The organism is Actinoplanes sp. NPDC051470, assembly GCF_040682035.1.
Classification (GTDB): Bacteria; Actinomycetota; Actinomycetes; order Mycobacteriales; family Micromonosporaceae; genus Actinoplanes.
Genome location: NZ_JBFBAA010000011.1, coordinates 112,967 through 226,512 on the forward strand (window position 1 = coordinate 112,967; position 113,546 = coordinate 226,512).

At 71.9% G+C, this 113,546-nt stretch carries 101 protein-coding genes, 1 tRNA gene, 2 pseudogenes and 1 riboswitch (2 of these 105 running past the window's edge); of the genes and pseudogenes, 48 read left to right on the plus strand and 56 right to left on the minus strand.

Translation table 11 applies throughout. The features are described 5' to 3' along the window. The 3 genes in view from AB0M54_RS20725 to mgrA are tightly spaced (each overlapping or abutting the next) and all read right to left on the minus strand, a layout consistent with a single transcriptional unit that may run on beyond the window. Positions 1-221: the beginning of a nucleotidyltransferase domain-containing protein gene (locus AB0M54_RS20725; protein WP_364473114.1), read on the minus strand. 547 nt of this gene lie to the left of the window's left edge; 221 of the gene's 768 nt are visible here — the first part of the coding sequence; it begins with the start codon at positions 219-221; its stop codon lies beyond the left edge, outside the window. After that, positions 218-883 carry a nucleotidyltransferase domain-containing protein gene (locus AB0M54_RS20730; RefSeq protein WP_364473116.1) on the minus strand — a complete coding sequence of 222 codons (666 nt, stop codon included), beginning with the start codon at positions 881-883 and terminating at the stop codon, positions 218-220. The genes AB0M54_RS20725 and AB0M54_RS20730 overlap by 4 nt, the downstream gene beginning before the upstream one ends. Next, positions 880-1,875: an L-glyceraldehyde 3-phosphate reductase gene (gene mgrA, locus AB0M54_RS20735; protein WP_364473118.1), complete on the minus strand. Its 996-nt coding sequence runs from the start codon at positions 1,873-1,875 to the stop codon at positions 880-882. The genes AB0M54_RS20730 and mgrA overlap by 4 nt, the downstream gene beginning before the upstream one ends. Before the next feature lie 52 nt (positions 1,876-1,927). Next, positions 1,928-2,021: riboswitch (glycine riboswitch) on the plus strand. A 76-nt stretch (positions 2,022-2,097) separates the two neighbouring features. Between mgrA and gcvP the strand changes: the two genes are divergently transcribed. Continuing rightward, positions 2,098-4,908 (plus strand): aminomethyl-transferring glycine dehydrogenase, encoded by a 2,811-nt coding sequence (gene gcvP / locus AB0M54_RS20740; protein ID WP_364473120.1) that lies wholly within the window; start codon positions 2,098-2,100, stop codon positions 4,906-4,908. An 86-nt stretch (positions 4,909-4,994) separates the two neighbouring features. Here the strand turns inward: gcvP and AB0M54_RS20745 are convergent, their stop codons facing one another. Next, positions 4,995-5,195 carry a DUF5999 family protein gene (locus AB0M54_RS20745; RefSeq protein WP_364325965.1) on the minus strand — a complete coding sequence of 67 codons (201 nt, stop codon included), beginning with the start codon at positions 5,193-5,195 and terminating at the stop codon, positions 4,995-4,997. A 188-nt stretch (positions 5,196-5,383) separates the two neighbouring features. On the opposite strand from AB0M54_RS20745, the gene AB0M54_RS20750 reads away from it, so the two are divergent. Both AB0M54_RS20750 and def read left to right on the plus strand, forming a co-directional pair. Beyond that, on the plus strand, positions 5,384-6,586 hold the full coding sequence (locus AB0M54_RS20750; RefSeq protein WP_364473270.1) for a chorismate-binding protein: 1,203 nt from the start codon (positions 5,384-5,386) through the stop codon (positions 6,584-6,586). 10 nt (positions 6,587-6,596) lie between these two features. After that, positions 6,597-7,094 carry a peptide deformylase gene (def, locus tag AB0M54_RS20755; RefSeq protein WP_364325964.1) on the plus strand — a complete coding sequence of 166 codons (498 nt, stop codon included), beginning with the start codon at positions 6,597-6,599 and terminating at the stop codon, positions 7,092-7,094. Positions 7,095-7,178: 84 nt separating this feature from the next. Here def and recQ read toward each other — a convergent pair whose 3' ends face one another. The 4 genes from recQ to ribA all read right to left on the minus strand — a co-directional run bounded on the left by recQ (position 7,179) and on the right by ribA (position 12,617). Next, complete coding sequence (gene recQ / locus AB0M54_RS20760) at positions 7,179-9,011, minus strand: DNA helicase RecQ (protein ID WP_364325961.1); 1,833 nt, start codon at positions 9,009-9,011, stop codon at positions 7,179-7,181. A 64-nt stretch (positions 9,012-9,075) separates the two neighbouring features. After that, positions 9,076-10,011 (minus strand): prolyl aminopeptidase, encoded by a 936-nt coding sequence (gene pip / locus AB0M54_RS20765; RefSeq protein WP_364325958.1) that lies wholly within the window; start codon positions 10,009-10,011, stop codon positions 9,076-9,078. Then, positions 10,008-11,933, minus strand: a complete 1,926-nt coding sequence (locus tag AB0M54_RS20770; protein WP_364473122.1) for a SpoIIE family protein phosphatase — start codon at positions 11,931-11,933, stop codon at positions 10,008-10,010. Before AB0M54_RS20770 ends, pip begins: the two co-directional genes overlap by 4 nt. Before the next feature lie 33 nt (positions 11,934-11,966). Further along, the gene (gene ribA, locus AB0M54_RS20775; RefSeq protein ID WP_364325952.1) at positions 11,967-12,617 is read right to left on the minus strand and encodes a GTP cyclohydrolase II; all 651 of its coding nucleotides are present in this window, start codon (positions 12,615-12,617) and stop codon (positions 11,967-11,969) included. 166 nt (positions 12,618-12,783) lie between these two features. Here ribA and AB0M54_RS20780 point away from each other — a divergent pair, with 166 nt between their 5' ends. Then, positions 12,784-13,473, plus strand: a complete 690-nt coding sequence (locus AB0M54_RS20780; RefSeq protein WP_364473124.1) for a dihydrofolate reductase family protein — start codon at positions 12,784-12,786, stop codon at positions 13,471-13,473. A 1-nt stretch (position 13,474) separates the two neighbouring features. Here AB0M54_RS20780 and AB0M54_RS20785 read toward each other — a convergent pair whose 3' ends face one another. From AB0M54_RS20785 to AB0M54_RS20800, 4 genes are all read right to left on the minus strand, one after another. Continuing rightward, the gene (locus AB0M54_RS20785) at positions 13,475-14,542 is read right to left on the minus strand and encodes a lysylphosphatidylglycerol synthase transmembrane domain-containing protein (RefSeq protein WP_364473272.1); all 1,068 of its coding nucleotides are present in this window, start codon (positions 14,540-14,542) and stop codon (positions 13,475-13,477) included. Positions 14,543-14,603: 61 nt separating this feature from the next. Then, positions 14,604-15,374 (minus strand): class I SAM-dependent methyltransferase, encoded by a 771-nt coding sequence (locus tag AB0M54_RS20790; RefSeq protein WP_364473126.1) that lies wholly within the window; start codon positions 15,372-15,374, stop codon positions 14,604-14,606. Continuing rightward, positions 15,364-16,422, minus strand: coding sequence for a glycosyltransferase family 4 protein (locus tag AB0M54_RS20795; protein ID WP_364473128.1), 1,059 nt, complete (start codon positions 16,420-16,422; stop codon positions 15,364-15,366). Before AB0M54_RS20795 ends, AB0M54_RS20790 begins: the two co-directional genes overlap by 11 nt. A gap of 174 nt (positions 16,423-16,596) precedes the next feature. Beyond that, positions 16,597-17,565: an Lrp/AsnC family transcriptional regulator gene (locus AB0M54_RS20800; protein WP_364473130.1), complete on the minus strand. Its 969-nt coding sequence runs from the start codon at positions 17,563-17,565 to the stop codon at positions 16,597-16,599. Positions 17,566-17,630: 65 nt separating this feature from the next. On the opposite strand from AB0M54_RS20800, the gene AB0M54_RS20805 reads away from it, so the two are divergent. Together AB0M54_RS20805 and AB0M54_RS20810 are read left to right on the plus strand one after the other, a co-directional pair. Then, on the plus strand, positions 17,631-18,545 hold the full coding sequence (locus tag AB0M54_RS20805) for an NADP-dependent oxidoreductase (protein WP_364473132.1): 915 nt from the start codon (positions 17,631-17,633) through the stop codon (positions 18,543-18,545). Next, positions 18,542-18,853: an antibiotic biosynthesis monooxygenase family protein gene (locus AB0M54_RS20810; RefSeq protein WP_364325931.1), complete on the plus strand. Its 312-nt coding sequence runs from the start codon at positions 18,542-18,544 to the stop codon at positions 18,851-18,853. Before AB0M54_RS20805 ends, AB0M54_RS20810 begins: the two co-directional genes overlap by 4 nt. Here the strand turns inward: AB0M54_RS20810 and AB0M54_RS20815 are convergent. Both AB0M54_RS20815 and AB0M54_RS20820 read right to left on the minus strand, forming a co-directional pair. Continuing rightward, a complete protein-coding gene (locus tag AB0M54_RS20815; protein WP_364325928.1) occupies positions 18,835-19,233 on the minus strand; it encodes a 6-carboxytetrahydropterin synthase in 399 nt (132 codons plus the stop codon). The genes AB0M54_RS20810 and AB0M54_RS20815 overlap by 19 nt on opposite strands. Before the next feature lie 4 nt (positions 19,234-19,237). After that, positions 19,238-20,206, minus strand: a complete 969-nt coding sequence (locus AB0M54_RS20820) for a zinc-binding alcohol dehydrogenase (RefSeq protein WP_364325925.1) — start codon at positions 20,204-20,206, stop codon at positions 19,238-19,240. Between the two features lie 105 nt (positions 20,207-20,311). Here AB0M54_RS20820 and AB0M54_RS20825 point away from each other — a divergent pair, with 105 nt between their 5' ends. Continuing rightward, complete coding sequence (locus tag AB0M54_RS20825) at positions 20,312-21,106, plus strand: CDP-alcohol phosphatidyltransferase family protein (protein WP_364325922.1); 795 nt, start codon at positions 20,312-20,314, stop codon at positions 21,104-21,106. Between the two features lie 76 nt (positions 21,107-21,182). Beyond that, positions 21,183-21,839: a hypothetical protein gene (locus tag AB0M54_RS20830; RefSeq protein ID WP_364325920.1), complete on the plus strand. Its 657-nt coding sequence runs from the start codon at positions 21,183-21,185 to the stop codon at positions 21,837-21,839. Positions 21,840-22,017: 178 nt separating this feature from the next. Here AB0M54_RS20830 and AB0M54_RS20835 read toward each other — a convergent pair whose 3' ends face one another. The 3 genes from AB0M54_RS20835 to AB0M54_RS20845 form a co-directional block, all read right to left on the minus strand. After that, entirely contained in the window at positions 22,018-23,256 is a 1,239-nt protein-coding gene (locus AB0M54_RS20835) for a site-2 protease family protein (protein ID WP_364473274.1), read from the minus strand. A gap of 72 nt (positions 23,257-23,328) precedes the next feature. Next, complete coding sequence (locus AB0M54_RS20840) at positions 23,329-24,228, minus strand: GNAT family N-acetyltransferase (protein ID WP_364325917.1); 900 nt, start codon at positions 24,226-24,228, stop codon at positions 23,329-23,331. 135 nt (positions 24,229-24,363) lie between these two features. After that, the gene (locus AB0M54_RS20845; protein WP_364325914.1) at positions 24,364-25,455 is read right to left on the minus strand and encodes a M48 family metallopeptidase; all 1,092 of its coding nucleotides are present in this window, start codon (positions 25,453-25,455) and stop codon (positions 24,364-24,366) included. 248 nt (positions 25,456-25,703) lie between these two features. Here AB0M54_RS20845 and AB0M54_RS20850 point away from each other — a divergent pair, with 248 nt between their 5' ends. The 6 genes from AB0M54_RS20850 (at position 25,704) to AB0M54_RS20875 (ending at position 34,188) form a co-directional block, all read left to right on the plus strand. Next, the gene (locus tag AB0M54_RS20850; protein WP_364325911.1) at positions 25,704-26,702 is read left to right on the plus strand and encodes a LacI family DNA-binding transcriptional regulator; all 999 of its coding nucleotides are present in this window, start codon (positions 25,704-25,706) and stop codon (positions 26,700-26,702) included. A gap of 84 nt (positions 26,703-26,786) precedes the next feature. Beyond that, positions 26,787-28,094: an extracellular solute-binding protein gene (locus AB0M54_RS20855; RefSeq protein WP_364473134.1), complete on the plus strand. Its 1,308-nt coding sequence runs from the start codon at positions 26,787-26,789 to the stop codon at positions 28,092-28,094. Further along, on the plus strand, positions 28,091-28,954 hold the full coding sequence (locus AB0M54_RS20860; protein ID WP_364473136.1) for a sugar ABC transporter permease: 864 nt from the start codon (positions 28,091-28,093) through the stop codon (positions 28,952-28,954). The genes AB0M54_RS20855 and AB0M54_RS20860 overlap by 4 nt, the downstream gene beginning before the upstream one ends. Beyond that, positions 28,951-29,799 (plus strand): carbohydrate ABC transporter permease, encoded by an 849-nt coding sequence (locus AB0M54_RS20865; RefSeq protein ID WP_364325902.1) that lies wholly within the window; start codon positions 28,951-28,953, stop codon positions 29,797-29,799. The genes AB0M54_RS20860 and AB0M54_RS20865 overlap by 4 nt, the downstream gene beginning before the upstream one ends. After that, positions 29,796-31,868, plus strand: a complete 2,073-nt coding sequence (locus tag AB0M54_RS20870; protein ID WP_364325899.1) for a beta-galactosidase — start codon at positions 29,796-29,798, stop codon at positions 31,866-31,868. The genes AB0M54_RS20865 and AB0M54_RS20870 overlap by 4 nt, the downstream gene beginning before the upstream one ends. 55 nt (positions 31,869-31,923) lie before the next feature. Further along, positions 31,924-34,188, plus strand: a complete 2,265-nt coding sequence (locus tag AB0M54_RS20875) for an EAL domain-containing protein (RefSeq protein WP_364473138.1) — start codon at positions 31,924-31,926, stop codon at positions 34,186-34,188. Positions 34,189-34,203: 15 nt separating this feature from the next. Here AB0M54_RS20875 and AB0M54_RS20880 read toward each other — a convergent pair whose 3' ends face one another. The 3 genes from AB0M54_RS20880 to AB0M54_RS20890 all read right to left on the minus strand — a co-directional run bounded on the left by AB0M54_RS20880 (position 34,204) and on the right by AB0M54_RS20890 (position 36,676). Beyond that, the gene (locus tag AB0M54_RS20880) at positions 34,204-34,974 is read right to left on the minus strand and encodes an alpha/beta hydrolase (RefSeq protein ID WP_364325890.1); all 771 of its coding nucleotides are present in this window, start codon (positions 34,972-34,974) and stop codon (positions 34,204-34,206) included. A gap of 320 nt (positions 34,975-35,294) precedes the next feature. Beyond that, entirely contained in the window at positions 35,295-35,669 is a 375-nt protein-coding gene (locus AB0M54_RS20885) for a hypothetical protein (protein WP_364325887.1), read from the minus strand. Between the two features lie 77 nt (positions 35,670-35,746). After that, on the minus strand, positions 35,747-36,676 hold the full coding sequence (locus tag AB0M54_RS20890; RefSeq protein WP_364473140.1) for an EamA family transporter: 930 nt from the start codon (positions 36,674-36,676) through the stop codon (positions 35,747-35,749). A 155-nt stretch (positions 36,677-36,831) separates the two neighbouring features. Between AB0M54_RS20890 and AB0M54_RS20895 the strand changes: the two genes are divergently transcribed. Continuing rightward, the gene (locus AB0M54_RS20895; RefSeq protein WP_364325881.1) at positions 36,832-37,023 is read left to right on the plus strand and encodes a hypothetical protein; all 192 of its coding nucleotides are present in this window, start codon (positions 36,832-36,834) and stop codon (positions 37,021-37,023) included. Between the two features lie 32 nt (positions 37,024-37,055). On the opposite strand, the gene AB0M54_RS20900 is transcribed toward AB0M54_RS20895, so the two are convergent. Then, the gene (locus tag AB0M54_RS20900; RefSeq protein ID WP_364325879.1) at positions 37,056-37,508 is read right to left on the minus strand and encodes a peptidoglycan-binding protein; all 453 of its coding nucleotides are present in this window, start codon (positions 37,506-37,508) and stop codon (positions 37,056-37,058) included. A gap of 205 nt (positions 37,509-37,713) precedes the next feature. Between AB0M54_RS20900 and AB0M54_RS20905 the strand changes: the two genes are divergently transcribed. From AB0M54_RS20905 to htpG, 4 genes are all read left to right on the plus strand, one after another. Then, on the plus strand, positions 37,714-37,905 hold the full coding sequence (locus AB0M54_RS20905) for a hypothetical protein (protein ID WP_364473142.1): 192 nt from the start codon (positions 37,714-37,716) through the stop codon (positions 37,903-37,905). Between the two features lie 16 nt (positions 37,906-37,921). Beyond that, on the plus strand, positions 37,922-37,993 hold the full coding sequence (locus AB0M54_RS20910; protein ID WP_364473276.1) for an excalibur calcium-binding domain-containing protein: 72 nt from the start codon (positions 37,922-37,924) through the stop codon (positions 37,991-37,993). A gap of 115 nt (positions 37,994-38,108) precedes the next feature. Continuing rightward, positions 38,109-38,678 (plus strand): hypothetical protein, encoded by a 570-nt coding sequence (locus tag AB0M54_RS20915; protein ID WP_364325873.1) that lies wholly within the window; start codon positions 38,109-38,111, stop codon positions 38,676-38,678. Positions 38,679-38,886: 208 nt separating this feature from the next. Then, the gene (gene htpG / locus AB0M54_RS20920) at positions 38,887-40,725 is read left to right on the plus strand and encodes a molecular chaperone HtpG (RefSeq protein WP_364473144.1); all 1,839 of its coding nucleotides are present in this window, start codon (positions 38,887-38,889) and stop codon (positions 40,723-40,725) included. 143 nt (positions 40,726-40,868) lie between these two features. Here the strand turns inward: htpG and AB0M54_RS20925 are convergent, their stop codons facing one another. Continuing rightward, complete coding sequence (locus tag AB0M54_RS20925; RefSeq protein ID WP_364473146.1) at positions 40,869-41,918, minus strand: hypothetical protein; 1,050 nt, start codon at positions 41,916-41,918, stop codon at positions 40,869-40,871. Positions 41,919-42,254: 336 nt separating this feature from the next. On the opposite strand from AB0M54_RS20925, the pseudogene AB0M54_RS20930 reads away from it, so the two are divergent. Further along, a pseudogene (locus AB0M54_RS20930) lies at positions 42,255-42,494 on the plus strand (hypothetical protein); the annotation flags it as partial. Between the two features lie 34 nt (positions 42,495-42,528). After that, on the plus strand, positions 42,529-42,966 hold the full coding sequence (locus AB0M54_RS20935) for a hypothetical protein (RefSeq protein ID WP_364473282.1): 438 nt from the start codon (positions 42,529-42,531) through the stop codon (positions 42,964-42,966). A gap of 493 nt (positions 42,967-43,459) precedes the next feature. Here AB0M54_RS20935 and AB0M54_RS20940 read toward each other — a convergent pair whose 3' ends face one another. Further along, entirely contained in the window at positions 43,460-43,753 is a 294-nt protein-coding gene (locus tag AB0M54_RS20940) for a CDGSH iron-sulfur domain-containing protein (RefSeq protein WP_364473148.1), read from the minus strand. On the opposite strand from AB0M54_RS20940, the gene AB0M54_RS20945 reads away from it, so the two are divergent. From AB0M54_RS20945 to AB0M54_RS20955, 3 genes are read left to right on the plus strand one after another with little or no spacing between them, the layout of a single operon-like run. After that, positions 43,752-44,693, plus strand: coding sequence for an iron-containing redox enzyme family protein (locus tag AB0M54_RS20945; RefSeq protein ID WP_364473150.1), 942 nt, complete (start codon positions 43,752-43,754; stop codon positions 44,691-44,693). The genes AB0M54_RS20940 and AB0M54_RS20945 overlap by 2 nt on opposite strands. Positions 44,694-44,729: 36 nt before the next feature. Beyond that, a complete protein-coding gene (locus tag AB0M54_RS20950) occupies positions 44,730-45,782 on the plus strand; it encodes an NAD-dependent epimerase/dehydratase family protein (RefSeq protein WP_364473152.1) in 1,053 nt (350 codons plus the stop codon). 24 nt (positions 45,783-45,806) lie between these two features. Next, positions 45,807-46,364 (plus strand): SMI1/KNR4 family protein, encoded by a 558-nt coding sequence (locus AB0M54_RS20955; protein WP_364325854.1) that lies wholly within the window; start codon positions 45,807-45,809, stop codon positions 46,362-46,364. Between the two features lie 7 nt (positions 46,365-46,371). On the opposite strand, the gene AB0M54_RS20960 is transcribed toward AB0M54_RS20955, so the two are convergent. Next, entirely contained in the window at positions 46,372-47,184 is an 813-nt protein-coding gene (locus tag AB0M54_RS20960) for a PfkB family carbohydrate kinase (RefSeq protein WP_364473154.1), read from the minus strand. Further along, positions 47,181-47,954 (minus strand): SDR family NAD(P)-dependent oxidoreductase, encoded by a 774-nt coding sequence (locus AB0M54_RS20965; protein WP_364325848.1) that lies wholly within the window; start codon positions 47,952-47,954, stop codon positions 47,181-47,183. Before AB0M54_RS20965 ends, AB0M54_RS20960 begins: the two co-directional genes overlap by 4 nt. Before the next feature lie 39 nt (positions 47,955-47,993). Here AB0M54_RS20965 and AB0M54_RS20970 point away from each other — a divergent pair, with 39 nt between their 5' ends. Further along, the gene (locus AB0M54_RS20970) at positions 47,994-48,275 is read left to right on the plus strand and encodes a SelT/SelW/SelH family protein (protein ID WP_364325845.1); all 282 of its coding nucleotides are present in this window, start codon (positions 47,994-47,996) and stop codon (positions 48,273-48,275) included. Between the two features lie 4 nt (positions 48,276-48,279). On the opposite strand, the gene AB0M54_RS20975 is transcribed toward AB0M54_RS20970, so the two are convergent. The 3 genes from AB0M54_RS20975 to AB0M54_RS20985 all read right to left on the minus strand — a co-directional run bounded on the left by AB0M54_RS20975 (position 48,280) and on the right by AB0M54_RS20985 (position 50,005). After that, complete coding sequence (locus AB0M54_RS20975) at positions 48,280-48,438, minus strand: hypothetical protein (RefSeq protein WP_364325842.1); 159 nt, start codon at positions 48,436-48,438, stop codon at positions 48,280-48,282. A 62-nt stretch (positions 48,439-48,500) separates the two neighbouring features. After that, positions 48,501-49,382: an amidohydrolase family protein gene (locus AB0M54_RS20980; protein WP_364325839.1), complete on the minus strand. Its 882-nt coding sequence runs from the start codon at positions 49,380-49,382 to the stop codon at positions 48,501-48,503. Next, positions 49,379-50,005, minus strand: a complete 627-nt coding sequence (locus AB0M54_RS20985; protein WP_364473156.1) for an NAD(P)H-dependent oxidoreductase — start codon at positions 50,003-50,005, stop codon at positions 49,379-49,381. Before AB0M54_RS20985 ends, AB0M54_RS20980 begins: the two co-directional genes overlap by 4 nt. Before the next feature lie 90 nt (positions 50,006-50,095). On the opposite strand from AB0M54_RS20985, the gene AB0M54_RS20990 reads away from it, so the two are divergent. Continuing rightward, entirely contained in the window at positions 50,096-50,524 is a 429-nt protein-coding gene (locus AB0M54_RS20990) for a MarR family transcriptional regulator (protein ID WP_364473157.1), read from the plus strand. Positions 50,525-50,554: 30 nt separating this feature from the next. Beyond that, positions 50,555-52,027, plus strand: a complete 1,473-nt coding sequence (locus tag AB0M54_RS20995) for an SLC13 family permease (RefSeq protein ID WP_364473159.1) — start codon at positions 50,555-50,557, stop codon at positions 52,025-52,027. Here AB0M54_RS20995 and AB0M54_RS21000 read toward each other — a convergent pair. Next, entirely contained in the window at positions 52,024-52,806 is a 783-nt protein-coding gene (locus AB0M54_RS21000) for an LLM class F420-dependent oxidoreductase (protein ID WP_364473161.1), read from the minus strand. The two genes, AB0M54_RS20995 and AB0M54_RS21000, sit on opposite strands and share 4 nt — an antisense overlap. A 94-nt stretch (positions 52,807-52,900) precedes the next feature. Between AB0M54_RS21000 and AB0M54_RS21005 the strand changes: the two genes are divergently transcribed. Then, positions 52,901-53,887, plus strand: a complete 987-nt coding sequence (locus tag AB0M54_RS21005; protein WP_364473163.1) for a chlorophyllase — start codon at positions 52,901-52,903, stop codon at positions 53,885-53,887. Positions 53,888-54,303: 416 nt separating this feature from the next. Here AB0M54_RS21005 and AB0M54_RS21010 read toward each other — a convergent pair whose 3' ends face one another. Further along, positions 54,304-55,134, minus strand: a complete 831-nt coding sequence (locus AB0M54_RS21010; protein WP_364473165.1) for an NAD(P)H-binding protein — start codon at positions 55,132-55,134, stop codon at positions 54,304-54,306. A 436-nt stretch (positions 55,135-55,570) separates the two neighbouring features. Beyond that, entirely contained in the window at positions 55,571-56,590 is a 1,020-nt protein-coding gene (locus AB0M54_RS21015; protein WP_364325818.1) for a LacI family DNA-binding transcriptional regulator, read from the minus strand. 87 nt (positions 56,591-56,677) lie between these two features. On the opposite strand from AB0M54_RS21015, the gene AB0M54_RS21020 reads away from it, so the two are divergent. The 4 genes from AB0M54_RS21020 to AB0M54_RS21035 all read left to right on the plus strand — a co-directional run bounded on the left by AB0M54_RS21020 (position 56,678) and on the right by AB0M54_RS21035 (position 59,942). Further along, entirely contained in the window at positions 56,678-58,411 is a 1,734-nt protein-coding gene (locus AB0M54_RS21020; RefSeq protein ID WP_364473167.1) for a carbohydrate-binding module family 20 domain-containing protein, read from the plus strand. 123 nt (positions 58,412-58,534) lie between these two features. After that, positions 58,535-59,425 (plus strand): hypothetical protein, encoded by an 891-nt coding sequence (locus AB0M54_RS21025; RefSeq protein ID WP_364473169.1) that lies wholly within the window; start codon positions 58,535-58,537, stop codon positions 59,423-59,425. A gap of 64 nt (positions 59,426-59,489) precedes the next feature. Continuing rightward, the gene (locus AB0M54_RS21030) at positions 59,490-59,750 is read left to right on the plus strand and encodes a hypothetical protein (RefSeq protein ID WP_364473171.1); all 261 of its coding nucleotides are present in this window, start codon (positions 59,490-59,492) and stop codon (positions 59,748-59,750) included. A gap of 63 nt (positions 59,751-59,813) precedes the next feature. Next, positions 59,814-59,942: transfer RNA gene (locus AB0M54_RS21035), tRNA-OTHER, on the plus strand. A gap of 147 nt (positions 59,943-60,089) precedes the next feature. Here the strand turns inward: AB0M54_RS21035 and AB0M54_RS21040 are convergent. From AB0M54_RS21040 to AB0M54_RS21055, 4 genes are all read right to left on the minus strand, one after another. Further along, entirely contained in the window at positions 60,090-60,500 is a 411-nt protein-coding gene (locus tag AB0M54_RS21040) for a type II toxin-antitoxin system VapC family toxin (RefSeq protein ID WP_364473173.1), read from the minus strand. Then, entirely contained in the window at positions 60,497-60,775 is a 279-nt protein-coding gene (locus AB0M54_RS21045; RefSeq protein ID WP_364473175.1) for a type II toxin-antitoxin system prevent-host-death family antitoxin, read from the minus strand. Before AB0M54_RS21045 ends, AB0M54_RS21040 begins: the two co-directional genes overlap by 4 nt. 502 nt (positions 60,776-61,277) lie before the next feature. Beyond that, the gene (locus AB0M54_RS21050) at positions 61,278-61,958 is read right to left on the minus strand and encodes a hypothetical protein (RefSeq protein ID WP_364473177.1); all 681 of its coding nucleotides are present in this window, start codon (positions 61,956-61,958) and stop codon (positions 61,278-61,280) included. Further along, a complete protein-coding gene (locus AB0M54_RS21055) occupies positions 61,955-62,278 on the minus strand; it encodes a PadR family transcriptional regulator (protein ID WP_364473179.1) in 324 nt (107 codons plus the stop codon). The genes AB0M54_RS21050 and AB0M54_RS21055 overlap by 4 nt, the downstream gene beginning before the upstream one ends. A gap of 430 nt (positions 62,279-62,708) precedes the next feature. On the opposite strand from AB0M54_RS21055, the gene AB0M54_RS21060 reads away from it, so the two are divergent. Further along, the gene (locus AB0M54_RS21060; protein ID WP_364473181.1) at positions 62,709-65,609 is read left to right on the plus strand and encodes a hypothetical protein; all 2,901 of its coding nucleotides are present in this window, start codon (positions 62,709-62,711) and stop codon (positions 65,607-65,609) included. Between the two features lie 82 nt (positions 65,610-65,691). Further along, the gene (locus tag AB0M54_RS21065) at positions 65,692-67,518 is read left to right on the plus strand and encodes a LamG-like jellyroll fold domain-containing protein (RefSeq protein ID WP_364473183.1); all 1,827 of its coding nucleotides are present in this window, start codon (positions 65,692-65,694) and stop codon (positions 67,516-67,518) included. Positions 67,519-67,587: 69 nt separating this feature from the next. Here the strand turns inward: AB0M54_RS21065 and AB0M54_RS21070 are convergent, their stop codons facing one another. Next, positions 67,588-68,991: a DHA2 family efflux MFS transporter permease subunit gene (locus AB0M54_RS21070; protein WP_364473185.1), complete on the minus strand. Its 1,404-nt coding sequence runs from the start codon at positions 68,989-68,991 to the stop codon at positions 67,588-67,590. An 86-nt stretch (positions 68,992-69,077) separates the two neighbouring features. Here AB0M54_RS21070 and AB0M54_RS21075 point away from each other — a divergent pair, with 86 nt between their 5' ends. Next, positions 69,078-69,629: a TetR/AcrR family transcriptional regulator gene (locus tag AB0M54_RS21075; protein ID WP_364325790.1), complete on the plus strand. Its 552-nt coding sequence runs from the start codon at positions 69,078-69,080 to the stop codon at positions 69,627-69,629. Here the strand turns inward: AB0M54_RS21075 and folP are convergent. After that, positions 69,626-70,477, minus strand: a complete 852-nt coding sequence (folP, locus tag AB0M54_RS21080; protein ID WP_364473187.1) for a dihydropteroate synthase — start codon at positions 70,475-70,477, stop codon at positions 69,626-69,628. The genes AB0M54_RS21075 and folP overlap by 4 nt on opposite strands. A gap of 42 nt (positions 70,478-70,519) precedes the next feature. On the opposite strand from folP, the gene AB0M54_RS21085 reads away from it, so the two are divergent. Further along, the gene (locus AB0M54_RS21085; RefSeq protein ID WP_364473189.1) at positions 70,520-72,181 is read left to right on the plus strand and encodes an ABC transporter ATP-binding protein; all 1,662 of its coding nucleotides are present in this window, start codon (positions 70,520-70,522) and stop codon (positions 72,179-72,181) included. Continuing rightward, positions 72,178-73,884, plus strand: coding sequence for an ABC transporter ATP-binding protein (locus AB0M54_RS21090; RefSeq protein ID WP_364473191.1), 1,707 nt, complete (start codon positions 72,178-72,180; stop codon positions 73,882-73,884). Before AB0M54_RS21085 ends, AB0M54_RS21090 begins: the two co-directional genes overlap by 4 nt. 64 nt (positions 73,885-73,948) lie before the next feature. Here the strand turns inward: AB0M54_RS21090 and AB0M54_RS21095 are convergent, their stop codons facing one another. After that, entirely contained in the window at positions 73,949-74,959 is a 1,011-nt protein-coding gene (locus AB0M54_RS21095) for an aldo/keto reductase (protein WP_364473193.1), read from the minus strand. Between the two features lie 87 nt (positions 74,960-75,046). Here AB0M54_RS21095 and AB0M54_RS21100 point away from each other — a divergent pair, with 87 nt between their 5' ends. Both AB0M54_RS21100 and AB0M54_RS21105 read left to right on the plus strand, forming a co-directional pair. After that, positions 75,047-76,039 (plus strand): DNA topoisomerase IB, encoded by a 993-nt coding sequence (locus tag AB0M54_RS21100; RefSeq protein WP_364325775.1) that lies wholly within the window; start codon positions 75,047-75,049, stop codon positions 76,037-76,039. Positions 76,040-76,081: 42 nt separating this feature from the next. Next, positions 76,082-78,289 (plus strand): bifunctional diguanylate cyclase/phosphodiesterase, encoded by a 2,208-nt coding sequence (locus tag AB0M54_RS21105; RefSeq protein WP_364473195.1) that lies wholly within the window; start codon positions 76,082-76,084, stop codon positions 78,287-78,289. Here the strand turns inward: AB0M54_RS21105 and cydC are convergent. The 3 genes from cydC to AB0M54_RS21120 all read right to left on the minus strand — a co-directional run bounded on the left by cydC (position 78,182) and on the right by AB0M54_RS21120 (position 84,282). After that, positions 78,182-81,859, minus strand: coding sequence for a thiol reductant ABC exporter subunit CydC (cydC, locus tag AB0M54_RS21110; protein WP_364473197.1), 3,678 nt, complete (start codon positions 81,857-81,859; stop codon positions 78,182-78,184). The two genes, AB0M54_RS21105 and cydC, sit on opposite strands and share 108 nt — an antisense overlap. An 89-nt stretch (positions 81,860-81,948) precedes the next feature. Beyond that, complete coding sequence (cydB, locus tag AB0M54_RS21115; RefSeq protein ID WP_364325767.1) at positions 81,949-82,929, minus strand: cytochrome d ubiquinol oxidase subunit II; 981 nt, start codon at positions 82,927-82,929, stop codon at positions 81,949-81,951. A 9-nt stretch (positions 82,930-82,938) separates the two neighbouring features. Next, on the minus strand, positions 82,939-84,282 hold the full coding sequence (locus AB0M54_RS21120) for a cytochrome ubiquinol oxidase subunit I (protein WP_364473199.1): 1,344 nt from the start codon (positions 84,280-84,282) through the stop codon (positions 82,939-82,941). Between the two features lie 75 nt (positions 84,283-84,357). Between AB0M54_RS21120 and AB0M54_RS21125 the strand changes: the two genes are divergently transcribed. From AB0M54_RS21125 to AB0M54_RS21145, 5 genes are all read left to right on the plus strand, one after another. Next, complete coding sequence (locus tag AB0M54_RS21125) at positions 84,358-84,705, plus strand: BlaI/MecI/CopY family transcriptional regulator (protein WP_364325761.1); 348 nt, start codon at positions 84,358-84,360, stop codon at positions 84,703-84,705. After that, complete coding sequence (locus AB0M54_RS21130; RefSeq protein WP_364473201.1) at positions 84,702-85,589, plus strand: M56 family metallopeptidase; 888 nt, start codon at positions 84,702-84,704, stop codon at positions 85,587-85,589. Before AB0M54_RS21125 ends, AB0M54_RS21130 begins: the two co-directional genes overlap by 4 nt. 147 nt (positions 85,590-85,736) lie before the next feature. Further along, a complete protein-coding gene (locus tag AB0M54_RS21135) occupies positions 85,737-86,708 on the plus strand; it encodes an NlpC/P60 family protein (RefSeq protein ID WP_364325755.1) in 972 nt (323 codons plus the stop codon). A 66-nt stretch (positions 86,709-86,774) separates the two neighbouring features. After that, a complete protein-coding gene (locus AB0M54_RS21140; RefSeq protein WP_364473203.1) occupies positions 86,775-87,917 on the plus strand; it encodes a tetratricopeptide repeat protein in 1,143 nt (380 codons plus the stop codon). A gap of 53 nt (positions 87,918-87,970) precedes the next feature. Then, a complete protein-coding gene (locus AB0M54_RS21145) occupies positions 87,971-89,110 on the plus strand; it encodes a YibE/F family protein (RefSeq protein WP_364325749.1) in 1,140 nt (379 codons plus the stop codon). 141 nt (positions 89,111-89,251) lie between these two features. Here the strand turns inward: AB0M54_RS21145 and AB0M54_RS21150 are convergent, their stop codons facing one another. Beyond that, positions 89,252-89,752 (minus strand): NUDIX domain-containing protein, encoded by a 501-nt coding sequence (locus AB0M54_RS21150; RefSeq protein WP_364325746.1) that lies wholly within the window; start codon positions 89,750-89,752, stop codon positions 89,252-89,254. Next, positions 89,745-90,263, minus strand: a complete 519-nt coding sequence (locus tag AB0M54_RS21155) for a DUF4188 domain-containing protein (RefSeq protein ID WP_364325743.1) — start codon at positions 90,261-90,263, stop codon at positions 89,745-89,747. Before AB0M54_RS21155 ends, AB0M54_RS21150 begins: the two co-directional genes overlap by 8 nt. A gap of 118 nt (positions 90,264-90,381) precedes the next feature. On the opposite strand from AB0M54_RS21155, the gene AB0M54_RS21160 reads away from it, so the two are divergent. After that, a complete protein-coding gene (locus AB0M54_RS21160) occupies positions 90,382-92,025 on the plus strand; it encodes a protein kinase (RefSeq protein ID WP_364325740.1) in 1,644 nt (547 codons plus the stop codon). Here the strand turns inward: AB0M54_RS21160 and AB0M54_RS21165 are convergent, their stop codons facing one another. Next, the gene (locus tag AB0M54_RS21165) at positions 92,026-92,577 is read right to left on the minus strand and encodes a hypothetical protein (protein WP_364325737.1); all 552 of its coding nucleotides are present in this window, start codon (positions 92,575-92,577) and stop codon (positions 92,026-92,028) included. Positions 92,578-92,684: 107 nt separating this feature from the next. On the opposite strand from AB0M54_RS21165, the gene AB0M54_RS21170 reads away from it, so the two are divergent. Further along, positions 92,685-94,616 (plus strand): histidine kinase, encoded by a 1,932-nt coding sequence (locus tag AB0M54_RS21170; RefSeq protein ID WP_364473205.1) that lies wholly within the window; start codon positions 92,685-92,687, stop codon positions 94,614-94,616. Further along, complete coding sequence (locus AB0M54_RS21175; protein ID WP_364325731.1) at positions 94,607-95,251, plus strand: response regulator transcription factor; 645 nt, start codon at positions 94,607-94,609, stop codon at positions 95,249-95,251. The genes AB0M54_RS21170 and AB0M54_RS21175 overlap by 10 nt, the downstream gene beginning before the upstream one ends. A 25-nt stretch (positions 95,252-95,276) precedes the next feature. On the opposite strand, the gene AB0M54_RS21180 is transcribed toward AB0M54_RS21175, so the two are convergent. Genes AB0M54_RS21180 through AB0M54_RS21190 form a run of 3 tightly spaced genes read right to left on the minus strand, consistent with a single transcriptional unit; the run spans position 95,277 to position 98,277 of the window. Next, positions 95,277-96,509 carry an FAD-dependent oxidoreductase gene (locus AB0M54_RS21180; protein ID WP_364473207.1) on the minus strand — a complete coding sequence of 411 codons (1,233 nt, stop codon included), beginning with the start codon at positions 96,507-96,509 and terminating at the stop codon, positions 95,277-95,279. After that, positions 96,494-97,825, minus strand: a complete 1,332-nt coding sequence (locus AB0M54_RS21185) for an aspartate aminotransferase family protein (protein WP_364325726.1) — start codon at positions 97,823-97,825, stop codon at positions 96,494-96,496. Before AB0M54_RS21185 ends, AB0M54_RS21180 begins: the two co-directional genes overlap by 16 nt. Continuing rightward, complete coding sequence (locus tag AB0M54_RS21190) at positions 97,822-98,277, minus strand: Lrp/AsnC family transcriptional regulator (RefSeq protein ID WP_364325723.1); 456 nt, start codon at positions 98,275-98,277, stop codon at positions 97,822-97,824. Before AB0M54_RS21190 ends, AB0M54_RS21185 begins: the two co-directional genes overlap by 4 nt. Before the next feature lie 177 nt (positions 98,278-98,454). On the opposite strand from AB0M54_RS21190, the gene AB0M54_RS21195 reads away from it, so the two are divergent. After that, complete coding sequence (locus AB0M54_RS21195; RefSeq protein WP_364325720.1) at positions 98,455-99,630, plus strand: saccharopine dehydrogenase C-terminal domain-containing protein; 1,176 nt, start codon at positions 98,455-98,457, stop codon at positions 99,628-99,630. Here the strand turns inward: AB0M54_RS21195 and AB0M54_RS21200 are convergent. From AB0M54_RS21200 to AB0M54_RS21240, 9 genes and pseudogenes are all read right to left on the minus strand, one after another. Next, positions 99,616-100,650: an epoxide hydrolase family protein gene (locus AB0M54_RS21200; protein ID WP_364473209.1), complete on the minus strand. Its 1,035-nt coding sequence runs from the start codon at positions 100,648-100,650 to the stop codon at positions 99,616-99,618. The genes AB0M54_RS21195 and AB0M54_RS21200 overlap by 15 nt on opposite strands. Further along, on the minus strand, positions 100,647-101,906 hold the full coding sequence (gabT, locus tag AB0M54_RS21205) for a 4-aminobutyrate--2-oxoglutarate transaminase (protein ID WP_364325716.1): 1,260 nt from the start codon (positions 101,904-101,906) through the stop codon (positions 100,647-100,649). Before gabT ends, AB0M54_RS21200 begins: the two co-directional genes overlap by 4 nt. Before the next feature lie 2 nt (positions 101,907-101,908). Continuing rightward, entirely contained in the window at positions 101,909-103,345 is a 1,437-nt protein-coding gene (locus AB0M54_RS21210) for a gamma-aminobutyraldehyde dehydrogenase (protein ID WP_364325713.1), read from the minus strand. 209 nt (positions 103,346-103,554) lie between these two features. Then, a complete protein-coding gene (locus tag AB0M54_RS21215; protein ID WP_364473211.1) occupies positions 103,555-104,469 on the minus strand; it encodes a hypothetical protein in 915 nt (304 codons plus the stop codon). A 1,090-nt stretch (positions 104,470-105,559) separates the two neighbouring features. Further along, positions 105,560-106,138: pseudogene (locus tag AB0M54_RS21220) on the minus strand (questin oxidase family protein); the annotation flags it as partial. A gap of 183 nt (positions 106,139-106,321) precedes the next feature. Then, entirely contained in the window at positions 106,322-108,895 is a 2,574-nt protein-coding gene (locus tag AB0M54_RS21225) for a hypothetical protein (protein ID WP_364473213.1), read from the minus strand. Between the two features lie 4 nt (positions 108,896-108,899). Next, on the minus strand, positions 108,900-111,443 hold the full coding sequence (locus AB0M54_RS21230) for a carboxypeptidase-like regulatory domain-containing protein (RefSeq protein ID WP_364473215.1): 2,544 nt from the start codon (positions 111,441-111,443) through the stop codon (positions 108,900-108,902). A gap of 44 nt (positions 111,444-111,487) precedes the next feature. Continuing rightward, positions 111,488-112,933, minus strand: a complete 1,446-nt coding sequence (locus tag AB0M54_RS21235; protein ID WP_364473217.1) for a HAMP domain-containing sensor histidine kinase — start codon at positions 112,931-112,933, stop codon at positions 111,488-111,490. Next, positions 112,930-113,546 carry the 3' portion of a response regulator transcription factor gene (locus AB0M54_RS21240; RefSeq protein WP_364325696.1) on the minus strand. It continues 64 nt past the right edge of the window, so 617 of the gene's 681 nt are visible here — the last part of the coding sequence; its start codon lies beyond the right edge, outside the window; it ends in the stop codon at positions 112,930-112,932. Before AB0M54_RS21240 ends, AB0M54_RS21235 begins: the two co-directional genes overlap by 4 nt.

Genomic DNA, 113,546 nt, shown 5'->3' on the forward strand with positions numbered 1-113,546 from the left:
AGCTCGACGCCGTCGCGGAGGCCGTCGGCCTGGAGCGTCTGGGGGCCGGTGCGCAGGCCGACCACCTCGGCGGCGGGCAGCACGTGGCTGGCGCGCAGGTCGAGGTCGGAGTCGACGGACGCGAAGCCGTACAGGTGTGCGCCGCTCACGGTCGCGAAGACCAGGGGATAGGGCAGGTCGGTGGCGATCTGGCCGGCCCACTCCGGCACTTCGGTGGTCATTGCAGGCCCCTTTCGCGTACGCCGATGAGCACCTGATCGATCGTCTCGCGATCCGGCCGATCGGGCAGCCGGGTTTCCGTCGCGGCCGCGGCCAGGTCGGCGAGCAGTTCCGTGGCCCAGTCGGCCCAGGGCGCCTCGCCGTGCTTGATCGCGAGCAGCCGGTCCCGCAGTGGTGACACGTCGACCAGGATGTCGCCGGTACGCAACACATGGGCCCCGGCCAGCAGCAGCCGGATCATGTGCATCGCCTGCTTGTGGTTGACCACCCCGGTGCGCTCGCGGCGGGCCTCGACCCGGGCCAGCTGGTCGCGCGCGCAGTTGCCGTAGGTTTCGGCCACCCGCCGCGACAGGAACGCCCGCCGCGCGTCCCGCAGCGCCCGCCCGTCGGAGGTGATCGTCTCGATCAGCGGCGAGAAGAGCACCTCCAGCACCGTCGGGTTGGCCTGCGCGGCGAGCGTGCAGAACCGCTCGATCTCCCAGGAGAACTCCTCGTCGCGGGGGCCGTCGAGGTGGGTCGGCGGCTTGTCCAGCCGCCAGAACAGCCGGGTGGGCGCGGCGAACACACCCCGCCGGTCGTGGTCGGAGCCGGGGCCGTCGAGCCCGTAGGCCCGGGACCCGACCACGACCGACAGGATCGTGTGCTCGGGGACGAAGGACGTCACAGGTCCAGGACCGTGCCGTCGATCGCGTCGAGCTCGGCCGGGCTGAACGACAGGTTGCCCAGCGCGCCGATGTTGGCCTCCAGCTGGGCCACGCTCGACGCGCCGATGATCAGGCTGGTCATCCGCGGGTCGCGCAGCGCCCAGGCCAGCGCCAGCTGGGCCAGCGACTGGCCGCGGCCCTGGGCGATGTCGTTCAGCGAGTGCAGCCGGCCCATCGTTTTGGCGTCCAGCGCGTCCTCGTCGAGGAAGACGCTGGTGCGCACCCGGGAGTCGTCCGGGATGCCCTGGAAGTAGCGGTCGGTGAGCAGGCCCTGCTGGAGCGGGCTGAACGCGATGCAGCCGGCGCCGGCCGACTCGAGCGCGTCGAGCAGGTGGTCGCGCTCGATCCAGCGGTTCAGCATCGAGTACGACGGCTGGTGGATCAGCAGCGGCGTGCCGAGCTCGGCCAGGATCGCGGCGGCGCGGGTGGTCTGCTCGGCGGTGTAGTTGCTGATCCCGACGTACAGCGCCTTGCCGGCCCGGACCACCGCGTCGAGCGCGGCCATCGTCTCCTCCATCGGGGTGTCCGGGTCGGGCCGGTGGTGGTAGAAGACGTCGACGTAGTCCAGGCCCATCCGCCGGAGCGACTGGTCCAGCGACGAGACCAGGTACTTCCGCGAGCCCCACTCGCCGTACGGGCCCTCCCACATGTGGTAGCCGGCCTTGGTGCTGATGACCAGCTCGTCCCGGTACGGCGCGAGGTCGCTCGCGAGCAGCCGGCCGAAGTTCGACTCGGCGCTGCCGGGCGGCGGCCCGTAGTTGTTGGCCAGGTCGAAGTGGGTCACGCCGAGGTCGAACGCGCGCCGCACGATGGCTCGCTGGGTCTCGAGCGGCCGGGTGTCGCCGAAGTTGTGCCAGAGGCCGAGCGAGATCGCGGGCAGGCGCAGGCCGCTGCGGCCGGCCCGGCGGTAGGTCATCGTCTGGTAGCGGTCGTCCGCCGCGTGGTAGGTCACACACCACACTCTAGGAGCGAGATCATCAGCCGGTGCACTGGTAGTTTGGTCGCCAGCCGCTGCGGGAGAGATCACCGGAGCAAAGGTGGCGCCGAAGGGGCAAATCCTCCCCGGAACCTCTCAGGCACACGGACCGCGCGGGCAGGCGACTCTGAAGGACCCTTCGTGGGTACGACAGAGGGGGAGGGTCTGACACGACGACCCCCGGCCTGGAGTGCGCCCATGACGACTTTTGCCAACCGGCACATCGGTCCTGACGCCGACGAGCAGTCCCAGATGCTCAAGGCGATCGGCTACTCGACGCTGGACGACCTGATGGGCGCCGCGATCCCCGAGGTCATCCGCTGGCACGGCACGCTCGATCTGCCCGCGGCGGCCTCCGAGGAGGAGGCGATCGCCGAGCTGCGCGAGATCGCCGGCCACAACCAGGTCACCACGCCGATGATCGGGCTCGGCTACTACGGCACCGTGACGCCGGCCGTGATCCGCCGCAACGTGCTCGAGAACCCGTCGTGGTACACCGCGTACACCCCGTACCAGCCCGAGATCAGCCAGGGCCGCCTGGAGGCGTTGCTCAACTTCCAGACCATGGTCACCGATCTCACCGGGCTGACCACGGCCAACGCCTCGATGCTGGACGAGAGCACCGCGGTCGCCGAGGCGATGACCCTGGCCAAGCGCGGGTCCAAGAGCAGATCTTCGGTGTACGCGGTGGACGCCGACACCTTCCCGCAGACGCTCGCGATCCTGCGTACCCGGGCCGAGCCTCTCGGTATCGAACTGCGCCTGATCGACGCCTCGCTGGGCGGCGACGACCTGCCCGACGAGTTCTTCGGGCTGCACCTGCAATACCCGGGCGCCTCCGGCGCGGTCCGTGACCACGCCGCGCTCGTCGAGCGGGCCCACGCCGCCGGCGCCCTGGTCACGGTCGCGGCCGACCTGCTCGCGCTGACCCTGCTGCGGCCGCCGGGCGAGATCGGCGCCGACATCGCGGCCGGCACCACCCAGCGCTTCGGGGTGCCGCTCGGCTTCGGCGGCCCGCACGCCGGCTACCTGGCGGTCCGGGCCGGCCTGGAGCGGTCGCTGCCCGGCCGGTTGGTCGGCGTGTCCAAGGACGCGGACGGCGCCCAGGCCTACCGGCTCGCCCTGCAGACCCGCGAGCAGCACATCCGCCGCGAGAAGGCGACCAGCAACATCTGCACGGCGCAGGTCCTGCTGGCGGTGATGGCCAGCATGTACGCGGTCTACCACGGCGCCGACGGGCTGCGCGCGATCGCGAAGCGCATCCATCAGAAGGCCTTGGATCTGGCCGGCGGGCTCGCGGCGGCGGGCATCTCGCCGACGCACGACGCGTTCTTCGACACCGTGACCGTGCGCGTGCCCGGACAAGCCGCCGCCATCGTCGCCGCGGCCGGTGACCAGGACATCGACCTGCGCCTGGTGGACGCCGACACGGTGTCGATCGCCTGCGACGAGACGACGACCGACGCGCACGTCGAAGCCGTCCTGGGCGCCTTCGGGGCCACGGTCGCGTCGCCGGCCGAGTGCGGGGCGGTCGCTCTGGCGCGTACCAGCGAGTTCCTGACCCACCCGGTCTTCACCACCCACCACTCGGAGACCGGCATGCTGCGCTACCTGCGCCGCCTCTCCGACCGCGACTACGCGCTCGACCGGGGCATGATCCCGCTCGGCTCCTGCACGATGAAGCTCAACGCCACCACCGAGATGGAGCCGGTGAGCTGGGCCGAGTTCGCGAACATCCACCCGTACGCCCCGGCGTCGCGCACCGCCGGCTACGAGGCCCTGGTCGCCCAGCTCGAGGGCTGGCTGGCCGAGCTGACCGGCTACGACGCGGTGTCCGTGCAACCCAACGCCGGTTCGCAGGGCGAGCTGGCCGGCCTGCTCGCGATCCGCGGCTACCACCGCTCGCGGGGCGACCTCGACCGGGACGTCTGCCTGATCCCGTCCAGCGCGCACGGCACCAACGCCGCCTCCGCGGTGATGGCTGGCATGCGCGTGGTCGTGGTGGCCTGCGACGACAACGGCAACGTGGACCTGGCCGACCTCGACGCCAAGATCGTCAAGCACGCCGACCGGCTGGCCGCGATCATGGTCACCTACCCGTCGACCCACGGCGTGTACGAGACGTCGATCGCCGACCTCTGCGCCAAGGTGCACGAGGCCGGCGGCCAGGTGTATGTGGACGGCGCCAACCTCAACGCGCTGGTCGGGTTCGCGCGGCCGGGCAAGTTCGGCGCCGACGTTTCGCACCTCAACCTGCACAAGACGTTCTGCATCCCGCACGGCGGCGGCGGTCCCGGCGTCGGCCCGGTCGCGGTGCGCGCCCACCTCGCCGACTTCCTGCCCGGCGACCCGCTCGAGTCCGGCGATCACCACGCGGTGTCGGCGGCGGCGCACGGGTCGGCCGGCATCCTGCCGATCTCGTGGGCCTACCTGCGGATGATGGGCCCCGACGGCCTGGCCGCGGCGACGTCGGTCGCGGTGCTCGCCGCCAACTACGTGGCCGCCCGGCTCGCCGATCACTTCCCGATCCTGTACGCCGGGGAGAACGGCCTGGTGGCCCACGAGTGCATCCTCGACCTGCGCCCGATCACCAAGGCCACCGGCGTCTCGGTGGACGACGTGGCGAAGCGGCTGATCGACTACGGCTTCCACGCGCCGACCATGTCGTTCCCGGTGGCCGGCACGCTGATGGTGGAGCCGACCGAGAGCGAGGACCTGGCCGAGCTCGACCGCTTCTGCGACGCGATGATCGCCATCCGGGCCGAGATCGCCCAGGTCGCGGCCGGTGAGTGGCCGACGGGCGACAATCCGCTGGCGAACGCGCCGCACACGGCGGCCTCGGTGTCGGCCGACGAGTGGGAGCACCCGTACCCGCGCTCGGCGGCGGCGTACCCGGCCGGCGTGGATCGGATGTCGAAGTACTGGGCGCCGGTCCGGCGGATCGACGGGGCCTACGGCGACCGGAATCTGGTCTGCTCGTGCCCGTCGCCGGAAGCCTTCGAGGACTGATCGTCCCCGGCGAGGGGGCCGCGGCTCGGGTGCGGGTCGCGGCCCTGCTGTCGCTACTTTGCGTAGCGGTAACCTTGCGGTTCTTGTTACGCCGCGAGGGCGTGCTTACCCGGTCCGCGGTGCGGCTCGATGACCGTTCCGTCGGGCAGGATCTCGCCCGTGTCCTCAAAGACGATGACGCCGTTGCAAAGCAGGCTCCAACCCTGCTCGCGACAGGTCGCGACGATCCGGGCGGCCTCGCGGTCCGTGGCTCCGGCGGGTGGGCAAGGGCTCTTGTGCTGGCACATCAGGGGTATCTCCGATAGGGGCTGTGTGATGATTCACAACTGCGGTGACGAACGTTACCTCACTCCGAACGACTGCGGATGGGGCGGGTGACGGCGTCCCGTTGCCAGAATCCTCGCTTCCGATGGTCCACGGTAGGGGCGCTGTCGACCACTTCCCGACACCTCCTTCATGTCTCATTCCGGCATCACTGAGCTCCGGCCAGGGCGGTCACCGTCTGTCATCTACCTTCCAGTGGTCTCTGACGGACGGCGGTGACCCCGCAGAGCTTGTCGCCGAGTTCCTCTCCTCCGCCGGACTGCGCGTGCGAAACCTCGGCCGAACGGCCACCCAAGTCCACCCGACCGGCGATGGCACTCCGTGCGGCGCCGCACTCTATGTATCCGCCGCCGCCGGTTCCGTGATGGCCGGCGGCGCCGTCGGACCACCGACCCCGTCGCCGGCCCTCCCTGACGTGTACGCCGTCGTCCTCGCGCACGGTTCATCCGGTCCGGAACCGGCCGGCGCATCGGCCTCCGCGTTGCGTCCGGGAGCGACCCCTTCTCCCGCCGCGCTGTCGTCGCGGCCTTTCTCGCTGGAACCCTGGGCCGACAGCTGGACCGCGGATGACCATGCGCGGGCCGTGGCGCTGGCCCGGGAGGCCATCGCCCGCGGCGACATCTATCAGGTCAACGTCGTCGGGCACGCCTCCGCGGCCTACACCGGCGATCCGATCCCGGCGCTGTCCCGGCTGGCCCGGCTGGCCGGCGCCCGCTACGGCGGCGTGCTGGCCGGTGACGGCTGGGCGATCGGCTGCGCCTCGCCCGAGACGCTGGTCGAGGTGCGCGACGGCCGGGTGATCACCCGCCCGATCAAGGGCACCCGCCCGGCCACGCCGGCCGGCCGCCACGAGCTGCTGACGTCGGCCAAGGAGCGGGCCGAGCACATCATGATCGTCGACCTGGAGCGCAACGACCTGTCCCGGCTGCCCGGCGCCGGCCCGGTGCGGGTCGACCAGCTGTTCGCCGTACGCGAATGGAGTGGGCTCTGGCAGGCCGAGTCGGTCGTCTCCGCCCCCTTGGACGGCGACGTGGACCTGGCGTCGCTGCTGCGCGCGGTGTGCCCCGGCGGCTCGGTCACCGGCGCGCCCAAGCTGGCCGCCCTGGACGAGATCGCCCGCCTCGAACCGGTCGGCCGCGGCGCCTCGATGGGCGCCCTCGGCTGGATCGGCCACGACCACCTCGACCTGGGCCTGACCATCCGCACCGCCGCGGCCGACGGCGACCACTTGCACGTCTGGGCCGGCGGCGGCATCACCTGGGACAGCGACCCGGCGGCCGAGGTGGCCGAGGCCGCCGCCAAGGCCGGCCCGCTGCGCGCCGCCCTGTCATCGTCGGCGGTAACGGCTGGATAGGCTTACGGTCATGACAATCAGGCCCATCCGCGTGTTCGGCGACCCGGTTCTGCGTACCGAGGCCGACCCGGTCACCGACTTCGACGCCGAGCTTCGCCGGCTCGTGCGCGACCTGGAGGACACGGTCCGCGAGCCCGGCCGGGCCGGCGTGGCCGCACCGCAGATCGGGGTGAGCCTGCGCGTCTTCTCGTACAACGTGGACGACGTCATCGGCCACCTGATCAACCCGGTGCTGAGCGACTTCGAGGGCGAGCAGGACGACGAGGAGGGCTGCCTGTCCGTGCCCGGCCTGTACTTCCCGACCCGCCGCGCCCTGCGGGTGACCGCCACCGGCCAGGACCACCACGGCGAGCCCCTGGTCATCCACGGCGAGGGCTTCCTGGCCCGGGCCCTGCAACACGAGACCGACCACCTCGACGGCACGATCTACATCGACACGCTGACCGGCGACACCCGCCGCCAGGCGCTGCGCGAACTACGCAAGATCCGCCCCGCCCGGCCGCTCTAGCCGGACAGCCGTCGAGGTGGCGGCCCGGCCGTCCGCGCCGCCCTCGTTGCGGCGGGCCCGGCGCCTACTCCCGCTGCCTGCCGATCAGGGGGCTGACCCCTCGGCCAGGGTCTCGAGGACGTCGGGGCCGAACTTCTCGAGTTTGGCGCGGCCGACGCCGCTGACCGTGCCCAGTTCGTCGAGGGACGTCGGGCGCAACGCGGCGATCGCGCGCAGGGTCGCGTCGTGGAAGATGACGTACGCGGGGAGCTTCTGCTCCTTGGCCACGCGGCCGCGCCAGGCCCGCAGGCGCTCGAAGATCGGCTCGTCCTCGGGCGACATCGGGGTGGCCGCCGCCGACGGTGAGGTGCGGGACGCGCGCGGGGCTTTGGCCGGCTTCTCGGGCTCGCGGCGCATCATGACCTTGCGATCGCCGCGGAGCACCGAGGTGCTGTCTTCGGTCAGCACCAGCGTGCCGTAGTCGCCCTCGACCGTCACCAGGCCGGCGGCCAGGAGCTGGCGGACGACGCCGCGCCACTCGGGCTCGCGCAGGTCGGCGCCGATGCCGAAGACGGACAGCTCGTGGTGGCGGTGTTGCAGAACCTTCTCGGTCTCCTTGCCCAGCAGGATGTCGATGGACTGACCGGCGCCGAACTTCTGGCCGCGCTCGCGTTGCAGCCGCCAGACCGTGGACAGGAACTTCTGCGCGGCGACCGTGCCGTCCCAGGCCTCGGGCGGGTTGAGGCAGGTGTCGCAGTTGCCGCAGCCGCCCTCGGTGACCTCGTGCTGCCCGAAGTAGTCGAGCAGCCGGGCCCGGCGGCAGGTGACCGTCTCGCACAGCGCCAGCATCGCGTCGAGGTGGGCGGCCGCGTTGCGCCGGTGGGACAGGTCGCCCTCGGACGACTCGATCATCTTGCGCTGCTGGACGACGTCGGCCAGCCCGTAGGCCAGCCAGGCCGTGGACGGCTGCCCGTCGCGGCCGGCCCGCCCGGTCTCCTGGTAGTAGCCCTCGACCGACTTGGGCAGGTCGAGGTGGGCCACGAACCGGACGTCGGGCTTGTCGATACCCATGCCGAACGCGATCGTGGCCACCATGACCAGCCCCTCCTCGCGGAGGAAGCGGGACTGGTTGGTGGCGCGGATGACCGGGTCGAGCCCGGCGTGGTAGGGCAGCGCCGGGATGCCCTCGTCGACCAGGTAGGCCGCGACCTTCTCGACCGAGGCCCGGGACAGGCAGTAGACGATGCCGGCGTCGCCCGGGTGTTCGTTGCGCAGGAAGGAGATCAGCTGCCGGCGCGGCTCGGCCTTGGGCACGATGCGGTACTGGATGTTGGGCCGGTCGAAGCTGGCCGTGAAGTGTCGCGCCAGGGTCAGGTCGAGTCGGCTGGCGATCTCTTCCTTGGTGGCCGTGGTGGCGGTGGCGGTCAGCGCGATCCGCGGCACGTCGGGCCAGCGTTCGTGCAACATCGACAGCTGGAGGTAGTCGGGCCGGAAGTCGTGGCCCCACTGGGACACGCAGTGGGCCTCGTCGATCGCGAACAGCGCCACCGTGCCGCGTTCGAGCAGCCGCTGGGTCGACGGCGTGCCCAGGCCCTCGGGCGCGACGTAGAGCAGGTCGAGCTCGCCGGCGATGAACTCCTGCTCGACGAGCTGGCGCGACGAGTAGTCCTGGGTCGAGTTGAGGAACCCGGCCCGCACCCCGAGCGTGCGCAGCGCGTCGACCTGGTCTTGCATGAGCGCGATCAGCGGGGAGATCACCACGCCGGTGCCGGGCCGGACCAGGGCGGGAATCTGGTAGCACAGCGACTTGCCGCCGCCGGTCGGCATCAGCACCAGGGCGTCGCCGCCGTCGGTCACGTGCTCGATGATCTCTTGTTGCTGCCCGCGGAAGTCGGGGTAGCCGAAGACCTGATGGAGGACGTCCTTGGGCGAGGTCACTGAGCGATAGTAGTTACCTCGCCGGGGGAACGGCCGGACCCTGTGGACAACCCGGGAATCTCCATCAATCGAGCGAGATCGCGGCCGTCCGGAGGGCGGCCATCAGCTCGGGCTCCGTGCGCAGATGTCCGGCGTTGACCATCTCCAGGGTCAGGTTCTCGCCGTACGCCCGGGCCAGGTCGTACGCCTCGACCGGCGGCGTGCACATGTCGAACCGGCCCTGGACGACCCGGCACGGCAGGTGCCGGACGGCGTCGAGCGAGTCGAGGATGAAGTTCTCCGGCACGAAGCCGCTGTTGCCGACGAAGTGCGTCTCGATGATCGCGCAGGCGACCGTGTTGTCGTCCTCGTCGACGTAGCGGGCCACCGCGGCGGCGTCGTAGTTCATCGAACACAGGGTCAGCTCCCAGGTGACCCACGCCCGGGCGTACCGCAGAGCCTCGGCCGGGTCGGGCGAGCGGAACTTCCCGGCGTACCAATCGATGATCTGTTTCCCGCTGGACCGCCGATCGGCCGGGACCGGGGCGATGAACGTCTCCCACTCGGCCGGGAAGTGCGTGCGCGGACCGCCCAGCGTGAGCCATTCGTCGTCCTGCCGGCGCAGCAGGTAGATGCTCCAGAGCAGCAGGCTGCGCACCCGCGCCGGATGGGCGATCGCGAAGAGCAGGCTGAGCGTCGAGCCCCACGAGCCGCCGGCCACGTGGGCGGTGTCCCAGCCGCGGTGGGTCATCAGCGCGTCGATGTCGGCGACCAGGTCGGCCGAGGTGTTGTGCTCGACGCTGCCGGTGGGCGTGCTGCGGCCGCACCCGCGCTGGTCGAAGAAGAGCACCCGATGGCGCGCCGGGTCGAAGAGCAGCTTGTGGGTGTCGTTGAAGGCGGCGCCGGGACCGCCGTGCAGACAGACGACGGGTACGCCGTCCGGCGCGCCCCATTCCTCCCAGTAGAGCGCGTGGCCGTCGCCGACCTCGAGATGTCCACTGTCGAGCACGGCGCCGGTCATGGGGATCCGATCGAGACGTCGGGGATGGCGACGAGCGCGAGCACGTGCCGGGCGGGGGAGTCGGGCGCCGCGACCAGGGTGAGCTTGCCGCCCTGCCGGCCGTGCCGCTCGGCCACCCGGTGCAGCGCCGAGACGCCGGCGCTGGCCAGGTGGGTGACAAGGGTGAGGTCGACGGTGAGCGGCAAAGTGCCGCCCCGGCTGCGCCGGAGCAGGCCCTGTTCCAGGCGGTCGGCCGTGGTGGTGTCGATCGGGCCCTGGACGCGTACGCCGCCCTCGACGCCGTTCAGCTCACCGAGGTGGAAGTCGGCCGGGGCCGCGGCGGGCAGCGGCGCGGACGCGTTGGCGAGCAGCGCGGGGCGGGTCAGCGTGTGGCGGACGGTCGCCACGGTCCCGGTCGCGGTCGGCTCCACCCGCATCGACTCGACCAGCTGCGACGTCAGCGCCAGGCCGCGGCCGCGCGTCGACTGCCGGGCCGGTTCGCGCCACCGGCCCTGGTCGGTGATCGTCGCCTCCAGGCAGCCGGCCGCGTCGAGTTCGGCGTGCAGCCGCACCACCGGCGCCCGCGGCGGGTCGGTGACGCCGTCGAAGGCGTGCTCGATCGCGTTGGTCACCAGCTCGCCCAGCGCGTGTTGCAGCAGGAAGGTGTCGTGGTCGGTGGCGCCGAGCCCGGTCAGCCACTCGCCGATCGCCGTGCGGGACGGGCGCAGCGACCCGGGCTCGGCGGGCAGGGTCAGGTCGAGCGGGCCGGGCGGGGCGACCCGTTGCACGGCCAGCACGGTGATGTCGTCGCTGTGTCCGGTGGTGCGCACCAGCAGCTCGACCGTCTGCGAGCAGACCCGCTCGGCCGGGCTCAGCTCGGGGGCGCGCAGGGCCCGCCCGGCCGCGCTGTCGGCCGCCACGTGGGCCAGCTCGGCGGTGCTGTCCGGGATGGTGCGGCCGGGGCGCTCCAGGATGCCGTCGGTGTAGAGGACGAGCACGTCGCCTTCGGCGAGGGTCGCGGTGCGTACGGGGAAGAGCGCTCCGGTGCCCAGTGGGGTGCCGCCGGTGCCGGGCAGGTAGCGGCTCTCACCCGCGGCCGTCACGACCAGGGGCGGCGGATGCCCGGCCGTGCAGTAGGTCAGCGAGCCGTCGGCCGGGTCGAGCAGCGCGAGGCAGACCGTGGTGGCGTGGGCGGCCGGGAGCCGGCGGGCCAGGCGGTCGGCCGCCGCGAACGCGTCGACCGGGTGGTCGCCGGTGTCCAGCCGGTCGCGCAGCACCGCGCGGAGCTGGCCCATCACGCCGGCGGCGGTCACACCGTGGCCGACCACGTCGCCCACGACCAGGGCCACCGTGCCGTCCGGGCGGGTCACCGCGTCGAACCAGTCGCCGCCGGCCGCGCTGTCGGCCACCGCGGGCAGGTAGCTGGCCGCGATCTGGGCCCCGGGCACCACCGGCAGGCCGGCCGGCAGCAGCTCGCGTTGCAGGGCGGCCACCACGTCGCGGGTCTGCTCGTAGCGTTCCTGCAGGTCGGCCGCCTCGGCCTCGGCGGCCAGGCGGCTGCGTACGCTCTCGGTCACGTCGAAGCCGGCGCCGATCACGCCGCGCAGCGATCCGTCGGGGTTCCGCCACGGCACGATGGTGAAGTTGGCCCACATCTCGATCGTGCCGCCGCCGGGCGCGTCCAGGTGGACCCGCCACTCCTGGCCATTGCTGGGCTCGCCGGTCTTGTACACCTCGTGGTAGGCGTCGGGGATCTGCTGGCCGACGAGGTCGCTGAGTACCTCGCGGACCGGCCGGCCGATGATGTCGCGACCGTCGAGCACCGCCCGGGTGGCCCCGCTGACGGACACCATCAGCAGGTCGGGGCCCTCGCAGACGGCCAGGATGAACGGCAGCTGCTCGATCGCGTCGGCGAGCAGCCCGTCATCGGCGGGCACGGTCACCGCCCCATCCTGCCGTATGCCGGACCTTCCGGCTCACTCCGCCAGCGGAAGATCGATCGTATGGGCGGTGTGTGACGCCTTTGTGGCCAGATAACGGACGTTTGCCGCGGATACGTGCACACCGGTGGGGATCTGTTCCTCGACCTTCACCCCGGCCGCCTTCAACTGCTCGGTCTTGTCGGGGTTGTTGCTCAGCAGCCGGATGCGTTCCGCGCCCAGGGCCAGCAGCATCTGCGCCGCCACGGTGTAGTCCCGCTCGTCCTCGCCGTGCCCCAGGGCCACGTTCGCCTCGTAGGTGTCCAGGCCGGCGTCCTGCAGCGCGTACGCGTCGAGCTTGGCGTAGAGCCCGATGCCCCGGCCCTCCTGCCGCAGGTAGAGCAGGAGACCGCCGGCCTCGGTGATCCGTTCCACCGCCTCCCGCAGTTGGGGACCGCAGTCGCAGCGCTGGCTGCCGAAGACGTCGCCGGTGAGGCACTCGCTGTGTGGCCGGACCAGGGGAGGGCGGCCGCCGACCGAGGACCGGGCCACCGCCCGACGCCAGTCACCCAGGCCCAGGGCCAGGTGCTCCTTGCCGTCCACCAACCCGTCGAAGGTGAACACGCGGGCACTGCTGGTGTAGCCGTCGCCGAACCGCAAGGGAACCGTCACCTGCGTCCGTACGACCGCCTCGGGTGTCTGTCTCATCGGCCCTCCTCGTACTGCGGCCTCGCGCCCCCGGCACGATGCCCAAAGATCTCCGTCACCATGCCGTAACAGGATGTGAATGTGCCAGCAATCGAAGCTCCGATTATCTTGGACGCATCGTGATCGGCCAGGGTGACGATCGTCGCTCGCCAGGAAGGGAACATCGGTGGGTGAGCGACCGTACGTGCTGCTGAGCTGCGGCATGTCCATCGACGGATATGTCGACGACACCGCGGTGGAACGGCTGCTGCTGTCCAACGAGGCCGATTTCGACCGGGTCGACGAGGTGCGGGCCGGCTGCGACGCGATCCTGGTCGGGGCGGCCACCGTCCGCACCGACGATCCCCGGCTGCTGGTCCGCTCGGCCGAGCGCCGGGCCCGCCGGGCGGCCCGGGGTCAACCCCCGACCCCGATCAAGGTGACCGTGACCAGCAGCTGCGACCTCGACCCGGCGGCGCGGTTCTTCACCACGGGCGACGTGACGAAGCTCGTCTACTGTGCCTCCGGAACGGTCGAGCTGGCGCGCAAGCGGCTCGGCGACGCGGCCGAGGTGGTCGACGGCGGCGAGCCGGTCGACGTCCACCGGGTCACCGCCGACCTGCACGAGCGGGGCGTCGGCCGGCTGATGGTCGAGGGCGGCGGCACGATGCACACCCAGTTCCTCAGCGCCGGCCTGGCCGACGAGCTCCAGCTCGTGGTCGCGCCGATCTTCGTCGGTGACTCCCGGGCGCCGCGCTTCGTGCACGACGGCGTCTTCCCGTGGGGCCGCGACCGCCGCGCCGACCTGGCTTCCGTTCAGCAGATCGGCGACGTGGTCCTGCTCAGGTACGCGCTCTCGGACCGGTACGCCGGGTAGCTCAGGCACCAGTCGTTGCCAGGACGCGCGGGGCGGGACGCTGAGCCGGGATGAAGGCGGGCGCGACCTCCGGCCCGACCTGCGGAACGGCCACCGGCTCGAGCACCGGCTCGGCCACGGCCACGGGCGCCGTCGTACGCGACCGGGCCGCGAAGCGTGCGATCAGCACCACCGCGCCGGGCAGCGCCGCCACGAAGGCGAACACGCCGTACACCACCGCGATGGTCAGGCCCTGGGTGGCGCTCATCCCGGCGGCGGCGAACGCCCACGCGGTCACGCCCTCACGCGGTCCCCAGCCGCCCACGTTCAGCGGCAGCGTCATCGCCAGCAGCGCGAGCAGCATCAGCGGGGCCAGCCGCAGCACCGAGGCGGTGGAACCGGCGGCCCGGGCGGCGACCACGAACGTCGCCAGGTGGCCGGCCAGCACGACGCTCGACGCCAGCAGCACGCCCGGCCAGTTGCGCCGGGACAGCAGGCCGGTGCGGATCTCGGCCAGCCCGGTGCGCGCGCCCTTGGCGATCCGCGAGGTGCCGCTGCGCAGGCGGCGCGTGCCGAGCACGACGATCGCGCCGGCCGCGAGGATGGCCAGGGTGGTCGCCGCCGCCGCGGCTCCGTGCCGCGCCAGCACGTCCAGGACCGGCGAGGGCACGGTGACCAGCACGGTCAGGCCGACGACGAAGAGGACGATCTGGCCCGCCGTACGCTCCAGCACCACCGCGCGGACGCCGCGGCCGACATCACCGGTGTCCTTGCCGTGCCGCACCGCGCGGTCCACGTCGCCGAGCACCCCGCCGGGCAGCGCCGCGTTCAGGAACAACGCCTTGTAGTAGTCGGCGATCGCGGCCCGCATCGGCAGGCGCATCCCGATCCCCCGGGCCACCAGGCACCAGCGCCAGGCGCTGAACACCGTGGTCGTGACGCCGATGCCGAAGGCCACCAGCAACGTGCCGCCGTCGATCACCCGCAGGCCGTCGAGGAAGGCGCCGGTGCCCAGCTTCCAGATCAGGAGGCCGATGATGGCTGCGCCACCGAGCACACGTACCCATGCCCAGACCGTTCGCGTCACGATTGCTGTCCCCTCGGTAGCTCGTACACCCTCCTGTACGCCGAGCTGCCGCGGATCGGTTCAATCAAAACGTCGCGAGCACGTCCGCATGGCCGACACTCGCGACGAATCCGGCGCTTCGCCGCTGCTCCCGGTAGTCGTCCAACCGCAGGTCAGGACGCTGTTCGAGGGCCGCGCCGGTCCAGCCCCGAAGCCATTCGGTGGCGAGCGCCCCATTGTCGGTATCCAGACGCCACGGCGCCGGCCGCACGGTGACGGTCGCGCCGGCCTTCCCGAACGCGGCGGCCGCGGCGTCGGCGGCGTCCGGCCCGAGCAGCCGCCGCCCGCCGATCGCCCGGCGCTGATGTTCGTTGAACGCGGCCGCGACCTCGTCGTCCAGCGGATCGGCCGGGTCGAGCGACACCTCACCGGTCACCGACAGCGTGAACAGCGCGGCCGCCCCGGCCTCGGCGCACGCCGCGGCCAGCGCCTCGACCTCGTCGACGGTCAGCAGGTCGAGCAGGGCCGAACAGGTGACCAGCGACGTGCCGGCCAGGTCGGCCCCGGTCAGCCCGGTCACGTCGCCCTGCCGCGTCTCGACGGTCACCCCGTCCGGCAGGTGGGCGCCCGCGTGCTCCAGCAGCGCCGGGTCCCGGTCCATCAGCACCCAGTGCTGCGGCCCGCCGAGCTGCGGCGCCAGCCACCGCCCCATCGACCCGGTCCCGCAGCCGAGATCGCGTACCACCACCGGCCCGGTCAGCGTCGCCCGGAGCGCGTCCACCAGCCCCCGGTCCCGGGCGGCGGCGTCGGCCGGCTCCCGCAGCGTCAACCAGTCCGCGCTGAACTCACCCGTCATGCCCCAGCACCTCGCTCAAAAGTCGGGTCGTCTCATCCCAGCCGCGCAGCGTCTCCCGCCGCGCCCGTGCCGCCGCCCGCCACCGCTCCCGCAGTGTCCCGTCGGTCAGCCATTCCCGCAGCGCCGTGGCCAGCGCCCCGGGATCGCCCGGCGCCACCAGCCGCCCCGGCGCCGTACCGTCGGGGGCCGCGCCGAGCGCTTCCGGCACCCCGCTGACCTGGGTGCCCAGCACCGGCACACCCCGGGCCAGCGCCTCGGTCACCACCATCCCGTAGGTCTCCGCCCGCGACGGCAGAACCAGCAGATCCGCCCCCGCGTACGCGGCATCGAGCTCTGCCCCGCCCTTGGCCCCCGCGAACACGACGCGCCCGCCGAGGTCAACGGCCGCCGCGCCGTCGTCCGGCCCTCCGAGGGCGGCCAGGTCCGGTGGCGTTCCCGCGCCGACGAACGTGCAGGTCCACTCCAGGTCGCCCAGCGTGGCCAGGGCCCGCATCAGCACGTCCTGGCCCTTGCGGTGGGAGAGCGCCGCGACGCAGAGGAGGCGCCCGCCGCCGGGGGAGGGTTCGGCCACCGGCGCCGGATCGACACCGGGCGGCGCGACGAACACCTTGTTCTCCGGCAACTCGTGCAATTCGACCACCCGGCGGGCCGCCTGCTCGCTGGTCACCACCACGGCGGCGCTCGCGTGCAGCGCGCGTCGCTCCAGCGGCACCAGATCGGCCGCGTCGGCCGACTCGTCCCCCAGGGGCAGATGGACCACCATGACCACCCGCAGCCCGCGTCGCGCCGCCGCTTCCACGACATCCGGCACCCCGCAGCCGACCAGCCCGTCCATCACCACATCGGACATTTCCGGAATGTCGCCGAGGGCGGCATCGAGGGCCTTCGCCTGCCGTTCCGACGGCCGCGGCCACGAGCCGGGCACCGCGATCTCGTGCACCCCGTCGAGCCGATCACAGACGGCCCGGTCGTAGCGGTTGCCGCCGCTCGGCCGCTCCGGATCGTCCACGCCGCCGGGCAGCACGAAATACCTACCGACTTGCCCCATCACGTCCCTTTGCTCCGAGCACCCACATGCGTCAGCCCGTCACACATGTTCTTGCTCTGCGCACCTATACGCGTCACCGCGTCACACTTGTTCTTGCTCTGCGCACCTATATGCCTCACGTACACGCAACCACGAGCCGGGTGGTGAGGCACCATCCGGGGTGCCGGTTCTTGATCACGGGCGGCGCCCGGCGCGCTTGACGACGCGGATCACCGGCGCGGTCTGCACCTCGCCGATCAGCGGCAGCGCGCCCAGGTCCTCGGTCAGGTAGCGGTAGAGGTCGTGGTCGTCCCGGAGGACGGCCGAGACCAGCAGGTTGGTCGGCCCGGTGGTGGCCGCGCAGAACACGACCTCCGGATGCGCGGCGATCGCGGCGCCGGTCCGGGCCAGATGTCCGGGCGGCACGCTGGCCCAGATGCGCACCTCGGTGGGCCGGCCCAGCGCGGCCGCGTTGACGTCGAGGTCGAAGCGGAGCAAGCCGGCCGCACGGAGCGCGTGGACGCGGCGGGCCACCGTCGACTCGGACCAGCCGGTCGCCGCGGCCAGCACGGGGTAGGGCGCACGGCCGTCGACCGCGAGGGCTTCCACCAGGGGACGGTCCGCGTCGGTGAGATGCGTGCCGGCGACATCCTCGTAGGCCGGGCGGAGAGCGGCGATCTGGTCGGCGGTGAGCGGCCCGGCGCCTTCGAAGCCGTGCCGGGCGGTGCTGAACACGTGGAGCACGCCGTGCGCGGTGACCGAGACGACCGGGGCGGTGCGCGGCAGCCGCTGGAGGATCAGTTCGTCACGGGCGCTCGCGGACCAGGCCCGCAGGCCGGCGCTGATCTCGGTCCCGCCGGAGAGCAGGACCACCCACCGGGTGTCGTCGCGCCGGGCCAGCGCCTCGGCCACCGGGGCCGCCGACCCGGGCCGGCACCGCATGCGGATCACCTGCTCGGATCCGCCCAGGCGGCGCGGATCCACCTCACCCACGAGCGCGATCACGCCCATCTCGCGCAGCCGGGCGTAGCGGCGGGCGACCGTGCGGTCGGAGACCCCGAGCACCTCGCCGATCCGGGCGAAGGGCGCCCGCCCGTCCAGGTGCAGCGCGTGCATCAGGCTCCGGTCGAGGTCATCGGATTCCATCAGCATGTCGTCGATCATGCCGGATTCGTGCGTCGAGGCCGCTACTAGCGCCGATACACCGCATCCGTGGCGACGATGCCGTCATGAAGGCTGTGCGATTCGCCCGCTACGGCGGGCCGGAAGTGCTGGAGATCGCCGAGGTCGCCGAGCCGCACGCGGGCGCGGGCGAGATCCGGATCGCGGTGCGGGCCGCGGGCGTGAACGGGCTGGAATGGAAGGTCCGGCAGGGCCTGCTCCGGGAGGTCCGTCCGCTGCGGCTGCCGGCCGGGGTCGGCGGTGACGCCGCGGGCATCGTCGACGAGGTGGGCGCCGGGGTGGCCGGCGTCGAGGTGGGCGACGCGGTGTTCGGCTCGGGCCGGGACACGTACGCCGAACACGCCGTGCTCACCTCCTGGGCGCACGCGCCGCGCGGGGTGACGCTGGTGGAAGCGGCCGGCTTCGCCACGCCGTTCGAGACCGCCCTGCGCGTCCTGGACGACGCCCGGGTCCGGGCCGGGCAGACCGTCGTGGTCAACGGGGCCAGTGGCGGCGTCGGGTCGGCGGCCGTCCAGTTCGCCGTCGAGCGCGGCGCCACCGTCATCGGGGTGGCCGGCCCGGCCGGCCGCGACTATCTGGCCGCCCTCGGCGCCGTGCCCACCACGTACGGTCCGGGCCTGGTCGACCGGGTGCGGGCGCTCGCCCCGGCCGGGGTCGACGCCGCCGTGGACATCGCCGGTTCGGGCGTCATCCCCGAGCTGATCCGGCTGACCGGCGACCCGGCCGCCGTGGTGTCCATCGCCGACTTCAGCGCCCCCGGCCACGGCGCCTCGGTCTCCACCGGCTTCGGCCGCGACCGGACCCCGGCTCTGCGCGAGGGCGCCCGCCTGGTCGCGGCCGGCCGGCTCACCCTGCCCGTCACCCGCACCTTCCCGATGGACCGGGCCGGGGACGCTCAGGCCGCCTCGGCCACCGGCCACACCCGTGGCCGGATCATCGTCACCCTGGGAGAGCCCCGATGACCGTCACGCTGATCAACTGCTTCGCCGTCGAGCCGGCCGCCGAGGACGAGTTCCTGCGGGCCTGGCGCGACACGATCGGCCACTTCGCCACGGCGCCGGGTTTCGTCCAGGCCAGGCTGCACCGCAACACCGGCCTGAACGACACCACGTTCCAGTACGTCAACGTCGCGCTGTGGGCGGACGTCGAGTCCTACCGCGCGGTGTTCCGGGACTTCACCCCGGCCGGGCAGCGGGTCGCGGGGGTGACGGCCCGGCCCGGCCTGTTCGAGGTTGTGGTCGAGGTCGGGCCTCAGAGCTCGCGCTCGTAGGCGGCCCAGGCGATGTGCGACTCGTGCAGCGTCACCTGGAGGCCGGCCAGGCCCGAGGCGCCGGCTCCGAGCGCGCCCTCGGCGATCGCGGTCGCCAGCCGGTCGGCGATCACCTTGGCCAGGAACTCGGTCGACGTGTTGATCCCCCGGAAGTCGGCCTCGTCGTCGAGGTTGCGGTAGCTGAGCTTCCCGCAGATGGCGTGCAGCTGCTCGCCGGCCAGGCCGATGTCGACGACGATGTTGTCCGCGTCCAGCTCGGGGCGCCGGAACGTGGCGTCCACGATGAAGGTGGCGCCGTGCAGCTTCTGCGCGGGCCCGAAGACGTCGCCGGAGAAACTGTGCGCGACCATGATGTGGTCGCGGACGGTGATGCTGAACAAGCTCTTACTCCCCTTCGTAGTTGACGATGTGACACAGCGTGGGCAACGACCCGTCGGTCAGCCGCGGCAGCACGTCCGGCAGCTCGGCGAAGGCGCAGTCGCCCGTGATCAACGCGTCGAACCGGTCGTCCTTCAGCAGATCAAGGGCAAGAGCGAGGCGTTCCGCGTACGTACGACGCCGGCCCGGCGGGATGCCGCCGACCTGGCTCGACTTCACGGTCAGCCGGCGCGAGTGGAAGAACTCGCCCAGCGGCACGGTCACCGGGCGGTCGCCGTACCAGGAGAGCTCGACGACCGTGGCGTCCGGGGCGAGCAGTTCGAGCGAGCGGGTCAGCCCGGCCGAGGTGGCACTGGCGTGGATCACCACGTCGCAGTCGCCCGCGGCCTCGGCCGGTGTCGCGAAGCCCACCCCCAGCCTCTCGGCCACGGCGGCCCGGGACTCGTCCACGTCGACCAACTGCACCCGGGCGCCGGGCAACCCGGCCAGCACCCCGGCCACCGAGCAGCCGACCATGCCGCCGCCGACCACCGCGATCCGGTCGCCGATCAGCGGCGCCGCGTCCCAGACGGCGTTCACCGCGGTCTCCACCGTTCCGGCGAGCACGGCCCGGGCGGGCGGCACGCCGTCGGGCACCACCGTGACCGCGGCGGCCGGCACCACGTACCTCGTCTGATGGGGGTAGAGGCAGAACACGGTGCGGCCCTCGAGCGGGCCGGTCTCGGCCACGCCGACGTTGAGGTAGCCGTACTTGACCGGGCCCGGGAAGTCGCCCACCTGATGGGGCGCGCGCATCACGTCGTGCTGGTTCGGGGGCACGCCGCCGGCGAAGACCAGGGTCTCGGTGCCGCGGCTCACGCCGGAGTGCAGCGTACGCACCAGAATTTCGTCATCCGACGGATCACTCAGGTCTTCGGTGCGTATCTCGCCCCGTCCCGGGAAAGCCAACCAGAAGGCGCGTGCGCCGTCCGACATAGAAGGACTCCTAGACAGGCTGAACCGAATGCGGCTCGGCGAGCGTATTCGGGTTAGACAGCGGCAACACTACGCGGCAACCGATCTTGCCACCCGGGAGGCACGGTGACATCCAGTACCCAGTCGGCTACGTCCAGCAGTCGTGGACCGGCGCTCGGCCTGCTCGTCCAGGCCGGTCTGCTGATCGCGCTGGGGGCGACCGTGGGCCTCTCGACCGGCGGACTCGCGGCCGGCGCCGCGTACGGAATCGTGCTCTGCGCCCTGCTCGCGCTCGGCCTGCGCCGCGCCGGACTCACCAGGCTCGGCCCCGCGAACCTGGTCACCTTCGCCCGTGCGCTGATGGTCGGCGGGGTGACCGCGCTGGTCGTGACCTCGTTCACCCGGCCCATCCACATGGTGGCGCTGGTCACCCTGGTCGGCGTGGCGCTCGCGCTCGACGGCGTCGACGGCCAGGTGGCCCGGCGGACCGGCAGCTCGACGACGCTCGGCGCCCGCTTCGACATGGAGATCGACGCGTTCCTGATCCTGGTGCTCAGCGTCTTCGTGGCCGGCACGTTCGGCTGGTGGACGGTGGCGATCGGCGCGTTCCGCTACGTCTTCGTGGCCGCCTCCTGGCCGGCGCCGTGGCTGACCGCCCCGCTGCCGCCGAAGTTCTCCCGCAAGGTGGTCGCCGCCACCCAGGGTGTGGTGCTGGTCGTGGCGACGGCGCACATCCTCCCGTACCCGATCGCCTTTGCCGGTCTGGCCGTCGCGCTGATCTCGCTGACCTGGTCGTTCGGTCGCGACATCGGCTATCTGTGGCGCGCCGAGCAGCTGCGCCGGTCGGCCGCCGCCCGCACCGAGCTGCCGATCGTCGCGCGTCACCGCCGCGTCCTCCGCGAGCCCGCCCCGGTCGGCTGAAAGTCGTAGTCGCCCCCGCACACGTCCTGCCCGCGGGCCGATGTGCGGGCCGCACCCCGGCCGACATGCTCCCACCATGACCTCCGCACCTCACCAGGCAGAGCAGCTCGACTCCACGGCGCCGCTGGCGCACACCGACGTGATCGTCCTGGACTACCTCGCCGCGCTCTGGGCGGAGAGCGAGGACCTGGCGCCCGGCCTGCGGGACGAGCTGATGACCACGGTCGCCGACTACATCGCGATGCGGCGTACGTCGGTGTCCGACCCGCTCGCCGACCCCGCCCAGATCGTCGGCCGGCTCGGTCCACCGGAAGCCCTGGTCGGCGCCGTACGCCGCGGCCGCATGCCCGCCCACCTGCGCCTGCCCCTGGCCCCGCCGCCACTCCCGTACCGCCGCCCGGAGCCCCCCGTCGCTCCCGTCCCCGACCGCACCGCCGCCGACGGCGCCGCGATCGGCCTCCTGATGGGCGGCGGCTTCGTCCTGCCGGTGGTGGCCCCCATCGCCGGCATGGTCCTCGCCTCGATGTCCCCGCGCTGGACATCGGCCCAGAAACTGGCCGCCTGGACCCTGGTGATGGGCTCGCTGATGACCGGCTTCGTGCTGTCGCTGGTCGTCCTGGCCTCGGCCAACAGCGAGGGGCTGGCCCTGTTCGTCGCCTACTCGACGGCGGTGACCGGCTCGATGATCGCGGGCATCACCCTGATCCCCGGCCTGAGCCGCAAGAACGGCTAGAGAGCCCCGAATACCGTCAGGTTCTGCCCCTGCTTCGAGCAGTGGTAGGCCGGCACGGCATCGGCCGCCCGGAGACCGTCAGGGCCTACCACTGCGGGGTGCGTGGCGGCAGCGAGGGCGAGTGGGCAGCGTGGGCGCCTGGCCGCCGAGGGCGGGCGCTGGCGGCAAGGGGCGGGCGCTACCGGATGGTGATCGGGTTGACGATGTCGGCGGTCAGGGTGAGCAGCGTGAAGGCGCCGCCGATGAGGATGACCACGTAGGTCAGCGGCATCAGCTTGAAGAAGTCGACGCGGCCCGGGTCGGGGCGGCCCAGCCGCGCGGCGGCCCAGGAGCGGGCCCGCTCGAACCAGGCGATGGCGATGTGCCCGCCGTCGAGCGGCAGCAGCGGCAGCAGGTTGAAGAAGCCCATGAACACGTTCAGCCCGATGAAGATCATCAACACCGTCGACCAGAGGCCGAGCGAGGCCGCCTCCCCGCCGATCAGGCTGACCCCGACCACGCTGATCGGGGTGTTCGGGTCACGTTCGGCGCCGGTGATCGAGCGCCAGAGCGCGGGGACCTTCGACGGGATGCGTTTGGCCGACTCGTAGGTCTGGCCGACCATCCAGCCGGAGTAGGTCACGGTCGCCCCGACCGCGCCGGCCGGGCCGTAGGTCACCTCGCGCGGGGCGGAGATGTGCAGGCCGACGCCCAGGGCGGCCACCGTGGCGACCGGGCCGGCCGGGTTGTCCACCGGCGGGCGTTGGACCGCGCTCAGGTCGGCCCGCACCACGGCGGGCTGCCCGTCCCGGGTGTAGGCCACCTCGGCCGGGCCGGGTCTGGTCTGCCGGACGACCCGCAGCATGTCGGCGTAGGTGGCGATCGGCACCCCGTTGACGGCGGTGAGCACGTCACCGGTGCGCAGCCCGGCCGTCCTGGCCGGCGCCACCGGGTCGGCGGGGGTGCAGGCCCGGGCGGCGTCCGGCGTGACACAGTCGCCGATCGTGATCGCGGCCGGCTGGGCGGCCAGGTCGGCCTCGCTCTGTGGATAGTCGAGGTTGGGCACACCGACGTACGCGGCGGCGAACCAGAGCGTGACGATGGCCAGCGCGAACTGCACCATCACACCGGAGACCATGACCACGGTGCGCTTCCACACCGGGAACCGCCACATGGCCCGGTGCTGGTCGGCCGGGTCGACGTCGTCGTCGTGCGGGGTCATCCCGACGATCTTGCAGAAGCCGCCGAGCGGGATGGCCTTGAGGCCGTACTCGGTTCCGCCGCGGCGCCAGGAGAAGATCGTCGGCCCGTACCCCACGAAGTATTGGGTGACCCGCATCCCGAAGCGCTTCGCGCTGAGCAGGTGTCCCGCCTCGTGCAGGCTGACCGAGACCAGGATGGCCAGCGCGAAGGCCGCCGTGAACAACACCCGCATCATCACAGCGCCGAAGGGTAGCGGATGCCCGCCGCCTCCCCGGTACAGGCGGGAGGCGGCGGACCAGCGAAGGGGTCAGTGCCAGTTCAGGTCGATCTGGTGCTCGACGGTGCGGTAGCCGGCTCGGGCGAAGGCGGCCGCCATCGGGGTGTTGGCGACGTCGGTCGCGGCCCGGATGCGGGGCGCGTTCTCGGCCGCGAGCAGGCTGGTGCCGGCGGCCAGGAGGTCGTTGACGTAGCCGTGGCCGCGGTGGGCCGGTACGACGCCGATGTAGGCGATGACATGGTTGTACCCGTTGTGGGCGGGGATGACGAAGCCGACCGGCTCGCCGTCCGGCGTGGTGCCGACCCGCCACCACGAATGCGGGCTGGCGTAGCGCTCCAGTTCCTCGTGGTACTGCTGCCGGGCCGACTCGGCGGCGGTCATCCGGGTCAGTTCGTGCCGGCTGTGCGCGTCGAGCGAGCCGTCGACCACGAGCGTCATCAGCTCGATCAGTTCGTCGGGGTCGCGCGGCTCGCGGAAGGTGAGCCGGCCGGTCGGCGCGGGCGGGGGTGTGCCGGGGCGCCATTCCAGCCGCAGGCGTTCGACGAACAGCTTCGCGCCGGTGCTCTCCAGCACGCCCAGCCAGGCGTGCGGGTGGGTACGCCAGTCCGGCGGGACGAAGCGCAGGTATTCGGGATGGGTCGCCCCGGCCGGCGTGACCGCGGGCAGGGCGGCGTCGAGCAGGCGCACGGCGTCGGCCGGGTCGCCGGCCAGGTCGAAGATGTCCATCAGGAGCGGGTGGTCGTCGCCGGGGCGGGACCACCAGCCGGCCCGGGCCACGACGCGGTCGTCGCGCAGGGCGAGCCACAGCCATGAGGGCTTGCGGCGGCCGGCGTCGAGGTCGGTCGCGATCTGGTCGTTGAGGACGTAGGGCAGGCGGTTGAACAGGTCTAGCTCATCGGGCCCGGTGATCGGGCGCAGGATGAGAGTCAAGGCGTTCTCCGTTCGGAGGGCGCCCCGTCCCGGAGGACGTGAGCGCTGCAAGTGCTGCGTACATGGCTCTGTCCTCCTTTCTTTGTTAGGTCCGGCCACCCGTTCTACCAGAGCGAGCGGGTGGCCGGAACTCGATTACGACGGGCCGGGATCCTGGGTGCCGCGGGCGGCCCGGGAGGCGGCGTCGGCGGCCGTGCTGGCCCAGTTGCGGGCCCGGCCGGCCTGGCTGCCGGCCCACTCGCCGAACTCGGCGGCGCCGCCGCTGACCCGGCGGGCCAGGTGCACCAGCGGGTCGGGGGAGGTGTTGAACGCCTCGCGGTAGTGGGACGCGGCGGCGCGGACGTCGCCGGTGATCGAGGCGTTGCCGTCGCCGTCGCGGCGCGGGTAGTCGCCGCCGATGATGGCCGCGTACTCGCCGGACTCGACCCAGCGGGCCAGTTCGCCGGCCCGGGACACCGGGACGGGGTGGCTGGCGTACAGCGTCATGCCGATCTTGAGGACGCTGTCCCGGAGGTCGCCGCCGCCGCGGTAGTCGTTCGCCTGCTCGAGGAAGGCGGTGGTGTCGATCTGGGACAGGTCGCCGCCACCGGCCAGCTTCATCAGCACCCGGGTGGAGGCGGCCGGGTCCTGGCCGGCGAGCAGGCCGGCCCGGTCGGCGGAGAGCTCGGCCTTGCGCCACCACTCGTACATGGCGGCGATGATGGCCCGCAGCGCGATCGCCCCGATCGGGAGCCAGCTGACGTTGGCCGCCCACTTGGTCAGGATCATCAGGATCGTCTTGTAGACGGCGTGGCCGGAGCGGACGTGGCCGATCTCGTGCCCGAGCATGGCCCGGAGCTCGTCGTCGTCCAGCTTCTCCACCGCGGCCGTGCTGATCACGATGAACGGCTTGTCCATGCCGATCGCCTCGCCGCTGATCATCGGGTTCTGCCCGACGTACAGCTCGGGCAGCTCGGCGACGTCCAGGGTGGTCGCCGCCTCGGTGAAGACCCGGTACACCCGCGGGTACTGCCGGTGGTCCACGCGGATCGCGTTGGCCAGGTACGACAGGCGGAACGCCCGTTCGTTCCACATGCCGAAGAACGCCTTCACCACGTCGTCGAAGCCGCGCAGCTCGCGCAGGGCGGTCAGCGCCCCGCGATCGGCCGGGTGCTCCCAGGCGCGTGAGCTGATCCCGGTCAGGGTCACCCGCGGCCGGGCCGGCCGGTTGTCGTCATCGATGGTCATCTAGGTCCCTCCGAAAGGGCGTGCATGAGTGTGGCCGAGCCTCGGCCATCGGGGGCGGTGGGCACATCGGCTCGGAGCCGGACTTTTCGGGTTCACGCCCTGCGACTTTCGGCCGACCCGGAAGGCAAGTGGTGCCTATACGCGCTCAGAGCAGGGGGGCCGATCGGAAATCAGCCGTTGACATTCGTAACACCGTGGAGACAGGATCTGACTACGAAGTCAGAGACGGGCGTCACGAGGGGGCGATCATGACGAAGCGCCGTCCGGCGGGAACCGATGTGGCCAGCCGCGCCGGCGTCTCGCAGAAGACGGTGTCCCGGGTGATGAACGGCGAGCCGTACGTCAAGGAAGAGGTCCGCCTCCGGGTCCTGCAGGCCGCGCAGGAGCTGGGCTACCGGCGCAACAACGCGGCCCGCACGCTGACCTCGGGCCGCACCCGGCGGATCGGCGTGGTGTCGCTCGGCAGCCCGCTCTACGGTCCCGCGTCCACCCTGATCGAGCTCGAGCGCGGGGCCCGCAGCACCGGCTATTCGCTGAGCGTCGTCACCACCTTCGAGGGTGATCCGGCCGGCGTGGCCGGCGCGATCGAGTCGCTGCTCGGCGAGGGGGTCGACGGCATCGTCCTGTCCGAACCGATCGACGAGGGCGAGAGCGTGCGGGTGGACGCCGACCTGCCGGTGCTCAGCCTGGGCAACTTTCCGGGGCTGACCGGCCCGGGTGTGGTGTTCAGCGGCGCGGACGGCGCGGAGGCCGGCCGGGTCGCCACCCGCCACCTGCTCGACCTGGGCCACGAGACGGTGCATCACGTGGCCGGGCCGCAGCGCTGGTGGGCGGCGCGGGACCGGCTCGCGGGCTGGCAGCAGGCGCTCCAGAAGAAGCCGCCGGAATGGATCGAAGGCGACTGGTCACCGAAGTCCGGCTACGCGGCCGGGCTGCGGCTGGCGGAAGACCCCGGCGTCACGGCCGTGTTCGTGGCCAACGACGACATGGCGATCGGCCTGCTCGCCGCGATGCGGGAGGCCGGTCGGGACGTGCCCGGCGATGTCAGCGTCGTCGGGGTGGACGACATACCGAGCGCGGCGTACCAGTCGCCGCCCCTCACCACCGTCCGGCAGGACTTCGTCACGATGGTCCGCCACGGCCTCGATCGCCTGTTACGGCAGATCGAGGCGCCCGGCAGCGCCACGCCGGGCCCCCCGGAGCCGCTGCACCTGGTGGTGCGCCGCTCCACCGCTCGTCCCCGCTGAGAAAAGCACAAGCAGAAGCGAAGAGGAGCCCCTCCGATGCGCGATATAAAACGATTCAAAACGATCGCTGCCGTCCTTGCCGTTGTGCTGACCCTGTCGGCGTGCAGTGGCGGTGACGACGACGCGGGTGGTGGCAAGGCCGCGGCGCCGGCCGGTCAGGCCGACATCGACAAGGCCATGCAGACGCCGACCGAGCTCACCTTCTGGTCCTGGGTGCCCAACATCCAGAAGGAGGTGGACATGTTCACCGCGAAGTACCCGGCGATCAAGGTGAAGCTGGTCAACGCCGGTCAGGGCGAGCCGCAGTACACCAAGCTGCGTACCGCGTTGAAGGCCGGCACCGGCGCGCCGGACGTCGCGCAGATCGAGTTCCAGTACATCCCGACCTTCTCGCTCACCAAGAGCCTGGTCGACCTGCGGCCGTACGGCGCCGAGGCGCTGAAGGACAAGTTCGTCGACTGGACCTGGTCGCAGGTCTCCGGCGCGAACGGTGAGGTGTGGGCGTACCCGCAGGACACCGGGCCGATGGGTCTGCTCTACCGGCAGGACCTCTTCGACAAGTACGGCATCGAGGTGCCGAAGACCTGGGACGAGTTCGCCGCGGCCTCGCGCAAGCTGCACGCCGCCGACCCGAACGTCTACCTCACCAACCTGGCGCCGAACCAGAACGGCGTCTGGATGGGTCTGCTCTGGCAGGCCGGCGTCAAGCCGTTCGCCAACACCGGTCCGGACTCGGTCGGGGTGAAGCTCAACGACGAGCCGTCCAAGAAGCTCGGCGCCTACTGGGGTGGCCTGATCAAGGAGGGCGTCGTCTCCACCGACCCCGACTTCACCGACCCGTGGTACCAGGCGCTGAACCGCGGCAAGTACGCCGCCTGGATCGCCGCCGCCTGGGGACCGACGTTCCTGAGCGGCAGCGCCAAGTCGACCACCGGCAAGTGGCGGGCCGCGCCGCTGCCGCAGTGGGACGCGGGCAAGCCGGCCTCCGGCAACTGGGGTGGCTCGACGAGCGCGGTGGTGACCGGCACCAAGAACCCGATCGCGGCGGCCAAGTTCGCCGAGTACATCAACACCGACCCGGCGGTCACCAAGCGGTTCGCCACCGAGCAGTTCCTCTTCCCGGCCACCAAGGCGCTGCTGGCCGACCCGGAGTTCACCGGGCAGAAGCCGGAGTTCTACGGCGGTCAGACCGTCAACCAGGTGTTCAGCGACATCAGCGGCACCGTGGACACCCAGTTCCAGTGGCCGCCCTTCCTGGACCAGGTGGGCAACGACTGGGACGAGACGGTCGGCAAGTCGTTCGCCGACAAGAGTGACACCGGCGCCGCGCTCGACCAGTGGCAGACCCGGGTGACCGACTACGCCAAGAACCAGGGCTTCAAAGTCCAATGAGACGAGCGAACGCCGGCTACCTGTTCGTGCTGCCGTTCATGGTCGTCTTCCTGGCGATGCTCGTGCTCCCGTTGCTCTACGCGGCGTACCTGAGCCTGTTCCGCGAACAGCTCATCGGGGGCACGGTCTTCGCCGGGCTGGACAACTACACCCGGGCGCTCACCGACGACCGGCTGGTCGGCGGTGTGCTCCGGGTGGTCCGGTTCTTCTTGTTCCAGGTGCCGATCATGTTGCTGCTGTCGCTGGTCGCCGCGCTGGCCATCGACAGTGGACTGCTGCGCTTCGCGAAGGTGTTCCGGCTCGGGGTCTTCGTCCCGTACGCCGTGCCCGCGGTGGTCGCCACGCTGATGTGGGGCTACCTCTACGGCCCGGACTTCGGACCCTTCGCGCAGCTGGCCGACGGGCTCGGCCTGCCGCCGCCCGGGTTCCTCACCGACGCCCACATGCTCGGCTCGATGGCCAACATCGTGACCTGGGAGTTCGTGGGCTACAACATGATCATTCTGTACGCCGCCCTGCGCGGCATCCCACCCGATCTCTACGAGGCGGCGGCGGTGGACGGGGCCGGCGCGTGGCGGATCGCCTGGAGCATCAAGATCCCGGCGCTCCGCCCGGCCCTGCTGCTCTGCCTGATCTTCTCGGTGATCGGCAGCTTCCAGCTCTTCGCCGAGCCGAACCTGCTCCAGCGACTGGCCCCGAACGTGATCGACAGCGCGTACACCCCCAACCTGTACGCGTACACGCTGGCCTTCACCGGCCAGGAGGTGAACTACGCGGCCGCGGTCTCGTTCCTCCTGGGCCTGGTCATCGTCATCGCGTCGTCCCTGGTCCTGCTGGCCACCCGCCGGAGGTCGGCATGACGAGACGCAGCAACCTGCTGACCATCGGCATGCTGGCGCTGCTGGTCTACTTCCTGCTGCCGCTGTTCTGGCTCCTGGTCGCCTCGACCAAGTCCACCGGCGACCTGTTCAGCAGCTTCGGCCTGTGGTTCTCGGGCAGCTTCCACCTGTTCCAGAACATCGGCGGCGTCTTCACCTACGGCGACGGCGTCTACGGCCGATGGCTGCTCAACACGCTGTTCTACTCGGTGGTCAGCGCCGGCGGCGCGGCGTTCCTCTGCGCGCTCGGCGGGTACGGCTTCGCGAAGTACCGGTTCCGTGGCAACAACACGCTGTTCGGGGTCGTGCTGGCCGCCGTGATGGTGCCGACCACCGCGCTGGCCATTCCGACCTACCTGCTGTTCAGCAAGTTCGACCTGGTCAACACGCCCTGGGCGATCATCCTGCCGTCGCTGGTCAGCCCGTTCGGGCTTTACCTGATGAGGGTCTACGCCCAGGACGCCATCGACGACAGCATGATCGAGGCGGGCCGGATCGACGGCGCCTCCGAGTTCGGCATCTTCTTCAAGATCGTGCTGCGTTCGCTGGCACCGGGGATCGTCACCGTGCTGCTCTTCACGCTGGTCGCGACCTGGAACAACTACTTCCTGCCGCTGATCATGCTGAGCGACCCCGACCTCTATCCGATCACCGTGGGCCTGGCCGCCTGGTCGTCGCAGACCGCGGGCGGCGGAGGTTCCACCGGTGAGCTGGTCGCCTTGGTGGTGACCGGTTCGATGCTCTCGATCGTGCCCCTGATCGCCGCGTTCCTGCTGCTCCAGCGCTATTGGCAGTCGGGCCTCTCGGCCGGAGGAGTCAAAGGATGACCTTGCCCCATCGGGTGCTGTTCGGCGCCGCCTACTACCACGAATATCAGCCGTACGACCGCCTGAAGACCGACCTGGACATGATGGCCGAGGCCGGTTTCACCGTGATCCGGGTCGGCGAGTCGGTGTGGTCGACCTGGGAGCCGGAGAACGGCCGGTTCGACCTGGACTGGCTGCAACCGGTCCTGGACGGCGCCCACGAGCGGGGGATCGCGGTCATCCTCGGCACCCCGACCTACGCCGTGCCGCCCTGGCTGGCCCGCCTGTACCCGGAGATCGCGGGGGAGCGGGCCACCGGGGAACGGATCCCGTGGGGCGCCCGGCAGGAGGTCGACTTCACCCACCCGGCCTTCCGCTTCCACGCCGACCGGGTGATCCGCAAGATCATGCGGAGGTACGCCGGTCACCCGGCCGTGATCGGCTTCCAGGTCGACAACGAGCCGGGCAACGAGCTGCTGCACAACCACGGCGTCTTCCAGCGCTTCACCGACCAGCTGAGGCACCGGTACGGCGACGTCGAGTCGCTGAACCGCGCCTGGGGCCTGGTCTACTGGTCGCACCGCCTGGCCACCTGGGCCGACCTGTGGACGCCGGACGGCAACGTCCAGCCGCAGTACCACCTGGCCTGGCGGCGGTTCCAGGCCGAGCAGACCACCGAGTTCATCGCGTGGCAGGCCGGGATCGTCCGGGAGTACGCCCGCCCCGAGCAGTTCGTCACCACCTGCGTCTCGTACGAGCGCCCGGCCGTCGACGACGCCGAGGTCAACCTGGCCCTGGACGTCGCCGCGGGCAACCCGTACTACGCCATGCAGGACGGGCTGGCCCACCCGGGCGACGACGACCAGCCGCAGTACTGGACCAGCTCCGGCACCTGGGCGCTGTACCTGTCGGGCGACCGGATGTACTCGTCCAAACAGGCGCCGTACCTGGTCACCGAGACCAACGCGCAGTCGATCGGCTTCCCCTGGAACAACCGGCCGGCGTACGACGGGCAATGGCGCCAGGCGGCGTGGGCGCTGATCTCCCGGGGCGCCACGATGATCGAGTACTGGCACTGGCACACGCTGCACTTCGGCGCCGAGACGTACTGGGGCGGCGTGCTGCCGCACTCCGGGCGCCCCGGCCGCACGTACCGGGAGCTGGCCCGGCTGGGCGGTGAGCTGGCGACCGCCGGTGAGCTGGTGACCGGGCTGACCCCGGACGCCGACGTGGCGATGATCTGGTCGTCCGACAGCAAGTGGCTGATGCAGCGCTTCCCGCCGCTGGCCCGGGGCGGCGACGAACCGGACGAACGCGCGTACCACGGCCTGTTCGACCCGTTCTACCGCGGCGCGTTCGACGCCGGGGTCCCGGTGCGCATCCTGCACTCCGGGCACCTGGACGGGCCGGGTGACGCCGCCCGGCGCTACCCGGTGCTGGTGGCGAGCGGGCTCTACATCGCCGACGACATCGCGCTGGCCTGGCTGCTGGCCTACGCCGACGCCGGCGGCCACCTGGTCCTCGGGCCGCGCACCGGCTACGCCGACGAGGAGGCGCGGGCGCGGGCCGAATCGGCGCCGGCGGTCGTCGGGGGACCGGCCGGGGTCCGCTACGACGAGTTCAGCAACCTCAGCGAGCCGGTGCCGGTCGTGGCGACCGGCGGCGGCCTGGACCTGCCGCCCGGCGCGACGGCCACCCGCTGGGCCGACGGGCTGGAGGTGGACGGCGCCGAGGTGCTGGCCCGGTACGAGCACCCGCACTTCGGCCGCTGGCCGGCGATCACCACCCGGGCGCACGGCCGCGGGCGGATCACCGTGGTCGGCACGGTGCCCGGCCCGGCGCTGGCCGCGGCGCTGTTCCGATGGCTGGTGCCCGCCGGCGAGCAGGGCTGGCGGGACGCGCCGGCGAGCGTGACGGTCTCCGGCGCCACCGCCCGGGACGGCCGCCGCGTCCGGTTCGTGCACAACTGGTCGTGGGATCCCGTCGCGTACCGGCCGCCCGTTCCCGTCACCGACGTCCTGACCGGCCGGGACGTCGACGGCGACCTCGACCTCGGCCCCTGGGACGTGCGGGTTCTGGTGGAACGCTGAATCCTCATGCCCGCCCGCCCCCGGCCGATAGATCAAGCGTCGGAAGGGGGCGGCGGTGGTCGTGACTCGTGCGTGGACCGGGCTGGCCGCCCGGCTGCCCGCCGGCGGAGGCCTGCGCGACGAGGACCGGAAGCGCCGGCACCGGCTGCTCACCCTGTTGCTCGCCGGGGGCATCCCGCTGCTCACCATGGTCGGTGCGCTGCAGAACGGTGGCCTCGACGCGGCCTGGTTCCTCAGCGTCGTGCTCGTCCTGCCCTGCGTCATCGCAGCCTCGGTGATGCCCGGCCGGCGGCTGGCGTCGGTCCTGGTCGCGCTCGGCTTCGTCGCCCTGTGCGGCGGCTTCGTGGCGGTCTCGCACGGTCTCACCGAGGCCCACTTCGCCTACTTCGTGGTGGTGGCGGCGCTCGCCCTCTACCGCGACTGGGCGCCCTTCGGCGCCTTCCTGGCCGGCACCGTGCTGCACCACTCGGTGCTCGGCGCGCTCCTCAGCGACCGCACCTACGGCCACCATTCGGCCCAGGCCCACCCGCTGAAGTGGGCGCTGCTGCACGGCCTGGCGGTGCTCGCCGCGGCCACCTTCCAGGTCATCTCGTGGCGGCTCACCGAGATCGAGGAGAAGCGGGCCCAGGTGAACCTGGACGAGAGCCAGGCCCAGATGACCCTGGCCTTCGACGAGACCCCGGTCCCGATGGTCATGTGGTCGCCGGACGGCCGCCTGTTGCGCGCCAACGACGCGTACTTCGCCTGGATGCGCCTGTCGCGGCCGCTGCCGGCCGACTTCCGGATCGAGGACCTGCCGATCACGGCCGAGCCGGGCGAGGAGAACATCTTCGGCGAGGAACTCGCCACCGGTGACGCGGTCACCCTCACCCGGGCCTACCGCCGCACGGACGACGGCTCCCGGATCTGGGTGGAGATCCACAGCAACGGCCTGCGCGACGCCGACGGCCGGCTGCGCCTGATCTTCCTGCACTGCCTGGACGTCACCGGCCCGATGGAGCACCGCGCCGAACTCCAGCGGCAGGTTCGCGTCGACTCGCTGACCGGGCTGCTGTCCCGCCGGGGCTTCGAGGACGACCTGGTCGCGCTGCTCGGGCGCTCGGGCGGCCCGGTCGGCGTCATCTACCTGGACGTGGACCGCTTCAAGGCGATCAACGACGGCGCCGGGCACGCGGCCGGCGACGACGTGCTGCGCGGCGTCGCCGACCGGCTCGGCGTGATCGCGCCGGCCGGCTCGCTGATCGGCCGGCTCGGCGGCGACGAGTTCGTGGTCGGCGTGCCCGGGCCGATGGAGATCGCGGCCGAGGTCGCGCGCTCGGTGGTCGACGCCTTCGGGATGCCGCTGCCGGTGGCCGGCAACATGAGCCGCATCGCGGTCAGCGTGGGCGTGGCCGGCGCCGACCGGCCCGACCTGGCCGAGCACGCGCTGTTGGCCGCCGACACCGCGATGTACGCCGCGAAGAAGGCCGGCGGCAACCGGCTGGCCGTCTTCAACGAGCAGATGCGGGTGGCCGTGAAGCAGCGGATCACCTCCGAGGCCGACCTGCGGCGGGCCCTCGACGGCCCGCTGGACGAGACGCTGCCGGTGTGGTTCCAGCCGATCGCGTCCTCGGCCGGTGGGCGCATCCTCGGGGCCGAGGCGCTGGTCCGCATGCGTACCCCCGACGGGAAGATCCTGGGACCGGGCCACTTCATCCCGGCCGCGGAGGAGACCGGGCTGGTCGTCCCGCTGGGCGAGCACGTCATGGCCACGGCGCTGAGGTGGCTGATGAACTGGCGGCTCGAGCTCGGGTACGTGTCGGTCAACGTGAGCCCGCGGCAGCTGTCCGAGCCCGGCTTCGTGCCCATGGTGGCCCGGCTCCTCGCCGAGCACGGCCTGGACGACCCGTCGCGACTGGTCCTGGAGATCACCGAGACCGCGGTGCTGTCGCTGTCGGACGACCTGCAGAAGCGGCTCGACGCGGTCAAGGCGCTGGGCGTACGCATCGCGCTCGACGATTTCGGCACCGGCTACAGCTCGCTCACCTGGCTCCAGTCGGTGCCGGCCGACGTGGTCAAGCTGGACCGTTCGTTCGTGTCCGGCCTGGCCGGCGACGTGCGCAAGTCGTCGATCATCGTGGCGGTGCTCGGCCTGGCCACCTCGCTGAACATGACCGTGGTGGCCGAGGGAGTCGAGGAGCCGGACGACTGGCGGGCGCTGGCCGCGGCCGGCTGCCCGGCCATCCAGGGCTATCTGGTCAGCCGGCCGGTGCCGCCGCGGGAATTCCAGCGCCTGCTCTGGGAAACGCCTGCCCCCACGGGTGAGCTGCTCGCGCTCTGAGGGGTGTCCTGACCCTCACCAGCGTCCGGTGTGCCGCAAGATCTCGCCGATCACCTGCGGCCACACCGCGCGGGGCGGATATTCGTGCCCCACGCCGTCGAGGGCCACCACCCGGGCGCCGGCCGGCGGGGGCGGCGACCACCGGTCGAGGGTGCCCTGGAGCACCAGGACCGGCGCGGTCACCGGCGCGTCCGGCCGGGGCGCCTCGGCGAACACCAGGCGGTGGTTGACCCGGCTCGACATCAGGTCGACGCTGCGGTCGAAGACCCGCTGGGCCAGCCGCCGCAGCCGGGGCTCGTCGGGCTGGAACGGGCCCGCGCGTTCCTGCACCTCGGAGACGAGCCGGTCGACCGCGGCCCGCCGGTCACCCCATTCGGTGTGCGGCCACGCGGTGAAGGCGGCGGGGGAGACGTAGGTCAGCGACCGGACGCGTTCCGGCTCGGTCGCGGCGAGGTGATGGGCGAGCAGCGTGCCCAGCCCGAAGGCGACCAGGTGGGCGCGCGGCTCGTCGAGGGCGTCGAGCAGGGCCAGGGCGTCGGCGGCCAGGTCGGACCAGGCGTACGGCGGGGCGCCGGGCGGGAACGACGTCGAGCGGCCGGTGTCGCGGTGGTCGTACCGGATCACCCGGCGGCCCCCGGCGGCGAGCCGGCGGCACCACTCGTCGTCCCACCAGTCCATCGCGGACGCCGCCCCGGCGATCAGCAGCACGGGCGGTCCGGGCTGGTGACCGTACGTCTGCACGCACAGGTCGACACCGCCCGCCGGGACCATCGTCTCCTCCGCCATCCCGGCATTCTGGAACAAGATCCTGACAGGTTGATGGGAGGATGAGCGCCGTGCGCATGCCTGATTTGTCGGAATATCAGCCTCACCGTGTCGCGACGGCGTCCTTCGAGGGCGAGAACGTTCCCGGCCTGGTCGCCGAGTTCTACCGGCGGCCGGAGGGGGATCGGATCGCCAGCGTCGGCCGCTATCTGGTGGCGGGGCGCGAGCTGTTCAGAGCCTGGGGGTACGTGGATGAGGAGCACTGCCGCTGGTCCGCGGTGGACGGGCACCCGCCGGTCGGCGGATGCCCCGTGGTCGAGCTGGACCGTGACCCCGGCGGGTCAGTCGTCGGCCTGCGCGTGCGCACGCCGGGCGGTGACTTCCTGAGCACGCGCGATCCGCAGGGAGACGCCGGTGAGGGTGAGCGCGATCGCGAACAGGACCAGGTGGACGACCGGACTGTCGATCGGGACGAAGGCGATGATCGCCACCGGGATCTGGACCACGGCGATCAGGCCGGCCAGCCACCAGCGGCTGGCTCGTGGACTCCAGAGGACGGCCGTCCACACCGGAGCGGTCACGACGATGAGCGTGAGGCCGTCGAGGACGGCGTGCAGGGCCGGGCTGTGCACCGCGTTGTGCGCGAAGGCCTGGGCGGGGGCGGCGAACCAGAGGGCGGCGACGACGAGGGGGATGACGACAGCGGCACGACGCATGGGATCCTCTTCTTTCATCCGAGCGTTACTGAACCGTTGCACTGAGTATCGACGGTACGGACGGTTTGCGACACTCGTCAATGCTTCTCCCGCTTGCGGGGTAATACGATCAATGCCACCGCTATGGCGATGATCGTCCCCGCGAGCAGCGTGCGCGGGCCGACCTCCTCGTCCAGCAGCCACCAGCCGAGCAGGACGGCCACCACCGGGTTGACGAAGGCGTACGTGCCGGTGATCCGGGGTGGGGCATTCTGGAGCAGCCACTCGTAGGCGGTGTAGGCGATCAGGCTGCCGAAGACGATCAGGTACGCCACGGCGAGCAGGCTCACCGTCGTGTCGGACGAGAGCTCGACCCGCCCGAACTCGCCGCCGAGGCCGCCCAGCACGGTCAGCAGCACGCCGGCGCAGATCATCTCCACGGCGCTCGCCAGCAGCGGCTGCTCCGGGCGGGGCGCGTGCCGGCCGTACACCGAGCCGAGCCCCCAGCAGAGCGCGCCACCCAGCGCGACCGCCGCCGAGAGCGGGTCCGGCGGATCGCCGCCGAACGGGTTGACCAGCACGGCCACCCCGGTCACGCCGGCCAGCAGACCGAGGCCGACCGGCAGGCTGATCCGCTCCTTGTCCACGACCCGGCTGCCGATCACGATCCAGAGCGGGATGGTCGCCAGCAGCAGGGCGGCCACGCCCGACGACAGCTCCTGCTCGGCCCAGGTCGCGCCGCCGGTGCCCGCGGCCGGGAGGAGCAGGCCCTGGATCGCGCCGGCCCGCCACTCCCTGGCCGTCGGCCTCCGGTAGCCGGGCCGCCCGCGTCGCCGCCACGCGCACCAGGCGTAGAGGATCAGGCCCGCGGCGAGGAACCGGACGGCGTTCAGCGTCAGCGGCGGCAGATGCCCGACGGCGACCTTCATGGCCAGGTACGTCGAGCCCCAGACCACGTAGACGATCATCAGTGGGCCGAGCAGCGGCATGATCGTGCATTCCCGCTGCGCGGGTGTGCGAATCCTCATACACGCAGCGTGATGTTGCTCCCTGTCCGGTTTGTCGGTTGGTCACTCCGGGTTACGTCGGCTAAGGTCGCGACGTGCGTTTGGCAGAGGTAGCAATGGCGGCAACGGTTACTATGAGTGTGGCTGGGTTAGCTTACGTTGCGTATAACCCGGGCGTGCTGACGGAGCGTGCGTCGACCGTGGCCGACGAGGCGACCTGCCGCGCGGTCGACTCGGCCATCGTGGCGTACGCGTCGGTCCACGGCTCGCCGCCGGGGTCGGTCGACGACCTCAGGCCCTATGTGCGCGGGGATATCGCCGACTACCGCATCGTTCGCGGGGTCGCCGCCGGTCCTGGTTGCGTCTGATCCTTGTTCGGGTGCCTGGTCCTTGTTCGGGTTCAGAACGACAGCATCCCACCGAGCAGGGCCTGCCACAGGAACGCGCCGACCACGCCGTCGACGACGACCGACGGCTCGTCCGCGCGCAGGGTGTGCTGGAACGACCGGACCGCGCCGTCGGTGATCGGCCCGAAGAGCCCGTCGATCCGCGGCGCCCGCGCCGGGTCGCCGGACAGGTTCCGGAACTGGAACTCCTCCTGGATCGCCCGGACCGCCTCGCCGGAGTCGCCACGCCGGCGCGTCATGATCAGGGCCCGCCAGGTGACCGGCCCGACCACGCCGTCCTCGGCCAGATTCCGCTGATGTTGCAGGGCGCGCACCGCCGCGTCCGTGCGGGGACCGAACTCCCCGTCCACCAGAACGGCCCGGCCCTGCTCGCGCAGCAGGTACTGCAGCGTGGGAACCGGATGTGCCTTGTCGCCGCGGTGCACCACCGGCCAGGGCTGCAACATGTTGATCGCTCCTTCTCCGGGACCGTCCATCCGGGGTCATCCTGTCGCCCACCCGACACGAATGGAAACTCTCAGTCAGGTGACCGACACTCTGCGCTTCGGTAACGCCCGTGGGATGTATGTCCCGCCGCGCCGCATGATCGGACAGAGACATGAACCGAACGGTTCTTACCCTGGAGTCCTTCGGGGACGATCCTTTCTGGACATGAGCCCGCTGACAAAGGTGCTGATCGGCCTGGCCGCCGCAGCCCTGTCCCTCTGCCTGTGCGGCGGCATCGTCGCCGTGATCAACGGATCCGGGCCGTCCGCCCCCGACAGCCGGGCCGCCGACGCCGCCCGCCGACTCCGAGGACGAGGACGACTCCGTCTACTACGCCAACTGCACCGCCGTCCGTGACGCCGGCAAGGCCCCGATCCGCAGAGGCCAGCCCGGCTACAGCCGGAAGCTCGACCGCGACGGCGACGGCGTCGCCTGCGAGAAGTGACGTCCTGAGCCGGCGGCTCGCGAATGTCGCGGACGTTACAGATCGTTTGTTGTGGCCGGCGCGACGGTGTCGGGGAACCTGGACTCACGCCTCCGAGACGTGCCGGGAGGGCGACGTGAGTGTGCTGGGTCCGGTTCTCGCCCTGATCGGTGTGGTGGTCGGCGGGGCGCTGTCGTTCATCTTCGCGTTTGTCGGTGAGAGTCGCCGGGAGCGCTGGGCCTTGCGCCGTGAGTGGCGCGAGCGCAAGTTGCAGGCCTACAGCGGCTATCTCGCCGACTGCAAACGGCTGCGCGATCTGGCGCAGCGCCTGGCCGCCGGGGTCGGGCTCGACGATCAGGCCCCGCCCTTGCCCCGCTCGGAGAACCTGGAGCCGCTGGCCGAGGCGAACATGGCCCGTAGCGCCTCGTTCGAGACGGTCAGCCTGGTCGGCGGAAAGGACGTCGTCGAGGCGGGGCGCCGGCTCAACGTGGCGCTGTGGCGGCTGGAATGGTTCGCCCGCGGCTTCCTCGACGACACCGACACGGTGGGCTGGTCCGAGGCGATGGCCGGGTACTTCGCCGCGATCAACGACTTCCACCGATGCGCCCGCTGCGACCTGGCCGTGGCGGGCGAGTTCTCACCCCGGACCGCCGAGACCTCGCCGCGGATCCTCTACGAGCGCGACCGTCGGCTTCGCGACTGCTGAGCGTCTTCGGGCGCGACCACTCACTCAGGTCGCAGGGGGCGCCCATCGTTCTGGACGCGCAGCGGCCAGATGGGTGGCCGCTGCCCTCGGCGGGAGCAGCGGTCTGTACCACCCACCGGGCTACGACATCCGGCTCTTGAAGTTGATCTTCGGGGCGGCCTTATAACATCGGCGGGTAGGCGAAGCGAACCATGGAGAGCGGGACGTAATGAGCGCGGAGACACTGGAGTTTCAGGCCGAGGCGCGGCAGTTGCTGCAGTTGATGGTCCACTCGATCTATTCGAACAAGGACATCTTCCTGCGGGAGCTCATCTCGAACTCGTCGGATGCGCTGGACAAGCTGCGGCTGGCCACGTTGCGGGACGGGGTCGAGGCGGACACCTCGGATCTGCACATCCGGATCACCGTGGACAAAGAGGCGCGGACGTTGACCGTGGCCGACAACGGGATCGGGATGACGCGGGACGAGGTGGTGTCGCTGATCGGGACCATCGCCAAGTCGGGGACCGCCGAGATGTTGCGGCAGCTCAAGGAGTCGGGGGACGCCAAGGAGCTGATCGGGCAGTTCGGGGTGGGGTTCTACTCGACGTTCATGGTCGCCGACCGGGTGACGCTGGTGTCGCGCAAGGCCGGCACGGACGACCCGGGCACGCGGTGGGAGTCGGGGGGTGAAGGGACGTACACGATCGAGGAGGTCGCGGACGCGCCGGCCGGCACCTCGGTGACCGTGCACCTGCGGCCGGCCGACGAGGAGGACGCGCTCTTCGACTACGCCGACGAGTGGAAGATCAAGGGGATCGTCAAGAAGTTCTCCGACTTCATCGCGTTCCCGATCCGGTTCGGCGACGGCGACGAGCCGATCAACTCGATGAAGGCGCTCTGGGCGCGGCCTCGATCCGACGTGAAGGACGAGGAGTACCACGAGTTCTACCGGCACATCAGCCACGACTGGACCGACCCGCTCGAGATCATCAACATGAAGGCCGAGGGCACGTTCGAGTACGAGGCGTTGCTCTTCATCCCGTCGCGCGCCCCGCACGACCTGTTCCAGCGGGACGGGCAGCGCGGCCTCCAGCTCTACGTGAAGCGCGTCTTCATCATGGACGACAGCCGTGAGCTGATGCCCGACTACCTGCGCTTCGTCAAGGGCGTGGTGGACGCGGCCGACCTGTCGCTGAACATCTCGCGGGAGATCCTCCAGCAGGACCGGCACATCCAGATGATCCGCCGCCGGCTGGTCAAGAAGGTGCTGTCCACGATCAAGGACCTGCAGGCCTCGCAGCCGGAGAAGTACGCGACGCTGTGGCGCGAGTTCGGCCGGGCCATCAAGGAGGGCCTGCTCGCCGAGCCCGACAACCACCGCGCCATCCTCGACGTCGCGTCGTTCTCGTCGACGCATGGCGCCGACCCCACGACGTTGGCTGATTACGTGGCGCGGATGAAGGAAGGCCAGGAGGAGATCTACTTCCTGACCGGCGAGTCGCGCAGCCAGGTCGAGAACTCCCCGCACATGGAGGCGTTCCAGGCCCAGGGCTACGAGGTGCTGCTGCTCACCGACCCGGTCGACGAGATCTGGGTCGAGGCGGTCCCTTCCTACGACGAGAAGAAGTTCCAGTCGATCGCCCGCGGCAATGTCGATCTTCCGGCCAAGGCCGAGGAACCCCCCACCGAAGGCTTCGACCCGCTGCTGGGCTTCCTCAAGGGCGCGCTGGAGGAGCAGGTCAAGGAGGTACGCCTGTCCCACCGTCTGACCACGTCGGCCGCCTGCCTGGTCAGCGACACCGACGACATCACGCCCACGCTGGAGAAGATGTACCGCGCGATGGGCCAGGAGGTGCCGCACGTCAAGCGCATCCTCGAGCTCAACCCGGCCCACCCGCTGGTCACCGGCCTGCGCACCGCCCACGAGAGCCGCCCCGAGGACGCCGCGCTGACCGAGACGGCCGAGCTCCTCTACGGCACCGCGCTGCTGGCCGAGGGCGGCGACCTCGACGACCCGGCCCGCTTCGCGAAACTGCTCGCCGACCGCCTCTCGAAGACCCTGTAGACAATCGATGTCGTGGCGGGGCGGTGGGTACAGACCGCCGCTCCCGCCGAGGGCCCGTCCGGGCGGCCGCACGCTCCGCTTCCGCGGCCGCCCTCCGCGCGACGTGCGTGAGCGGTTGCGCTCACCTACTTCGCGTTCTCCGGTCAGGAGCGGGTCAGTTCCCTGATCCGGTCCATGGCCGCGATCGCGTCGGCCCGGTTGCGACGACCCAGCCCGCAGCTCGTGGACACGTCGGTGGCACCGCCGACCGCGTCCTCGACGTAACCCCGGATCCGCAACTGGGTGGCCAGGTCCTGCCGCTCGTGGGCATAGCCGGCCACGAACCGGGCGCCGCCCAGCCGGAGGCCGGACAGCGGCCGGTAGAAGGCCGGATCGTCCACCGGCGGTGCCACGGCCGCCGCGAGCGGGGCGTGCACATAGTGCAGTGGCCGGGTCGACGGCCAGCGTGCCGCCAGCGCGTTGGCCAGCTGCACCAGCGGTCCGGCGTCGCCCAGGCGCCCGAGGGCCCGGTGGTTCAGGTCGCCCAGGCACAGGTGCACGCCGAAGCGGGCGCCCGCCGGAGCGCCCAGCGCCAGGGCCGCCACGCGGTCGGCGAGCAGCCGGGCCAGCGCCTTCCGCGCGGGGCGGGGTGACCGGGCCAGCAGGATCATCTCGGCCGGGATCTCGATCTGGAACAGCACCTCGCCGCCGGCCAGCGCGTGCAGCTCGTGCATGGTCAGCGACAGCGCCTCGGCGAACACCCGGACGTGCCGCATCATCCCGGCCGGCCCGAACGTGAACATCGCCAGGTCGAGCGCCCCGGGGATGCCCACCTGGAACGTCGCGGCCGGCCGGAGCTCCCGGAACACCGGCAGCGACGCGCGCGCCGCGGCCACGATCCCCAGGTCCAGGGCGGCGCCGTAGAGCCGCTCACCCGGCCGTACCCGGAACCGCGGGGTCGTGTCGTAGTCCGACCAGTCGCCGTCCCGGACCGTCTCGAACCGCGGATGCTCGCGGAAGCCGTCGAGCATGCTCTTGATCCAGTCGCGGCGCTCGCCGGTCTCGCCGTCCGGCATGAAGTCCAGGTCCGGACCGAGCCGGTCAACGGCCAGCCGCATCGCGTCGGCGGCGTCGGTGCCCGGGATGCTGCCGACGAGCAGGGCCCGCCGGGTGTCGAGAAGTTGGTGGCTCACCCCGACAACAACGTCGGCCACAGATTCCGTTCAAGCCGGTCGGCGTTCCTGCCCGGACACACCTCGGGTCCGGGACGGGAGGGACAACCACCGCCTCCGCCTCGTTCAACAAGCCATGGAGATGTAGATCAGGATCAAGAGCGGGATGTCGTAGCGGGGTGGGTGGTACAGACCGCTGCTCCCGCCGAGGGCCCGTCCGGGCGGCCGCACGCTTCGCTTCCGCGGCCACCCTCCGCGCGACGTGCGTGAGCGGTTGCGCGCAAACCCCGTGCGGGTGATTGGCACGTCGCGGGATTGACGCTGGTGGCGTCGGCCCGAAGCCTCGGTGGGTTCCATCGGCTCCGATGTGGAGGACGCGTGCGGATCGAGCTCGAGTGTGTCGATGATGACGAGGGTGAGCTGGAGGCGTTCCTCCGGCAGGACCCGCGCCTGGACGATGCGTCGATCGTGCGGGGACAGCCCGCCGTCCGCCCGGGTGAGCTGGGCGCGCAGGAGATCCTGGAGCTGATCGGGACCAACGTCGGGCTGGGGCTGGTCGCCAACGCGTTGTACGAGTTCCTGCGGAACAGACGCGGGAAGCCGGTGCGGTTGCGGCTCACCCGGACCGATCTGCCCGGCGGCGCGCGAGAACGTGCGGCGGCTGGCGTCCGAGCTGGCCGACGACAAGGTGTGGGGCCTGTCGCGGCCGATGCGCCTGATCGAGCTGCTCGACCCCGACCGGGCCACCGTGCTGGCCACCGTCGCCGACGCCGGGCAGCTGGTCGGGCGGCAGGGGATGCTGCTCCTCTACTTCGTGGGCCATGCCGAACCGGCCGGTGGCGAGCTGTGCCTGGCCATGCGCGACGCCGACCGGCAGAACCCGCGCGCCACGATGGTTCCGGTGGCGCGCCGCCGCCGCGGCCCTGCCCGAGAGCAACCGCCGGCGCTCTACGCCAACCCGCGCTACCTGGGCTCGCACTCGTTCGTCGGGCAGGCCAGCTGGAGGCGCTCGACGACTGGGCGGGCCCGGCCCAGCCGCACGCGATCCTGCTGTTCGAGGCGATCGGCGGCACCGGCAAGAGCATGCTGACCTGGCAGTGGGCCCCACCTGGTGCTCAGCGAACTGCGGTCCCGGCCGTGGCTCCTGGTGCTGGACGGCCTGGAGCGCGTGCTCGTGGCCTATCACCGGATAGACGCCGGTCAGCTCGCTGATGAGCGCGGGGACAGCTCGACCGCTGGGCGTCCGACCCGAATCATGGCGGCCGGCTCGACCTCGGCCTGGTCCAGAAGCGAAATCACATCCTGTCGACCGCGCTCGACGGGCTGCCCGACGCGAGCAGGCAACTGTCGGCCCTCAGCCTGCTGGTCGACGCGTTCGACTACGCGACGCTGCAGGGGCTCAACCCGCACCGCCCGCCCGCGCCCGAGCATGTCGAGCGACGTCGCCGAGGCGATCGCGGAGTTGCGAAGGAGCAGGACGCCCGGGCCGCCGCCAGTTGAGTGACCCACGTTGCGCTGGGATGCGTGCGGGCGTGGGGGACTTCGGGGAACTGGTGGGGGACATGCCGCTCTGGACGGACGGGCTAGTCGGATCTGGGGGCGGTCTCGCGGTTCGCCGAGGCTCGGAAGCCGGCTGCTTTGTGCGTACCGTCGCAGAAGGGTTTGATCGCTGATCTTCCGCAGCGGCACAGGGCCACGGTGGGGCGGCCGGCGTCGATGACGGTGCCGTCGGGGGTTTGCAGGGTGAAGTCGCCGCGGATGATCAGCGGGCCGTCCTCGTAGGGAGTGATGGTTGAGGCCATGACGGCGGGATTGCCTGAGCGCAATGGTTGAAACGTACGTTTATCTGGAAGATCCTCGGGCAGCCAAACCGGCATGAAGCTTCCGGGACCGCGTGGCGCCGCCTCCGCGGCGGTGATCGATCTGCTCGCGGGGCGGGTGGCCGGGCTGCCGCGTCAGCTCGAGCCGGACGACGACGACGACCTGCAGCTCGCGTTGTTCGTCTGCTACGAGCTGGCCTACCGCGGCTGGGACGGGGTGGACGACACCTGGGAGTGGGACCCAGGGCTGCTCGGGGCGCGCGCCACGCTGGAGGCGCGGTTCGAGAGCGACCTGTACGCGCTGGTGGGGCCCCCGGAGCCGGTCGACCCGGCCGAGGTGCCGCAGCGGCTGATCGAGCTCACCGAGTCCGACGACGGGCCGCCGCTGTCCAAGTATCTGCGCGGCCGGGCCACCCACGACCAGTTCCGGGAGTTCGTCCAGCTCCGGTCGGTCTACCACCTGCGTGAGGCCGATCCGCACACCTGGGCGATCCCGCGGCTGGCCGGCAAGCCCAAGGCGGCCCTGATCGAGATCCAGATCGACGAGTACGGCGGCGGCGTCGCCCCGCGCATGCACCAGGAGCTGTTCAAGCAGACGATGAGCTGGTTCGGGCTCGACCTCACCTACGGCGCGTACGTCGACCTGGCGGGCGCCCCGACACTGGCCAACAACAACGTGATGTCGCTGTTCGGAATGCACCGGAAGCGGCGCGGGGCCCTGGTCGGGCACCTGGCCGCGTACGAGATGACCTCGACCGCGCCCAACCGCAACTACGGCAACGGCCTGCGCCGCCTCGGCGGTGACGCCGCCGCGATCGCCTTCTACGACGAGCACGTGGAGGCCGACGCGGTGCACGAGCAGATCGCCGCGCACGACCTGTGCGGAAGCTTCGCGGCGGCCGAGCCGGAGCGGGCCGGCGACGTGCTGTTCGGCGCCCGCTGCGCGCTGGCCCTGGACAACCGCTGGGCCGGCGCCCTGTTGGAGGCGTGGCGATGAGGCCGGAGGCGTGGCAATGAGGCCGGAGGCGTGGCGATGCGGGTCGTAGTCGTCGGCGCGTCCGGCAACGCGGGGACGGCGTTGCTGCGGCGGCTCGCGCGGGAACCGGGCGTCGAGGTCGTCGGGGTGTCGCGCCGGGTGCCCGCCGCCCCCACGGTCGAGTGGCACTCGCGCGACATCGGCGACGGTGATCTGGCCGGTGTCTTCGCCGGCGCCGACGCGGTGGTGCAGCTGGCCTGGCAGATCCAGCCCAGCCACGACCGGCGGCAGCTCTTCCGGACCAACGTGCTCGGCACCCGCAACGTGGTCGCGGCGGCGCTGGCGGCGGGCGTACGGTCGCTGATCGTCGCGTCGTCGGTCGGCGCCTACGCACCCGGTCCGAAGGACGCGTACGTCACCGAGGACTGGCCGGCCACCGGCATCGTCGAGTCGTCCTACAGCACCCACAAGGCGCTGGTCGAGAAGCTGCTGGACGACGTCGAGCGGGAGCAGTCCGGGCTGCGGATCGTCCGGCTGCGCCCGGGGCTGATCTTCCAGCGCACGGCCGGCACCGAGATCGCGCGCTACTTCGCCGGGCCGCTGCTGCCCGTGGGCCTGCTGCGGGCGCAGCGGATCCCGCTGCTGCCCGGTCACCCTGACCTGCGGGTCCAGGCGGTGCACGCCGATGACGTCGCCGACGCGTACGCGAAAGCCCTGCTCGCCGATGTTCGGGGGCCGTTCAACGTCGCCGCGGCCCCGGTGCTCGACACCCGGCTCGCGGCGCGGATGTTCCGAGGGGTACGCGTGCCCGTGCCCGGCGTGGCCCTGCGGGCGGCGGCCGACCTGACGTGGCGGCTGCGGCTGCAACCGGTCGACGCGGGCTGGGTGGTGATGGGGCTGAAGGCGCCGCTGATGTCGTGCGACCGCATCGCCCGTGAGCTGGGCTGGGCCCCGGTCCACGACGCCGGGTCGACGCTGCGCGAGTTCATCGCGGGGTTCGCCGAGCGGGCCCACGACGACACCCCGCCGATGTCCGGCGACCCGGAACTGGCCGGCCGTCCCCGCGGCCTGCTGCGCGGGCGGCTCCCGGGGACGGGCAACCCGTACTGATCGATCCGTGTCAGAATCCCGCGCGTGAACGAGTCTTCCTTTACCGAGCTGACCACTGTGGTGGCGCCGCCCGCGACCCCCTATCTTGGCGACGGAAGCTGGGACGGGTTGGTCGAAGAACTCGGCACGGCGCTGCCCGCGGAGTACGTCGCCCTGATGAAGCGCTACGGCGGCGGGTCCTGGCTGCACTTTCTGTACTTCTACACACCCCTGCGGATCAACCGGTTCCTCAACCGCGCGCGGAACTTCGCCAAAGGCTACGTCTACCAACAGGAACTCGTGATCGACGCCGGCGCGACGCCGATGCAGGTCTGGCCCGAGCCGGGCGGGTTCCTGCCGTTCGCGAACGACGCCAACGCCGGCACGCTGGGCTGGGTCATGACCGGGCCGCCGGACGAGTGGCCGCTGCTGCTGGTGAGCCGGGAGCACTGGGACTTTCCGTTGCCCGGCGGGCTGGTCGACACGCTGCTGGACTGGGCGCGCGGCGGCCGGCCGGTGTCCGAGTTCCCGGTGCTGGGCGGGGACGACGATCTGGTGCAGGAGGCGGTGTTCACGCCCTGGGACGCCGGCGCCGCCTGGTGATCATCGTTCAGAGGCGGGGATCGGTCAGCCAGGAACGGGGGCCGGGATGCTGGACCCGGATCGCGGCCACCCGGATGGCCTCGTCGAGGGCGTCAAGGAAGCCGGTGGCCCGGGCGATCGCCACGGCCAGGGCGCCATGGAAGGCATCGCCCGCGCCGGCGGTGTCGGCCGCGTCGACGGTGGGGACGGGGCGTTCGCCGGATTCGGTTCCTGACCACCAGCGCACGGGCGCGGGGCCGTCGGTGACCGCGACGTGCGGGGCCACCGACCGCAGCGGGCCGCCGCCGGGCAGGTGGAAGCCGGCCGACGCGGCCACCACGTCGGCGTGGGGAAGTACCTCGGCGAAGACGGGTCGCCAGTGGCCGGCGTCCACGACCAGGGTGCCGGCACCGGCGGCGGCCGCGCGGGCCAGCACCGGATGGTGACCGTCGACCAGGACCACGCCGGACAGGTCGCACGGGGGCATGCTCAGGGTGAGCGCGCCGGCGTTACGGCTGACGATGCTGCGCCGGCCGGTGCCCTCCTCCACGGTCACGGCCGACAGGGGCGGTGGCTCGGTCGAGGAAGCGGCGGCGTCGAGCAGGCTCACTCCGTACCCGTCGAGGTCTTGCTTGATCAGATCGCCCAGCGGGTGGGCGCCGATCGCGGTGACCAGGGTGACCTCGGCGCCCAGCACGGCCGCCGTCACCGCGGCGTTCAGGGCCGGGCCGCCCGCCGCGACCGTGACCGAGGTGGCCTGCGCCTTCTCGTCGGGGCCGGGGATCCGGGGCACGCGGTGCACCAGGTCCACGGTGGACAGCCCGACGCAGGTGATTCTCACCGGGGCAGCAGGGTTCCGGTCAGGCCGGCGCAGTAGTCGAGCAGCGCGTCCTGCAACTCGGCACGCATCGTCGCGGCGGCCGGTCGCTCCTCGCGCATGTTGTAGAAGTAACGGCCGGTCACCTTGGCCGACGGGTCGTCACTCACCGCCAGCCAGGCCTGCGTGCGGGTGCCCTCGTCGAGCTTGCCGGGCGCGCCGGCGCCGCCCATCCGGGTCGCGATCCAGCCCGGGTCGACGGCGTTGGCCAGCACGCCGGGCCAGTGTCGCGCCACCGCGAAGGCCAGCACCACGTCCCACAGCTTGGTGTCGCTGTAGGCGCCGCTCCCGCTCCACCGCCGCGACGTCCACTGCGGGTCGTCGAGCGTGGCCCGCCCGCCCTGGTGCATGCCCGAGCTGAGGTAGACCAGCCGGCCGGGGCGGGAGATCAGGCAGGTCAACAGATAGGGCGCGAGTACGTTCACCGCGAAGTGTTTCTCGAGCCCGTCCGCGGTCTCCTCGCGCCGCCGTGCCGTGTAGCCGATGCCGGCGTTGTGCACGATCGCGTCGTACGGCCCGGCCCGCTCGGCCTGGGTCGCCACCTCGAGCGTCGCGGCCGTGGTGGCCAGGTCGCCGACGACCACCGCGGCCACCTCGGGCGCGGCGGCCCGGATGTCGTCGGCCCGCTGCTCGTTGCGCGCGTGCAGGACGACCTCATGACCCTCGGCGAGCAACCGCCGGCCGAGACCCAGCCCGAGCCCGTCCGCCGAACCGGTGACAAAGATCCGCGCCATGCCCGCGAGCCTACCCAGCGGCCATGAAACGATGCGGCGATGCGGACCCCCCGGTTGGAGATCGAGTACTGCACGCAGTGCCGGTGGTTGATGCGGGCCGCCTGGACCGCGCAGGAGTTGTTGACGACGTTCCCGAAGGATCTGGGCGAGGTGGCGCTGGTGCCGGGGATCGGCGGGGTGTTCGAGATCCGGCTCGACGGCGAGACGATCTGGTCACGTCAGGAGAGCGGTTTCCCGGAGCTGGCCGAACTCAAGCGGCTGGTGCGGGACCGGGTCGCGCCGGACCGGGATCTTGGTCACTCCGACCGGAAGGCGGAGTAGCCCGTCAGTTGCGGGCCAGCTCGGAGAAGAACGTGCCGATGTTGCGGAACACGTTGGCCACCCCGTCGCCGAGACTCTGGGCGATGTCGGCCGCGGGGCCCGGGTTGGTCCCGATGTAGAAGATGAGCAGGATGATGGCCACCCAGCCCAGAATCTTCTTCATGTGGTGATCGTGGCATGCGGCCGCCAGCGGGCGTGGGACTTCGGCGTGGCGAGTCCGGGGATTCAGCGGGGCAAACCGAACAAATCGGCAGCGTTGCCCCAGCAGACCGCCCGCAGCCAGTCGTCGCCGAGGTCGAGGCGGGCCAGGGCCTCGAGCTGGTGTGCGTACGGGTAGGGGATGGTGGGGAAGTCGCTGCCGAGCAGGATCCGGCCGCCGAGCCCGAGGTCACGAAGCTGGGGGAGGCGTGCCCGGGGGAACGGGGCCAGCTCCTCCCAGAAGTCGGTCAGCGCCATCGTGGTGTCCAGGCGGACGTTCGGGAACCGGGACGTGAGGTCGAGGAACTCGGCGTACTCGGGGGCGCCCAGGTGCGCGATGATCAGTGCCAGCGACGGGTGCCGGGTCAGGACCTCGCCGATCGGGCCGGGGCCGGTGAAGCGGTTCGGCACGGGGCCCGAGCCGGCGTGGACGACGATCGGCGTGCCGGCCGACGCCAGCAGGCCCCAGGCCTCGTCCAGCGCCGGGTCGCGCGGGTCGAAGCCGCCGACCTGCAGGTGCAGCTTGAAGATGCGGGCGCCGCGGCCGAGGGCCGAGCGGACCACCTCGGCGGCGGTGTCCTCGGGGAAAAATGTCGCGCTCGGCAGGCACTCGGGGACCTCGGCCGCGAAGGCGAGCGTCCAGTCGTTCAGCCAGGCCGACATCGCGGGCTTGTGGGCGTACCCGAGGGCGGAGAAGGACCGCACGCCCAGCCGCCGGAGAGTCGCGGTTCGCTCGGCGTCGGAGCCGCGGTAGCGGATCGGCCACGGCCGGCCGATCAACGGGCCGGCCGCGTCGAACTGCGCCCACACCTTGCGCAACATCCGCTCGGGCAGGAAATGGGTGTGTACGTCGGCCAGCCCGGGGAGGCCGAGCCCGCGCCAGAACGCGGGGACATCGTCGTCGGTCACCCACCGATCATGCGCTTGGCGGCCTCGCGCGCGTCGGCGTGGGCGGACTCCCGGGCCGCCGCGGCGTCGGCGGTGACCAGGTTGGGGCGGAAGTGGATCTCGCTGATGTCGGTGACGCCGGCCCAGCGGAGCCAGTCGGTGAGGTACGTCGCCTGGAAGTCGGCGCCGAACGACGGCGGCAGCCCCGGCCCGTACACGGCGCTGGTGTAGATCACCGCGGCCCGCTTGCCGGTCAGCAGACCCGTGTAGCCGGCCGCCGGGTCGAACCCGAAGACCAGGCCGGGCTGGCTGACCACATCGATGAACTGCTTCAGGATGTACGGCACGCCGTGGTTCCACATCGGCACGCTGAACAGGTAGAGATCGGCGTCGTCGAAGCGCTGGAACGTCTCGACGGCGCGGGCCCAGCCGTCACCGGTGGGCTCCTGACCGGCGAAGACGGCCATCTTGGCGGCGGCCGCGTCCGGCCCGAAGGCGGGCAGCGAGCCGTCCCAGAGGTCGAAGGTCTCGACCGGTACGGCCGGGTTGGCCGCACCGAACGTTTCGATGAACGTGCCGGCGATGGCCAGCGACTCGGAACGCGGGCCACGGGGTGAGGCGGAGACGTGCAGGAGCTTGGACATCGTGGATCTCCTTCGACGCTGTGATTTGCGTGCGCACGCACATTGTTACCCGGTTGCGTGCGCACGCACAAGAAGCGGTAGGCTCGGGTGATGGACGACACCGCCGCCTGGGCCGGCCTGCTGCGCGTGCACGCCACCCTCGTGCCGCTGCTCGACCGCGAACTCCAGAGCGCCTGCGGGCTGCCGCTGACCTCGTACGACGTACTCCTCGAACTGAATTCCGCACCCGGCCGCCGGCTCAGCATGGGCGAGCTCGGGCAGGTCGCCGTGGTCAGCCGGTCACGGGTCAGCCGGGTGGTCGACCAGCTGGCCGCCGAGGGGCTGGTCGTGCGCGAGGTCAACCCCGACGACAAGCGTTCGGCGTACGCGATGATCACCGACGCCGGGCGCAAGCGGCTCCGCGGCGCCGCCCCGGTCTACCTGGCCGGGATCAAGCGGCACTTCACCGACCACCTCGGCGCCGACGCATCGGCCGTGGCCGCCGGATTGGAGCGCGTTCTGGCCGCTCTTCGCGTTTGAGCCCAGGCTCGGCCGGGGTACGGCCGCCGCATGCAGGTCTACGCAGCCGAGGCGATCACCGACGCCGGTGGCACTCAACTGGTCCTGGCCGCGGTGCTCGGCATCGCGGTCGTCATCCTTCTCATCGCCTGGGCCAAGTGGCATCCGTTCCTGGCCCTGGTGCTCGGCGCGGCGACCCTCGGCATCGTGGCCGGCGCGGGCCCCGAGGCCGTGGTCAAGTCGTTCACCACCGGCACCGGCACCACCGCCGGGAACGTCGGTCTGCTGATCGCGCTCGGCTCGATGATCGGCGCGCTGCTGGCCGACTCCGGCGGCGCCGACGGCATCGTCAAACGGATCGTCGACCGGGTGTCCGGCGGCGCGCTGCCCTGGGCCATGGCGGCCGTCGCGGCGCTGATCGGCCTGCCCCTGTTCTTCGAGGTCGGGGTTGTGCTGCTGGTGCCGATCGTGCTGCTGGTGGCCCGCCGGACCACCGTGCCGCTGCTCCAGATCGGCATCCCGGCCCTGGCCGGCCTGTCCGTGCTGCACGGGCTGGTGCCGCCGCACCCCGGGCCGCTGGTCGCGATCTCCAGCCTGAACGCCAACCTGGGCCTGACCCTGGCCTTCGGGCTGATCTGCGCCATCCCGACGGTGCTGGTGGCCGGCCCGATCTTCGGCAACTTCATCAGCAAGCGGGTGCACGTGCCCCTGCCCGCGCTGGCCGGCGTTCCTTCTTCCGGCTCGTCTTCCGGCGCTGACCGTCCCGACGCCGTCGCCACCGAATCGGGCGCCGCGGTGTCGGCCGACGCGACCGCCGAGCCGGTCGAGCGGGACGACGACAAGCCGAAGCCGACCCGGAACCCCGGCTTCTGGCCGGCCGTGCTGACCGTGCTGCTGCCGATCGTGCTGATGCTGCTGCGGGCCATCGGCGAGCTGACCCTGCCGGACGGGAACGGGCTGCGCGACGCGCTGACCGTCGCCGGCGAACCCGTGGTGGCGCTGCTGGCCGGCGTACTCGTGGCGATGTGGTCCCTCGGCCACCGGGCCGGGTTCGACCGCCGCCAGACCTCCGCGGTGATCGGTGGCTCGCTGCCGCCGATCGCCGGGATCCTGCTGATCGTGGCCGCCGGCGGTGGCTTCAAGCAGGTGCTGGTCGACGTCGGCGTCGGCAACGTGGTCGCCGACGCCGCCAAGGACGCGAACATGTCCGCCCTGCTGCTCGGCTTCCTGGTCGCGGTGGGGATCCGGATCGCCACCGGATCCGCCACCGTCGCCACGATCACCGCCGCCGGCATCGTCGCCCCGCTGGCCGGCACGCTCAGCACGCCCGAGGTGTCACTGCTGGCGCTGGCCATCGGCTCCGGGTCGCTGTTCTTCTCGCACGTCAACGACGCCGGGTTCTGGCTGGTCAAGGAGTACTTCGGGATGACCGTCGGTCAGACCATCAAGACCTGGTCGGTGATGGAGACGATCATCTCGGTGGTCGGCTTCGCCTGCGTGATGATCATCAGCGTCTTCGTCTAATAGCCGTTCTGGGCATCCCGCCACCCGACCCAGCGACGGAGTTCCGTCACGTCGAATTCGGGACCCCACAACCCGAGGGTGAACTGGGTGGCGCCGAGCCTCAACAGCTCCGGCGCCACCTCGTCGGGCTCCCCGGACACGCCGACCGAGACCTCGATCTCGGACGGGTCGCGGCCGACGTCGGCACAATGCCGCTCGAGCACGCCCTTCTTGTGCGCCAGCTTCTCCGGGTCGGCGAACGTGTGCCAGACGTCGGCGTGCTTGGCCACCAGGCGCAGCGTCTTCTTCTCGCCGCCACCACCGATCAGCACCGGGATCTTCCGGGTCGGCGCCGGATTCAGCTTGCCCCAGCGGGACTCGATGCGGGGCAGGGCCTCGCCCAGGTCGTCCAGCCGGCCGCCCGCGGTGCCGAACTCGTACCCGTACTCCTGATAGTCCTTCTCGAACCAGCCCGACCCGATGCCGAGGATGAGCCGGCCGTCGCTGATGTGGTCGACCGTCCGGGCCATGTCGGCCAGCAGCTCCGGGTTGCGGTAGCTGTTGCACGTGACCAGCGCGCCGATCTCGGCCCGGCTGGTCTGCTCGGCCCACGCCGCGAGCATCGTCCAGCACTCGAAATGCAGGCCCTCGGGCTCGCCGTTGAGAGGGAAGAAGTGGTCCCAGTTGTAGAGGATGTCCACGCCTAAGTCCTCCGCCTCCGCGGCGGCTCGGCGGATGGACGCGTACTCGGCGTGCTGGGGCTTGATCTGGACACCGATCCGAAGGCTTCTGGTCGTCATGTCCGAAACCCTATGCGCGATTGTGATCTTCGTCCTGCCGTACCCCGGCCGGATTCTCAAGGTCCGCACAGGCTTGACCAGCAGAATCGTTACCATGCGTAGACGAACCCTGTTATTCAGCCTCGTGGCCGCCACGGGTTTGTCGGCATGCTCTCCCTCCGACGAAGCCGCCCCCAAGCCGGCCACCTCGTCGTCCGCGCCGACCGGGGACATCATGGCGTCGAACGAGTCCTCCAGCCTCGAACCACAGAACGTGACCCGCTACGAGTTCCCGGCCGGCTCCGCCCCGGCGGCGGCGTTCCCGGTCGGCCGCCGAGACTTCACCTTCGCCCGGGGTACGGACCGTCCGCTGCCGACCCGCGTCTGGTACCCCGCCGCGGGCGTGGCGCCGGCCTCGCCCGCCCCCACCGACAACGCCGCACCCGCCGCCGGCAAGTTCCCGCTGATCCTGTTCAGCCACGGGCTCACCTCGGTCCCCGAAGACTTCGCGGCGCTGCTGTCCCGGTGGGCGCAGGCCGGGTTCGTGGTCGCCGGCGCCGCGTACCCGCACACCAAGTACGAGGCGCCCGCCTTCGACGAGAACGACGTCATCAACCAGCCCGCCGACGCGGTCGCCGTCATCGACCAGCTGCTCGCCCAGAACGGCGACCCGCTGCGCGCCGTCATCGACGACACCCGCATCGCCGCGGCCGGCCACTCCGGCGGCGCCATCACCACCATCGGCCTGTTCAGCGCCCAGCGCGACACCCGCCTCAAGGCCGGCCTGGCCATCGCCGGCACCGACTTCCTCAGCACCCCGTTCACCGGCCCGACCTCGGCCATGCTCTTCGTCCACGGCACCGACGACGACACGGTCAAGTACGAGGCCGGCCGCACGGTCTACGAAGCCGTCCCGTGGTCGAGGGCGATGCTCACGATCGAGGGCGGCGGCCACGTGATCGAGGACTCGTCGTTCGAGGCCATCGCCCGCACCACGACCGAGTTCTGGCGGTGGTCCCTGTACGGCGACAACAACGCCCGCAACCGCCTGCCGGCGGCGGCCGCGGTCGGCGGGGTCGGCCGGCTCGACCAGGAACTCTGACCGATCCGCGGCCCCGCCTGTGGATAGTTCTCGGCATCGTCACAAGTGGCTGCTACCTTCCTCGCCCACCCACAGGGGTGGGGGAGGTGGCGGCCGCGTGTCGCGATTTCAAGATCAAATTCGCGGCGGGCGGGGGACGGGGGACGGGGGACGGGGGACGGGGGACGGCGGACGGCGGACGGGGGGTTCGGCGGACGGGGTTCGGGCCGCCGAGTTCGCGCCGGGCAGCAGAACGCCTCGCGGAGCGCCAACGGGCGGCCCCGCCATTCCTTGACCAGGGCCGGGTCGGCGGCGGAGCGACCGTGGGGAGATGCTGCTCGTGGCGGTGGTGGGTCCGGACGGCACGCCGCTCGCGGCGGCCCTCGCGGCCTTGCAGTGCGCCGCGCGAGGGCGAGGGCGAGCCGCGGGTTCAAGTATTAGTTCAGGGCGGCTCGCAAGAAGGATTCGAGGGGGGTGGCGGGGCGGCCGATCAGGGACGCCAGGGTGGGGTCGGCGGGGGCGAAGTCGCCGTCTCGGCTGGCCGCGAACATGCCCAGGAGCATTGTCGCGGCGAACTCGGGCAGGCCGCTCGCGAATTCGTCGTCGGAGACGGCCACGTGGCGGATGTCGCGGCCGGTGACCCGGGTGGCGATCGCCGCCACCTCGGCCATGTTGATGGCGGCGGGGCCGGTCAGGGGCGGCGTCGGGCCGTCGACGTTGCCGTCGATCAGGATGCGGGCGATGGCCGCGGCCAGGTCGGCGTGGGTGGTCCAGGTGATCGGGCCGTCGGCCGGGACGCGCAGCTCGCCCGTTTCGAGCGCCTGCCGCAGCAGCATCGGCACCGTGGTGGCGTAGTAGCCGTTCCGCAGGGCTGTATACGCGACGCCGGACCGCGCCAGCATCTCCTCGGTCGCGGCGTGGCCGCGGGCCGGCGGGAACGGTGACGACGGGTTCGCGCCCATGTGGCTGGTGTAGAAGATCCGCTTCGCGCCCGCGTCGACGGCCGCGGCGACGGCGCTGCGGTGGGCCGCCAGCTGCTTGTCGCCGATCAGCGGGGCCGACACCAGCAGGACGGCGGAGGCGCCCTCGAAGGAATCGGCGGGATCGGCGTAGTCGCCCGCCCGCACCCGCACCCCGCGGTCGCGCAGGGCGGTGACCCGCTCGGGGTCGCGCACGCTGACTGCGACCTGGTCGGCCGGCACGAGTTGCAGCAGCTGCTCGACGACGGCGCCGCCGAGCTTTCCGGTCGCTCCGGTGACAACGATCATGACCTACTCCTTATCGATGGAAACATCATCACGATAGCACTGGAAATATCAGTGGAAGCAAGCTGGGTTATCGTTGATCCGTGAGCGACAGGACACCCGGTGAGCGAACGGGACAGCCCGTGAGCGAACAGGACACTCGGGACAGGCGGCTCGTCCGGCCTCCGGCGACCCGGTGGCCGACCTGCGCAGTGGCTGGGATCTGAATGTCGAGCTGGGGCTGGCGAACCCGGCGCTCTACCGGCTGTTGTACGCGCGGCCGAACGCGCCGGCCGCGCGCGAGGCGCTCGACGCGGGCGTGGCGATGCTGGCCGCCAAGATCCGGCGGGGCGTACGCCGGGGCCGGCCGCCACCGCGATCACCCTGCGCGCGGCCCTGCCCGGCCTCGACGCGTTCAGCGCGGGGGAGCGGGCGCTGCTGGACGAGTGGCTGGGACGGGTCAGCTAGTGGGGCGCGCGGTGCTGTCGCGGACGACGAGTTCGGTGACCAGCTCGACGCGGGGGACCTCGATGTGTTCGCCGCGGGCCAGGCGCAGGGCGGTGCGGGCGGCCAGGGCGCCCATCTCGGCCAGCGGCTGGCGGACCGTGGTCAGCGGCGGCGACGCCCAACGGGACTCGGGCAGGTCGTCGAAGCCGGCGATGCTGATGTCGTCGGGGATGCGCAGGCCGCGCAGGCGGCACGCCTCGTACGCGCCGAGCGCCATGGTGTCGCTGGCGGCGAAGATCGCGGTGGGGCGGTCGGGCCGGTCGAGCAGTTCGGCCGCGCCCTCGAAGCCGGACCGGTGCTGGAAGTCGCCCTGCACGATGGCCTGGTAGTCGAGGCCGGCCTCCTCCAGGGCGGCCCGGTAGCCGTCCAGCCGGGCCCGGCTGCACAGCAGGTCCTTCGGGCCGGCGATCAGCGCGATCCGCCGGTGGCCGAGCGAGGCCAGGTGTTCGGTCGCGGACCGGCCGCCGGCCCAGTTGGTGGCCCCGATCGTGGGGACGTCGTTGCCCGCGTTGCCGGCCGGGTCGACCATCACCACCGGGATGCCGAGGCGCTGCAGCTCGGTGTGCGCGACGCCGGGGCCGGAGAGGACGAAGATGACGCCGTCCGAGGCGCGGGAGCGCAGGTTCTGCAGCCACTGCCGGGTGGACGTGGAACGCCGGTGCACCGCGGAGATGACCGTGCCGACGCCGGCCGCGTGGGTGACCTCTTCGACGCCGCGGATCAGCTCGACCGCCCACGGGCTGTCCAGGTCGTTGAAGACCAGGTCGACCAGCGCCGCGCCGCCGGGCCGCTGCCGGGACGCCCGCCGCTGGTAGCCGTGCTCGCTGAGCAGTTGCTCGACCTTCTCGCGGGTCTCCGGGGCCACGTCCGTCCGGCCGTTCAACACCCGCGAGACGGTGGGTACGGACACACCCGCCTCGGCCGCGATCGCCGCGATCGTCACCCGCCTGCCGTCCACCGGCGCCGCCCTCACGCTTGGAAGTTTCGGAAAGTATTCCACCTGGGGGCCGACATGCGGCACCCGGTGGCAATAGATAGGTGAACGTCTATGCTTCCCAGCATGCGGAAGTTGATTGCGTGCGCCGTGGCCGCGCTGCTCGCCGCCTCGGGCCTGACCACCGGCGCCGGCGCCGGCCCGGCGACGCCCGGCGCCAAGGACGTGATCGTGCACCTGTTCCAGTGGCCGTGGGCGTCGGTTGCGAACGAGTGCGCCGCCGTGCTCGGCCCGAAGGGTTTCGGGGGCGTGCAGGTGTCGCCGCCCCAGGAGCACGTGCTGGTCGCCGGCCGGCCCTGGTGGCAGGACTATCAGCCGGTCAGCTACCGCCTCGAGTCGCGGCGCGGGAACCGGGCGGCGTTCGCCTCGATGGTGTCCACCTGCCACGCGGCCGGGGTGAAGATCTACGTCGACGCGGTGGTCAACCACACGGCGGGCGGGACGTCCACGGGTACGGGCAGCGGCGGCTCGGCCTACTCGCACTACGCCTACCCGGCCGTGCCGTACGGGACCGACGACTTCCACCACTGCGGGCGCAACGGCAACGACGACATCGCCAACTACGGCGACCGCTGGGAGGTGCAGAACTGCGAGCTGGTCGACCTGGCCGACCTCAAGACCGAGAGCTCTTACGTACGCGGAAAGCTCACCGCGTACCTCAACGATCTCGTCTCTCTCGGTGTGGACGGCTTCCGGGTCGACGCGGCGAAGCACCTGCCGGCCGGCGATCTGGCCGCGATCGTCGACGCGGTGACCGGCGACCCCTACGTGTTCTCCGAGGTGATCGAGGGCGGTTCGGGCGAGCCTGCCCCTGAGGAGTACGCCGGGATCGGCGACGTGACCGAGTTCCGCTACGGCGACGTGGTCAGCTCCGCCTTCCGCGACGGCAACCTGGCCCAGCTCGACGGGCTGCCGGGCCGGATGCGCCTCGCCTCCGATGACGCGGTGGCGTTCATCGACAACCACGACACCCAGCGCAACGGGCGCAGCGTGCTGACGTACAAGAACGGCACGACCTACCGCCTCGCGCAGGCCTTCCTGCTGGCCTACCCGTACGGCGTCCCGCAGGTCATGTCCGGCTACGACTTCAGCGGCGCCGACCAGGGCCCACCGGCGGCCGGCGACGGGACGACGAGCCAGGTGACCTGTGGCAGCGGCTGGGTCTGCGAGCACCGGGCGATCGCCAACCTGGTGGCGTGGCGGGCGTCGGCGGGCTCGGCCGGCCTCGGCAACTGGTGGAGCAACGGGTCGAACCAGATCGCCTTCTCCCGGGGCGGCGCGGCGTTCATCGCGTTCAACCGGGGTTCGTCGAGCCTGACCCGCACCTTCGCGACCGGGCTGGCGGCGGGCGGCTACTGCGACGTGCTGGCCGTCGACGGCAACCCGTGCGGCGGCGCCTCGTACACAGTGGACGGCAGTGGGCAGGCGACCATCACGGTGGCGGCGGGCGCGGCGGTCGCCCTGCACACCGGCGCCCGTGGTCCGGGTGGCGGCACGGGCTGCTCCACGGCGTCGGTCTCCTTCGCGGTCAACGCGACCACGACGTGGGGCCAGAACGTCTTCGTCGTCGGCGACGTGCCCGAGCTGGGCAGCTGGAACCCGGCTCAGGCGGTGGCGCTGTCGGCGGCGGCGTACCCGATCTGGCGCGCGACCGCGACGTTGCCGGCCGGACGCGCCGTGGCCTACAAGTACATCAAGAAGGAGGGGTCCACGGTCGTCTGGGAGAGCGACCCGAACCGCTCCCGGACCACCCCGTCGGTGAGCCCGTGCAGCGCCGCCTGGGACGATTCCTGGCGTTAGCCGACCGCGGCGCGGGCGGCTACCCCGAGATTGAAGCGTGATCGTCACCGGGAGGAATGGGGCAGCGCCATGGGCCGGAGGGGTGCAAAGGTAACGCTTTCCCCCTCGAGGAGTGACAACGAAGTGAAGAAACTGTTCAATGCCGCGTCCGTGCTCGCACTCGCCGTCGGAATCGGTATCGCCTCGGCGGCTCCCGCCAACGCCGCCACCGACCGGAGCGGGGCGGAACGGCTGAACATCCCGAACAGCAGCGCCTGCCGGGGTGGTCGTACGGTCCTGGAAGGAATGGTGGCCGGGCCGGGTGGCCAGCTCTACATCATCTTCTCCAAGGGAAGCGCCGGGGATCCGGCCCTGTCCAGATGGACGCGCGACGGATCGGCCTGGGACGGCGCCAGCTGGATCTGTGCCGGGGCGCCGGTACCCATGTCCGAGCTCGGCCACGGCAACGACCTCGCCTACAACGCGAACTACCTGGGCCAGGGCCCAGCCCTGATCTCCACCCACGGAAGCCAGTCCGCGTTCCCGAGCGACGCCGTCGGAATCGTGCACCTGAGCGCCGGTGGAGCCATCGGCGCCCGCGAGGTGGTCCACCTGTCCACCGGCAACATCAGCGGCCTCTGCTACAGCGCGACGGCGGCCGGCGGGGCCGGCCGATACGCGGCCCGGCGCCTCGGCAACCTGTGGACGCACGCCGGTTCCGGTGCCCTGACCAGCGGCTGGACGCTGGTGAAGAGCAACCTGACCAGCCACGACAACCGTTCCGACCAGGGCATCGACTGCTCCGAGAACTACATCTGGAACACCAGATCGATGAACGACTCGACCCCCGCCACCGGCTGGAACTGGGTCTACCAGTACAACTGGTCCGGCGGCGACGTGGAGAGCGACATCGGCATCCCGTCGAACAACCTGACCGACGAGATCGAAGACATCACCCACGTCGGGAGCGACTTCTTCGTCGCCATCAACCGGAACGACGGGCTCGCCGACTCCGTGAAGGTCTTCACCGAGTAGACCCCGCGCGTGGTGGCCGTCGACGCTTTTGTCGACGGCTGCTGCTGGGCTGCATCCTGAGACTATGGACGAGCACCATCCGCACTCCCGGCCCGGACTGATGGACGCCCTCAAGACAGCGCTCCGACGCCTCACGCTCGGCGCGTTCGCCTGCACCGCCGCGTTGATCGTCGTGCTGGTCGGTCTGGCGGTGCTCAGCGCCATCGGATGGACCTCCGACCCGCACGGCTACGCGATGTTCGCGGGCATTCTGTTCGCGGCGGTCCTGACCCCGGTCGCGCTCGCGCTGTGGCTGCTGTACCGATCAATGCGACGACGCGACTGACAAGCCGTCGCGCTGGGCCGAAGCGGCGTGCCTGGTCGGCCTGGTCTCGTCATACTGCTCCCTGGACCGGTGGCAGAGCCGGGTGATCGCAACGCCCAGAGCAGAGTGACCCGGCACGCGCGGGTGGCTCGACGGCGTGTGGGGCCGCTGGCGTGCCATGCCCCACCGGGGGTTCGAATCCCCTCCGGTCCACAATGCCGGCTCCGGGGGCCGAGCCCCCGGACGCCCCGCGTTATCTGGGTCTTTGTCGGCGGCTCGCCGCCGGCCCCGCAGGTGCCGTCCTGAAGACTTCGTCATCAGCTTCGAGCGACCGCCGCGTAGGCACCCTGACCAATGTCGTCAGTTCTGTCCCGGGCTCGCCGTGGGCAGTCCGGCGGCCTTCGCGCTGTCAAGCAGCCGCCGGTCGTAGGTGACGAAGGCGAGCAGCGTCGTCCCCGACTCGTTCGTGAGCACCTGGGCCGTGGCAAGATGAATGGCGTCGAGGCTTCGCAGCGTCGGCTCCGTAAAAGCGGCTGCCGTGGCGCGGATTGTGTTGTCGATCTCCATGCGAAAGAGCCGCCCCACAGCCGCCGGCACGCCGATCAAGGCCTGCGGAGCCGACCGTCGCAGCGCCCTGGGCACCTCAACCTCCACGAGTGCGGAGGACACCAGAGGCGCATCATGGTGAGCGTTGAGCCAGGAAACCAGGTCGACGCTGTGCTCTTCCTGCCGGACCAGCTTGACCACAGCGGCGGAATCGAGATAGATCACCAGCGTTCCTCATCCCGCATGGCGGCAAGCGCTGTGGCAACGTCAACGTCGTCGTCACCGAGCTTCGGCGGGAGCGGGACGGGTCCGGTGCTGGTGGGGGAGGTGGCCCTACCGGCCGCGACGAGGTTGGCGAGGGTCGACCTGTCGTCGCCGACGGGCACCAGCCGGGCGATCGGCCGCCCTCGATCGGTGATCTCAAGAGACTCGCCGCCGCTCACCCGAGCCAGTACCTGGCTGGTGTTCTGGTTCAGATCCCGGACGCCGATACGCTCCATGGAAGAAGTGTAGAACATAAAGTTCTACATCTCCATGTCGTTCGCCCCCCGGGGCATATGCCCAGCAGGACCGAGCCGACGGCGTCCAGCAGCGTTGGTCCGCCGCCTACTTGGTGACGCCTTGACTCATGTGCTGCCCCTCCGGCACCGGTGAGAACTTTCTCTGCATTTTAAGGCGGCCGCTCCGCAGGCCGCTCGCGCCGTCGGATCAGGGCCTGGCCTCCGGCCAGCCGCCGACGTCTTGGGACTTCGTCAACAACGCCGCGGTAAAGCCGGCCAGGCGGCACGACACTTGGACAAGCGGGCGGGGCGCCGGTGGTGGCCGGCAGCTTGATGGACTTGGTTTCGGGAAGCAAGCACTTATGCCTCCGGCGGGGGACTGTGATCTCTGGGATGGGTTGAGAGCCATCCCGACAACCGTCGTCCAGGCGAAGCCGAGCAGGCAGGCCCTACATGCTCCACAGTGTGTGGACGAAGGCCGACGGGATGACTGATGGCCTAGTTAATCAGGCCGGCCATCAGCGGCAGAATCCTCCGGAAAATTAATAACCTTGCAGTTATTTACAAGCCATCCAACCGATATCTCTGATCGTGATACATCTGTGTCGGTCAATCGGCTTGCTGTCATCTTTGACCGAAGTTGGTGTACCATTTTCAATGGCGGCGTAAATGCCCGTCGGATAGCTCGGTTGACCTTGGAAACAATTATGCTACATTCGACATTCGTGGCGACCTTGCCATAGTGGCGACCTTCCGACTCCGTAACTGTCAGAACAGGTCTTTTGTCAATCAAACTAGCGAATGCAAAACCCAGCATGAGCGGCGCGCCCCCCGGTTCGGACCCGCGCCACGCATACCTAAAGAGCATTGGCGCCATATCAATGAGCCGTGATAAGTAGACCGTGATACCGACGAAGTCTTCGCCCCGGTAGACCTTGGCCGTTCGGAGGCTGCTCGCGAGTATGGCCAATGCTTTCCCGAGCTTGACGACCTTAAGTCCATTGTAGTGCTCCAGCTCTGCCATCCATTCCGCTTCGTAACGCGTGCGAAGCTCAAGCGACGGAAAGCCCTGTGCGGCTCGATGGACAATGCGCGGCGCCAGCCATGCGCTGAGGTCCAGGACCTCAGCGGCGATCGCCCCAAAAACCGCACCTAAGATGCCGCCGATCATGAGAGCGTTCATGCCGTGCCCCCAGCGGGGCGCCAGGCCCGCGGAACCCTTCGACCAACTCGGTCAAGGGCCTCGCGTGCAGATGCGGCACCGTTAGTGCTGAGTCGGTAATAGCGGCGCCGAGGGCGACCATCCTGAACCTCCGCCGTGTCTTCCCAGTATGAATCCAGCCATCCCAGGTGCTCGAAGCGCGCCAGGATCGGATAAAGGGAACCGGTGGCGATGCCTGCCTGACCAGCGATGTCGAACCCGTAGCGTGGTCTTGTTGGATCTTCAAGCAATGCTCGAAGGACGGCCTGGGTCGCCATGGTCATACGTGGTGGACTAGACATATCCGTACTCTACATAGCTAGAGATGGCGGAGCAACCAACGGGCCGCCCCGATGAGATGTACAGCAGGGAAGTACAGCAACCGAACGAGCCTTGCCTGCCCCAGCGAGCTCGAGTCGACGTCTGAGCTGCGAGTTCGAATCTGATCGGCCTCACTGCCGGGACTCGATCGGTCACAGGTCTCAAGTCGGGCATGAAGGCGCCCGTTCTCTAATTTTGGCCGATGTGAGACTCGAACTTGGGGACTGGCTCCGACCGGCCCGCAGGGGCGAAGATCATCGAGAGGTCGGCGGATCGCCCGTACGCTCAGTGAACTGGCAAAACGTCCTGGTAGTGGGTCGCCGTTGACAACAACGCGGCGGTTCGCATGGTGCAACGTCCGGTTCGCCGACCGTCGGGTTATCGGATTGCGGATGCTTCTAGGGTCGTAGCGTGATCATCACGGGGGAGGACCAGGCTCGGGCGGGAGTGGCGGATCCGGATCGGTTTGTCCGGGCGGTCGCCGTCAGAGCGTGTCTGCGCGCCGGGTGGCTGAGTGACGAGGAGTTGCGGTCGCTGGCGGCGTCGCTGCCGCGGTCGCTTCGGGGGCTGTTGTCGCGGTGGGCGTCGCCGGGGGCCGCGGATGTGCTGGTCGAGGAGGTCCGGTCGCGTTACGGCGACCGGGAGGCGGCTCGGCTGCTGCCGCGTTGTGGGGACGCGACCGTGCGGCGGCTGCTCCCGTCGCTGGATGACCTGGCCGGCCCGAACGCCTTGGCCGCCAAGCACCCGGCGGCGCTGCTGGACCATCTGGAAGCGCGTCTGGCGGCGGTCGGCGACCGCGCTGAGCTTTGGAACCGGTTCGCCACCGCGGTCCTTCGGATCGGCGACGATCGGGTTCTGGATCTCGTCGAGCGCTTCGCCCCGGATGGCGTCCTGCCGGGGCGGCCGGTCGACTACGGCCGTTACGCCGGGCGGCATCCGGGCCGGGTCGCCCGGTTGCTCGCGGCGCCCGGTCGCCTGGACGGCGTAACGCTGCCGCGCCGGCTGGCCCGTCGCCTCGCTGTCCTGCCGGACGATGAGCTGATCCCGTTCGGCGACCGCCCGGAGCTTCTCGCGGCCCTGCCCCCGTCCCGCCGTGGCGCCGTCTTCCGGGCTGCCCGCGAGGACCCGGGCCGGCCCGCTCCGAACTGGCCGGCGGTGCTGGCGGTTCTGCCGCACCGGCTGCGTGCCGAGGAGGCGAGGCGGTCGGGGCTGCCGGACATCGCGGGGTTCCTGCCCTGGGAGCAGGTCCGCGAGCTGGCCGCCGTTAACGACGGTGACAGTGGCGTGCGGCTGGCCGCGTACCGGAATCTGCTCGGCTCGGCCCGGTTGAGCCGCGACCGGACCGCCGTGGCCGAGGCCCTGGAGGGGCTGAGTGGCCGCCTCCGCAACGAGATCGATCCGGTACGCCGGGAGCTGCTGCGCGCCGTCGGTGGTCTGGTGCCGCTGATCACGGCGGCCGCCGCGCCCTCGCTCGCGCGGCTCGTCACGGACACCCTGGAGGCGCCGAGCACGTCCACCGGCACCCTCGAGGAACTGGTCGAGATCCCGCTCGGCGTCCGGCATGATCCGGCGCTGCGCGACTGGGCCCTGGACGCCGTCGCGAGGATTGTGCGGGCCGGTGGTTTCGACGTTGTGCTGGCCCTGCGTGACCGGGGAGATGCCGAGCTGGTCGACCGGCTGGCCGGCTGGGTCGAGGCCGGCGCCGCGCATGGCGATCACGACCGCGCGCCCGATCTGGCCTGGGCGCTGCGCCGGGCGGGGTGGCCGGTGGAGAGGCTGCGGGGCTGGCTCGCCGACCTGGCCCTGCATCACCCGGATACCACGGTGGCGAAGGAGGCCATCGAGCAGTGGCTGGCCGACCCGGCCACCCGGGACGACCGGGCCGCCCGGCTGCTGGCCGCCGACCCGACGGCGATCACCCAGGAGCCGGTGTGGGCGGTGGTGCGCGCCCGGCGGACCGATCTGGTTCCGGCGAACGTGCCGCCCGGCCGGTTCCGGCCGGCGCCGGCCCGCCGCTGGACCCCGGCCGTGGTGCGCGGGACCGAGCGGTGGCGGCCGGAGCAGCGGGCGGCGTTCGTCCGCCTGCAGGGCGAGGTGGTCGCGGACGCCGACGAGGATCTGGCGATCCGGGTGCGGGCGGTGCGGGCGGCCGCGCGGGCCGGCGGGCGTGAGCTGGTCGAGTCGCTGGTGGATCATCCGGATGTGCGGATCGCGGAGGCGGCGGTCGGCGCGTTGGGCGCGGATTCGCTGGGCGTGATCAGGGCGCAGCTCGACACCGATCGGGCCCGGGTGGCGGTGTGGGCGCTGGCCCGGGTCGCACGGGACCTGCCTCCCGCGGTGGCGGTCGGAGTGCTCGCCGACGTCGTCCGCACGTCGCCGAGGATCGCGGCGCGGAAGGAGGCGGTACGGCTGCTCGGTGACGCGGTGCCGGTGCTGGCCGAGGTGTTCCGCCGGGACGGGCAGCACCCGGATGTCCGGGCCGCGGTCGTGGCCACCGTGCGGCAGCGGCTCGACCAGGAGCTGAGCTGGGACCTGCTGACCGAGGCGGCCCGGGACGGGATCAAGCCCGCCTGGCCGGGGGAGATCGCCGAGCGGCACCGTCCGCGCTACGCCCGGGTGGTCGCGCTGACCGGCGACGAGGACGCGATGCTGCTCTGGATGGAGCACCTGACCGGCCTCGGTGACCTGCTGTTCCGCCGGATGACCAACCTCGAGCGGCGATGCCCGCCGTTCGTGGGGGCGGTCCTGCGGCACCCGGACGCGAACGCGTTCCGGCTGGCCCTGCGCCGGCTGGCCGAGCTGGATCGGCTGGACGCCGAGCCGGGCGGGCCGGCGGCCGATCGTCCGGCCCGGCGGCGCCTCACGTGGCTGGCCGACCGGGCGGTGACCTGGTCGGTCTCGGCCGGCGCGGGCGTCGACCGGGCTCCGCTGATCGCCGCGGCGCGGGCTCTGGGTGAGGTTCCGGCTTTCGCGGGTACGGCCGCCCGCCTGCTCGCGGCGGCCCTTCCCCTCCGTACCCCGGAATTGATCGAGCTCTGCACCCCGCGCCCGCTGCTGGCCGTCGTCGTGGCCGGCGTGGTCGCCGAGCGGGCCCGGAAGGAGTCCCTCGAACCGGCGATTCTGCGGGCCTCGGCCGCGGTTCTGGGCGGGCGTGGCGGCCTGGCCGGCGGGCTGATCGCGGTGGCGCTGGCGAGGGCGGGCGAGCGTCACCGGTGGGCCGAGCCGTTCCGCGGCATGCTGCTCGACCTGCGTCAACACCCTGATCCTGAGGTACGGGGGGCCGCGCTCGAGGTGTCGATGGTGGCCCGGTGACGGCACGTTCGGACCGATTTGCGACCCGTTCGCCGGACCGGCGCGGAGCTAAAGCCGCTATTCGGGCAAGATACCGTGCGTCGTGCTCAAAACCCGAATTCGTGCAAAGGCCGCGGTTCGCCGCGCGTTGATGATCGGGGTGGCCACCTCGGTGGTCGCCGCCGGCGGCGCGGCCCTGGCCGAGGTGGTCGGTTCCGACCCGGTCGCCTCCCCGTCGTTCAACGGCCCGGTGTACGCCGTGGCCCACCGCGGCGACACCGTCTACGTCGGCGGCACCTTCACCGCCGCCGTGGTGAACGGCAAGACCATCGCCCGGGACAAGCTGGCCGCCTTCAACGCGAAGACCGGCGAACTGCTGCCGTGGACGCCGACGGCCGACGCCAACGTTCGTGCGCTCGCGGTCGACGGCGACACGGTCTACGCGGCCGGCGACTTCGACAAGATCTCCGGCACCGCCCGGGACGCGGTGGCCGGCCTGAACGCCACCACCGGCGCGCTCACCCCGCTCAAGCACTCCGTCGCCGGTCAGCCCAACGCCATCGCCACCGGCAACGGCAAGCTCTACGTGGCCGGCAAGCTGACCGCGATCGACGGCGCGACCCGGTCCAACGTGGCCGCCTTCTCGCTGGCCACCGGCGCCCTGGACGCCTGGACCCCGACCACCGACGACGTGGTCAACGCCGTCGCGGTGACCGGCAAGCGGGTCTACCTCGGCGGCAGCTTCCACAAGACCAACGGGCTCTCCTCGACGCTGCGGCTGACCGCGGTCGACGGCATCACCGGGGTGCTCGACAAGTCGTTCCTGCCCAAGCCGGTGTCCCAGGTGATCGCGCTGACCGCGGACTCGACCGGCGTCTGGGCCTCGCTCGGCGGGCAGGGCGGGCGCGCGATCGCGTACTCGCCGACCGGCGCGACCAGGTGGACCCGGGTGTTCGACGGCGACGCGCAGGCGATCGCGGTGCTGGACGGCGTCACGTACGTGGGTGGCCACTTCGACAAGGCCTGCACGACGACCAACAACGGCGCGATGGGTCTCTGCACCGACGGCTCGGTGCCGCGGGTCAAGCTGGCCGCGGTGGACGGGCAGGGCAACCTGCTGAACTGGGCGCCGCAGGCCAACGGCGTGGCCGGGGTCCGGGCGCTGGCCGCCTCGCCGACGCTGGGCGTGGTCAGCGCGGTCGGCGACTTCACCATGATCGGCACGCAGACCCGCAAGCGCTACGTCGCCTTCAAGATCGACCGGCCCGAGGCGGGTCCGGCGCCGGCCAGCCCGCACGTGGCGTCCTACAACTTCGACACCACGGTCGCCGACGGCACCTTCGACGACGGCTCGGGCAAGGGCCACCTGCTGCGCGCGGTCACCCGCGGCGGCGGCGCGGTCAAGATGGTCCCGCACGGCAACGGCCAGGCGCTCGAGTTCCCGGCCAAGTGCGCCGGGGAGAACTGCGCGAAGCTGGTCCTCCAGTCGGCCGACACGCCGGACCTCAACCCGGGCAGCGGCCCGCTGAGCTACGGCGCGGCGGTGCGGCTCAGCCCGCAGGAGGCCGGCGCGGGGGAGAACATCCTGCAGAAGGGGTACGCCTCCGGCGGCGGCCAGTACAAGCTGCAGGCCGACGGCATCTCCGGCAAGCCGAGCTGCGGGATGGGCGACAAGGCGTCCACCTCCGTGCTCATCGCCCGCAGCCGCGAGTCGATCGCCGACGGCGAGTGGCACACGCTCGAGTGCCGCCGGTCCGGCGCCACCCTGAGCATCGTGGTCGACGACGCGGTCAAGACGAGCGTGGCGATCCCGGTGGCCCTGTCGGTGGTCACCACCCAGCCGCTCAGCCTCGGCGGCAAGGGCGTCGGCGCGGACAACGACCAGTTCCACGGCGAGCTGGACGACGTCTGGGTCAAGGTCGGCGGATAGCCCGAACAGTGGTAGCCAGGAGCGGCATCCGGTGCCCGGATGCCGCCCTGGCCTACCACTGACTGATCGTCAGCGCTTGCCGGGGAGGGCCAGGGCGATCACGGCGCCGATGCCTACCACGGCCGCTCCGACCAGGACGGCCGGGACGACGCCGTCGACGAAGCTGTCCAGGCTGGTGTAGCCGCCGTACGAGCTGAACACCGAGGCCAGGGCGGCGACCCCGGCGGCCACCCCGAACTCGCGGATGGTGTTGTTGGCGCCCGAGGCCACGCCGCGTTCCGCCTCCGGCACGCTGGCCAGGGCCATCGTGCTGATCGGGGCGAAGGTCAGCCCCATGCCGATGCCGGCCATCACGAAGGCCGGGACCAGCGACGAGTACGTCGTGTCGGCCGCCGTCACCAGCCCGATCCACAGCAGCGCCCCGGCCAGCAGCGCCTGGCCCGTGGCGATCAGCGTGCGCAGCCCGATCCGGTCGGCGAAGATGCCGGCCAGTGGCGCGACCACCATCGGCGCCATCGTCCACGGCAGCGTGCGTACCCCGGCTTCGAGCGGGCTGAGCCCCTGCACCACCTGGAAGTACTGGGCGAGCAGGAACACCGCGCCGAACGTGCCGGCCGAGAAGGTCAGGGTCACCACGCTGACCAGGCTGAAGCCCCGCGACCGGAAGAGCCGCAGCGGCATCATCGGCGACTTCGTGCGGCTCTGCCAGGCGACGAAGAGCCCGATCAGCACCACGCCGGCGATCAGCATCGAGGCCACCCGGCCGGAGGTCCAGCCGCGGTCCGGCCCGTCCACCACACCCCAGACCAGCAGCAGCATGCCGGCCGCGGACAGCACCAGGCCGAGCGGGTCGAGCTTCGAGGCGCCGCCGCGCGAGTCGCGGAGCACCACCGCGGCCAGCACCACCGCGATCACGCCGACCGGCACGTTCAGCCAGAAGATCCAGGTCCAGTCGAGGCCCTCGGTGACCGCGCCGCCGACCACCGGGCCGACCGCGACGCCGAGCCCGCTGATGCCGCCCCAGATGCCGACGGCGGCGTTGCGCATCCTGTCCGGCACGGCCTGCGCCAGCAGGGTCAGGGACAGCGGCGCGACCGCGGCGCCGGCCAGACCTTGCACCGCGCGGGCGGCGGTGAGCTGCCACGGCTCGGAGGCCAGCGCGGCCGCTGCCGAGGCGAGCGTGAACAGCGCGATGCCGCCGACGAACATCCGCCGCCGGCCGATCCGGTCGCCGAGCGCGGCCGCGGTCAGCAGGAACGCGGCGAACGGCAGCGTGTAGGCGTTCACGAACCATTGCAGGTCGGTGATCGAGGCGCCGATCGACGTCCGGATCACCGGCAGGGCCGTGGTCACGACCAGGTTGTCGAGCGTGACCATGAAGATCGGGATGCCGGTCGCGGCGAGCACCCAGGCCAGCGGCCGGGCCTTCCGCGCCGGTTCGGCGCCGGGCCGCTCGAGAGTCGTGGCGGTCATCAGGTTCTCCCCAGTTGTTATTCACTGATAACTACGCGACCGAAGGTAGTTATCCACTGATAACTTTGTCAAGTACGATCGGGGGCATGCCCAGAACGAGACTCACCGCCGAGGAGCGCCAGGACCAGCTGGTCCTGGCCGCCGTGACCGCGTTCAGCGAGGGCGGGTACGCCGGCACGACCACCGACCAGGTGGCCCGGCTGGCCGGCGTCTCCCAGCCGTACGTCATCCGGCTCTTCGGCACCAAGCAGCAGCTCTTCCTCGCCGCGATCGGCTACGCCTGCGACCGGATCGAGGAGCACTTCCGGACCGCCGCCGAGGTCGCACCCACCCTGGAGGCCCTCGGCGCGGCCTACGACCAGCTGATCGCCCAGCGCGAGCTGATCACCCTGCTGCTGCACGGGTTCGCCGCCGCGGGCGACCCGGTGATGGGTCCGGTGGTCCGCGAGGGCTTCGGCCGGATCTACACCTCGGTGCGCCGGCTGACCGGCGCCAGCGTCGAGGAGTGCCGCGACTTCATGGCCATGGGCATGCTCTGCACCGTTCTGGGCTCACTTCGCGTGATCGGCCCGGACGCGGTCCAGCCCGAACCGTGGTCGGCCGAGGTGCTGGGCGCCCTCAACCTGCACCACGCCTAAAGGTTGTGCCTCAAGGAGGCGGGTGACCGCCAGCCCAGCATCGCCTCGGTCATCCGGACCGCCTCGACCGTCGCGCGCACGTCGTGCACCCGGACGATGCGCGCGCCCCGCAGCACGCAGAAGACCACCGCCGCCAGCGTGCCGGCCAGCCGGTCCGGCTGCGGCCGGTCCAGCGTCTCGCCGATGAAGTCCTTGTTGCTGACCGCGGCCAGGGTCGGGTGGCCGAGCTCGCAGATCTCGTCCAGCCGCCGGGTCAGCTCCAGCGACTGGACCGTGTTCTTGTTCAGGTCGGGGCCCGGGTCGAGAACGATCTGGTCCGGGCGTACGCCGCGGTCGAGCGCGACCGACACCCGTTGCTGGAGAAACGATCGCACCTCGGCCACGACGTCGTCGTAGCGCGGGGACGGATGCGGGGTGCGGGGCGGGGCCACGCTGTGCGTGATCACGAGCGCGGCGTCCGTACCGGCGACCGCGTCGGCCATCGCCGGATCCCGCAGCCCGGACGTGTCGTTGATCACGCCGGCCCCGCACGCGATGGCCTCGCGGGCCACTTCCGGGCGATACGTGTCGACCGACACCACGGTCAGCTCGCGGGCCGCCTCGACGACCGGGAGCACCCGCTCGAGCTCCTCCGCGACGGTCACCTCGGGCCCCGGCGCGAACGGCACACCACCGATGTCGATCCAGTCCGCGCCCTGTTCGGCGGCTGTCCGCACCGCCTCCAGCGCGTGCGCGAGCGCGAAGGTCCGGCCCCGGTCGTGGAACGAGTCCGGCGTGCGGTTGACGATCGCCATCACCGCCACCCGGCGGTCGAAATCGAACTCCCGGCCGCCGATCACGCGTCGCATATCGGTGGACGGTAGCAACCGGTCATCGGTAAGAGTGACGTAATGGATGCGCGGGGACCGGGTCGATATCTGTGGTGGCTGGCTCGACGTGTCCGGAAACGGATCTTCATCGGGGCCGCGTTCGCCACGGTCTGGTACCTGAGCCTGGCGGCCACGCCGTACCTCCTGGCCCAGGCCATCGACCACGGCCTGCGGGCACACCGCACCGACGTGCTGCTCGGCTGGGCGGCGGCGGTTCTGGTGCTCGGCGGGGCCGGCGCCTTCCTCGGCATCATGCGGCACCGGTCGATGACCAAGCTGCGGACCCTGTCCGGGCTGCTGACAGCCGACCTGGTGCTGGAGCACGCGACCCGGCTGGGCGCCGCGCTGCCGCGCCGGATCACCGCCGGCGAGGTCGTCACGATCGGCATCTCCGACGTGTGGGTGATCTCCCGCTCGATGAACGTCGGCGGCGTCGGGGTGGCCAGCATGGTCGCGTACGGGACGGTCGCGGTCCTGCTCTTCCACACCTCGCCAATGCTCGCCGTCACCGTCCTGGCCGGTGTCCCGCTGCTCGCCCTGATCGTCGGCCCGCTGCTGACCAGGGTCCAGGCGGCCGGGCAGCGCTACCGGGAACGGCAGGGCACGCTGGCCGGCCGGCTCGTCGACGTGCTCGGCGGCCTGGGCGTGCTGAACGGCCTGGGCGGCAAGGAGTCGCACCTGGGCCGGTACCGCCAGGAGTCGGACAAGCTGCGCGACCTGGGCTACCGGGTCGGCGTCACGTCGAGCTGGGTCGGCGCGCTCGGCACCGGCCTGCCCGTCCTGTTCCTCGCCGTGGTCACCTGGATCGGCGCGCGGATGGCCGCGAGCGGCGACATCACCATCGGCGAGCTGGTCGCGGTGTACGGCTGGACGTCGCTGCTGGCCATCCCGGTCGACGTGATGATCTTCTGCGGCTTCGACATCACCCGCGGCCTGGTCGCCGCCCGCCGGGTGGCCGCCTTCCTGCGCGTACCCATCGAATCCGACCACGGTGACCCGGCACCCGCCGGACCCGCCCCGCTGAGCGACCCGATCTCCGGCGTGAGCGCCGAGCCGGGCCGGTTCACCGTGCTGGCCGGCGCCCGCACCGCCGACGCGGAGGCGATCCTGGACCGGCTCGGCCGGTACGGCGAGACCGAGGCCACCTGGGCCGGCCGGCGGCTGGACGGCATCGCCCGCGCCGAGGTGCGCGACCGGGTGCTGGTGGCCCGGCACGACGCCGAGGTGTTCGCCGGGACGCTGCGCGACGTGGTGGCCGGTCCCGGCGAGACCGACGACGACCGGGTACGCCGGGCCATCGACGCCGCCGTCGTGCACGACATCGCGGCCGACCTGGACCGGCCGGTGGAGTGGCGCGGCCGCAACCTCTCCGGCGGCCAGCGGCAACGGCTGCGGCTGGCCCGGGCGCTGCACGCCGACCCCGAGATGCTGCTGGCGGCCGAGCCGACCTCGGCCGTGGACGCGCACACCGAGGCGGCCATCGCCCAGCGGCTGAGCGACGTGCGGTCCGGCCGCGGGACCGTGCTCGCCACCACGTCGCCGGTGCTGCTGTCCCGGGCCGACGTCGTGCACTACCTGGTCGACGGCCGGGTGGTCGCGTCGGGCACCCACGACTCCCTGCTGAGAACCGAAGCCGGTTATCGGGAGCTGGTCACGCGGGTGTTCGAGGACGTTCAATCGTGAGCGGGGTTCTGCCGGTCGCGACGCCGGCCGACGTGCGGAAGGCCGCGTTCCGGCTGATCGCCGCCGACCGCCGCGCGGTGGTCAGCGTCCTCGTGCTCAACGCCTTCGCCGCCCTGGCCGGGCTGGGCGGGCCGTGGCTGCTCGGCCGGATCATCGACGCGGTCACCGCGGGCGCCGGTCCGCCCCAGGTCGACCACTACGCGCTGGGCGTGCTCGGCTGCGCCGTCGCCCAGACCGTCCTGCTCCGGTACGCCCTGTGGGCCGGCGCCAACGTCGGCGAGCGTACGGCGGCCCGCATCCGGGAAACCTTCGTCGACCGGGCCCTGACCCTGCCCGCGTCGGTCGTCGAGCGGGTCGCCGGCGGTGACCTGGCCGCCCGCGGCACCAACGACATCGACCAGGTGGCCAAGTCGGTGCGCGACATCCTGCCGGCGCTGACCGGGGCCTTCGTGCAGATGTTCTTCCTGGTCGGCGCCGTGCTCGTGCTCAGCCCGCCACTGGGCGCGGCCGGGCTGCTCGGGTTCGCCGGCATCTGGTTCATCACCCGCTGGTACCTGCGGGTGGCCCGGGACGCGTACCTGCGCGAGGGCGCGGCCGACTCCCGCCTGGCCGACGAGCTGACCGCCACCGTCGAGGGCGCCCGTACGATCGAGGCGTTCGGCCTGGCCCGGCTGCGGCTGGCCATCGGCCGGGCGGCCATCGACGAGACCCGCCGGACCCGGATGGCCACGCTGCGGCTGCGGACGTTCTTCTTCCCGACCGTCGAGCTGTCCTACGCCGTCCCGGTCGTGATCATCCTGGTCGCCGGCGGTTACCTGGCCTTCCACGGCTGGGTGTCGGTCGGCACGGTCGGCGCCGCGGTGCTCTACCTGCGGCAGCTGGCCGGGCCGCTCGACTCGATCACGATCTGGATCGAGCAGCTCCAGAGCAGCGGGGCGTCGTTCGCACGCGTCGAGGGCCTGGCCGCGGTGCCACCCGGCCCGGTTTCGACCGAACGGCTTCCGGACGGCGAGAAGATCGAGATCGACGGCGTGCGGTACGCGTACGACGAGGGCCGCGACGTTCTGCATGACGTCACGCTGACCGTGCGGCCGGGGGAGCGCCTGGCGATCGTCGGGCTCTCCGGCGCCGGCAAGTCGACGCTCGGCCGCCTGATCGCCGGAGTGGACCGGCCGCGCACCGGCAGCATCACGGTCGGCGGGGTGCCGGTCGCCGACCTGCCGCCGGACGAGTTGCGCCGGCACGTCGTGCTGGTCACCCAGGAGCACCACGTCTTCGCCGAGTCGCTGCGGGACAACCTGATGATCGCGGCGCCCGACGACGACCTGCGCCGGGCGCTGACCCGGGTCGGCGCCGACTGGGCCACCGACCTCGACCTGGACCTGGGCGAACACCCGCCGGACGGCGCCCGGGCCCAGCAGCTCGCGCTGGCCCGGGTGCTGCTGGCCGACCCGCACACGGTCATCCTGGACGAGGCGACCGCCCTGCTCGACCCGACCGCCGCCCGCACCGCCGAGCGGGCGCTGGCGGCGGTGCTGCACGACCGTACGGTGATCGCGATCGCCCACCGCCTGCAGACGGCGCACGACGCGGACCGGGTGGCCGTGATGGACGACGGCCGGATCGTCGAGCTGGGCCGACACGACGAGCTGGTGCGCCGCGACGGCCCCTACGCCGCCCTGTGGCGCATCTGGCACGGCTAGTTCCAGTGGTAGCCCATCGCGGCGTCTGCCGCCCGGATGCCGCTCCGGGCTACCACTGAAGGGTTCACGCGCCGGCGGCGTCCAGACGTTCGATCTGCTCGGTGGTGAGCTTGAGGTCGAGGGCCGGGACGACGTTCTCGAACTGCTCGGGCGTACGCGGGCCGATCAGCGGCACCACCCGCGGCCCGGGCCGTTGCGCCAGCCAGGCCAGCACCACCTGGTTGCCGGTGGCCCCCAGCTCCGCGGCCAGCTCGTCGACGGCGGCCAGCCGCGCGTCGGAGTCCGAACCGCGGTAGGCGTCGAGGATGAAGTGGCCGTCCCGCTTCGCCTTGTTGTCGTACAGCCCCTTGAGGATCGGCGAGTACGCCACCAGCGTCAGGTCGTCGTGCTCGGTCAGGTAGTCCCACTGGTCGGCGTCGACCACCGACGAGTTCTGGTTCGCCCCGTTCGGCCGCAGGTACGAGTGCTGCTGCTGGAGCGCGACCGGCGCCGTCCAGCCGTTCCGCTCGCACAGCCGCCGGATCCGCTCCAGCCGCCAGGTCCGCACGTTCGACCAGCCCAGGTGCAGCACCTTGCCCGCCTTGACGAACGAGTCCAGCGTCTCCAGGGTCTCCTCGAGCGGCGTCGCCCGGTCGTCCACGTGCACGTAGTAGAGGTCGATGTGGTCGGTGCCCAGCCGGGTCAGGCTGCCGTCCAGCGCCCGCCGGAGGGTGTCCGCCCCGGCGCCGGCGAAGGTCCGCCGGGCCAGGTCCCAGTTCGGCGAGCCGTCCGCCGCCCACAAGTCCGGGCTCGCCACCGGCACCGCCGTGGCCTTGGTGGCCAGGAAGACCTGGTCCCGCCGGTTCCCGTCGCGCAGCCACCGGCCGAGCAGTTCCTCGCTCTGCCCGCCCGCGGTGCCCGGGTTGACCCACCACTCGTAACAGTCCGCGGTGTCGATGAACGACCCGCCCACCTCCAGGTACCGGTTCAGGATCGTCACCGAGTCGGGCTCGTTCGTCTCGCTGCCCATCTGCATCGCGCCCAGGGCGAGCGCGCTCACCTGCCCGCCGGTCCGGCCGAGTTCCACTGTCTGCATGCCCCGACGCTAGGACCCGGAGCGCGCTCCAGGTCAAGCCTCGAACTTCGGATGTTTGTCGCTGTCGATCTCGGGCATCCGCCCGCCATGCGTCTTCGGCGTAGCAATCTCTCGGAGCCCGGGTACGGCCGTCGCCGTAGTGGTAAAGGGTTCAGCTACCTCGACACCGACGGCACCCGGCTGACCGATCCCGCCGCCCTGGAGCGCATCAAGGACCTGGTCATCCCGCCCGCCTGGACCGAGGTATGGATCAGCCCGCACGAGCGCGGGCACATCCAGGCCACCGGCAAGGACGTGGCCGGCCGCAAGCAGTACATCTACCACCGGGTCTGGCGCAGCACCCAGGACGAGGCCAAGTTCGACCACGCCCTGGAGATCGCCGAACGCCTCCCCGAGATGCGCGAGCGGCTGGCCGCCGACCTGACCAGCCGTGGCCTCAACCGGGGCCGGGTGCTGGCCGCGATCGTCAAGCTGCTCGACATGGGGATGTTCCGGATCGGCGGCGCGCAGTACGCCGACCGCGACGAGGACCCGTCCTACGGCCTGTCCACGCTGCGGCCCGACCACTGCCGCACCCAGGGCGCCTGCATGCTCCTGGAGTTCACCGGCAAGTCCGGCGTCGAGCACACCGCCCCGGTCGGCGACGGCGAGGTGTGCGCGGTGCTGCGCGAGCTCAAACGGCGCCGGCGCGGCGAGAAGCGGCTGTTCGCGTTCTGGGATCCGCACACCCGGCGGTGGCGGACGGTCGACGCCGACGACATCAACGCGTACCTGCGCGAGATCAGCGGCGAGCAGATGACGGCCAAGGACTTCCGGACCTGGCACGGCACCGTGAAGGCGGCCGAGGAACTGGCCGCGGCCGGGCCGCAGCCGACCGAGAACAAGCGCAAGAAGGCCGTCTCGCACGCGATGAAGGAGGTGGCCGGCCTGCTGGGCAACACGCCCGCGGTGGCCCGATCCTCGTACGTCGACCCGCGGCTGGTCGACCTCTACGCCGACGGCAAGGTCGCCGACGTGGAACCGGGCACGCCCCGCGAGCAGGCCGAACGCGAAGTGCTCGACCTGCTGTCCGACGCTTAGATCCGGCCGTCGCCGGCCGATCGGGCGGATATGGGCCGGATCGTGCGCGGGTGGGGGATCGGCCTGCTGATCCTGATGGTGCTCGGCGGGCAGGTGTGGTCGTTCGTCGACCCGGTTCAGCGCCCGTACGTGATCGGCCTGGTCATGCTGGTCCTGGACATCGTCGGGTTCGTGTCCGGGATGCGGGCCGCCCGGCGCGGCGACATGACGTTGTGGCGGATGATCGCCCTGGGGCGGATGTGCGCGATCGTCACGTTCGCGCTGCTGACCGCCGAGAGCTTCGCCCGGACCGAGTACCTGTGGTGGGTCGGCGTCACCGTACGCCTGGGCGCCTTCGGCTTCTTCTCGCTGGCCGTGCTCCTCGCGCCCGCCCAGCGGATGCGCGGCCGCGAACGCGTCGCCTTCTTCGCCGAGACCACCGCCGTGGTGGCCGGCGGGTTCATGGTCGTCTGGTACTTCGTGATCAACCCGGCCATCGTCGGGACCACGTCGAACCTGGCCTGGATCGGCTACATCGGCTACCCGGTCGGCGACCTGCTGATGCTGCTCGCGATCGCGGTGACCCTGCTGCGCGGCTCGATCGGGCCCGCCACCGGGCCGAAGGCGCTGCTGCTCGCCGGCATGGCCGCCTACCTGAGCGGGGACGCGCTGTGGTCCGGCCTCGAGTCGCAGCGCCTGATGTCGATCCGGTCGCCGTACGCCGGGTGCCTGATCATGCTCGGCGGCCTGCTGATGACCGTGGCGCCGATGCGGGTCCGCGTACCGGAGCAGAAGCCGGAGCAGAAGCCGGACCGGACCGCCCGGCCCGACCTGCGCTGGTCCCACCTGCTGCCGGTGGCCGCGATGGTGGTCGGCGGCTCGCTGATGGTCGTGGTGACCGTCAAGGAGAACGACATGCTGCCCTGGGGCGGCCTGGTGCTCGGCCTGATCACGATGGCCGCGGCGATCACCGTGCGGCAGGTCATCTCCCTGCGGGACAGCCGCGACCAGATCGTCACCGACGCGCTCACCGGCCTGGCCAACCGCACCGGCCTGGACGAGGCGATCGGCCGGGCGCTGCGCCGGCACGAGCCGTACGCGCTGCTCCTGGTCGATCTCGACGGCTTCAAACTGATCAACGACGCGTACGGCCACGCCGCCGGCGACATCGTGCTCACCGAGGTCGCCCACCACCTGCGCAGCGTCGTCCGCGCCGGCGACGTGGCGGCCCGGATCGGCGGCGACGAGTTCGCCGTCCTGCTCACCGAGGTCACCACGGCCGAACAGGCCGGCGCGGTCGCCCAGCAGATGCTCACCATGGCCGCGGCCAACCCGGTGCGGCTCGGCGAGGACACCCTGCCGATCCGGGCCAGCATCGGCCTCACCGCCGGCGACGCCGAGGACACCCCCAAGGAGCTGCTGCGCCGCGCCGACCTCGCGATGTACCAGGTCAAGCGGGCCGGCACGCACGGCTGGCGGGCGTACGACCCGGCCATGACCGACCGCCGCGCCGAGGACGCCGCCCTGAGCGAGGCCCTCAACGCTCCCGACCGTGACCTGTTCGTCCTCTACCAGCCGATCGTCGACCTGACCACCGGCCGTCCGGTAGCCGTCGAGGCGCTCGTCCGCTGGAACCACCCGGTGCACGGCCTGGTGTCACCGGCCCAGTTCATCCCGATCGCCGAACGCAGCGGCGCCATCACCGAGATCGGCCTGTTCGTGCTGGAGGAGGCCTGCCGGCAACTCGCCGCCTGGAACCGGCTGACCTACATCAGCGTCAACCTGTCCCCGCGCCAGCTTCAGGAACCCACCCTGGTGCACGACATCCTCGCCATCGTCCGCCGCACCGGCATCGCGCCGTCGTCCCTGGTCCTCGAGGTCACCGAGTCGGCCATCGTCGACCAGGCCGCCATCGCCATGCTGGGCACCCTCCGCGGCCACGGCATCCGGATCGCCGTCGACGACTTCGGCACCGGCTACAGCTCGCTGCACTACCTGACCCGCCTGCCGGTCGACATCCTGAAGATCGACCGCAGCTTCGTGGCCGAACTCAACGGCACCCCCGAAGGCTCGGCGATCACCGAGGCGATCATCCGGCTCAGCCACGTCCTGCACCTGACCACGATCGCCGAGGGCATCGAGACCGACGAGCAGGCGGCCGAACTACTGGCGCTGGGCTGCACCACCGGCCAGGGCTTCCGGTACGCCCGCCCGACTCGGCCCGCCGACCTGGATCTCACCGATCTGGAGTACGCGACCCGCCAGCCGTAGCCCGTCCGTCCGGTGGGTCAGCACCAGCACGGTCCTGGCTTTTTCGCTCGTGGCGCTCAGCAGGTCGGCCATCAACGCCTCGGCGCCGGCCGCGTCCAGCGCCTCGGTCGGCTCGTCCAGGATCAGCACGGCCGGGTCGGCCAGCAGGGCGCGCGCGGTGGCCAGCCGCTTGCGTTGCCCGCCCGAAATCGTGGAGCCGCCCGTACCCAGCCGCCGGTCGAGCTCCAGCTCCAGCCCCACCCGGTGCAGGCTGGCCCGGAGTTCGTCGTCGGTGGCGTCCACCTTGGCCAGACGCAGGTTCTCCCGCACGGTCGAGGCGAACACATGCTCCGTCTCGTCGCCGACCAGCACCACGAGCTTCCGGAAGTCGTCCTCCGGGATGTCACCGATCCTCGTCCCGCCCAGCGTGACGGTGCCGGCCGTCGGCGTCAGGAAGCGGGCCAGGACGGCCGCCAGGGTCGACTTGCCGCTGCCGGACGGCCCGAGGATGGCCGTGCGGGAGCCGGCCGGGAGCTCGAGGTCGAGCCCGTTCAGGGCCACCCCGTCCCACCCCGCGACAAGTCCCGTGATGACGACGCCCTTTTCTTCCGTGCTCGGTGCCACAGCCGCTTGTCCACCAGGGGCGGCGGCCGGGGTCAGGTCGGCGAGGCGACGGCGGGCGGCCAGCGCGCGCCGCCGGGCCAGGGCCGCCTCCGGGAGCGTCCCGACCGGCTCGGCCAGCGCCACCACCGCCAGCAGCAGCACCGCCGCCCACTCCCGCGACAGCCCGCCACCCGGCGGCAACGCCCACGCCGCCCCCGCCACCGCGACCCCCCACCCGAGATGGCCGAGCGCCGCGGCGAGTCCGGCTTCCCGCGCCGCCCGCGCTTCCCGCGCGGCCAGGCGACGGCTCCGCTCCTCCGGTACGCCCAGAGCACCCGAGCCGCGCAACTCCTCGATCCCGTCCACCGTCTCCACCACGGAGTCCCGCAGCGCGGCGCGTGCTTCCTCCGTACCCCGCTCTCGTCTCGCCTCGAGCCAATTCCCCAGGGCCGGCGCCAGCACCCCCGCGACCACCATCCCCGCCACCACCGGAATCGCCGCCGCCGGCCGCACCGCCGCGACCACGCCCGCCCCGGCGACCGCCGCCCCCGCGGCCGCGAGCGCCGGCAGCCACCCGCGCAGCAGCCCGTCCACGTCGGCGTCCACGTCGTCCACCACCCGCGTGAGCAGCTCACCGCGGCGCCGCGTCCGGGCCCCCGGCACCCGCGGCACGAGCCCCGCGTAGACCGCCGCCCGCCGCGCCCCCAGCCGCGCGAACGCCACCTGATGCGACACCAGCCGTTCCGCATACCGAAGCAGCGGCCGCGCCACGGCACTGCCACGAACCAGCACGACGGCCGCCGACAACGTCAACACCGGCGGCCAGGTCGCCGCCCGCACGAGCAGCCAGGCGGCCGCCCCCGTCAGCAGAACGCCGGCCAGCCACGACCCACACCCGAGCACAACGGCCGCGGCGGCGAGCCAGGCCTTCGGCGCTTCTCCCGCGCCCGTTTCCCCGATCTCTCCCGGCTCCGTGCCGGCCGACGTGTCGTGCTGGTCGGTGGCGGCCGTGGTGTGGCGCGATTCCGTGGCGTTCGAGGTGTCGCCCGGGGTCGTGGTGTTGCTCGGTTCCGGGGCGGCCGAGGTGTTGTGCGGGCTCGTGGCGGCCGACGTTTCCTCGGGGTGGTTGACCACGAGCACCGTGCGGTCGGCGGCGGCCAGCAACGCGGGCCGGTGGGCCACCACCAGCACCGCGCATCCCCGATCCGCGGCGAGCCGCAGCTTGGCGATGACCCGCCGTTCCGAGGCGGCGTCCAGATGCGCCGTAGGTTCGTCCAGCAGCAGCACCCGGGGCGCCTCCGAGGCCCGGCTCAGCGTGGCCGCCAACGCCAGCCGCTGCCGTTGCCCGGCCGACACCCCCGCACCATGCTCGCCCAGCGGGGTGTCGAGCTCGAGCTCCCGGTCCAGGCCGACCGCGCGCAGTGCGGCGATCCCGGCCACGTCGCCCACCGTCCGGGCATGCGGCAAGGTGGGGCGCTGGGGCAGATATACGGCTTCGGGGCCGTCGATCTCGGCGTACCCGGCATCAAGGTCTTGAATGCCCGCCAGCACCCGCAGAGCCGTGGTCTTGCCCGCGCCGGAGAACCCGCGCAGCGCGACAATCTCTCCGCCCTGGACGACGAGCCGATCGAGCCGCAGCGCATCCCGGCCCGCCCCGGGATGGCGCACCCTCAGCCCTTCAGCCCGCACGCCGGGCGCGGCCCCCGGATCCACCCTCATCCCGCGGGCCGGGTACGCCTGGAGCCGGACGCCCGCCTCGCCCGCGCCGATCGCTCCACCAAGATCAACGGCGGGTTTCGCGGCCGCCGCCACCTCCCCCACCCAGTCACTGGGTGGGTCGGAAGGTAGCAGCGCGGTACGACGATTTTCGCGCTCTGTCCACAGGACGGGGCCGCCGTCCTCGACTGTGGACAACGAGGCCGCGGCCACATGCTCTGCTGAAGTGCGGAAGCGGCCGGCTGTGAACGGTGTGGGCTCGGCGAGGCCGCGGGAGTTTTGGGCGGCGGGCGGTGGCGGCGCGGCGGCCGGTTCGGCGGGGCAGCGGGGGTCGCGAGCTGTGGGCGATGAGGGCGCGGCCATGGGCTCGGGGGAGGCCAGGACCTCGTCGATGTCACCGATCACAGCTGAAGCCGCCGCGCTGGCGTGATAGCGGGCGGCCGCCTCCCTCAGTGGCCGGTAAGCCTCGGGCGCCAGCAGGATCACCAGCAACGCCGGCGCCAGCCCCATGTCTCCGGCCGCCACCCGCAGCCCGGCGCCGACCGCGATGAGCCCCACCGACAGCGTCCCCAGCAGGTCCAGCGCCGTCGACGACAGGAAGGCCACCCGCAGGACCCGCATCGTCGCGCTCCGGTGCCGGTCGGTCATCTCGGCCACGACCCGGGTCTGACGGTCGGCCCGCCCGAATACGCGTAGCGTGGCCAAGCCCTGCACGACGTCGAGGAAGTGGCCGGCCAGGCGGGCGTCCTCGTCCCAGCGTTGTTTCGCGCGGGCCTGGGTCGCCCAGCCGATCAGGGCGCCCAGCACCGGCACCAGGGGGAGGGTCAGGACGGTGATCACCGCGGAGGCCGGGTCGACGAACGCCATGGCGATGACGACCAGGGGCGGGAGGGCCGCGCCGAGGATGACCGCGGGCAGGTAGCCGGCGAACCATGGGCGCAGCGCGTCCAGTCCGGTGGTGAGGGCGGCGGTGAGGCGGCCGCTGCCGTAGCGCGCCACCCACGCCGGGCCGTGTCGCAGGGTGGCGGCCAGGGTGGAGCGCCTCAGCTGGTCGGTGGCGCGGGCGGCGGTGCGCTGGGCGACCACCTGTTCGGCCCAGGTGAGCAGCGCGCGCACCGGGTAGGCCAGGGCCACCAGCAGCAGGCCGGTCGTCCGGGAGCCGGCCACCACCGCGGTCAGGCCGAAGGCCAGCATCAGCGCCGTCCCGGCGTGCGCCGCGCCGATCAGCGCGAGCAGCCCCACCCCGGCCCGAGCCGCCCGCGCATGCCGCATCAACCGCGGATCAACCGGCCCCCGGCCACGCGAAGAGGCCGCGGGGGAAGAGCCCGCGTAAGGGGAAGGCGCGGAAGGGGGAGGGGCGCTCATGACGGGATCCGTTCGCTGGCGACGCGGCGGCGGAAGACCCAGTAGGAGTACGCCTGGTAGGCGAGCACCCCGGGCAGGATGATCAGCCCGGCCATGGTCAGCAGCCGCAACGTCGAATCGGTGGCCGCGGCGGAGGTCCGGGTCAGCGACCACGCCTCGTTCAGCGTGCTCGGCAGCACCACGTCGCCGTGGCTGGTCAGGATCATGGCGACCGCGAAGGCCGTGCCCACGGCCGTACCCACGAAGGCGGTTGACTCTCGCCCGGCCCGGGCCAGGATCGTCACACCGAGCGCGACCATCGCCCCGACCAGCAGGGGCCGGCTGGACATGGCCCACCCGGCGGCGAAGGTCAGGACGGCCAGGAACAGGCCGGCGCCCACCGCCACCCGCCGGGCCCGCCGCCGCACGGGGCCGGTCGTTCGCAGGCCCAGGAACGTCGCCCCGAGCAGCACCGCCCCGCCCAGGGCGAGTGCCGCGCCGAGGAGCGACCAGGCGTTCCCCAGCGGGCCGAGGCTGCGCGAAAGCCCGGACCCGGTCACCGATCCCGCGGCGTCCAGGGCCAGCCCCCGGGCGAACACGGCGAGCAGCGCACCCCACAGCAGCATCACCCCGGCCGACGAGCCGAAGAGCGCCCACTCCGCCCGTCGTCGCCAGGCGGCGGACGAGTGTTTGCCCCGGAATTCGAGGGCGACGCCCCGGATCGCCAGCAGCAGCAGGACGAGCGCGAACGGCAGGTAGAGGCCGGACAGCAGGGCCGCGTACCAGGCGGGGAAGGCCGCGAAGGTGACGCCGATGGCCGCGACCAGCCACACCTCGTTGCCGTCCCAGAACGGGCCGACCGTGCGGATGGCCGCCCCGCGCTCGTGATCGTCCCGGCCGAGCAGGGGTGCGAGGATCCCGACCCCGAAATCGAAGCCTTCGAGTACGAAGTAGAGCACCCAGGCCAGCACGACCAGCGCGAACCAGAAGGTGATCATGGTTGGCTCCTAGTACGACGAGGTGGAAGAAACGAGTGGCTGGGCGGGGGACGAGGACGAGGACGAGGAATCATCACGGCACACGTGCCGCACCAGCCGGAGCCAGACCACGGCCAGCACCCCGTACACCAGGGTGAAACCGGCCAGCGAAGCGATCACCTCGGCCCGCGTCAGGCCGGGTGAGATCCCCTCGGCCACCGTGGTCAGCCCGAACGCCAGCCACGGCTGCCGCGCGGTCTCGGTGAAGATCCAGCCGATCGCGTTGGCGGCGGTCGGCAGCAGTGGGATCAGCGGCAGCCAGCGCAGCAGCCACCGGTGCGGGGTGCGCCCGCGCCGCCCCAGGAACAGGTACAGCGCGGCGACCGCGGCGGCCAGCATCCCGACGCCGATCATCAGGCGGAACGACCAGAACGCGACCGGGATCATCGGCACGTAGCTGCCGGGACCGTACTGGGCGACGTACTGCGCCTGGAGGTCGTCGATGCCCTGCACGGTCGAGGTGGGTGAGCCCTTGGCCAGGATGGACAGCAGGTAGGGGATGTCGACGCGGAACGAGTCGCCGACGGCGAAGAGGGAGAACGGCGCCCCGGTGGTGGTCGAGTAGAGGGCCTCGGCGGCGGCCATCTTCATCGGCTGGACCTCGGTGATGACCTTGCCGAGGTGGTCGCCGGTCAGGGCGGTCAGCGCGCCGCCGATCAGGGTCAGCCACGCGCCGAGGCGGGCGTACACGCCGAATTCGCGCCAGACCCCGATGGCCAGGATGAGCGAACCGCCGACCATGACCGCGCCGGCCATCGTGTGCGGGAAGGCGGCCAGGTTGACCTTGTTCAGCAGCAGCTCGCTGAACGAGGAGAGCTGGGCGCGGCCGGTCACCGGGTCCAGCGCGTACGCCACCGGGTTCTGCATGAACGAGTTGCCGGCCAGGATGATGAACGCGGACAGCATGGTGCCCACCGAGACCACGATGATCGTCGCGAGGTGGACCGGGCGCGGCAGTCGTTCCCAGCCGAAGTACCAGAAGGCCAGGAACGTCGCCTCGAGGAAGAACGCGAGCATCCCCTCGATCGCGAGCGTCGGCCCGAACACGTCGCCGTAGAACGTGGCGAACGCGCTCCAGCCCATCCCGAACTGGAACTCCTGCACCAGCCCGGTGACCACGCCGACCGCGAACGTGATGATCAGCAACTTCCCGGTCAGCTTGGTGAGGGTCAGGAACTCTTCCCGTTTCGTACGCAGCCAGGCGATCTGCAGCCCCGCGGCGATCCCGGCCAGGCTGATCGACATCGGCACGAAGAAGTAGTGGTAGATCGTGACGACCGCGAACTGCAGCCGGGTCAGGTCCAGCACGTCCATCAGGACACCTCTCTACGACGTTCCGTAGTAGATACTACGCCGCGTAGTACGACGGCGTGCAGTAGACTCGCTCACATGCCGCTCGGAGACCTGGAACGTGAGGTCATGACCCAGTTGTGGGAGAGCGCCGGGCCGCTGAGCGTGCGTCACGTGCACGAGCGGCTGCGCGGCCGCGACCTCGCGTACACGACCGTGATGACCGTCCTCGACCGGCTGGCCAAGAAGGGCGTGGTGACCCGCGAGCGGGACGGCCGGGCCTGGCTCTACGCCCCGGCGCAGACCCGCGAGCAGATGACCGCCGGCCTGATGATGGATGCTCTGGCCGACACCCCCGACAAGGACGCGGCGCTCGCCTACTTCGTCGGCCAGTTGTCCCCGGACGCGTTGACGGCGGCCATCGAGGCCGCCCGCAAGGGCGAGTGACGGCGCTCCTGCTCGGCGCGCTCGGCCTGCTGCTCTCGCTGGTCGCGCCGGGTCTGCTGGCCGCCGCCCGGTGGCCCGACCGCGCCCCGGCGCCGGCCGTCGTGCTCTGGCAGGCGATCACGCTCGCCGGTGTGCTGTGCGCGCTGGGTGTCGTGCTGGCCGGACCGGAGGAGTTGATCCGCGCGTTCCGTGGCGACCGCCAGATCGCCATCGTCGCGCTGATCGCCGCGCTGGCCGTGGCCGCGGTGATCGTGCTGCGGCTGCTGATCTCGCTGGGCGGGGTGATGTGGCGGTCGCGCGCCCGCCGGGCCCGGCACCGGCTGCTGGTCGACCTGCTCGACCGGGCCGAGCAACGACACGGTCTGGACGTCGAGGGGCTGCGGGTCCTGGACGGCGCACAGCCGCTGGCCTACTGCGTCGCCGGGCGCTCGCCGCGGGTCGTTCTGAGCGGCGGAGCGCTGGATGTGCTCAACGCCACACAGATCGCCGCGGTGATCGCCCACGAGCAGGCCCACCTGCGGCACCGGCACGAGCTGGTGCGTGAGTCGTTCACGGCGTTCTACCAGGCCGTGCCCCGTCCGCTGCGGTCCCGCGCTCCCCTCGACGCCGTCCGGCTGCTGCTCGAAATGGTCGCCGACGATGCGGCCGCGCGCCGGTCCGGCGCCGCATCCGTGCGCGGGGCGCTCACTCTGCTGAGCGACGGGGGCGACGAAGCGGGCGGCGCGGGACGGGACCGGCGACTGTCCCGATTGACCGATCCGCCACCCCGATCGGTGGCACTCTCCGTGATTGTCCTGGTCGGAGCGGTGGCGCTGTTGGTGCTGCCCACGCTCGTGGTAGTCGTCCCGTGGCTCAGTGTCGCGGTCAGCAACTGGCCACTCTGAGTAAAGGGTCACGGCACGGTTTCCGAACGCCAGAGCGGCGGAGTACGGTGATCCGCGGTTCCGCGGTTCCCCTATCGACCGACCCCGGTCGATCCGCGAAACCGCCGCCCGAACCTCGGCGGCTGAGCGAAAGGACCGACCACCTTCGTGAGCCGCGCACGCCGATTGCTCTGCGTCTTCGCCGTCCTTGCGACCGTGATCGTCATCCCGAAGCCGGCGCTCGCTTCCCCCGGCGTGCTGGCCGAGCCCACGCCGTCGAACGTCGAGAAGCAGATCGACCAGCAGTGGGACAAGCTCGAGCCGGTCATCGAGCAGTACAACAAGGTGCACGGCGAACTCCAGGCCAACCGCCGGAAGCTCCAGGCCATCCAGAAGCGGCTGACCCCGCTCGAGGTCCAGGTCAACGTCGCGATGGGCCAGGTGCGCGGGATGGCCGCGCAGACCTACATGCAGGGCTCGCCGTCCGCGGTGAAGGCGATGATCCTCACCGGCAACGCGCAGGGCCTGACCGACAAGCTCGAGTTCCTCGACCAGTACGCGAAGCACCAGCGCAACTCGGTCAAGGACGTCGTCACGCTCAGAGACCGGCTGAGCCAGGACAAGCAGGACCTGGACACGCTGACCAAGGCGCTGGCCGCCCAGGACGTGGGCCTGGCCCGGTCCAAGGCCGGTATTCAGAAGAAGGTCGACCAGCTCCAGACGCTGCGGCTCGCGGCGTACGGCAAGACCGGCGACGACGGCCCGCTGCGGCTCGGCCCCTGCCCGGCGACGTACACCAAGGAGAAGGGCAACCGGGCCGCCCAGAAGGCCTGCAGCCTGATCGGCACGCCCTACGTCTTCGGCGCCATCGGGCCGGGCGGCTACGACTGCTCCGGCCTCACCATGGCGGCGTGGAACGCGGTCGGTGTGCACCTCACCCACTACACCGGGGCCCAGATCGGCCAGGGCCGGCCGATCAGCCGCGGTGATCTGCAACCCGGCGACCTGGTCTTCTATCCACACCACGTGGGGATCTACGTCGGCGGGAACAAGATCGTGCACGCGCCGCACACCGGTGACCACGTGCGCATGACCGACGTCGACCGGATGGGGGCCATCGGCTACCGCCGGCCGGGCTAGGACGCCGACCAGGGCGCTCGGCCGGGCGACGCGGCGATGAACCCTTCCGGTGCATAATTTGGTGCCATGACCGTGGCGGTGATCTCCCGCAGGGCGCGCAACCTGGCCGAGCTGGGCCGGTACGCGGACGCCGAGCGGCTGCTGCGCGACGGTCTCGCCGAGGCGCCCGGCGACGCCGACCTGCTGGTGCTGCTGGGCTACGTGTTGCGGATGCGGCTCGACTACCCGGGCGCGGTGGCCGTCTGCGACGCCGCCCTGGCCGCCGATCCGCTGCTGGCCGGGCCGCACGCCGAGCGGGCCGAGAGCCTGCTGGCGATGCTGCGCGACGACGAGGCGATCGTCTCGGCGAGCGAGGCGGTACGCCTGGACCCGCATGATCCGTACTGTCACCGGGTGCTGGCCCGGGCGCTGGCCGGGGCCCGTCGCCACGACCACGCCCGCGCGGCCGCCCGGCGGGCCCTGACGCTCGGCCCGGACTCGGTGGAGAGCCTGCTCACCCTGGCCGGGGTGGAACGGGACGCGGGGGAGCGGAAGGCCGCGACCGAGATGGCCCGGCGGGCGCTGGCCTACGACCCGGCCCACCCGTACGGCCGGTGGCTGATGGCGATGCTGGACGCCGAGCGGCTCAAGGTCGGCCGGTCGATGCGCGGCCTGCGCGGCGTGGCCCGGGACGACCCGGCCCATCCCGACGTGCTCTCCATGACGTGGCCGATGCGCAGCCTGCTGAGCGCGCTCCGCCGCTGGCTCGGCCCGGCGGTCGTGCTGGTCGTGGTGCCCGCCCTGGCCGGCTGGTGGTGGGGGCGGGTGCTCGCGGCCGGCTTCGCGCTGGGCGTCGCCGGCCTGGCCGCACGGGTGCTGATCCCGGCCCGCGCCACCCCCTGGCGGTGCCTGCGCCTCACCCCACGCCTGTTCCGGCGCGCGGTCGTCGCCGGTCTGGTCACCGTCGGCGGGTCGGTCACCCTCCTCGTCGGGTACGCGGTGAGCGCCGTGACCGCGCTGCCGCTGGTGGCGCTGGGGCTGATGCCGATCCTCTGGCTGCTCGGCCTGGCCGAGCTGATCGGCGCCCGGCTCGACGACCCCGGCCACAGGTGGGCGCTGCGCAACGTCGGCAATCAGTTCCGTCAGCTCGGCGCCGAGCTGCGCGAGTGGTGGCAGACCACCAAGCGCGAGCTCCGCGAAGCCTGGAAGGACCCTCCCAAGCAGAAGTGACACACAGCCACACGCACGACGTGCCCCCCACCTCGCGTCGCACGCGCCGCCTCATGTTCGCGGTGCTGATTCCCGCTGCCGTGCTCACCCTCGTCGGCCTGATCGTGCTCTGGCCCGGCGGCGTCACCGAGGCGCCGGTCGACGACGGCGGGCAGCGCGCGTCCGGCGAGGTCACCGCGATCTCCGAGCAGGCCTGCCCGCCGGACGCCGGCGCCCCGCCGTGCGGCACGGCCGCGGTCCGGGTCACCACCGGTCCCGGCGCGGGCAGCACCACCATCGTCGACCTGCCGCAGGGCCCCGGCGCGCCCCGGCTGTCGGTCGGTGACGACGTGGTCCTGCTGTACTTCCCCGACGCGGTGCCCGGCGGCCGGGTCTACTCGGTGATCGACCAGCAGCGGGGGATGCCCCTGGTCGTCCTCATCGCGCTGGCGGTGGCCGTGATCGTGGCGTTCGGGCGGTGGCGCGGGCTGACCAGCCTGGCCGGCCTCGCGGTGTCGTTCCTGGTGCTGCTGTTCTTCGTGCTGCCGGCGATCCTGGACGGCTCGCCGCCGCTGCTGGTCGCCGTGGTCGGCGCCGCGGCGATCATGTTCGCGGCGCTGTACCTCACGCACGGCGTGAACACGCACACCTCGGTCGCGGTGGCCGGGACGCTGGCCAGCCTGGTGCTGACCGGCCTGCTCGGCACCGCCTTCACCGCGCTGCTCAGCCTCAGCGGCGTGGGCAGCGACGACGCGGCGTACCTGTCGGCCACGCGCGCGAACCTGGACACCCGCGGCCTGCTGCTGGCCGGCATCGTGATCGGCGCGCTCGGGGTGCTGGACGACGTGACGGTCACCCAGGCGGTGACGGTCGGCGAGATGGCCGCCGCCGGCCGGTCGTCGCGGCGTGAGTTGTACGCGTCGGCGATCCGGGTCGGCCGGGCCCACGTCGGGTCGGCGGTCAACACCATCGTCCTGGCGTACGCCGGGGCCTCCCTGCCCTTGCTCCTGCTCATCGCCGCCACCGACCAGCCGCTCGGGCAGCTGTTGACCAGCGAGCTGATCGTCCAGGAGATCCTGCGCAGCGCGGTCGGCACGATCGGCCTGGTCGCCTCGGTGCCGATCACCACGGCCCTGGCCACGCTGGTCGCCGACCTGCGCCCCGGCGCCGCCGGCCGGCACCCGGTCCGGGGCCACGCCCGGCACGCCCGCTGAGCGCCGTCGCGCTCGCACATTGGTCAACCGCTGCCGCCGATCAAGTTCGGCAACTCCGACGAGATCGCGAGATCCAGAACGGGCGTTACGAGCACCGGATCCGGATCGACGCCGTCTCCGGCGAGATCACCCGGCACGACATCAAGGACTGACCCGCCTGAGCAGCTCGCGGTAGGCGGCCAGCCCGTCCGGCACCCAGTCCCAGTCGTCCAGCCTGGCCGTCAGCTCCTCGTCGGTGAGGAACGTGTGCCAGGCGACCTCTTCGACCTGCGGCCGGACGGGCTGCGTACACCGCACCTGATAGACCGCCGACCACCACGCGTGCTCGCCGGTCTCGTAGAGGAACTTGAACAGCGGCGTCGGCCGGGGCAGCCCGGTGACCCCGAGTTCCTCCTCGGCCTCGCGCCGGGCGGCCTCGTCGTACGTCTCGCCGGCCCCGACCACCCCGCCGACCCACATGTCGTGCAGCGACGGGAACACCTGCTTGGTGGCCGTACGCCGGTGCACGAAGATCCGGTCGCCGGCGTCGCGCACCAGGATGAACGAGCACCGATGACGCAGCCGGCGCGCGTACGCCTCGCTCCGCCGCGCCCGCCCGACCACCCGGTCCTGCTCGTCCACGACGTCGATCAGCTCATCCACGGGAAGAAACGTACTGCCATTCCTCGGGGCGCACCGGCCGCACGGCGCCGAGGCCCATCGGCGGCATGTTGCCGTACATGGCGTGGTGTGCGCCCGAGGGGGAGTGGATCAGCTCGTGCCACACGCCCACGCCGTCCCCGGCCCCGTAGTGCCACCAGTAGCGTCGCCGCGCGTCGTCGTGGGCCGCTCCACGGGCGAACCGGTGCAGGTCGGCCGGGCTGCGCCAGTACTGCACGACCATCGCCTGCCGTGGCCCCGGCCCGAGGAGCAGCCGGTAGCCGAGCAGGCCGCTGTCCGGCGCCGCGGCGAGGTCGCGGAGCATCCCGGCCACGCTCAGCAGCAGCGGCAGCCACCGCCGCACCTGGCGCCATCGGTTGATCCGGATGCCGAACAGGAACACCACGATGGGCTCGCCGTTGCCGGGCGCCACCTTCCCGGGGCGGACGCCGGCCGGTCCGCGGTCGCGCATCCACTCCGGGTGAAACAGCAGTCGCACACTGTCAAGCAGCACTCGTGAAGGCTAGGTCCGCATCGTCCATAATGGGGGCGGATGCCCCACGGCACTCCAGATCATGTACTGATGTCCGCCGACGAGCCCGCCGGATTCGTCCGTAGTATCGTTCCGGTCGATGAGGGGCCCGCTGCGACCGACCGACCCGCGTGGGATCGGTGTCTACCGACTCGAGAGCCGCCTCGGCCAGGGCGGCATGGGCACGGTCTTCCTGGGCCGCGCCCCCGGCGGCCGGCCCGTGGCGATCAAGATCATCAAGCCTGAGCTGGCGTACGAAGAAGAGTTCCGCGCCCGTTTCCGCAGTGAGGTGAACCGGGCCCGCCAGGTGCCGCCGTTCTGCACGGCCGAGCTGCTCGACGCCGACGCCGACCACGAGACCCCCTACCTGGTCGTCGAGTACGTCGACGGCCCCAGCCTGGCCGACGTCGTCGCCGATCACGGCCGGCTGTCCGGCGGCAACCTGTACAGCGTGGCCGTCGGCGTGGCGACCGCCCTGGCCGCCATCCACGGCGCCGGGGTGATCCACCGCGACCTCAAGCCCCGGAACGTCCTGTTCTCGCTGGGCACCCCGAAGGTGATCGACTTCGGCATCGCCCGCGCCTTCGAGGCGACCAGCCAGCACACCGGCACCGACCAGATGGTCGGCACGGTCGCCTACATGGCGCCCGAGCGCTTCGACGCCGACTCGGCCCGCGCGGTCGGCCCGGCCGCCGACGTGTTCGCGTGGGGTGTTGTCGTCACGTACGCGGGCACCGGGCGTACCCCCTTCAACGGCGACTCCGCGGCCGCGACCGCCGCGCGCATCCTCACCCAGCAGCCGAACCTGGGCGACCTGCCCGCGCCGCTGCGCGACATCGTCGCGCTGACCCTCGACAAGGACCCGGCCCGCCGGCCGACCGCCGCCGAGCTGCTCGACATGCTGGTGGCCGCGGGCGGCGCCGGCGACACCCCCGAGCTGCGGCACGCCGCCCAGGCCGTCCGGCAACCGGTGGCGGCGGCGAGCAACGCCACCACGGTTGTGTCGGACCGCCGCCGCTGGGGCCGCACCGCCCCCATCCTGGCCGCCGTCGCCCTGATCGGCATCGTGCTCGCCGGTCTGCTGGCGTTCACCCCGATGCGGCAACTGGTCGAGGCGGACAGTCCCGCGGCCCTGGCCCCCGCGCCGTCCTCCTCGGTCGAGAACGCCCCCAGCCCGCCCGCGCCGTCGGCCGTCGCGTCGAGGGCCGCCCCCGCCGCGAGCCCCTCCGCCACCGACAAACCGAAGCCGCCGCAGGACGACGCCCCGTCGGTGGCGCCGTCCAAGGCCCGGCCCAAGGTCCGCCTGTGCAAGAGCGCCGACGTCAGCGTCACCATCTCCGCCCAGGACGACACCCCCGACGCCCCCGGCACCCACCGGGCCCTGATCTCGGTGGTCAACGAGTCCGGTGACCGCTGCCGGGTCGACGGCCGGGTGTTCGTCCGCCTCTACGACGCCGCCGACGGGCGCATCGACGTGCGCACCGCCTCGGTCGACGAGCCCGGCGAGGCCCTCGACACGACCCTGTTCCCCGGCGGCGGCGCCTTCCAGGGCATGAAGTGGGTGGCCTGCGACCGCAACGAATGCCCCGCCGCCAGCACGTTCCGCGCGAGCCTGGAGTCCTCGGCCACCGGCGTGGTCGCCCAGATGGACGGCTTCCCCGACCCAGGCACCCCCCGCATCGCCATGACCTCACTCCAGCTGGGCACCCTCCAGCCCAGCCGCCAGGGCGTCGTCGCCTGGTGATCAGCCGGCCGGTACCGGGGCCGGCGAGCGGGTCAGGACGGCCGCGACCACGCCGAACACCGCGACGAGCGCGGCGTTGACCAGCACGGCCAGCCAGCCGACGTTCGCGATGTGAGCCACCGGCCAGAGCAGCGCGCTCACCGCGAGCAGGACGACGGTCCAGGTCGGCGCGAGCCGGCGCAGGACCAGGGCGCCGAGCAGCAGGGTGAGCGGGAAACACAGGCCGAGGGGCTTGATCAGCACGGCGGCGCCGGCCGCGTCGACCAGGTCGGTGTCGCCCAGCGAGACGTGGATCGTGTTGAAGCCGTACGCGACGTCACCGGCCGCGCCGAACGCGCCGGCCACGAGCAGGACCGCGGCCAGGACGCCGTGGCCGAGGGTCGCGAGGCGGACCATGACCAGGAGGTAGCCGACGGCGCCGAGGACGTGGACCACGCCGGCGGTGGGGTCGTCCCAGCCGCGGGTCGCGTACAGCAGGTCGGCGATCAGATAGACGGCGGGTGCGACGACGAGCGACGCGGTGAGCACGCGCTCCAGGGGAGTGGAAGTCATGGTTCCACTCTCGGCGCCACGACCCGGCCGGTCATCGGGGCCGGCCCTCGGGCAATCGCCGGGTTAACCCTGGTCACAGCGGGGTCCGGCGCTGGCACGATACAGACGTGATCCTCCGGTGGGCGCTGCGCTGGGCGGCCGGTGCGGTGACCGCCGTGCTGGTCGCCGGCGGCTTCGCGCTCGGCCTCCACGTCGGCAACCTGCACAACGGGCTGATCGCCGTGTCGTTCACCGCCGTCGGGACGTACGTGGTCCACCGCCGCCCCGGCCACCGCGAGGGCCGGCTGTTCGTCGCGGTCGGCGTCGCGCACGCGGTGATGTTCGCCGGACGGCAGTACGGCCTGCACGCCGGCCGGTTGCCGGGCGCCTCGTGGATCGGCTGGCTCGGGGTCTGGCCGCTGCCGCTGGTGCTGGTGCTGATCGGCCTCGCGGTGATGTGCTTCCCGACCGGCCGCCTGCCGTCCCGCGGGTGGGTGCCGGTCGCCGCCGTCCTGGCCGGGGCCGGGCTCGTGCTGGCGACGGTCTCGGCGCTGTGGCCGGTCGAGTACGCGCGTACCGGCCTGGTCGCGGCTCATCCGCTCGGCCTTCCCGGCCTGCCGGTCGCGGACGCCTTCTACCGCGTCGCCCGTCCCGTGGTCTACCTGCTGTCCCAGCTGACCTGGGTGGCCTGCGTGGCGGTGCGGGTGTGGCGGGCCCGTGGCGACGAGGCCCGCCAGATGCGCTGGTTCCTGTACGCGGCGGCGGTGTCGGCCGCGGTCATGGTGGCCGGTCTGGTGGTCTGGGGTTCGCCGGTCCCCGGCACGCTGACCGTGCCGCTGCTGGCGGTGGCGGCCGGCGCCGCGATCCTCCGGCACCGGCTCTACGACATCGACCCGGTGATCAACAAGTCGCTGGTCCTCGGGGCGATGGCGGCGCTGGTGACCGCCGGTTACGCCGTCGTCGTGGCCGGCGTCGGACGTCTGGTCGGCGGGTACGGCACCCTGCTGTCGCTGCTGGCCACCGGTCTCGTGGCGGTCGCCTTCGAGCCGCTGCGCACGCGGGTCCAGCGGCTGGCCGACCGGCTCGTGTACGGGCGTCGGGCCACCCCCTACGAGGCCCTGTCCCGGCTGTCGGCGCACTTCACCGCCCCGGCCGGCGGAGTGCTCGACGGCATCTGTGGCACCGTGGCCGACGCCGTCGGAGCGCGGGAGGTGGTGCTCTGGACCGGCTCGCCCGGCGAACTGCGCGCCGTCTCGGCCTGGCCCGCCACGACGCCGCTGCCGGCCGGCCCGCGCCTGCTGTCCGATCTGGTGGCCGTGCCGATCCGGCACGACGGCCGGTTCCGTGGCGCGATCACGGTGGCCAAGGCGCCGGGCGAGGCCCTGTCCGGCGGGGAGCAGCGGCTGGTCGGTGACCTGGCCGCCCAGGCCGGGCTGGTCCTGGAACTGCGGGCCACGGCCCAGCGGCTGGTCGCGGCCGGCGACGCCGCGCGCCGGCGGCTGGAGCGTGACCTGCACGACGGCGCGCAGCAGCGCCTGGTGACCGTCGCCATGGAGCTCGGCGGGGTGGTGCGGCTGGCCACGACGACCGGGGCGGCCGAGGTCGCGGCCCGGGCCGACGACGTGCGCCGGCAGCTTCTCGAGGCGACCGCGGAGCTGCGGGAGATGGCGCGGGGACTGCACCCCGCGGTCCTCACCCAGGACGGGCTGGCGGCCGCGGCCGGGTTCCTCGCCGACCGTTCGCCGCTGCCGGTCCGGCTGACCGTGTCGGTGCCCCGGCGGTTGCCGGCCGAGATCGAGTCCACCGCGTACTTCGTGGTCAGCGAAGGGCTGACGAACGCGGCCAGGCACTCCGGCGCCGGGGCCGTCGTGGTCCGGGTCGGCCTCGCCGGTGACGTGCTGACCGTCGAGGTGTGCGATGACGGCCACGGCGGCGCCGAGCTGCGGGCGGGCGGTGGCCTGGCCGGGCTGGCCGACCGGCTGGCGACCCTGGACGCCCGGCTGACGGTGCAGAGCGACCCGGCCGGCACCCGGTTGCGGACGGTGATCCCGTGCGCGTGATGCTGGCCGACGACGCCGTGCTGTTCCGCGAGGGCATGGCCCGCGTGCTCACCGACGTCGGGTTCACCGTGACCGGCCAGGCCGGCGACGGCCCGGCCCTGCTGGCCCGGGTGCGCGCCGATCCACCCGACGTGGTGGTGATCGACCTGCGCATGCCGCCCGGGTTCGCGGCCGAGGGCCTCGACACCGCGGCCGCGATCCGGGCGACCTCGCCGGACATCGGCCTGATGCTGCTCTCGCAGTACGTCGAGGTGCACCACGCGCTGCGGCTGATGACCGAGTTCGACGGCGGCGTCGGCTACCTGTTGAAGGACCGGGTCTCCGACCTCGTCGCGTTCGGCGCCGACGTGCGGAAGGTGGCTCGCGGCGAGACCGTCATCGACCCCGAACTCGTGGCCCGGCTGGTCGCCCGCCGCCGCGAGCGCGACCCGCTGGACGCGCTCACCGACCGCGAGCGCGCCGTGCTCGCGCTGATGGCCCAGGGCCTGTCCAACGGGGCGGTCGCCGCCGACCTGCATCTGGCCGTCAAGACCGTCGAGGCCCACGTCACCTCGATCTTCACCAAGCTGGGCCTCATCCAGCACGAGCGCGAACACCGCCGCGTCCTGGCCGTGCTGACCTTCCTCCGCGCCTAGTGCGGCCCGCACCAACCCCGGGCGGCTAGCGGTCCCAGCGGTCCAGCACCATCGTCGCTCGCAGGGCGGCGTTGATGCCGAGCCACCGCGCCGGCTCCGGTTCCCAGGGCCGCGACCGGTGGTTCACCCACGGCAGCGCGGTGCGGTCGGTCGTCCGCGAGAGGATCAGATCGGCGAGGGTACGCCCGGCGAGGTTCGCCGCGGCCACGCCGTCGCCGACGTAGCCGCCGCCCCAGGCCAGGCCGTCGTCGCGCAGGCCGACGGACGGGGTCCAGTCGCGGGGGATGCCCAGGGGCCCGCCCCACCGGTGGGTGATCCGGGGCGTGATGTCGAAAAGCTCGGTCAGGGTGCGGGACAGGCCTTCGAAGACCCGTGGCACCCGGTCGTAGCCGGGGCGGATGCGCGAGCCGAAGTGGTACGGCGCCCCGCGGCCGCCGAAGGCCAGCCGGTCGTCGGCGGTCCACTGGCCGTAGATGACCAGGCGCCGCTCGTCGGTGAAGGTCTCGCGCCGCCGCAGCCCGATCCGTTCCCAGTCGGCGGCGGGCATCGGCTCGGTGGCGATCATCAGGGAGTAGACCGGCGCGACCGTGCGCCGATAGCCGGGCAGCGTGGTCCGCCACGCCTCCAGGGCGTGCACCACGACGGGCGCGTTGACGGTTCCGCGGTCGGTCACCACGCGACCGGGGGAGGTGCGCAGCACCCGCGTCCCCTCGTGGATGACCACCCCGCGACGAGAAGCGGCGCCGGCCAGCCCTCGCACGAGACGCGCCGGGTGCAACGCGGCGCAGTGCGGGCTGTAGACGCCGCCCAGCACGCCGGTGGCGCCGCAGATGTCACGGGCGGCGTCGGCGTCCACGAAGCCCGGCGTGGAGACCGCGCGCCGGAGCTGGGCCGGTGTGCGTACCAGAGAGATGGTTCCGCCCTTGGCGTAGTGGCAGTCGATCTCCTCGGCGGCGGCCACCCGGCCCACCTCGTCGACCGCGTCCTCCAGCGCCGGCGACATGCCCGGCATGACGACCGGGAAGAGGCCGGAGCACCAGCCGCCGTTGCGGCCGGACGCGCCGAAGCCGCAGTAGCTGGCCTCCAGCACCACGATCCGCAGCGAGGGGTCGAGCGAGGCCAGGTAGTACGCCGTCCAGAGCCCGGTGTAGCCGCCACCGCAGACGGCCACATCGGCCGTGGTGTCACCGTCGAGCGGCCGGCGCGCCTCCCGGGACAGCGACGCCAGCCAGAACGACGGGCTCAGATCCGGGTCCACGCCTCGCTCAGCACCGTACGCAGGATCTGCTCGATCTCGGCGAAGTGCTGCTCCTCGCAGATCAGCGGCGGCGCGAGCTGCACCACCGGGTCGCCGCGGTCGTCGGCGCGGCAGTACAGCCCGGCCTCGAACAGCGCCTGCGACAGGAAGCCGCGCAGCAGCCGGTCGGACTCCTCGGCGTTGAACGTCTCCTTGGTCGCCTTGTCCTTGACCAGCTCGATGCCGAAGAAGTAGCCGTCGCCGCGGACATCGCCGACGATCGGAAGATCGAGCAGACGGTCGAGGTACGACCGGAACAGGCCGGTGTTCTCCCGTACGTGGGCATTGAGCTGTTCCCGCTCGAAGATGTCGAGGTTGGCCAGGGCCACGGCGGCGCCGACCGGGTGCCCGCCGAACGTGATGCCGTGTGCGAACGTGGCGTCGCCCTTGAGGAACGGCTCGACCAGGCGCTCCGAGGCGATCATGGCGCCCAGCGGCACGTACCCGGAGGTCATGCCCTTGGCGCAGGTGATGATGTCGGGCTGGTAGCCGTACCGGTCGGCCCCGAAGTATTCGCCCAGCCGGCCGAACGCGCAGATCACCTCGTCGGAGATGAGCAGCACGTCGTACCGGTCGCAGATCTCGCGGACCCGCTGGAAGTAGCCGGGCGGGGGCGGGAAGCAGCCGCCGGAGTTCTGCACCGGCTCGAGGTAGACGCAGGCGACCGTGTCGGGGCCCTCGAACTCGATGGCCTCGGCGATGCGGTCGGCGGCCCAGATGCCGAACTGCTCGGGCGTCAGGTTCTCGTCGGGCCGGCGGTAGAAGTTGGTGTTCGGCACCCGGAACGTGGACGGGACCAGCGGCTCGAACTGCTGCTTGAGCGCGGGCAGGCCGGTGATCGACAGCGCGCCCATCGTGGTGCCGTGGTAGGCCACCATCCGCGAGATCGCCTTGGTCTTCATCGGCTTGCCGGCCTGCTTGAAGTAGCTGCGGGCCAGCTTCCAGGCGCTCTCCACGGCCTCCGAGCCGCCGGTGGTGAAGAAGACCCGGTTCAGGTCGCCGGGGGCCAGCGTGGCGAGTCGTTCCGACAGCTCGATCGCGGCCGGGTGGGCGTACGACCAGAGCGGGAAGAAGGCGAGCTCGGCAGCCTGCTTGGCGGCGGCCTCGGCCAGCTCGGTGCGGCCGTGCCCGGCCTGCACGACGAACAGGCCGGAGAGCCCGTCCAGGTAGCGCTTGCCGTTCTGGTCGTAGATGTACGGACCGTTGCCCCGCACGATGACCGGCGCCTCGCCGGCCGACAGGCGGGTGAAGTGCATCCAGAGGTGGTCCTGCGTCATCTCGTTCCCCACGCGTACGTCTGTTTGGCCAGCTTCAGGTACATGAACGTCTCGGTGCCGGCGACGCCCTCGACGCCCCGGACCTTCTCGTTCAGCAGGTCCAGGAGGTGCTCGTCGTCGGTGCAGACCAGCTCGACGAGCAGGTCGTAGCCGCCGGCGCAGATCACCACGTAGTCGACCTCGGGGATCTCGGCCAGCTTGTCGGCCACCACCCGGAGGTCGCCGATCACCTTGACGCCGACCATGGCCTGCCGGGCGAACCCGAGCGTCAGGGGGTCGGTGACCGCGACGATCTGCATCAGACCGCCGTCGAGGAGTCGTTGCACGCGTTGGCGTACCGCGGCTTCGGACAACCCGATGGTCTTGGCGAGCGCGGCGTACGACATCCGTCCGTCACGCTGCAGGTGCTCGATGATCTGCTTGTTGATGTCGTCCAGCGCCAGGTCGGTCACGCCGCGATTGTGCCCTCGGTCACCAAGCCTGGCAATGGAATCCGTGGTCGGTTACTTGTCACCCCATTGAATCCGTTGCGGTGGCGGATGTACATACGTTTATCGCAAGAATCTGAGGCCTTGACAAGTGTTTCCGTGGCGGGAACGCTCCGATCACACGGTTTCGGTTGGGGCGACATGCGGATACTTCAGATTGGCGCCGGCGGTGTGGGGTCGGCGGCGGCCGGCATCGCCGCACGGCGCGACTTCTTCTCCGGTTTTGTGGTGGCTGACTACGACTTGCGGCGCTCGGCCGCGGCCGTCGCTTCGCTGGACGCCCGATTTGTCGCGGCGCAGATCGACGCCTCGGACGCCGCCGCGGTCACGGCGCTGTGTCGTGAGCACGAGATCACCCACGTGCTGAACGCCGTGGACCCCCGCTTCGTCATGCCGATCTTCGAGGGCGCCCTGGCCGCCGGCACCGACTACCTGGACATGGCCATGTCGCTCTCCCGGCCCGGCGTGATGCTCGGCGACGAGCAGTTCGCCCAGGCCGGCGAGTGGGAGGCGGCGGGCCGGCTGGCCCTGGTCGGCATCGGCGTCGAGCCCGGCCTGTCCGATGTGTTCGCCCGGTACGCGGCCGACCACCTGTTCTCGCGGATCGACGAGATCGGCGTCCGGGACGGCGGCAACCTGGTCGTCGAGGGGTACGACTTCGCGCCCTCGTTCTCGGTCTGGACCACCATCGAGGAGTGCCTCAACCCGCCGGTGATCTGGGAGAAGGACCGCGGCTGGTACACCACCGAGCCGCTGAGCGAGCCGGAGACCTTCGACTTCCCGGGCGGCATCGGCCCGGTCGAGTGCGTGCACGTCGAGCACGAGGAGGTCCTGCTCATCCCGCGCTGGGTCGACGCGGGCAAGGTCACCTTCAAGTACGGCCTGGGCAAGGAGTTCATCGACGTCCTGAAGACCCTGCGCAAGCTCGGCCTGGACCGCACCCAGCCGGTGACCGTCGGCGGCGTGCGGGTGTCGCCCCGTGACGTGGTGGCCGCCGTGCTGCCCGACCCGGCCACCCTGGGTTCGCTCATGACCGGCTCGACGTGCGCGGGGACGCTGGTCACCGGCCTCGGCCAGGACGGGCGGCCCCGCTCGGTCTACCTCTACCACCTGGTCGACAACGAGTGGTCGATGGCGGCGTACGGATCGCAGGCCGTCGTCTGGCAGACCGCGGTCAACCCGATCATCGCGCTGGAACTGCTCCAGGCCGGTGTCTGGCACGGCGCCGGCGTCCTCGGCCCCGAGGCCTTCGACGCGGTGCCGTTCCTCGACAAGCTCATCGAGTACGGCACCCCGTGGGGCCTACGCGAGCAGTGACCGGTACGGCTGGAAGAAGTCGCGCAGCTCACCGGCGTACAACTCGGGCTCCTCGACCGGCGCGAAGTGGCCACCGCGTTCCATCTCGGTGACCCGGACGACGTTCGCGAGCCGTTCGAGCCAGGCGCGCGGCGGGTGCAGCGTGTCGCCGGGGAACAGGGCGAAGCCGGAGGGCACCTCGACCCGGCGCGCGTGCTGCTCGACCGGGATGGCCGCGTTGGCCGCGTACATCCGCATCGACGAGCCGATCGTCCCGGTCAGCCAGTAGCGGGTGAGCAGCTCGCAGATCTCGTCCCGGGTGAAGCCGCCGCCGTGCGGGTCGCTCCACGAGCGCAGCTTCTCGACGATCCACGCGGCCAGCCCGGCCGGCGAGTCGGTCAGCCCGACCGCGGCGGTCAGCGGCTTGGTGCGGTGCATCTCGGCGTACGCGCCCTCGCGCGCCTTCCAGTCCGCCGCCGTGGCCAGGTAGGCCCGTTCCTCCGGGGTGTAGTCCGCCCCGGTGTCGACCGGCATGCTCGCTTCCATGCGGTGCACGGCGACCACCCGGCCGGCGTGGTTCAGGGCGAGGAAGCGGGCGACCGAGCTGCCGATGTCGCCGCCGGCCACCCCGAACCGCGGATAGCCGAGGGTGGTCATCAGCTCGGCCCACCGGTCGGCCACCGCGATCGAGTCGACCGCCGGGCCGGCCGAGTGCCCGAAGCCCGGCATGTCCGGCACGACCACGTCGAAGTCGGCGCTCAGCAGCGGCAGCACCTTCTCGTAGCGCCACGACGAGTCGGGCCAGCCATGGCACAGGATGAGCGGGAACGCCGGCGTCCGGCCCCGCGCGTGCAGGAACGCGACGCCCCGGTGGCGGAAGCGGGGGAGCCGGTCCTCCGGCATCACGAACTTGTCGGCCCAGTAGGCGACGAGCTCCCGGAGGTCGTCGTCGGCGTCGTCGGGCCAGCGGGTGGCCCGCAGCCGGGCCCGCAGGTCGGCCATCTCCGCGGGGTCGGCCGCGATCCGGAACGGTTCGGTCACGACGGGAGGAGTGCCCGCTCCACGATGTCCAAACCTCGGGCCAGGTCGTCGTCGCTGATCACCAGCGGCGGCAGGAAGCGCAGCACGTTGCCGTAGGTGCCGCAGGTCAGCACCAGCAGCCCGGCCTCGTGGCAGGCCTTCGCGGCGGCGGCCGCGCGTGCCGGATCGGGTTCGTTGCCGCCCGGCCGCACCAACTCGACGGCGATCATCGCGCCCCGGCCGCGAACCTCGCCTTCGGTGATTTTGCCCAGCCGGTGGAGCATGGTCTCGCCGATGCGCCGGGCGGCCGCGTTGAGGTCGAGCTCGCGCATGGTCTCGACGGCGGCGAGCGCGGCCGCGCAGGCGATCGGGTTGCCGCCGTACGTGCCGCCCAGCCCGCCCGCGTGCACGGCGTCCATGATCTCGGCCCGGCCGACCACCCCGGCGATCGGCAGGCCGCCGCCCATGCCCTTGGCCGTCGTCACCAGATCCGGTTCCAGGCCCTCGTGCTCGGCGGCGAACCAGTCGCCCGTACGGCAGAAACCGGTCTGGATCTCGTCGGCGATGAACACCGCGCCCGCTGCGCGCGCCCACTCGGCCAGCGCGGGCAGGAAGCCGGGCGCGGGCTCGACGAAGCCACCCTCACCCTGGATCGGCTCGATCAGCACCGCGGCGACGTTGGGCCCGCCGACCTGCTTCTCGATCACGTCGATGGCTTTTCTCGCAGCCGAAACACCGTCCAGGCCACCGTCGCGCAGCGGGTAGGACATCGGCGCGCGGTAGACCTCCGGCGCGAACGGGCCCATCCGGTGCTTGTACGGCATCACCTTCGCGGTCAGCGCCATCGTGAGGTTCGTCCGCCCGTGGTAGGCGTGGTCGAACACCACGACCGCCGGCCGTCCGGTCGCGTGGCGGGCGATCTTGACGGCGTTCTCGACCGCCTCGGCGCCCGAGTTGAACAGGGCCGCCCGCTTGTCGAAGCCACCCGGGGTCAGCTCGATCAGCTGCTCACAGACGGCCACGTACGACTCGTACGGCGCGACCATGAAGCAGGTGTGGGTGAACCGTTCCGCCTGCTGCTGGACGGCCGCCACCACCCGCGGCGCCGCGTTGCCGACCGACGTCACCGCGATGCCCGACGCGAAGTCGAGCCAGGTGTTGCCGTCCACGTCCCGGATCCCGGCGCCGGACGCGCTGTCGACGTAGGACGAGATGACCGAGCTGACACCGCGGGCGACGGCCGAGGACCGGCGCCGCTGAAGTTCGGACGACGTCACGCTCACTCCCCGACGTGGTGCATGACGTGCTTGACCCGGGTGTAGTCCTCCAGGCCGTACACCGAAAGGTCCTTGCCGTGCCCGGAATGCTTGAACCCGCCGTGCGGCATCTCGGCGACCAGCGGGATGTGGCAGTTCACCCACACGCAGCCGAAGTCGAGCCGCCGGGTCATCCGCATCGCCCGCCCGTGGTCGGCGGTCCACACCGACGAGGCCAGCCCGTACTGCACGCCGTTGGCCCAGCGCACCGCCTCGTCCTCGTCGGTGAACCGCTGCACGGTGATGACCGGCCCGAACACCTCGTCCTGGATGATCTCGTCCTGCTGCCGCAGATTCGTGATGACGGTCGGCGTATAGAAATAGCCGCGCTCACCCTGCCGTGATCCACCCGCGGCCAGCTCGGCGTGGTCGGGCAGCCGGTCCACGAAGCCGGTGACGCGTTCGAGCTGCCGCGCGTTGTTCAGGGGGCCGTAGAGCACATCCTCGTCGTCGGCCGCGCCGGTCTTCGTACCCTTGGCCTGCTCGGCCAGGGCGGCGGCGAAGTCGTCGTACACCCGCGGCCCGGCCAGCACCCGCGTCGCCGCCGTGCAGTCCTGCCCCGCGTTGAAGTAGCCCGCCTCGGCGATCGCGGCCGCCGCCTTCGCCACGTCGGCGTCGTCGAAGACCACCACCGGCGCCTTGCCGCCGAGCTCCAGGTGGGTGCGCTTGAGATCCCTGCTCGCCGCCTCGGCGACCTCCATGCCCGCGCGCACCGACCCGGTGATCGACACCATCTGCGGGGTCGGGTGGCTGACCAGCGCCCGCCCGGTGTCCCGGTCGCCGGTGATCACGTTGAGCACGCCGGCCGGGAAGAACTCGGCCGCGATCTCGGCCAGCATCAGCGACGTGACCGGCGTGGTGTCCGACGGCTTGAGCACCACGGTGTTCCCCGCCGCGATGGCCGGCGCGATCTTCCACACCGCCATCATCAGCGGGTAGTTCCACGGCGTCACCTGCGCGCAGACCCCGACCGGCTCCCGCCGCACGTACGACTCGAAGCCCTGCATGTACTGCCCCGCCGACCGCCCTTCGAGCAGCCGCGCCGCGCCCGCGAAGAACCGGATCTGGTCGATCGCCGGCGGCAGCTCCTCGCTCGCGGTCAGCCCGAGCGGCTTGCCGGTGTTCCGCGACTCGGCCGCCACCAGCTCGCCGGCCCTGGCCTCGATCGCGTCGGCGAACCGGAGCAGCGCCCGCTGCCGCTCGCCCGGCGTGGTGTCCCGCCACGTCTCGAACGCCGTGGCCGCGGCATCCATGGCCCGGTCGACGTCCACCGCCCCCGAAACCGGCGCCGACGCGAACACCTCGCCCGTGGCCGGATCGATCAGGTCGACGTACCGCCCATCGGCCGGCTCAACGGCAGCCCCGGCGACAACGTTCTTCAGCACGGTTTTCGCGGTCATGGCGCCATCCTTTGCACTGGATCCGTCGCTGGCAAGACCCGCCGCCTACCTTTTCCGTTTTTGCTCCCCCCGCGCTTGCAACTGACAACCGTTACCATCAAGATGAAGCGTGTTCGGCCGCGTTTCCAGGCCCGGCCTCTTCAGATCAAGATCATTCTCGGGTACGCCCACCGAACCTGCAGGCCACCACACCCCCGCGCCGTCGCCGGTCACCCTCCCTGCCGACCCGCCGGGTCGTCCTGCGTGATCACCCTTTCTGTGGCCAGGCACGAGACAAGGCACCGTTCCTTGGCGTCGTTCATCAGCCGGCTGGTCCATGTCGTGAACCCGCCGTCGCCCAACTCGACCTCCCGCTCGCCGTCACCAGCGGTGATCCGCAGCGCCGCCTCGGTGTAGTAACCGCCGCCCCGTCCACGTCCCGGCTCCTCGACGATCGGCATCTCGCCGGTGGGGGCCCGGCCCCGGCCCTCCATCGCGGAGACGTGCACCCGAGGGTTCCCATCCGGCAGGAGCGCTGCGAGGACCTTCTGCCAGAAGCCGAGGTGCAGGGCGAGCAGCCGCGCCTGGGTCGTCCCCGATCCCGCGTCACGAGCACTGGACACCAGGGCGAACAGCCGAAAATGCGCGGGCCGCCCTTCCCCGAAGTCCTGAGCCCGCAGGTGCCGCTGACAAGCGGCCAGGTGCACCGACCCGCCGGCCGGTTGCCGCCGACGCCGGCCGGCCGCCTCGACGGCCAGCGCGTTGGTGGCGTCGCTGAGAACCTCGGTACCCCGCATCGTCGTGACAACCCGGTTCTGGCTGACCGGGCCAACGGCCGAGCAGGTACCCAACGGCACGACCGGCGACAACTCAACGCCGTCAACCTCCGGTGGCAGCAACTGCCAGATCCGAGCCTCCACAACAGCCAGCCGCCGAGGATCGACCGCGGCCGGCCGCACGAACCGGTCGTCCCTCCACCGGCGCATCAGCTCCGCCGGCGTCACGTCCGCAGCCCGGTCACGCGCCGCGCCCAGGAGCAGCGTCCGCAGCTCAGTTCCGGACAGCTCCGCCAGCGCCCGCCGCGTCCCTTCCGGCATCCGGGCCCAGACCCGCTCCTCGGCCGCCGACCCGTGCCCACCGCTCATCCGCTCACCATGACGCAGAACCCGGATCCCGTCGACACGATTCACATGCGTCCGCTGATCGGGTTGACGTTGCCCGCAACTGATCCGGGATCTCGACGGCAGCCCATTCCGCCGGTCAAGGCGCCGAGCCCGCGTCGTCAAGCCCACTCCGTCGGCGAGGCGGTCAAGTCCCGCCGCCCGGCCAACTCCGCGCAGGCAAGCCATTCGCCGGGGTGGTGACCATGGCCCGCCGCCGAACTCGCCGGCGCATTTCCACGGCACGGACCCCCACCCCGGACCCAGTGCTCGCACCTTTCCTCGTGCTGTCTGATCAATCGGCGGCGATGAGCGTGACAGCCGCGACGGTCCGGCCGCGGATGCCGGCATCGCCGGTGCGGGCCAGCGAATCGAGCGCGGCGTCGGCGAACTTGATGGCGTGCGGATCGGAGGTGGCCGCCGCCGCCTCCATCGGGTCACCGTCAACGCTCTCCACCGGCCGAGGCTCGGCCGGGGAGTAAGCAGCACTCACCGCCGCCGCAGCCGCCCAAGCCGCGTCGAGGCTCGGCCCCCAGAGCCGAGCCGGCAACGCGGGCAGCACCCGCAACACAGCAGCCGGCGCCGTGGCCGCGTGCACCAGCATGACCGGCGCGCCATAGCCATGCGTGAACTGCCGTGCCACCGCCGCGTCAACAATCCCGCCGAGCCGATCGAGAACCGCCACCGCCTCATAGGCGCCCTGCCTGTGGATGACGCCGCCCGCCGCAGCCCTGTGGACGACCCCGCCAAAATGTCCGCCCGCCGTGCTACTTTCCCGCCCACCCACAGGGGTGGGGGAGGTGGCGGTGGCCGCCGCGATCTTCAAGATCGTTTTGTCGGCTTCGCGCTCGCGCGCGCCGGGTTCGGCTTGCCAGGACCCGGGAGCGGCCGGCACGTGGCTGGCAGCGGCGGGCCAGGAACCCGGGTTGGCGGGCGAGGAGCCTGGAACGGCGGGCGAGGAGCCGGGGACGGCGGGCGAGGAGCCTGGAACGGCGGGCGAGGAGCCTGGAACGGCAGGCGAAGAGCCGGGGACGACGGGCCAGGAGTCGGGAACGGCGGGCCAGGAGTCGAGCGCCGCCAGTTGGGCGAGCCGGTGGCGGATGCCGAAGCGCTGGTCCGGCACACGCGGCACCGCATCCAGGGCCGCCCTCGGGTCCGACGCCCGGTAGGGCCCGGCCGCGGGAAGGGCCAGCGGCTGCCAGCGCGCCGCCCAATAGGCGAGCCCGTGCGCCAGCTCCATGACCCGAGGCGGGGTCTCGACGTCGAGCAGAGCCCGGACCGCGTGCCCCACCCGGATCACGCCGTGGGTGGCGCCGGCCGCGATCCCGGGCAGCAGCCGCGGCCACCACACCGCGAGCACCTCCCGCCAGGGCGCGGCGGTCAGCTCGCGCTCGAAGAACGTTAGCCAGTCGCCGGTCCGCACGGGATCGCCCAGCGGGTCGCGCCACTGGTCGCGCGGGATCGGGCTGATCCCGCGGGGCCGCTCTTCCAGGAGGTGGTCGTAGCCGTCCAGCCACCGGTGCACCTGGGCGGCGTGCCCGCGGCGGGCCAGCGCCTCGGCCGCCATCGGGGCGTGGTTGGACAGCCAGCCGTTGCGCTCGGGGCCGGTGTCACGGAGGCGTTCGAGCGCCTCGTCGAGGATTCCGTCAGCCATCCCCGCAGACTGCAACCTCAATCAAGCTTGAGGTCAACCCCCGGGCGGCCGGTCCCCGATAGTCGGGGCGCCGTGAGGGTTTCGGCCTGCTGTGGGTCTGGATTGCGTGGATCCCCCACTTGAGACGGAACGGGCCCGGCGGGGTTGGTCGAACGGGTCGACACCGCCAGGCCCTCCGCGGGTTCAGCTCTCGGTGATCGTGAGGTCGACGGTCTTCGTGCCGGACTTGGGGACGTTCACCTTGTCGGGCCAGGAGCCGGATGCGGCGGGGCCGGTGAGCGACCAGCGGAGCAGGACCGGGCCGGGGCCGATGATCGGCATGTCGTAGGTGCGGTTCTCGCTGGTGAAGGTTGCGGTGGCCAGGTCGTCGCCGGTGGCCGCGTTGACCGCCGTGACGCGGCCCGTGGTGAAGGAACGGGATGTGGTGACCGTGCCGGTGAGGCGGCTGCCCGTGATCAGCACCGGGTCGTAGGTGGTGACCCGGTCGGGCTGCACCTTCACCGTCGGCGCCTGGAAGCGGTTGCCTCCGTTGCCGAGGAGCTGGCGGGGTGCGGCGCCGTCCTTCGGGGTGAGGAACAGCGGCCAGTCGTACGGGCCCAGGTCGAGGTAGATCCGGTAGCTGCCGCTGGTGAACGACTCGCTGGACGGCGGCGTTCCGGCCAGCGACCAGGCGTCGGGGCTGACGTTGACCTTCGCCATCGGCGCGCCGGCGGCGTCGCGGACCGTGCCGGCCACGGTGCCGCCCCGGTCGAGCAGGATCGTGGGCGGCCGGGTCACCTTGCCGACCTTCACCTTGATCTTGACCGCGTCCTTCTGGCTGCCGGAGCCGCCGTTCTCGCCCACCCACTGGGCGCCCAGGCCGAGGGAGTTGGTCGAGTAGACGAACAGCTGGAAGGTGCCGGGCCGCATGGCGTACGTCGTGAACTTGCCGGTTTTGTGCGTGCACCCGATGTCCGACTCCATCGACGGGAAGCCCTCGCCGGGGACGGCGAGCACGAGGCACCACTGCTTCTGCCCGGCGCCGTTGATCCGGTCGACGATGGTGACCGAGATCCGGCCGCCCTCCTCCAGTGAGGACACGGTCAGCGGGGTGATGCCGCCGTCGGCCACGGTCACCGGGATCCGGTCGCTCTGCAGGTAGTTGCTGCCGTTGTCGGGGTGGACGACGACGGTGGCGGGACCGGTGGGTACGCCGACGATCGACAGGGTGTCGCCGTCGGTGCAGTAGCCGGTCCAGGTGTTCACCGTCGCGCAGAAGCCGGCCGGCGCGGTGATCCGCAGCGTGTTCCCGAGCGTCCAGGTCTCGTCGACCGTCGTGGTGGTGTTCGCGGCCAGGTGGTACGTCCCGGGAGCGGTCTGGGTCAGCTTGGCGTCGGTGTTGCGGAACGAGATGCGGTACTCCTCCGGCGTGATGCCGTCGGCCGTCCATTCGCCGTTGCTGTCGGTGACCTCGGCGTACGAGTACCCGCCGGCCACCGCCTTGATCTCCACGAAGATCTTGGACAGCGGCGCCCCGTCCGGTGTGGTCAACCGGCCGCGCACGGTGGCGGGCCCGGCGTACCGGGTGTCGGCCACGGTCACCTCGCCCGGCCGCACGACGATGGTGTCGGCCTGGTCGCGGTGCAGCGTGCCGGGCACGTACGTCTGGGTGCCGTCGAAGTTGTCCCAGGACAGCTGGTACCCGCCGGGCTCGAGGGCGCTGAAGAGATAGCCGCCCGCCTCGTCGGAGTCTTTCCCGCGGACCTCGACGCCGTCCTTCCACAGGTGCAGTTCTTCCTCGGCGACCGGGCTGCCGTTGGCCCGCTCGAGCTCGCCGGTGATGCCGCCGAGCGGCCGCAGGGTCTCGTCGACCTCGATCACCTGGCCGGCGGCGACGGTGAAGATCGTCGCGTCGGCCGCCTTGGGCTTCTGCGGGACGTACTGGGTGCCGACGGCGTCGTGGTCGAGGGCGACCCGCCACCGGCCGGCCGGCACGTTGATCCGGTAACGCCCGTCGTCCTCGAGGATCCCGCCGACCGAGAGGGTGGAGCCGCCGACCTGGGCCGCGTAGATGTAGAAGTCTTCGGCGGGGGCGCCGGACGGCAGCGTGACCTCGCCCTCGATGGTGCCGAGCTCGATCTGGGTCTCGTCGACGACCACCGGCTCCTGGCCGGTCACCTGGATCGTCTCGGCCGACGCGAAGTCGGGCTTCTGGTGTGCCCACTGCGCCACGCCGTGGTCGGTGTACTGCAGCTTGACCGGACCGAACGGCGTCGGCGAGACGCGGTACCGCCCGTCGGGACCGGTGTAGCCGCTGGCCAGGACGCGGTTGTCCAAGGAGTACGCGTACACCTGGGCGCCGGCGATCGGCTCGCCGGTGAACGAGGTGTAGGCCCCGACGATCGTGCCGACCGGGAGTTCGGTCTCGTCGACCGTCACGGTGACACCGCTCGCGATCGGGAACAGCGTCGCCTCGGCCGCGGTGGTCTTCTGGTGGGCCCACTGCTTCATGAAGCAGTGGTCGAACGACAGCCGGACGGACTCGGCCCAGGTGAACAGGTCGATCGAGTAGTGGCCGGCGGCGTCGGTGTTGCCCCAGCCGACGATCCGGTCGGTGTTCGATTCGACGACGATGTGCGAGTTGACGATCGGCGTGCCGTCGGCGGCGGTGTAGGTGCCGACGACGGTGCCGTAGGGGGAGGCGGCGTGCGAGGGGGCGGCCCATCCGGCGACGGCCAGCAGGCCGGCCGCGGCGGCGGCGAGAACGCGGCGGAACATCGGCTCAGCTCCCGGGGATCGTGAGGTCGACGGTCTTGGTGCCGGACTTGGGGACGCTCACCGGGTCGGGCCACGAGCCGGACGCGCCGTCGATCGACCAGCGGAGCAGGACCGAGCCACCGCCGACGATCGGCAGGTCGTACGCCCGGTTCGCGCTGGTGAAGCCGGCCACCGCGAGGATGTCGCCGGTGGCCGTGTTGACCGCCGTGATCTGCCCGCTGGTGAACGGCCGGTCGGTGGTCACCGTGCCGGTCAGCCGGCTGCCCGCGGCCAGCGTGTAGTCGAAGACGCCGCCGGGGACGACGGTGGCGGCCTGGAAGCGGTTGCCGGTGCCGCCCGACCACTGCCGGGGCGGCGTCCCGTCCTTCGGGGTGAAGAGCAGCGGCCATTCGTACGGCCCGAAGCCGGACATCGTGTACCGGCCGTTGGCGTCGGTCTGCGGGTACGGCGGCGCGGTGCCCAGCGGCCACGCCCCGCGGCTGACGTTGACGCCCGCGACCGGAGCGCCGGCCGCGTCGCGGACCGTGCCGCTGATCGGCTGGCCCGGGTCGAGCAGCACCTGGGGCAGCCGGGTCGTCTTCCCGGTCTTGACCTTGATCTTCACGGCTTCCTTCTGGTCGCCGGTGCCGCCGGCCGCGCCGACCCACTGGGCGCCCAGCCGCGAGGTGCGGGTCGAGTGGACGAACACCTGGTACGTGCCGGCCGGCACGGCGTACGTGGTGATCTTGCCGTTCTTGTGGGTGCAGTTGTTGTGGGAGCCGAGGTCGGGGGTGCCGTCGCCGGGCGCCACGAGCACCGCGCAGAAGTCCCACGCGGGCGCGCCGCCGGCCCGCTCGGCGATCTGCACGCCGACCCGCCCGCCCTGGTCGAGCGGCACGGTCACCGCGGTGTCGCCGGAGCCGATGGTGACCGGGACCGGCGTACCCGGCAGATAGTCGCTCTTGTTGGTCGGGGTCACCGAGAGCGTGTCGGCGCCGGCGGCGAGGCCGGGAACGATCAGCGTCTCGGTGTCGGTGCAGTGGCGCCCGGGCCGGTCCTCGAAGGTCGCGCAGAAGCTCGCCGCCGGGTCGCCGGTCACCGCGTCGACCGCGGTCACCCGCAGCGTGCTGCCGGTCCGCCAGGTGTCGTCGACGGCGGTGTCCCGGCCGGACGCGAGCGGGAAGACCTCGGCGTCGGCCGCGGTGGCCTGGCCGTACGCCCATTGGGTGTTGCCACCGGTGGCGAAGGACACGACGTAGTTCTCCGGCCGGATGTTGTCGATCGTCCAGGTGCCGTCGCCGGTGGTGGTCGCGCCGTACGAGTAGCCGGGCGGCACCGAGGCGGCGCGCACGGACACGCCCGGCGCGGGAGTGCCGTCCGGCAGCGTGAGCCGGCCGTGCAGCCGGGCGCCCGCGACGTCCCGGGTCGAGGCCGTGGTCTTCCGGTACGCCCGGATCGTGATCACCTCGGCCTCGTCCCGGTGCAGCGTGCCGGGGAGGTAGGTCTCGGTGCCCGCGCTGTTCCGCCAGGACACCAGGTAGTCGCCGGGCTGGACGCCGCGGAAGAGGTATTCGCCGTCCTCGTAGGCGTACCCGGTCGCGACCACCTGATCGCCCCGCCACAGCTGGACCCGCTTGTCGTTCCCGCCCTTCAGCACGCCGCCGACCGAGCCGAGGGCCAGCACCGTCTCGTCGACGTCGAGGGTCTGCCCGGTCGCGAGGGTGAAGACGGCGCCGTCGTCGAGCTTGGTCTTCTGCGGCACGTACTGGGTGCCGGTGATCTCGGTGTCGACGGAGACGCGGTACTGCCCGGCGGGCGCGCTGATCGAGTAGTGCCCGTCGGCCGTGACGTCGGCCTCGACGTAGCCGCCGCCGACCCGGTAGGCCGTGACGTAGAGGTCGTCGGTCAGCCCGGAGATCACCCCGCGGATGGTGCCGGTCGGGATCTGGGTCTCGTCGACCACCAGGGTCCCGTTGACCGGCGCGTCGAAGGTGGTCGCCGACGCGAAGTCGGTGGCCTGGTGGGCCCACTGCTCGACGTTGTTGCGGTCGAAGAGCAGCTTGACCGGTCCGGCCGGCACCGGGTCGATCCGGTAGCGGCCGTCCGGCCCGGTCAACACGCTCTTCAGCAGCCGGTTGGTGGTCGAATAGGCCCCCACCAGCACGTCGTCGCCCGGCCGGCCGTCGGCGGTGGTGAAGGTGCCCTCGACCGCGCTGTCCGGCGTGCGGATCTCGTCGACCGTCACGGTGCCGCCGTCCGGCACGGTGAACAGCGTCGCGCTCGCCGCGTCGGGCCGGCGGTGCGCGTACTGCGTACGCAGGAGCTCGCTGAATTTGATCTTGATCGAGCCGGCGGTGATGTTGGGAACCGTGTAGCGCCCGTTGGCGTCGGTGGTGCCGCCGCCCTGGTAGAGGTCGGTCGCGGAATAGACGATGACCTGCGCGCCTCGGATCGGCGTGCCCGCGTCGGTGGTGTACGTGCCGGTGACGGTGCCGGCCGCGGCGGCCTCCGCGGGCGCGGCCCAGGCGCCGACGATCAACAACGCGGCCGCCAAGCTACGACGGATCATGCGAGAGCCCCCGTGAATCAAGCAGTGCCGATGTCCACAGGAGACTAGCCGCTCAGCCGGGGGAGCGAGATCCGGAAAACGGCCCCCTTGCCAACCGCCGTGGTGAGCTCTATCTCGCCGCCGTGGGCGTGCGCCAGCGACTGGGCGATGGCCAGCCCCAGCCCCGAGTTCGCGCCGCCCTCCCGGCTGCGGGAGCGGTCCGCGCGGTAGAACCGGTCGAACACGCGGGTCGCCTGGTCGGCGGTCAGGCCGGGACCGTCGTCGGCCACCTCGAGCACCGCCCGGCCGTCCATCGTGCCCACCCCGATGCGGACCGGGGTGCCGGCCGGGGTGTGCGTGGCCGCGTTGCCGACCAGGTTGGTGACGACCTGCCGCAGCCGGGCCTCGTCGGCGTGCACCGGCGCCGGGCCGGGCCGTTCCTCGCCGCCGGGCCCGGTCAGCGTCACCGGCCGGGTCGGGTCGAGCGCGCGCAGGTCGTGCCGGGCGTCGGTGGCGAGCGTACGCAGATCCATCGGCGCCCGATCGAGCTGCGCGTCCGGCAGCTCGTCGAGCCGGGCCAGCAGCAGCAGGTCCTCGGTCAGCGCGCTCAGCCGGGTGGCCTCGCGGTCGATCGCGTGCATCGCCTCGGCCACCGCGTCCGGCCCGGTCAGCCCGCCCATCCGGTACAGCTCGGTCGACCCCTTGATGACGAACAGGGGGGTACGCAGCTCGTGGCTGACGTCCGACACGAACCATCGCATCCGCGCCTCGGACGCCGCCCGACCGAGGAACGCCTGCTCGAGCTGCACCAGCATGCTGTTCAGCGAGGCCGCGAGCCGCCCGATCTCGGTCTTCGGTGAGGCTATTCCGGGTACGCGCTGAGTGATGTCCCCACCGGCGATGGCGGCGGCGGTGTGCTCGATCCGGCGCAGCGGCCGCAGCCCCCGGCCGAGCGCGAACCACCCGGCCACGGTCAGCAGGATCAGCAGCAGGCCACCGCTGACCAGGCTGGCCGTCCGGAACCGGCTCAGCGTGGCGTCGGCCTCGGTGAGCGGGGTCGCCGCGACGACCGTCCCCGAGCCGTCCGCGGCCGGCCGCGCCACCGCCCGCCACCGGCCCGAGCCGTCGGCCGCGCGCAGGTTGACCGTCGTCCCGTCGGTCGGCACGGTGCGCAGGACGTCGTGATGAGGCAGGGTCAGGCTGCTCAGGCGCGACGAGACGACGCCGTTCACGACCCGGCCGTCCGCTCCGAGAAACACCAGGTAGGGGGCGCCGAGCAGATCGAGGGCCGGGTCGAGCAGGTCGGGCCGGTCCTGAGCGCCGGGGATGGGCGGCCGGTTCGCGGTCACCGCCGACATGATCGTCGAGAACGACCTGAGCTGGTTGTCGATCCGCTCGTACTGATATTTCTCGAGTTGGTCGACCACGACCGTGCCGAACACGGCCAGCCCGGTCAGCAGCAGCCCCGCGGTGAGCGCCAGCAGCCGCGACCGCAACGAGAGCCGGGTCACCGCCGCGGCCGCCGCATCACGTAGCCCACCCCGTGCACGGTGTGGATGTGCTTGGGCTCCTCGGCGTCCACCTTGCGGCGCAGATAGGAGATGTACGTGTCCACGATGCTCGCGTCCCCGCCGAAGTCGTACCGCCACACCCGGTCGAGGATCTGCGCCTTGGACACCACCCGCCCGGCGTTCTCCATCAGGTAGCGCAGCAGCCGGAACTCGGTGCCGGAGAGCCGCACCGGCTGCCCGCCCCGGGTCACCTGGTGCCCCTCGGTGTCCATCGCGACCTCCCCGACCGTGATCACGTCACCGCCGTGGCCGGCCGTGCGGCGCAGGATCGCGCGGATCCGGGCGATCAACTCCTCCAGGTCGAACGGCTTGGTCACGTAGTCGTCGGCGCCCAGCGACAGCCCGGTCACCTTGTCGGCCTGCCGGTCGCGGGCGGTGAGGAAGAGCACGGGCACCTGGGTACGTTGCTCGCGCAGCCGCCGGACCACCTCGAACCCGTCCATGTCCGGCAGCATCACGTCGAGCAGCACCAGGTCGGGCGGGTCGGCCCCGGCCGCGGCGACCGCCTCCCCGGCGGTCGCCGCGGTGGTCACGCTGAAGCCGGCGAACCGCA

Excerpts from the sequence above, each read along its gene's own strand:
- AB0M54_RS21120 (WP_364473199.1), bottom strand. The coding sequence starts at position 84,282 with ATGGACGTGCTGGACCTGACCCGGCTGCAGTTCGCGGTCGTCACGATC.
- AB0M54_RS20860 (WP_364473136.1), top strand. The coding sequence starts at position 28,091 with ATGAGACGAGCGAACGCCGGCTACCTGTTCGTGCTGCCGTTCATGGTC.
- AB0M54_RS20880 (WP_364325890.1), bottom strand. The coding sequence starts at position 34,974 with ATGGCGGAGGAGACGATGGTCCCGGCGGGCGGTGTCGACCTGTGCGTG.
- AB0M54_RS20800 (WP_364473130.1), bottom strand. The coding sequence starts at position 17,565 with ATGATCGACGACATGCTGATGGAATCCGATGACCTCGACCGGAGCCTG.
- AB0M54_RS21215 (WP_364473211.1), bottom strand. The coding sequence starts at position 104,469 with ATGAGCGGTGGGCACGGGTCGGCGGCCGAGGAGCGGGTCTGGGCCCGG.
- AB0M54_RS21055 (WP_364473179.1), bottom strand. The coding sequence starts at position 62,278 with ATGTCTAGTCCACCACGTATGACCATGGCGACCCAGGCCGTCCTTCGA.
- AB0M54_RS21210 (WP_364325713.1), bottom strand. The coding sequence starts at position 103,345 with ATGACCGCGAAAACCGTGCTGAAGAACGTTGTCGCCGGGGCTGCCGTT.
- AB0M54_RS20970 (WP_364325845.1), top strand. The coding sequence starts at position 47,994 with ATGCGGACCCCCCGGTTGGAGATCGAGTACTGCACGCAGTGCCGGTGG.
- AB0M54_RS20850 (WP_364325911.1), top strand. The coding sequence starts at position 25,704 with ATGACGAAGCGCCGTCCGGCGGGAACCGATGTGGCCAGCCGCGCCGGC.
- AB0M54_RS21165 (WP_364325737.1), bottom strand. The coding sequence starts at position 92,577 with ATGACTTCCACTCCCCTGGAGCGCGTGCTCACCGCGTCGCTCGTCGTC.
- pip (WP_364325958.1), bottom strand. The coding sequence starts at position 10,011 with ATGACCGGCGCCGTGCTCGACAGTGGACATCTCGAGGTCGGCGACGGC.
- AB0M54_RS20905 (WP_364473142.1), top strand. The coding sequence starts at position 37,714 with ATGAGCCCGCTGACAAAGGTGCTGATCGGCCTGGCCGCCGCAGCCCTG.
- AB0M54_RS20820 (WP_364325925.1), bottom strand. The coding sequence starts at position 20,206 with ATGTCGGACGGCGCACGCGCCTTCTGGTTGGCTTTCCCGGGACGGGGC.
- htpG (WP_364473144.1), top strand. The coding sequence starts at position 38,887 with ATGAGCGCGGAGACACTGGAGTTTCAGGCCGAGGCGCGGCAGTTGCTG.
- AB0M54_RS20790 (WP_364473126.1), bottom strand. The coding sequence starts at position 15,374 with ATGACGGGTGAGTTCAGCGCGGACTGGTTGACGCTGCGGGAGCCGGCC.
- AB0M54_RS20830 (WP_364325920.1), top strand. The coding sequence starts at position 21,183 with ATGACCTCCGCACCTCACCAGGCAGAGCAGCTCGACTCCACGGCGCCG.
- AB0M54_RS21225 (WP_364473213.1), bottom strand. The coding sequence starts at position 108,895 with ATGTTCCGCCGCGTTCTCGCCGCCGCCGCGGCCGGCCTGCTGGCCGTC.
- AB0M54_RS20965 (WP_364325848.1), bottom strand. The coding sequence starts at position 47,954 with ATGGCGCGGATCTTTGTCACCGGTTCGGCGGACGGGCTCGGGCTGGGT.
- AB0M54_RS21185 (WP_364325726.1), bottom strand. The coding sequence starts at position 97,825 with ATGACGCAGGACCACCTCTGGATGCACTTCACCCGCCTGTCGGCCGGC.
- AB0M54_RS20990 (WP_364473157.1), top strand. The coding sequence starts at position 50,096 with ATGGACGACACCGCCGCCTGGGCCGGCCTGCTGCGCGTGCACGCCACC.
- AB0M54_RS20950 (WP_364473152.1), top strand. The coding sequence starts at position 44,730 with ATGCGGGTCGTAGTCGTCGGCGCGTCCGGCAACGCGGGGACGGCGTTG.
- gcvP (WP_364473120.1), top strand. The coding sequence starts at position 2,098 with ATGACGACTTTTGCCAACCGGCACATCGGTCCTGACGCCGACGAGCAG.
- AB0M54_RS20835 (WP_364473274.1), bottom strand. The coding sequence starts at position 23,256 with ATGATGCGGGTGTTGTTCACGGCGGCCTTCGCGCTGGCCATCCTGGTC.
- AB0M54_RS20975 (WP_364325842.1), bottom strand. The coding sequence starts at position 48,438 with ATGAAGAAGATTCTGGGCTGGGTGGCCATCATCCTGCTCATCTTCTAC.
- AB0M54_RS20985 (WP_364473156.1), bottom strand. The coding sequence starts at position 50,005 with ATGTCCAAGCTCCTGCACGTCTCCGCCTCACCCCGTGGCCCGCGTTCC.
- AB0M54_RS21075 (WP_364325790.1), top strand. The coding sequence starts at position 69,078 with ATGCCCAGAACGAGACTCACCGCCGAGGAGCGCCAGGACCAGCTGGTC.
- AB0M54_RS20945 (WP_364473150.1), top strand. The coding sequence starts at position 43,752 with ATGAAGCTTCCGGGACCGCGTGGCGCCGCCTCCGCGGCGGTGATCGAT.
- AB0M54_RS21100 (WP_364325775.1), top strand. The coding sequence starts at position 75,047 with ATGCGTCTTCGGCGTAGCAATCTCTCGGAGCCCGGGTACGGCCGTCGC.
- folP (WP_364473187.1), bottom strand. The coding sequence starts at position 70,477 with ATGCGACGCGTGATCGGCGGCCGGGAGTTCGATTTCGACCGCCGGGTG.
- AB0M54_RS21125 (WP_364325761.1), top strand. The coding sequence starts at position 84,358 with ATGCCGCTCGGAGACCTGGAACGTGAGGTCATGACCCAGTTGTGGGAG.
- AB0M54_RS20890 (WP_364473140.1), bottom strand. The coding sequence starts at position 36,676 with ATGAGGATTCGCACACCCGCGCAGCGGGAATGCACGATCATGCCGCTG.
- AB0M54_RS21230 (WP_364473215.1), bottom strand. The coding sequence starts at position 111,443 with ATGATCCGTCGTAGCTTGGCGGCCGCGTTGTTGATCGTCGGCGCCTGG.
- AB0M54_RS21030 (WP_364473171.1), top strand. The coding sequence starts at position 59,490 with ATGGACGAGCACCATCCGCACTCCCGGCCCGGACTGATGGACGCCCTC.
- AB0M54_RS21050 (WP_364473177.1), bottom strand. The coding sequence starts at position 61,958 with ATGAACGCTCTCATGATCGGCGGCATCTTAGGTGCGGTTTTTGGGGCG.
- AB0M54_RS21085 (WP_364473189.1), top strand. The coding sequence starts at position 70,520 with ATGGATGCGCGGGGACCGGGTCGATATCTGTGGTGGCTGGCTCGACGT.
- AB0M54_RS21010 (WP_364473165.1), bottom strand. The coding sequence starts at position 55,134 with ATGATCGTTGTCACCGGAGCGACCGGAAAGCTCGGCGGCGCCGTCGTC.
- AB0M54_RS21005 (WP_364473163.1), top strand. The coding sequence starts at position 52,901 with ATGCGTAGACGAACCCTGTTATTCAGCCTCGTGGCCGCCACGGGTTTG.
- AB0M54_RS20865 (WP_364325902.1), top strand. The coding sequence starts at position 28,951 with ATGACGAGACGCAGCAACCTGCTGACCATCGGCATGCTGGCGCTGCTG.
- AB0M54_RS21020 (WP_364473167.1), top strand. The coding sequence starts at position 56,678 with ATGCGGAAGTTGATTGCGTGCGCCGTGGCCGCGCTGCTCGCCGCCTCG.
- AB0M54_RS20845 (WP_364325914.1), bottom strand. The coding sequence starts at position 25,455 with ATGACCATCGATGACGACAACCGGCCGGCCCGGCCGCGGGTGACCCTG.
- AB0M54_RS20995 (WP_364473159.1), top strand. The coding sequence starts at position 50,555 with ATGCAGGTCTACGCAGCCGAGGCGATCACCGACGCCGGTGGCACTCAA.
- AB0M54_RS21070 (WP_364473185.1), bottom strand. The coding sequence starts at position 68,991 with ATGACCGCCACGACTCTCGAGCGGCCCGGCGCCGAACCGGCGCGGAAG.
- AB0M54_RS20745 (WP_364325965.1), bottom strand. The coding sequence starts at position 5,195 with ATGTGCCAGCACAAGAGCCCTTGCCCACCCGCCGGAGCCACGGACCGC.
- cydC (WP_364473197.1), bottom strand. The coding sequence starts at position 81,859 with ATGCGGCATGCGCGGGCGGCTCGGGCCGGGGTGGGGCTGCTCGCGCTG.
- AB0M54_RS21140 (WP_364473203.1), top strand. The coding sequence starts at position 86,775 with ATGACCGTGGCGGTGATCTCCCGCAGGGCGCGCAACCTGGCCGAGCTG.
- AB0M54_RS20900 (WP_364325879.1), bottom strand. The coding sequence starts at position 37,508 with ATGTTGCAGCCCTGGCCGGTGGTGCACCGCGGCGACAAGGCACATCCG.
- AB0M54_RS20810 (WP_364325931.1), top strand. The coding sequence starts at position 18,542 with ATGACCGTCACGCTGATCAACTGCTTCGCCGTCGAGCCGGCCGCCGAG.
- AB0M54_RS21095 (WP_364473193.1), bottom strand. The coding sequence starts at position 74,959 with ATGCAGACAGTGGAACTCGGCCGGACCGGCGGGCAGGTGAGCGCGCTC.
- def (WP_364325964.1), top strand. The coding sequence starts at position 6,597 with ATGACAATCAGGCCCATCCGCGTGTTCGGCGACCCGGTTCTGCGTACC.
- AB0M54_RS20870 (WP_364325899.1), top strand. The coding sequence starts at position 29,796 with ATGACCTTGCCCCATCGGGTGCTGTTCGGCGCCGCCTACTACCACGAA.
- AB0M54_RS20885 (WP_364325887.1), bottom strand. The coding sequence starts at position 35,669 with ATGCGTCGTGCCGCTGTCGTCATCCCCCTCGTCGTCGCCGCCCTCTGG.
- AB0M54_RS20940 (WP_364473148.1), bottom strand. The coding sequence starts at position 43,753 with ATGCCGGTTTGGCTGCCCGAGGATCTTCCAGATAAACGTACGTTTCAA.
- cydB (WP_364325767.1), bottom strand. The coding sequence starts at position 82,929 with ATGATCACCTTCTGGTTCGCGCTGGTCGTGCTGGCCTGGGTGCTCTAC.
- AB0M54_RS21195 (WP_364325720.1), top strand. The coding sequence starts at position 98,455 with ATGCGGATACTTCAGATTGGCGCCGGCGGTGTGGGGTCGGCGGCGGCC.
- AB0M54_RS20805 (WP_364473132.1), top strand. The coding sequence starts at position 17,631 with ATGAAGGCTGTGCGATTCGCCCGCTACGGCGGGCCGGAAGTGCTGGAG.
- AB0M54_RS20795 (WP_364473128.1), bottom strand. The coding sequence starts at position 16,422 with ATGGGGCAAGTCGGTAGGTATTTCGTGCTGCCCGGCGGCGTGGACGAT.
- AB0M54_RS21045 (WP_364473175.1), bottom strand. The coding sequence starts at position 60,775 with ATGGAGCGTATCGGCGTCCGGGATCTGAACCAGAACACCAGCCAGGTA.
- ribA (WP_364325952.1), bottom strand. The coding sequence starts at position 12,617 with ATGAGACAGACACCCGAGGCGGTCGTACGGACGCAGGTGACGGTTCCC.
- AB0M54_RS21000 (WP_364473161.1), bottom strand. The coding sequence starts at position 52,806 with ATGACGACCAGAAGCCTTCGGATCGGTGTCCAGATCAAGCCCCAGCAC.
- AB0M54_RS21145 (WP_364325749.1), top strand. The coding sequence starts at position 87,971 with ATGTTCGCGGTGCTGATTCCCGCTGCCGTGCTCACCCTCGTCGGCCTG.
- AB0M54_RS21160 (WP_364325740.1), top strand. The coding sequence starts at position 90,382 with ATGAGGGGCCCGCTGCGACCGACCGACCCGCGTGGGATCGGTGTCTAC.